At 30.2% G+C, this 91,145-nt stretch carries 90 protein-coding genes and 1 pseudogene (1 of these 91 only partly in view); 46 read left to right on the top strand and 45 right to left on the bottom strand.

Features of this window, described 5'->3' with window-relative positions; translation table 11 throughout:
• Window positions 1-175: 175 nt before the first annotated feature.
• The 4 genes from ACFQ1U_RS02990 (at window position 176) to ACFQ1U_RS02975 (ending at window position 2,856) form a co-directional block, all read left to right on the top strand.
• Window positions 176-949: a pentapeptide repeat-containing protein gene (locus tag ACFQ1U_RS02990; protein ID WP_386105158.1), complete on the top strand. Its 774-nt coding sequence runs from the start codon at window positions 176-178 to the stop codon at window positions 947-949.
• A gap of 110 nt (window positions 950-1,059) precedes the next feature.
• Entirely contained in the window at window positions 1,060-1,581 is a 522-nt protein-coding gene (locus ACFQ1U_RS02985; RefSeq protein ID WP_386105156.1) for a TetR/AcrR family transcriptional regulator, read from the top strand.
• Entirely contained in the window at window positions 1,581-2,360 is a 780-nt protein-coding gene (locus tag ACFQ1U_RS02980) for an SDR family NAD(P)-dependent oxidoreductase (protein ID WP_386105154.1), read from the top strand. Before ACFQ1U_RS02985 ends, ACFQ1U_RS02980 begins: the two co-directional genes overlap by 1 nt.
• 1 nt (window position 2,361) lies before the next feature.
• Entirely contained in the window at window positions 2,362-2,856 is a 495-nt protein-coding gene (locus ACFQ1U_RS02975) for a GyrI-like domain-containing protein (RefSeq protein ID WP_386105152.1), read from the top strand.
• Between the two features lie 15 nt (window positions 2,857-2,871).
• Here the strand turns inward: ACFQ1U_RS02975 and ACFQ1U_RS02970 are convergent, their stop codons facing one another.
• Window positions 2,872-4,041 (bottom strand): THUMP domain-containing class I SAM-dependent RNA methyltransferase, encoded by a 1,170-nt coding sequence (locus ACFQ1U_RS02970; protein WP_386105150.1) that lies wholly within the window; start codon window positions 4,039-4,041, stop codon window positions 2,872-2,874.
• 111 nt (window positions 4,042-4,152) lie between these two features.
• On the opposite strand from ACFQ1U_RS02970, the gene ACFQ1U_RS02965 reads away from it, so the two are divergent.
• Both ACFQ1U_RS02965 and ACFQ1U_RS02960 read left to right on the top strand, forming a co-directional pair.
• Window positions 4,153-4,878 carry a class I SAM-dependent methyltransferase gene (locus ACFQ1U_RS02965; protein ID WP_386105148.1) on the top strand — a complete coding sequence of 242 codons (726 nt, stop codon included), beginning with the start codon at window positions 4,153-4,155 and terminating at the stop codon, window positions 4,876-4,878.
• Window positions 4,878-5,555 carry a ZIP family metal transporter gene (locus tag ACFQ1U_RS02960; protein ID WP_386105162.1) on the top strand — a complete coding sequence of 226 codons (678 nt, stop codon included), beginning with the start codon at window positions 4,878-4,880 and terminating at the stop codon, window positions 5,553-5,555. Before ACFQ1U_RS02965 ends, ACFQ1U_RS02960 begins: the two co-directional genes overlap by 1 nt.
• On the opposite strand, the gene ACFQ1U_RS02955 is transcribed toward ACFQ1U_RS02960, so the two are convergent.
• Entirely contained in the window at window positions 5,550-5,918 is a 369-nt protein-coding gene (locus ACFQ1U_RS02955) for a cupin domain-containing protein (RefSeq protein ID WP_386105146.1), read from the bottom strand. The two genes, ACFQ1U_RS02960 and ACFQ1U_RS02955, sit on opposite strands and share 6 nt — an antisense overlap.
• 176 nt (window positions 5,919-6,094) lie before the next feature.
• On the opposite strand from ACFQ1U_RS02955, the gene yidC reads away from it, so the two are divergent.
• From yidC to ACFQ1U_RS02940, 3 genes are all read left to right on the top strand, one after another.
• On the top strand, window positions 6,095-7,975 hold the full coding sequence (yidC, locus tag ACFQ1U_RS02950; RefSeq protein WP_386105144.1) for a membrane protein insertase YidC: 1,881 nt from the start codon (window positions 6,095-6,097) through the stop codon (window positions 7,973-7,975).
• A 125-nt stretch (window positions 7,976-8,100) separates the two neighbouring features.
• On the top strand, window positions 8,101-10,566 hold the full coding sequence (locus ACFQ1U_RS02945) for a TonB-dependent receptor domain-containing protein (RefSeq protein WP_386105142.1): 2,466 nt from the start codon (window positions 8,101-8,103) through the stop codon (window positions 10,564-10,566).
• 139 nt (window positions 10,567-10,705) lie between these two features.
• Window positions 10,706-11,785: an energy transducer TonB gene (locus ACFQ1U_RS02940; protein WP_386105140.1), complete on the top strand. Its 1,080-nt coding sequence runs from the start codon at window positions 10,706-10,708 to the stop codon at window positions 11,783-11,785.
• A gap of 102 nt (window positions 11,786-11,887) precedes the next feature.
• Here ACFQ1U_RS02940 and ACFQ1U_RS02935 read toward each other — a convergent pair whose 3' ends face one another.
• Window positions 11,888-12,061, bottom strand: coding sequence for a hypothetical protein (locus ACFQ1U_RS02935; RefSeq protein WP_320417068.1), 174 nt, complete (start codon window positions 12,059-12,061; stop codon window positions 11,888-11,890).
• A gap of 149 nt (window positions 12,062-12,210) precedes the next feature.
• Between ACFQ1U_RS02935 and fumC the strand changes: the two genes are divergently transcribed.
• The 3 genes from fumC to ACFQ1U_RS02920 all read left to right on the top strand — a co-directional run bounded on the left by fumC (window position 12,211) and on the right by ACFQ1U_RS02920 (window position 15,952).
• Window positions 12,211-13,608 (top strand): class II fumarate hydratase, encoded by a 1,398-nt coding sequence (fumC, locus tag ACFQ1U_RS02930; protein ID WP_386105138.1) that lies wholly within the window; start codon window positions 12,211-12,213, stop codon window positions 13,606-13,608.
• Window positions 13,609-13,695: 87 nt separating this feature from the next.
• Window positions 13,696-14,928, top strand: a complete 1,233-nt coding sequence (hutI, locus tag ACFQ1U_RS02925; protein ID WP_386105136.1) for an imidazolonepropionase — start codon at window positions 13,696-13,698, stop codon at window positions 14,926-14,928.
• 10 nt (window positions 14,929-14,938) lie between these two features.
• Window positions 14,939-15,952, top strand: a complete 1,014-nt coding sequence (locus ACFQ1U_RS02920) for a formimidoylglutamase (RefSeq protein ID WP_386105134.1) — start codon at window positions 14,939-14,941, stop codon at window positions 15,950-15,952.
• Here the strand turns inward: ACFQ1U_RS02920 and ACFQ1U_RS02915 are convergent, their stop codons facing one another.
• The 5 genes from ACFQ1U_RS02915 to ACFQ1U_RS02895 are packed head-to-tail and all read right to left on the bottom strand — an operon-like array spanning window position 15,953 to window position 19,199.
• A complete protein-coding gene (locus ACFQ1U_RS02915; protein ID WP_386105132.1) occupies window positions 15,953-16,708 on the bottom strand; it encodes a LytR/AlgR family response regulator transcription factor in 756 nt (251 codons plus the stop codon).
• A gap of 29 nt (window positions 16,709-16,737) precedes the next feature.
• Window positions 16,738-17,055 carry a 2TM domain-containing protein gene (locus tag ACFQ1U_RS02910; RefSeq protein ID WP_386105130.1) on the bottom strand — a complete coding sequence of 106 codons (318 nt, stop codon included), beginning with the start codon at window positions 17,053-17,055 and terminating at the stop codon, window positions 16,738-16,740.
• A 19-nt stretch (window positions 17,056-17,074) separates the two neighbouring features.
• Window positions 17,075-17,419 carry a 2TM domain-containing protein gene (locus ACFQ1U_RS02905; RefSeq protein WP_386105128.1) on the bottom strand — a complete coding sequence of 115 codons (345 nt, stop codon included), beginning with the start codon at window positions 17,417-17,419 and terminating at the stop codon, window positions 17,075-17,077.
• 4 nt (window positions 17,420-17,423) lie between these two features.
• Window positions 17,424-18,767, bottom strand: a complete 1,344-nt coding sequence (locus ACFQ1U_RS02900; protein WP_386105126.1) for a histidine kinase — start codon at window positions 18,765-18,767, stop codon at window positions 17,424-17,426.
• 18 nt (window positions 18,768-18,785) lie between these two features.
• Window positions 18,786-19,199, bottom strand: coding sequence for a DUF2141 domain-containing protein (locus ACFQ1U_RS02895; protein WP_386105124.1), 414 nt, complete (start codon window positions 19,197-19,199; stop codon window positions 18,786-18,788).
• A 193-nt stretch (window positions 19,200-19,392) separates the two neighbouring features.
• On the opposite strand from ACFQ1U_RS02895, the pseudogene ACFQ1U_RS02890 reads away from it, so the two are divergent.
• Window positions 19,393-19,734 (top strand): annotated as a pseudogene (locus ACFQ1U_RS02890) (argininosuccinate lyase); the annotation flags it as partial.
• Window positions 19,735-19,774: 40 nt separating this feature from the next.
• Here ACFQ1U_RS02890 and ACFQ1U_RS02885 read toward each other — a convergent pair.
• The 5 genes from ACFQ1U_RS02885 to ACFQ1U_RS02865 form a co-directional block, all read right to left on the bottom strand.
• On the bottom strand, window positions 19,775-20,455 hold the full coding sequence (locus ACFQ1U_RS02885; RefSeq protein WP_386105122.1) for a lycopene cyclase domain-containing protein: 681 nt from the start codon (window positions 20,453-20,455) through the stop codon (window positions 19,775-19,777).
• Window positions 20,455-20,865 (bottom strand): sterol desaturase family protein, encoded by a 411-nt coding sequence (locus tag ACFQ1U_RS02880; RefSeq protein WP_386105120.1) that lies wholly within the window; start codon window positions 20,863-20,865, stop codon window positions 20,455-20,457. The genes ACFQ1U_RS02885 and ACFQ1U_RS02880 overlap by 1 nt, the downstream gene beginning before the upstream one ends.
• Window positions 20,866-20,924: 59 nt before the next feature.
• A complete protein-coding gene (locus ACFQ1U_RS02875) occupies window positions 20,925-21,767 on the bottom strand; it encodes a phytoene/squalene synthase family protein (RefSeq protein WP_386105118.1) in 843 nt (280 codons plus the stop codon).
• Window positions 21,767-23,233 (bottom strand): phytoene desaturase family protein, encoded by a 1,467-nt coding sequence (locus tag ACFQ1U_RS02870; RefSeq protein ID WP_386105116.1) that lies wholly within the window; start codon window positions 23,231-23,233, stop codon window positions 21,767-21,769. Before ACFQ1U_RS02870 ends, ACFQ1U_RS02875 begins: the two co-directional genes overlap by 1 nt.
• Before the next feature lie 84 nt (window positions 23,234-23,317).
• Window positions 23,318-24,211, bottom strand: coding sequence for a MerR family transcriptional regulator (locus tag ACFQ1U_RS02865; RefSeq protein ID WP_386105114.1), 894 nt, complete (start codon window positions 24,209-24,211; stop codon window positions 23,318-23,320).
• A gap of 118 nt (window positions 24,212-24,329) precedes the next feature.
• Between ACFQ1U_RS02865 and ACFQ1U_RS02860 the strand changes: the two genes are divergently transcribed.
• A complete protein-coding gene (locus ACFQ1U_RS02860) occupies window positions 24,330-24,824 on the top strand; it encodes an RNA polymerase sigma factor (RefSeq protein ID WP_386105112.1) in 495 nt (164 codons plus the stop codon).
• A gap of 3 nt (window positions 24,825-24,827) precedes the next feature.
• A complete protein-coding gene (locus ACFQ1U_RS02855) occupies window positions 24,828-25,442 on the top strand; it encodes a hypothetical protein (RefSeq protein WP_386105110.1) in 615 nt (204 codons plus the stop codon).
• 28 nt (window positions 25,443-25,470) lie between these two features.
• Here ACFQ1U_RS02855 and ACFQ1U_RS02850 read toward each other — a convergent pair whose 3' ends face one another.
• On the bottom strand, window positions 25,471-26,493 hold the full coding sequence (locus tag ACFQ1U_RS02850) for a threonine aldolase family protein (protein ID WP_386105108.1): 1,023 nt from the start codon (window positions 26,491-26,493) through the stop codon (window positions 25,471-25,473).
• A 35-nt stretch (window positions 26,494-26,528) separates the two neighbouring features.
• Here ACFQ1U_RS02850 and prfB point away from each other — a divergent pair, with 35 nt between their 5' ends.
• From prfB to ACFQ1U_RS02835, 3 genes are all read left to right on the top strand, one after another.
• A complete protein-coding gene (prfB, locus tag ACFQ1U_RS02845) occupies window positions 26,529-27,623 on the top strand; it encodes a peptide chain release factor 2 (protein ID WP_386105106.1) in 1,095 nt (364 codons plus the stop codon).
• Window positions 27,624-27,649: 26 nt separating this feature from the next.
• Window positions 27,650-27,991 (top strand): arsenate reductase (glutaredoxin), encoded by a 342-nt coding sequence (gene arsC / locus ACFQ1U_RS02840; RefSeq protein WP_386105104.1) that lies wholly within the window; start codon window positions 27,650-27,652, stop codon window positions 27,989-27,991.
• Window positions 27,992-28,104: 113 nt separating this feature from the next.
• A complete protein-coding gene (locus ACFQ1U_RS02835; RefSeq protein ID WP_386105102.1) occupies window positions 28,105-30,918 on the top strand; it encodes a M16 family metallopeptidase in 2,814 nt (937 codons plus the stop codon).
• 39 nt (window positions 30,919-30,957) lie between these two features.
• Here the strand turns inward: ACFQ1U_RS02835 and ACFQ1U_RS02830 are convergent, their stop codons facing one another.
• The 10 genes from ACFQ1U_RS02830 to dapA all read right to left on the bottom strand — a co-directional run bounded on the left by ACFQ1U_RS02830 (window position 30,958) and on the right by dapA (window position 40,268).
• The gene (locus ACFQ1U_RS02830; protein WP_386105100.1) at window positions 30,958-31,911 is read right to left on the bottom strand and encodes a glycosyltransferase; all 954 of its coding nucleotides are present in this window, start codon (window positions 31,909-31,911) and stop codon (window positions 30,958-30,960) included.
• Window position 31,912: 1 nt separating this feature from the next.
• Window positions 31,913-32,695: a DUF3050 domain-containing protein gene (locus tag ACFQ1U_RS02825; protein WP_386105098.1), complete on the bottom strand. Its 783-nt coding sequence runs from the start codon at window positions 32,693-32,695 to the stop codon at window positions 31,913-31,915.
• Between the two features lie 67 nt (window positions 32,696-32,762).
• Window positions 32,763-33,575: an enoyl-ACP reductase FabI gene (locus tag ACFQ1U_RS02820; RefSeq protein ID WP_386105096.1), complete on the bottom strand. Its 813-nt coding sequence runs from the start codon at window positions 33,573-33,575 to the stop codon at window positions 32,763-32,765.
• 78 nt (window positions 33,576-33,653) lie between these two features.
• Window positions 33,654-35,306: a DNA repair protein RecN gene (recN, locus tag ACFQ1U_RS02815; RefSeq protein WP_386105093.1), complete on the bottom strand. Its 1,653-nt coding sequence runs from the start codon at window positions 35,304-35,306 to the stop codon at window positions 33,654-33,656.
• A gap of 68 nt (window positions 35,307-35,374) precedes the next feature.
• Entirely contained in the window at window positions 35,375-36,280 is a 906-nt protein-coding gene (porD, locus tag ACFQ1U_RS02810) for a type IX secretion system protein PorD (RefSeq protein WP_386105091.1), read from the bottom strand.
• Window positions 36,281-36,310: 30 nt separating this feature from the next.
• The gene (gene coaBC, locus ACFQ1U_RS02805; RefSeq protein WP_386105089.1) at window positions 36,311-37,519 is read right to left on the bottom strand and encodes a bifunctional phosphopantothenoylcysteine decarboxylase/phosphopantothenate--cysteine ligase CoaBC; all 1,209 of its coding nucleotides are present in this window, start codon (window positions 37,517-37,519) and stop codon (window positions 36,311-36,313) included.
• A complete protein-coding gene (locus tag ACFQ1U_RS02800; RefSeq protein WP_386105087.1) occupies window positions 37,519-37,839 on the bottom strand; it encodes a DNA-directed RNA polymerase subunit omega in 321 nt (106 codons plus the stop codon). Before ACFQ1U_RS02800 ends, coaBC begins: the two co-directional genes overlap by 1 nt.
• A gap of 3 nt (window positions 37,840-37,842) precedes the next feature.
• Window positions 37,843-38,664 carry an outer membrane protein assembly factor BamD gene (locus ACFQ1U_RS02795; protein ID WP_386105085.1) on the bottom strand — a complete coding sequence of 274 codons (822 nt, stop codon included), beginning with the start codon at window positions 38,662-38,664 and terminating at the stop codon, window positions 37,843-37,845.
• Between the two features lie 119 nt (window positions 38,665-38,783).
• The gene (locus tag ACFQ1U_RS02790; protein WP_386105083.1) at window positions 38,784-39,296 is read right to left on the bottom strand and encodes a ferritin; all 513 of its coding nucleotides are present in this window, start codon (window positions 39,294-39,296) and stop codon (window positions 38,784-38,786) included.
• Window positions 39,297-39,392: 96 nt separating this feature from the next.
• Window positions 39,393-40,268, bottom strand: coding sequence for a 4-hydroxy-tetrahydrodipicolinate synthase (dapA, locus tag ACFQ1U_RS02785; protein ID WP_386105081.1), 876 nt, complete (start codon window positions 40,266-40,268; stop codon window positions 39,393-39,395).
• Window positions 40,269-40,428: 160 nt separating this feature from the next.
• On the opposite strand from dapA, the gene ACFQ1U_RS02780 reads away from it, so the two are divergent.
• Genes ACFQ1U_RS02780 through ACFQ1U_RS02770 form a run of 3 tightly spaced genes read left to right on the top strand, consistent with a single transcriptional unit; the run spans window position 40,429 to window position 42,523 of the window.
• Window positions 40,429-41,175 (top strand): 5'-nucleotidase C-terminal domain-containing protein, encoded by a 747-nt coding sequence (locus ACFQ1U_RS02780; protein WP_386105079.1) that lies wholly within the window; start codon window positions 40,429-40,431, stop codon window positions 41,173-41,175.
• Window position 41,176: 1 nt separating this feature from the next.
• On the top strand, window positions 41,177-42,091 hold the full coding sequence (locus ACFQ1U_RS02775) for a bifunctional metallophosphatase/5'-nucleotidase (protein WP_386105077.1): 915 nt from the start codon (window positions 41,177-41,179) through the stop codon (window positions 42,089-42,091).
• Window positions 42,092-42,136: 45 nt separating this feature from the next.
• Window positions 42,137-42,523 (top strand): DoxX family protein, encoded by a 387-nt coding sequence (locus tag ACFQ1U_RS02770; protein ID WP_386105075.1) that lies wholly within the window; start codon window positions 42,137-42,139, stop codon window positions 42,521-42,523.
• Here ACFQ1U_RS02770 and ACFQ1U_RS02765 read toward each other — a convergent pair.
• From ACFQ1U_RS02765 to ACFQ1U_RS02740, 6 genes are all read right to left on the bottom strand, one after another.
• Window positions 42,514-43,176, bottom strand: a complete 663-nt coding sequence (locus ACFQ1U_RS02765) for a lysoplasmalogenase (protein ID WP_386105073.1) — start codon at window positions 43,174-43,176, stop codon at window positions 42,514-42,516. The genes ACFQ1U_RS02770 and ACFQ1U_RS02765 overlap by 10 nt on opposite strands.
• 1 nt (window position 43,177) lies before the next feature.
• On the bottom strand, window positions 43,178-45,175 hold the full coding sequence (gene ligA, locus ACFQ1U_RS02760) for an NAD-dependent DNA ligase LigA (protein WP_386105071.1): 1,998 nt from the start codon (window positions 45,173-45,175) through the stop codon (window positions 43,178-43,180).
• On the bottom strand, window positions 45,175-45,735 hold the full coding sequence (locus ACFQ1U_RS02755; RefSeq protein ID WP_386105069.1) for a hypothetical protein: 561 nt from the start codon (window positions 45,733-45,735) through the stop codon (window positions 45,175-45,177). The genes ligA and ACFQ1U_RS02755 overlap by 1 nt, the downstream gene beginning before the upstream one ends.
• A 112-nt stretch (window positions 45,736-45,847) precedes the next feature.
• Window positions 45,848-46,219 (bottom strand): hypothetical protein, encoded by a 372-nt coding sequence (locus tag ACFQ1U_RS02750; protein WP_386105067.1) that lies wholly within the window; start codon window positions 46,217-46,219, stop codon window positions 45,848-45,850.
• Window positions 46,220-46,316: 97 nt separating this feature from the next.
• Entirely contained in the window at window positions 46,317-47,759 is a 1,443-nt protein-coding gene (locus tag ACFQ1U_RS02745; protein WP_386105065.1) for a glyceraldehyde-3-phosphate dehydrogenase, read from the bottom strand.
• A 143-nt stretch (window positions 47,760-47,902) separates the two neighbouring features.
• Window positions 47,903-49,285, bottom strand: a complete 1,383-nt coding sequence (locus ACFQ1U_RS02740) for a trypsin-like peptidase domain-containing protein (protein WP_386105063.1) — start codon at window positions 49,283-49,285, stop codon at window positions 47,903-47,905.
• Between the two features lie 137 nt (window positions 49,286-49,422).
• Here ACFQ1U_RS02740 and dapF point away from each other — a divergent pair, with 137 nt between their 5' ends.
• The 4 genes from dapF (at window position 49,423) to ACFQ1U_RS02720 (ending at window position 52,523) form a co-directional block, all read left to right on the top strand.
• Window positions 49,423-50,196: a diaminopimelate epimerase gene (gene dapF / locus ACFQ1U_RS02735; protein WP_386105160.1), complete on the top strand. Its 774-nt coding sequence runs from the start codon at window positions 49,423-49,425 to the stop codon at window positions 50,194-50,196.
• Window positions 50,197-50,724 (top strand): GNAT family N-acetyltransferase, encoded by a 528-nt coding sequence (locus ACFQ1U_RS02730; RefSeq protein WP_386105061.1) that lies wholly within the window; start codon window positions 50,197-50,199, stop codon window positions 50,722-50,724.
• On the top strand, window positions 50,714-51,739 hold the full coding sequence (gene mltG, locus ACFQ1U_RS02725; protein WP_386105059.1) for an endolytic transglycosylase MltG: 1,026 nt from the start codon (window positions 50,714-50,716) through the stop codon (window positions 51,737-51,739). Before ACFQ1U_RS02730 ends, mltG begins: the two co-directional genes overlap by 11 nt.
• Window positions 51,740-52,310: 571 nt before the next feature.
• A complete protein-coding gene (locus tag ACFQ1U_RS02720; protein WP_386105058.1) occupies window positions 52,311-52,523 on the top strand; it encodes a hypothetical protein in 213 nt (70 codons plus the stop codon).
• Between the two features lies 1 nt (window position 52,524).
• On the opposite strand, the gene ACFQ1U_RS02715 is transcribed toward ACFQ1U_RS02720, so the two are convergent.
• From ACFQ1U_RS02715 to dnaA, 3 genes are read right to left on the bottom strand one after another with little or no spacing between them, the layout of a single operon-like run.
• Complete coding sequence (locus tag ACFQ1U_RS02715) at window positions 52,525-53,229, bottom strand: SAM-dependent methyltransferase (protein ID WP_386105056.1); 705 nt, start codon at window positions 53,227-53,229, stop codon at window positions 52,525-52,527.
• On the bottom strand, window positions 53,226-53,681 hold the full coding sequence (locus ACFQ1U_RS02710; RefSeq protein ID WP_386105053.1) for a low molecular weight protein-tyrosine-phosphatase: 456 nt from the start codon (window positions 53,679-53,681) through the stop codon (window positions 53,226-53,228). Before ACFQ1U_RS02710 ends, ACFQ1U_RS02715 begins: the two co-directional genes overlap by 4 nt.
• A gap of 28 nt (window positions 53,682-53,709) precedes the next feature.
• Window positions 53,710-55,134: a chromosomal replication initiator protein DnaA gene (dnaA, locus tag ACFQ1U_RS02705; protein WP_386105051.1), complete on the bottom strand. Its 1,425-nt coding sequence runs from the start codon at window positions 55,132-55,134 to the stop codon at window positions 53,710-53,712.
• 173 nt (window positions 55,135-55,307) lie between these two features.
• Here dnaA and ACFQ1U_RS02700 point away from each other — a divergent pair, with 173 nt between their 5' ends.
• From ACFQ1U_RS02700 to ACFQ1U_RS02675, 6 genes are all read left to right on the top strand, one after another.
• Window positions 55,308-55,712 (top strand): acyl-CoA thioesterase, encoded by a 405-nt coding sequence (locus ACFQ1U_RS02700; protein WP_386105049.1) that lies wholly within the window; start codon window positions 55,308-55,310, stop codon window positions 55,710-55,712.
• Between the two features lie 137 nt (window positions 55,713-55,849).
• Window positions 55,850-56,422 carry a cob(I)yrinic acid a,c-diamide adenosyltransferase gene (locus tag ACFQ1U_RS02695; protein ID WP_386105047.1) on the top strand — a complete coding sequence of 191 codons (573 nt, stop codon included), beginning with the start codon at window positions 55,850-55,852 and terminating at the stop codon, window positions 56,420-56,422.
• A 99-nt stretch (window positions 56,423-56,521) separates the two neighbouring features.
• Window positions 56,522-56,743 carry a DUF2795 domain-containing protein gene (locus ACFQ1U_RS02690; RefSeq protein ID WP_320417012.1) on the top strand — a complete coding sequence of 74 codons (222 nt, stop codon included), beginning with the start codon at window positions 56,522-56,524 and terminating at the stop codon, window positions 56,741-56,743.
• 107 nt (window positions 56,744-56,850) lie between these two features.
• On the top strand, window positions 56,851-60,201 hold the full coding sequence (gene secA, locus ACFQ1U_RS02685) for a preprotein translocase subunit SecA (RefSeq protein ID WP_386105045.1): 3,351 nt from the start codon (window positions 56,851-56,853) through the stop codon (window positions 60,199-60,201).
• Between the two features lie 225 nt (window positions 60,202-60,426).
• Entirely contained in the window at window positions 60,427-61,308 is an 882-nt protein-coding gene (locus tag ACFQ1U_RS02680) for a UDP-2,3-diacylglucosamine diphosphatase (protein ID WP_386105043.1), read from the top strand.
• A complete protein-coding gene (locus tag ACFQ1U_RS02675; RefSeq protein WP_386105041.1) occupies window positions 61,305-62,321 on the top strand; it encodes a glycosyltransferase family protein in 1,017 nt (338 codons plus the stop codon). The genes ACFQ1U_RS02680 and ACFQ1U_RS02675 overlap by 4 nt, the downstream gene beginning before the upstream one ends.
• Here the strand turns inward: ACFQ1U_RS02675 and ACFQ1U_RS02670 are convergent.
• Complete coding sequence (locus ACFQ1U_RS02670; RefSeq protein WP_386105039.1) at window positions 62,308-62,973, bottom strand: uracil-DNA glycosylase; 666 nt, start codon at window positions 62,971-62,973, stop codon at window positions 62,308-62,310. The two genes, ACFQ1U_RS02675 and ACFQ1U_RS02670, sit on opposite strands and share 14 nt — an antisense overlap.
• An 84-nt stretch (window positions 62,974-63,057) precedes the next feature.
• Here ACFQ1U_RS02670 and ACFQ1U_RS02665 point away from each other — a divergent pair, with 84 nt between their 5' ends.
• The 4 genes from ACFQ1U_RS02665 (at window position 63,058) to ACFQ1U_RS02650 (ending at window position 67,658) form a co-directional block, all read left to right on the top strand.
• Window positions 63,058-65,265: an endonuclease MutS2 gene (locus ACFQ1U_RS02665; protein WP_386105037.1), complete on the top strand. Its 2,208-nt coding sequence runs from the start codon at window positions 63,058-63,060 to the stop codon at window positions 65,263-65,265.
• A 74-nt stretch (window positions 65,266-65,339) separates the two neighbouring features.
• Entirely contained in the window at window positions 65,340-66,275 is a 936-nt protein-coding gene (locus ACFQ1U_RS02660; protein WP_386105036.1) for an OmpA family protein, read from the top strand.
• Between the two features lie 20 nt (window positions 66,276-66,295).
• Window positions 66,296-66,778: a hypothetical protein gene (locus ACFQ1U_RS02655; RefSeq protein WP_386105033.1), complete on the top strand. Its 483-nt coding sequence runs from the start codon at window positions 66,296-66,298 to the stop codon at window positions 66,776-66,778.
• 109 nt (window positions 66,779-66,887) lie between these two features.
• Entirely contained in the window at window positions 66,888-67,658 is a 771-nt protein-coding gene (locus tag ACFQ1U_RS02650) for a peroxiredoxin-like family protein (RefSeq protein ID WP_386105031.1), read from the top strand.
• 47 nt (window positions 67,659-67,705) lie between these two features.
• Here ACFQ1U_RS02650 and ACFQ1U_RS02645 read toward each other — a convergent pair whose 3' ends face one another.
• A complete protein-coding gene (locus ACFQ1U_RS02645) occupies window positions 67,706-67,930 on the bottom strand; it encodes a hypothetical protein (protein ID WP_386105029.1) in 225 nt (74 codons plus the stop codon).
• Window positions 67,917-69,275 (bottom strand): MATE family efflux transporter, encoded by a 1,359-nt coding sequence (locus tag ACFQ1U_RS02640; RefSeq protein WP_386105027.1) that lies wholly within the window; start codon window positions 69,273-69,275, stop codon window positions 67,917-67,919. The genes ACFQ1U_RS02645 and ACFQ1U_RS02640 overlap by 14 nt, the downstream gene beginning before the upstream one ends.
• A gap of 86 nt (window positions 69,276-69,361) precedes the next feature.
• Between ACFQ1U_RS02640 and tpx the strand changes: the two genes are divergently transcribed.
• The 6 genes from tpx (at window position 69,362) to ribB (ending at window position 76,121) form a co-directional block, all read left to right on the top strand.
• Window positions 69,362-69,859 carry a thiol peroxidase gene (gene tpx / locus ACFQ1U_RS02635; protein ID WP_386105025.1) on the top strand — a complete coding sequence of 166 codons (498 nt, stop codon included), beginning with the start codon at window positions 69,362-69,364 and terminating at the stop codon, window positions 69,857-69,859.
• A gap of 1 nt (window position 69,860) precedes the next feature.
• Entirely contained in the window at window positions 69,861-70,244 is a 384-nt protein-coding gene (locus ACFQ1U_RS02630; RefSeq protein ID WP_386105023.1) for a diacylglycerol kinase family protein, read from the top strand.
• Window positions 70,245-70,272: 28 nt separating this feature from the next.
• Complete coding sequence (locus ACFQ1U_RS02625; protein WP_386105021.1) at window positions 70,273-72,744, top strand: DNA translocase FtsK; 2,472 nt, start codon at window positions 70,273-70,275, stop codon at window positions 72,742-72,744.
• Window positions 72,745-72,773: 29 nt separating this feature from the next.
• Window positions 72,774-73,430, top strand: coding sequence for a LolA family protein (locus ACFQ1U_RS02620; RefSeq protein WP_386105019.1), 657 nt, complete (start codon window positions 72,774-72,776; stop codon window positions 73,428-73,430).
• Between the two features lie 103 nt (window positions 73,431-73,533).
• Window positions 73,534-74,982 (top strand): LptF/LptG family permease, encoded by a 1,449-nt coding sequence (locus tag ACFQ1U_RS02615; RefSeq protein WP_386105017.1) that lies wholly within the window; start codon window positions 73,534-73,536, stop codon window positions 74,980-74,982.
• Window positions 74,983-74,984: 2 nt separating this feature from the next.
• On the top strand, window positions 74,985-76,121 hold the full coding sequence (ribB, locus tag ACFQ1U_RS02610) for a 3,4-dihydroxy-2-butanone-4-phosphate synthase (RefSeq protein ID WP_386105015.1): 1,137 nt from the start codon (window positions 74,985-74,987) through the stop codon (window positions 76,119-76,121).
• Between the two features lie 34 nt (window positions 76,122-76,155).
• On the opposite strand, the gene ACFQ1U_RS02605 is transcribed toward ribB, so the two are convergent.
• From ACFQ1U_RS02605 to ACFQ1U_RS02595, 3 genes are all read right to left on the bottom strand, one after another.
• Entirely contained in the window at window positions 76,156-77,097 is a 942-nt protein-coding gene (locus ACFQ1U_RS02605) for an NAD(P)H-dependent flavin oxidoreductase (RefSeq protein ID WP_386105013.1), read from the bottom strand.
• A gap of 86 nt (window positions 77,098-77,183) precedes the next feature.
• Window positions 77,184-78,371 (bottom strand): tRNA 2-thiouridine(34) synthase MnmA, encoded by a 1,188-nt coding sequence (gene mnmA, locus ACFQ1U_RS02600; protein WP_386105011.1) that lies wholly within the window; start codon window positions 78,369-78,371, stop codon window positions 77,184-77,186.
• A gap of 80 nt (window positions 78,372-78,451) precedes the next feature.
• A complete protein-coding gene (locus ACFQ1U_RS02595) occupies window positions 78,452-79,153 on the bottom strand; it encodes a toxin-antitoxin system YwqK family antitoxin (RefSeq protein WP_386105009.1) in 702 nt (233 codons plus the stop codon).
• 45 nt (window positions 79,154-79,198) lie between these two features.
• On the opposite strand from ACFQ1U_RS02595, the gene ACFQ1U_RS02590 reads away from it, so the two are divergent.
• Window positions 79,199-79,789 (top strand): adenylosuccinate lyase, encoded by a 591-nt coding sequence (locus ACFQ1U_RS02590; protein ID WP_386105007.1) that lies wholly within the window; start codon window positions 79,199-79,201, stop codon window positions 79,787-79,789.
• On the opposite strand, the gene ACFQ1U_RS02585 is transcribed toward ACFQ1U_RS02590, so the two are convergent.
• Together ACFQ1U_RS02585 and ACFQ1U_RS02580 are read right to left on the bottom strand one after the other, a co-directional pair.
• Window positions 79,767-80,606, bottom strand: coding sequence for a sterol desaturase family protein (locus tag ACFQ1U_RS02585; RefSeq protein ID WP_386105005.1), 840 nt, complete (start codon window positions 80,604-80,606; stop codon window positions 79,767-79,769). The genes ACFQ1U_RS02590 and ACFQ1U_RS02585 overlap by 23 nt on opposite strands.
• 70 nt (window positions 80,607-80,676) lie before the next feature.
• Window positions 80,677-81,174, bottom strand: a complete 498-nt coding sequence (locus ACFQ1U_RS02580; protein WP_386105003.1) for a YkgJ family cysteine cluster protein — start codon at window positions 81,172-81,174, stop codon at window positions 80,677-80,679.
• Between the two features lie 106 nt (window positions 81,175-81,280).
• On the opposite strand from ACFQ1U_RS02580, the gene argS reads away from it, so the two are divergent.
• The 3 genes from argS to lpdA all read left to right on the top strand — a co-directional run bounded on the left by argS (window position 81,281) and on the right by lpdA (window position 85,147).
• A complete protein-coding gene (gene argS / locus ACFQ1U_RS02575) occupies window positions 81,281-83,053 on the top strand; it encodes an arginine--tRNA ligase (RefSeq protein WP_386105001.1) in 1,773 nt (590 codons plus the stop codon).
• 3 nt (window positions 83,054-83,056) lie between these two features.
• Entirely contained in the window at window positions 83,057-83,680 is a 624-nt protein-coding gene (locus tag ACFQ1U_RS02570; protein WP_386104999.1) for a hypothetical protein, read from the top strand.
• Window positions 83,681-83,758: 78 nt separating this feature from the next.
• Entirely contained in the window at window positions 83,759-85,147 is a 1,389-nt protein-coding gene (lpdA, locus tag ACFQ1U_RS02565; protein WP_386104997.1) for a dihydrolipoyl dehydrogenase, read from the top strand.
• A 38-nt stretch (window positions 85,148-85,185) separates the two neighbouring features.
• Here the strand turns inward: lpdA and ACFQ1U_RS02560 are convergent, their stop codons facing one another.
• On the bottom strand, window positions 85,186-86,679 hold the full coding sequence (locus tag ACFQ1U_RS02560) for a hypothetical protein (RefSeq protein ID WP_386104995.1): 1,494 nt from the start codon (window positions 86,677-86,679) through the stop codon (window positions 85,186-85,188).
• A 65-nt stretch (window positions 86,680-86,744) separates the two neighbouring features.
• Here ACFQ1U_RS02560 and ACFQ1U_RS02555 point away from each other — a divergent pair, with 65 nt between their 5' ends.
• Window positions 86,745-87,542 (top strand): aldose 1-epimerase, encoded by a 798-nt coding sequence (locus ACFQ1U_RS02555; RefSeq protein WP_386104993.1) that lies wholly within the window; start codon window positions 86,745-86,747, stop codon window positions 87,540-87,542.
• Here ACFQ1U_RS02555 and ACFQ1U_RS02550 read toward each other — a convergent pair whose 3' ends face one another.
• The 3 genes in view from ACFQ1U_RS02550 to ACFQ1U_RS02540 are tightly spaced (at most 1 nt apart) and all read right to left on the bottom strand, a layout consistent with a single transcriptional unit that may run on beyond the window.
• On the bottom strand, window positions 87,543-88,925 hold the full coding sequence (locus tag ACFQ1U_RS02550; protein WP_386104991.1) for a TolC family protein: 1,383 nt from the start codon (window positions 88,923-88,925) through the stop codon (window positions 87,543-87,545).
• A 1-nt stretch (window position 88,926) separates the two neighbouring features.
• Window positions 88,927-90,288: an HlyD family secretion protein gene (locus ACFQ1U_RS02545; protein ID WP_386104989.1), complete on the bottom strand. Its 1,362-nt coding sequence runs from the start codon at window positions 90,286-90,288 to the stop codon at window positions 88,927-88,929.
• Window positions 90,269-91,145, bottom strand: partial view of a peptidase domain-containing ABC transporter gene (locus ACFQ1U_RS02540; protein WP_386104987.1) — the 3' portion only. Its footprint extends 800 nt past the window's final position; only the last 877 of its 1,677 coding nucleotides appear in the window; its start codon lies beyond the right edge, outside the window — the gene reads right to left on this strand; its stop codon occupies window positions 90,269-90,271. The genes ACFQ1U_RS02545 and ACFQ1U_RS02540 overlap by 20 nt, the downstream gene beginning before the upstream one ends.

The following is a 91,145-nucleotide window of genomic DNA, read 5'->3' as shown; positions in this document are numbered from 1 at the left end:
CTTTTTCTTGCGTAAACTGTTATTCATAAAATAAGTCTTATTGGTGTAAACTTATTTTAGGACGGGACAGCATAAAATAAAAAAGCGTTCGATAACTCGAACGCTTTTTTTTTGAAGTAGTGTCACAAATCAAAAAGAATAATGTCTTTATTATAAATGTAAAACTCATAAACCAATGAAACATATTATAACAACATTAGCTATTTGTTTTGTAAGCTTTCAAACTTTTGCTCAAAAAACAGTATCTGCCACTAAAATTTTAAAAGATGTTAAAGCTGGTATAGATGTACAAGTAACCAATGCTACTATTGATGGTATCTTAGACCTCACCTACATGAATGAAGCTATTGCTAAATTACCAAAAAGAAAAAAATGGTGGAATAACGGAGGATCTAATACTGTTGAAAAACAAATAACAGGAAAATTAATTTTTAAGAATTGTATTTTTAAAGATGATGTGCTAGCTTACATACCTGACGAAACAAGTGGATATACGTTTATTGCTAATTTTGAAGAAGATGTAAGCTTTACCAATTGTACGTTTGAAAGAAAATCAATGTTTAAATACTCTGTATTTGAAAAAAATGCTGATTATAGCAATGCAAAATTTAAAGATGATAGTACCTTTAAATATGCTAAATTTGAGAGAAATAGTAGTTTTGAAAATGTAATTTTTAAAGAACCATCAACTTTTAAATATAGTAAGTTTGATAGGTTTGTAAGCTTTGCTAACGCTATTTTTAGTGATTCTGCTATTTTTAAATACGCAGAGTTTAACAACGGAGTTTCTTTTAATAACACTAAATTTAAAGAAGATTTAAATATTAAGTACACCAAAGTACGAGGAGAATTTGATATTCAAAACATGGATGTTGCTTATGAAATTGATTCTAAATACACCAAAATAAACGGAGATAGTTTTAGTAAATATTTAATTAAAAATAAATAAATCACTAAATCGTATCAAAACTTAAAAACTCATTGTTAACTTCTTAACAATGAGTTTTTTTGGTTATATATAAAAACAACGTATATTTGTAAGTGATTACTCACTATTAAATGACAAAAAAAGAATTATTAGTAGATACTGCTCTAGAATTATTTGCCCAAGAAGGCTTTAACGCAACATCAACAAGTAAAATTGCCAAACAAGCACAAGTATCAGAGGGGTTAATATTTAGACATTTTGGAAGTAAAAAAGGGTTATTAAAAGCCATTATTGGAGATATAGAAATAAAAATAAACGAATTATTCGCTCCTATTTTTGAACTTAAAGATCCTAAAAGAGTATTATTAGAAACACTTAAACTTCCTTTTGCTATAGAAAAGTCTTCATATAACTATTGGAGACTTCAGTTTAAATTAAAATGGGAAGATAATTACGATTCTAAGAATAAAACTGATGCTTTACTATCTAAACTTACAATCACATTTACCCAATTAAATTACAAGCAACCTGAATTAGAAGCACAATTGGTAGTGCATATATTAGATGCTATTGCTTCAGATTTATTAAAAGGTAATCTAGAAAAAACAACTAATTATCAACAATTTTTAATACAAAAATACGGTCTTATATAATGAAAAAAACAGCCTTAATAACAGGAGCTAGTAGTGGAATTGGTAAAGAATTTGCTAAAATTCATGCTGCAAATGGGGGAAATTTAGTGATAGTTGCCAGAAGTATCGATAAATTAAACAAACTAAAAATAACATTAGAAAAAGAATACAACTGTAATGTTTATGTTATTCAAAAAGATTTAATACTACCCAATGCAACTTTAGAGATATATAAAGAAATTAATGAAAATAATATTAAAATTGATTATTTAATAAACAATGCTGGATTTGGTGGAGTTGGACAATTTAATGAACGTAATTTAGAGAGTGATTTAAATATGATTCAATTAAACATAACTGCTTTAACTGCCTTAACTCACCATTTTTTAAAAGATTTTATTAAAAATAACGATGGTAAAATTTTAAACGTTTCATCAACAGCAAGTTTAATGCCTGGACCATTACAAGCGGTATACTTTGCTACTAAAGCCTACGTAACATCTTTTAGTAATGCAATTGCTGAAGAATTAAGTAATACCAATATTACCGTTTCCAATCTTATGCCTGGTGCTACTGAAACAGATTTTGGAAAAATTTCCGGTATGGATAAGACATCAATGTTTAAACAAACTGCTAATGCGCATCAAGTTGCTAAAGCTGGTTATAATGCTATGTTAAAAGGTAAATTAGACATTATTTCTGGTTTAACCTTTTCTCAAAAAATAATGATGGCTTTCATAAAGTTTTTACCCAAAAAAATGGTATTAAAACAAATTAAAAACATGCAAAAAACAAATTAACATGTATAAATTATCTCCAAAAATATGTCATCTTAAAAGTAAGACTTTAGTTGGAATTTCAACAAAAATGAGTGTTTTAAATAATAAAACAGCGCAATTATGGGGACAATTTGGTCCAAAAATAATTAAAGTTGAAAACAAATGTAATTCTGATAAAATATCACTTCAAATTTATCCTGATAACTATTTTAAAGCTTTTAGCCCAACAACTGAATTTACAAAATGGGCTTGTGTAGAAGTATCTTCAATAAAAAATTTACCTAAAAATTGTGGGCAATTAATAGTACAGGCAGGAGATTATGCTGTTTTTAATTACAAGGGTTCTAGTCAAAATACTCAAATTTTTGAAGATATATTTACAAAATGGCTTCCTAACTCTGAATATCTTATAGACAATAGACCGCATTTTGAAATTTTGGGTGATAAATACAAAAACAATGATGCAGATTCAGAAGAAGAAATCTGGATTCCTATAAAAAAGAAAATCCGCAGTTAATTACTGCGGATTATTTTATTCAAAACTTGGTTGTTTACTGGCTTTTTTACTTCCTTCGTACAATTCGTATTTTACAAATCTACAATCTAAATCAGCATTTTTAATTGGTATTCTTCTTGAGGTTCTTAAACCTACAAATTTTAAAGCTTGTATATCAGAGGTAATTAACCATGCTGTTGAATTACTATAATTATGTTTTAACGTATCTCCAATACTCCTATAAAATTCTTTAACATCAATATTTAATCGTTCTCCATAAGGTGGATTAAACAAAATGGTTGTTCTACCAAATACTTCTTTTTTAGAGTTGAAAAAATTAACATGATGCACACCAATAAATTCTTCTAAATTAGCATTGATGATATTTTGTCTTGCTTTTTTAACAGCCGAAGGCGCTTTATCAAACCCCATTATTTTAAAATGAGAGCTTTTAATTTTCTTTAATAATGAATCTTGAATAATAAAATATAAATCCTCGTCATAATCTTTCCAATTTTCAAAAGCAAAATGCTTTCTATTAATATTGGCCGGAATATTATTAGCTATCATGGCTGCTTCAATTAAAATTGTACCAGAACCACACATTGGATCTATAAAGTTTTCATCACCTTTGTAACCAGATAATAAAATTAATCCAGCCGCTAAAACTTCATTAATTGGAGCTATATTGGTAGCGCTTCTATACCCTCTTTTATGCAATGATTGGCCTGAACTATCTAATGATATAGTTAACCACTCTTTATGAATATGCACATGTACTTTTACATCAGGATATTTTAAATCTACATTGGGTCTTTTATTAAACTTATGTGTAAAATAATCTGCAATAGCATCTTTAGATTTTAAAGCGATATAATGCGAGTTTGTGGTAAAGTTTCTAGAATTAACTACCGCATCAATAGCAAAAGTACCATCAACATCTAAAAATCGATCCCATTTTACACGTTGAATAGCTTCATATAAATCTTCTTCATCAAAAATTTTGCTACGTTTTATAGGTTTTAAAATTCTGATAGCAGTACGCAACGCTATATTAGCTTTGTATAAAAAACCTTTATCACCTCTAAACTCAACGCTTCTTACCCCCTCTTTTACCTCTCTAGCTCCTAGTTTACGTAGTTCATCAGCTAAAACACCTTCTAAGCCTGCTATGGTGGTAGCCACCATTTTAAAATCTTTATCCATTAAATACATTTAAGGTTACAAAAATACATTTAAAATCAATTATAAATCAATAAATCATTTGGTGTTTAAAAAACTGTAAGTTTTTGGTACTTTTGCCGTCAATTAGTACGTATGAAAACAACAGACTGGTTTACTTCATGGTTTAATACACCATACTACCACATTTTATATAAGCATAGAAATGATGCCGATGCGCAATTATTTATGCAAAACTTGGTTTCTTTTTTAAAGTTGCCAAAAACAGCACATATTGCCGATTTACCTTGCGGAAAAGGTAGGCATGCTATTTACTTAAACTCTCTAGGTTATCAGGTTACGGGAGGAGATTTAAGTGAAAACAGTATTGCGCACGCAAAAAAGTATGAAAACGAAACACTTTCTTTTGAAGTTTGGGATATGAGAAATCCTTTAGAAAATACCTATGACGCTGTTTTTAACCTTTTCACTAGTTTTGGTTATTTTGATGACAAACAAGACGACTTAATGGTGCTAAAAGGTATGAAAAAAGGGTTGAAAAAGAATGGGTATTTAGTTTTAGACTTTTTAAATGTTATAAAAACTAAAAATACGTTAGTTTCATCTGAAACAAAAGAAATAGACGGTATTACATTTCATATTTCAAGAGAAATTAAAGATGGGTTTATCCAAAAACACATACGTTTCAAAGCTGATAATGAAGATCATTCATACACCGAAAAAGTTAAATTCTTAGATAAAACCACCTTACATCAATATTTTGAGGAAGTAGGATTAAAAATTGTACATACTTTTGGTGATTATCATCTTAATGAATTTGACGCACAAGAATCTAATCGTTTAATTTTAATTGCACAATGATAAGTTACCTTCTTTTAATTGCTGCAGTTTTAATTGGCAGCTTATCAGTATTATGGATTAAACCAAGTACTATATTTACGCGATTATTGCTATCGTTTAGTGGGGCGTATTTATTATCTGTAACAGTATTACATTTATTACCAGATGTATATCAACACGAACCAAACACTAAAACCATTGGTGTTTTAATTTTGGTAGGAATTATAATTCAATCAATTTTAGAGTCTTTCTCTAAAGGTGCTGAACACGGTCATATACACTTGCATGGCAGTCCTAAAAAGTTTCCTTGGTTATTATTCTTTAGCTTAAGCATACATGCATTTTCAGAAGGATTACCTATTCATGGAGCAACTTCTAACCTGCTTTGGGCAGTTGTGGTTCATAAAATTCCAATTGCCATTGTTTTAACATCATTTTTTATCAATGCTAAATACAGTAAAAAAACAACCATAACTTTTATGATAGCTTTTGCATTGATGAGTCCATTAGGCTTTTATTTGGCAGATACCGTTACTTGGTTTACCAAAAACCATAATTATGTAACAGCCTTAATTATTGGAGTATTCTTACACATTTCAACAATTATTTTGTTTGAAAGTTCAGAAAACCACAAGTTTAATCTTAAAAAATTTACAGCAATTATATTAGGTATGCTATTAACTATTGCAACACTATAACTGCTCTCTATTTACCAAATCCATAGAAAAAGCAGGTAAACATACAGCTAAATACTCACAAGGTTCATCAAAAGGATTAGAATACTGTACACGTACATTTTTTTCTATTTTTATTGATTCTCCTGCTGATAAAACAACCGTATCACCATCAATAATAAATTGTTTTTTTCCTTTTATTATGTAAGTATATTCATCAAACTCTGGAGTTTGAAAAGGCTCACTCCACCCCGCAGGAGCAACCATATGTGCTATGCTTATATTAGGGTTTTTATCAGTTGCATTTCCAAAATGTTCTTCAATTAATTTACCATCTGTAGTTGGCACCACAAACGGACTGTTTTGAATGGTATATTTTTTTGACATTATATTATTTTTATTGATACACGAAAATACAAAATGGAATACTCTTTGACCTACATATAAGTATAAAATTAAAATAAGTAAAACATCTTATTTTAAGGCTAATTTTGCTACTTTTGTCGCGTTTTTCTCAATCAGTTTTTTTGAGAATGTGACAAACTGACACTTAACACAAATCAATGGAAGAAAAAAAATTTGATGTCAATTCCTTCATAGGAATGATTTTACTAGGGGGAATTTTAATTTGGTACATGAATACCAACAAACCTAAAGAAGAAAACCAACAAGCTACTACCACAACGCAAGTTACCGATAGTATTTCCAACACCAACAAGCTAGTAAACAACACTACCTTTGAAAATGACTCTTTAAAGCAAATTGCTTTTCAGAATAAATTAGGTGCTTTTGCTCAAAGTGGAATCAACGGTACTGAAGGAGAAACTGTAATTGAAAACGACTTAGTTAAATTATACATTAACAATAAAGGTGGTCAAATTACGAAAGCGGAATTAAAGAACTATAAAACGTACGATTCTCTTCCTGTTTACTTAATTAAAGACAAAAACGCATCATTTAATATTAATTTTGGTACAACTGATAATAGAATATTAAATACGAAAGATTTATTTTTTGAACCATCGTTAACTAAAAATGGAGAAAACTCAGTACTTTCTATGAAATTGAAAGTTTCTGATAATAAATTTTTAGAATACAGATATGAAATTAAACCTAATGATTATCGTGTAGGGTTTGCAATTCGTTCTCAAGGTTTAAATAATGTAATTAACAGCAGTCAGCAAATTAATTTAGATTGGAAACTTAAAGCTTACAGACATGAAAAAAGTATGCGTACAGAAAACATGTACTCGTACTACTACTACAAAGCTGATGGAGATGTTGAATATTTACAGATGAATGACGATGAAATTGCAAATGATGTTACTTGGGTAGCATTTAAACAACATTTCTTCTCTTCTATTTTATCTTCTAAAACAGCTTTAAATGATGCTAAACTAAAATCAGTTGATTTTGCTGGTGAAGATGTAGATAGTGTATATTTAAAAACATATGAGCTTTCTGCTCCTTTAGCATTAGAAAATGGTGAGTTAAATTATAACATGGAATGGTTTTATGGACCAACAGATTATAATTTATTAAAATCATATGAGGGAACTGATCTGAAAGAAATCTCTGATTTAGGATGGGGTATTTTTGGATTTTTAAACAGAACTGTTTTTTACCCAGTATTTAATGTACTTAAAGGGATTTTTGGCAACTATGGTTTAATCATTATTTTAATGACTATTGTAGTTCGAATCATATTATCTCCTGTGTTATATAAGTCGTACTTATCAAGTGCAAAGATGAAAGTGATTCGTCCAGAAATGGAAGAAATCAACAAAAAATACCCAGGATCTGAAAACACCATGAAGCGTCAGCAAGAAATTATGGCTGTTCAACGAAAAGCGGGTGTAAGTATGATGTCAGGATGTATACCAGCTCTTTTACAGATGCCTGTTTTCTTTGCCTTATTTAAGTTTTTCCCAACAAATATAGACTTTAGACAAAAAGCTTTTTTATGGACTAACGATTTATCATCTTATGATGTTATTGCTAAACTTCCATTTAAAATTCCATTTTATGGAGATCATATTAGTTTATTTCCAATTTTAGCTTCGGTTGCTATTTTCTTTTACATGAAAATGAATCAAAGTCAACAAGCAAACATGCAAGCTCCGGCACAAGAAGGAATGCCAGATATGAGTAAAATGATGAAGTACATGATTTATTTCTCTCCTATTATGATGTTATTCTTCTTCAATAACTATGCAAGTGGATTAAGTTTGTATTATTTTGTATCTAATTTATTAACAATTGCTATTATGCTTGTTATTAAAAATTACGTGATTGATGAAGATAAGATTCATGCTCAGATTGAAGAAAACAAAAAAAGACCTGAGAAAAAAAGCAAGTTCAGAGAGCGTTTAGATGCAGCAATGAAGCAAGCACAAGAACAACAAGAAGCTCAAAAAAAGGCGGCTAAAAATCGCAAAAAATAAACATACTATAATACTCTAAGGCCGCTAATTTAGCGGCCTTTTTACTTTAACACAGTTTTAACACTAACTGTTTAAACCATTACGGAACTTCGCTGTCTAATAGTTTTAACTATCAATCATCAACTATGAATAAATTATTACTCATTGTATTTGCTTTATGCATACAACTAACGTATGCACAAAGACCTCAAAGTAAAGCAAAAGGCAGTAACATTACCATATCTGGTAAAGTATTAGAGGCAAAATCAAAACAACCTTTAGAGTACGCTACTTTAGTACTTACAAATACAGAAACCCAACGAGTTTTAGGTGGGGTTACTAATATGCAGGGAGAATTTTCTGTAGATGCTCCAGCAGGAACTTACGACATGAAAGTTGAGTTTATTGGATTTAAAACAAAACCATTAGCTCAAAAAACGATTGTCGAAAATCTAAATTTAGGTACTATTTTACTATCTGAAGATTTAGAAACTTTAGATGAAGTTGAAATCATTGCCGAAAAATCTACAGTAGAGATTAGATTGGATAAAAAGATTTATAATGTTGGAAAAGACATGACTATTAAAGGTGGAAACGCTAGTGATGTTTTAGATAATGTTCCGTCTGTAAATGTAGATGCCGAAGGTGCAGTAAGCTTACGTGGTAACGAAAACGTAAGAATTTTAATAGATGGTAAACCATCCGCATTAGTTGGTTTAAGTGGAACAGACGCTTTACGCAATTTACCTGCAGATGCTATTGAAAAAGTAGAAGTGATTACATCTCCATCTGCTCGTTATGATGCTGAGGGAACAGCTGGTATCTTAAACATTATTTTAAGAAAAGGAAAAATTACAGGTTTTAACGGATCTGTAAATACAACTATTGGTCATCCAGATCAGTTAGCTTTAGGAGCTAATTTAAATTACAGAACCAAAAAAATTAACTTATTTTCTAACTTAGGATATCGCTACAGAAAAGGACCAGGAAACTCTCAAAGTTTCTTTACAAACTTTGATAATGGTGTTTTAAATGATTACAGAAATGAAGATAGAACCTTTGATAGAAAAAGTAATAATTACAACGGATCTATTGGACTGGAATATTACATCAATCAAAAAAGTTCTGTAACAGGATCATTTTTTTACAGAAAATCAAAAGATGACGATTTTGCTACTAACTTTACCGAGTTTTATGATGTAAACAGAGATAAAACAGGAGATCAAACAAGAATTGAAAATGAAAAAGAAGACGGAACAGATGTTCAGTATTCTTTAAACTATACCAATAACATTGATGATAAAGGTCAAAAATTAACGGTAGATCTTCAATATGGAGACAGTAGAGAAACTGAACCATCGTTAATTACTGTTGATGATGTTTTATCAGAACAAAACTCACAAATAACAAACTCGATATCTAAACTACTTCAAATAGATTATGTGTTACCAATTGGAGAAAATAGCCAATTAGAATTAGGTCATAAAGCAGATTTACAAGATTTATATTCAGATTTTAAAGTACGAGATGGTAATGGTGATCCTTTGGAGAATGATCCATCAAACACTTTAGACTTCAAACAAGATATTTATGCATTTTATGCACAATATGGTAGTAAATTAAACAAGTTTTCATACCTATTTGGTTTAAGAACAGAAATCACTGAAATTGATTTATATTTAGTTAATACGGATTCTTTTAGTGAAAAAAATTATACGGAATGGTTTCCTACTGTTAATTTTGGATATGAACTTAATGACAGTGATAATTTCACGTTAGGTTATGCAAGACGTTTGAGAAGACCTCGTTTTTGGTTCTTAAATCCTTTTGAAAGCAGAAGTTCAGCTACCAACGTATTTAGAGGAAATCCAGATTTAAATCCAACATATACTAGCTCTTATGATTTAGGTTACAATACTAAAATAAGTAAATTTAACTTAGGTGCTTCCTTATATTATCAATATTCAACAGATGTTATTCAAAGAGTTTCTATATTAGAAGAAAGAAATATAGATGGAGTTTTAACAGATGTTACCGTTAGGCAACCTTTAAACCTTAATGATGAACAACGTTATGGATTTGAGTTTACAGCTAATTATAATCCAAGTAAAAAAGTAAGACTAAGCGGTTCTTTTAATTATTTCAACTTTAAAACTGATCCGTTTAACTTTTCTTATACCAGTAATTCTGGAGAAACCGTAGTAACCGAATTAGATGAGGTAAATGAAAGCAGCTGGTTTGCAAGATTTAACTCTAGAATTACACTACCTGCAAAAATAGAATGGCAAACAAGAATTATGTATCGTGGGCCACAAGATGACGCTCAAAGCACACGTAAAGGAATGTTTGTAACAAACCTTGCTTTTAGTAAAGATTTATTTAAAGATAAAGCAACTATTGTATTAAATGTAAGTGATTTATTTAACACGCGTAAAAGAGAAAGTATAACATATTTATACGAAGAGGATGATACATTACGCTCTATAAATGATAGTAGCTTTCAATGGAGAGAACGTCAAATATCATTAAACTTTACCTACAGGTTTAATCAAAAGAAAAAAAGAGGAAGACCAGAGGGCGATTATGATGGAGGTGAAGAATTTGGAGGGTAATTAAATACATAATAAAAACCTATTTAAATTGAAAATCAATTAAAAAACCTGTTAAAAAATTTATTTTTTAATAGGTTTTTATTTGTTTTATTAACATATTTTTATAAATTAGAGGAAAATAACCCCAAAAACCTCTATTATGAAAGTTAAAAATTTACTTCTGTTAATAGCAATGTGTTTTTTTTCAAATACTTATGCCCAATCTAATACATGTGAAAGTCCAAACGACGAACCTTTACTAGATTTAAATAGTATTACAAAATGCTCTGTTGACAATAAAGATAAAGAGGATGTTTCAAGAAAAGTAAGTGTAGTTGTAACATCAAGAAAAAGGGTTGTTAGGAAAAGAAATGCAAAAAAAGGTATTAATAATAACTATAAACACAAACTTAGTAGTTTAAAGAAAAAAAATGAAATTACGAATAGTTTAAGTATTAGTAATGCTAATGGTTTAAAAATTGTTCCTTTTGACTTCACAGACCAAATACCTTTATTTAAGGATTGTGAAAGCGCCCCAATAATGCAACAAAAAAAGTGCTTTAAAAAAGAACTTTCCAATCACATAAACAAACATCTTAAGTATCCTGAAGATGCTTATGATAAAAGAATTCAAGGTAGAGTTTTAGTATACTTCACCATCAATAAAGATGGTAGCATAGGCAAAACTAAAATAAAGGCACCGTACAAAGGAGAATTATTAGCTACTGAAGCTGAAAGAATTATTAACAAATTACCGAAATTTAAACCTGGTAAACATAACGGAACACCTGTTACTGTAAAGTATGGATTACCTATCACTTTTAAAATACCTGGTGTAAAACCATCAAATATTAAAAAAGCTTCGGAAAGAGTTGAGTTAAAAGAAGTTTATAACTTTAATGAAGTATCAAAAATACCTCAATTTAAGCTGTGTAAAAATAATAAAGACAATTCTCAGTCATGTTTTAATAAAGGGTTAATTGAGCATATTGAAGATAATTTTGCATATCCTGTAGAAGCAATAGACAATGATATTGAAGGTACAGTAAATGTTAATTTTGTAATAGACACAAAAGGAAATATTGTAAATATTTTAGCAAAAGGACCTGAAAATGGAAAAATATTAGAAAATGCAGCTATTAAATTAATTGAAAAACTACCTAAATTTTCACCGGCAAAAAAAGACGGTAAAAAAGTAAATACAAGATATGGGTTTCCTGTAAAATTCACTCTTGATTAACACATTCCTAAATTAAACTTTGATTTTTAAAGCAAGGGAGGCTTTAAACAAAAAAAGCTCGTTCTTTATATTGAACGAGCTTTTTAAATATATTATTAAAAACTACTTACCTTCAGCAGCTTTTTTTGCTTCTCTTTTTAATTTAAGGTTTTCCCAAATTGTTCCACCAATCCAGTAAGGAACCACAAACGTTAATAAGAAAATTAACAACCAAAAACCGGCTGTAAATATGAACATAAATAAAACTAATCCTGAAAATTCTGAAAAATCTAACATTTGTTTTGTTTGAAAATTTTATACGCAACAAAAATAATATAAATTTTATTTTTTTCAATGTAAATTTAAAAATATTTCAATCGTAATAAAGCCAATCAATTCTAGTAGTTTTATTAACTTTGAGCATTCTTAAAATTAATTCCAACACAATGAAATACAGAATTGAAAAAGATACTATGGGACAGGTAGAAGTACCTGCAGACAAATATTGGGGTGCTCAAACAGAACGTTCTCGTAATAATTTTAAAATTGGTCCAGCTGGTTCAATGCCTCTAGAAGTAGTATATGGTTTTGCGTATTTAAAAAAGGCCGCAGCTTATGCTAACTGTGAATTAGGTGTTTTACCAACAGAAAAACGTGATTTAATTGCTGAAGTTTGTGATGAGATTTTAACTGGTAAACATGATGACCAATTCCCATTAGTAATTTGGCAAACAGGTTCTGGTACGCAAAGTAACATGAATGTTAATGAAGTAATTGCTAACAGAGCACATGAAATTGCTGGAAATGTAATTGGTGAAGGAGAAAAAACAATTCAACCTAATGATGATGTTAATAAATCGCAATCATCTAATGATACTTTCCCTACAGGTATGCATATTGCTGCCTATAAAAAAATAGTAGAAGTTACTATTCCAGGCGTTGAACAACTTCGAAATACATTAAAAGCTAAATCTGAGGCTTTTGCTGATGTTGTAAAAATTGGACGTACACATTTAATGGATGCTACTCCATTAACACTAGGTCAAGAATTTTCTGGATATGTTGCTCAATTAGATTTTGGTTTAAAAGCATTAAAAAATTCATTAGCACATTTAAGTCAATTAGCATTAGGTGGAACGGCAGTTGGAACAGGTTTAAATACCCCAAAAGGATATGATGTCTTAGTTGCTAAATTTATAGCAAAGTTTACAGACTTACCTTTTGTTACTGCTGAAAATAAATTTGAAGCTTTAGCAGCTCACGATGCTTTAGTAGAAACTCATGGAGCCTTAAAACAATTAGCCGTTTCTTTAAATAAGATAGCTAATGATATTCGTTTAATGGCTTCTGGTCCTCGTTCTGGAATTGGTGAATTAATCATTCCTGCAAATGAGCCTGGTTCATCTATCATGCCAGGCAAAGTAAATCCTACTCAAGCTGAAGCAATTACTATGGTTTGTGCACAAGTAATGGGTAACGATGTTGCTGTAACAGTTGGTGGAACTCAAGGGCATTACGAATTAAACGTATTTAAACCTATGATGGCAGCAAATGTGTTACAATCTGCTCAATTAATTGGTGACGCCTGTGTTTCTTTTGATGAAAACTGTGCTGTTGGTATTGAACCTAACCACGGAAGAATTAAAGAACTTGTAAACAACTCATTAATGTTAGTAACAGCGCTAAATACCAAAATTGGTTACTATAAAGCTGCAGAAATTGCTAACACTGCTCATACCAATGGTACAACTTTAAAGGAAGAAGCTATTAACCTTGGATATGTAACTGCAGAAGAATATGACGAATGGGTAAAACCAGAAGACATGACAGGTAGTTTAAAATAATAAACACCTTTTAATTCTATAAATTTAAAAAAGTAAAGAGCAGAAAAACATAACTACTCTTTACTTTTTTTATATCGTAAAAATATCATGACTACATTATTTATCAATATTAAAGAACTAATCCAAGTAAGAGATATATCTGTAAAAAAAGTAGCGGGAGATGCAATGAATACATTGCCAACCATTAAAAATGCTTTTCTTTTAATTAAAGATGATTTAATTGAAGATTTTGGTTCTATGGATAATGTACCAACCTCAGCCGACAGTATAGTTGATGTACGTAACAAAATGATTTTTCCAAGTTGGTGTGATAGCCATACACACATTGTATTCGCTGGAAATCGAGAACAAGAATTTGTAGATAGAATTAAAGGGCTTACTTACGAAGAAATTGCAAATAAAGGAGGCGGTATTTTAAATTCAGTAAAAAAACTTCAAATCACCTCTGAAGAAGATTTATACCTACAGTCAGCTAAAAGATTAGAAGAAGTTATAAAGCTAGGTACTGGTGCCATAGAAATTAAATCTGGATATGGTTTAACAGTTGAAGCTGAGCTTAAAATGCTTCGCGTAATAAAAAAATTACAGCAAAATTACCAACTACCAATTAAGGCTACCTTTTTAGGGGCTCACGCTTTTCCTTCAGAATATAAAAATAATAAAGAAGCATACATTAATATTATAATTAATGAAATGTTACCCAAAATTGCCGCTGAAAATTTAGCTGAATTTATAGATGTTTTTTGTGAAACTGGATATTTTTCAGTAGCAGATACCGATAAAATATTAACTGCTGCAAAAAAATATAATTTAACTCCTAAAGTACATGTTAATCAATTTAATAGTATTGGAGGGGTTGAAAAAAGTGTTCTTCACAATGCTTTATCGGTAGATCATCTTGAAATAATGACTAAAGAAGATATTGTTGCACTACAAAACTCTGAAACGATGCCGGTAGCGCTACCCTCATGTTCTTATTTTCTAAGTATTCCATACACTCCTGCAAAAGACATTATAGCCGCAAACTTACCATTAGCATTAGCTACAGATTTTAATCCAGGGTCAACTCCTTCTGGAAACATGAACTTTGTAGTAGCAACAGCTTGTATTAAAATGAAAATGACACCCGAACAAGCTATTAACGCTGCAACTATTAACGGTGCTTACGCCATGAATTTAAGTGATAAAGTAGGATCAATCACTAAAGGAAAAAAAGCAAACTTTTTTATTACTAAAGAAATCCCATCGTACGGATTTTTACCATATAGTTTTGGTAGTAATTTAATAGAATCTGCGTACATTAATGGTGAAGAGTTTTAAATAAATAATTATGCTACATATTTTTACACAATACGATATTGATGAGCTTACTATTAAAAGAGATGGTGAAGTAAAATTGGGTCAAAAAGTTTCAGTTTTAGATGATGAAAAAGATTTTTTTGAAGAAGTAGCCAACAATAAATCTAGCTTTGTTTTGATTGGAATTCCTGAAGATATTGGTGTAAAAATGAACAAAGGACAAGGCGGAGCACATACCGCTTTCTTTCCCGCTTTAAAAGCCTTTTTAAACACGCAAGAAAATCAATTTATAAGTGGCAAAGAAATTTTAGTACTTGGTTATTTAGATTTTTTAGATACTGTAGAAACTTTTATTGCTGATGATGCTGAAAAAGGAGACTACTTAGTAAAACAAATAGACAAAGAACTATCTGAATTAATTCACTTTATTGTTTCATTAGATAAAATTCCGATTATTATTGGTGGTGGACACAACAATGCTTACGGAAATATTAAAGGAATGTCTACTGCTCTTCAACATAAAATTAATGTTATTAACATGGACGCTCACTCTGATTTAAGAAAATTAGAGGAACGCCATAGTGGAAACGGATTCTCATATGCTTTAGAGGATGGATATTTAGACAGGTATTTTATGTTTGGACTGCATGAAAATTATACACCTCAATATATTTTTGAGTTTATACATGATCAACTCAACATAGAGTATACTATGTTTGAAGAAATGTATATTTATCAAACTACCTCTTTTGATAATGAATTAACCAGAGCTAAAAACTTTATAAAAACCAAACCTTATGGAATAGAATTGGATTTAGATTGTATACAGCAATTTCCATCTAGTGCCATGACACCTTCTGGTTTTTTACCAGAGCAAGCAAGAAGATTTGTACATTTTATGGCGAAGCATAAAAACGCTTCATACTTACATATTTGTGAAGGTGCTCCAAGTATCAGTAACCAACCTAATGCTGATGCTCAGGTTGGAAAATATATAAGTTATTTAATTACTGATTTTATTAAAGCTAAAGAGTTGTTTATTTAATTAAGCTATCCAGTTTTTAAAATCTTTTACTCTTTCTCGACTTACTATTATTTCCTGATCATTAAATGACTGTAAAACAAGTTTTAGTCTGGAGTTTGTATATGCTACAATATCTTTTATTGCATTAATATGAACAATAAAGGTACGATTTACCCTAAAAAATTGTTCAGGATCTAACTCATCTTGCCAATATTCTAATGAACTATCTATTAAGTAGTTTCTTTTTTCATTAGTATGAATATAGCTTGCCTTATTTTCAGAATACAAACATTCTATATTATCCGTATGAATAATTTTAATATGCTGACCAACCTTTATACTGAAGCGTTTCTTATACTTTCTATCTATAGGATTGATTAATAGCTTTCTAATTTCATCAATATTTACTTGAAGGTTATTATTAGTAGGTTGTTGTTCTTTATATTTTTCAATAGCTACTATAAGCTCATCTTCATCAATAGGTTTTAATAAATAATCAATAGAATTAAGTTTAAAAGCTTTTAAAGCATATTCATCATAAGCCGTTGTAAAAATTATAGCTGATTTAACAGGAATCTCTTCAAAAATTTCAAAAGAAAGACCATCTGACAATTGAATGTCAAGAAAAATTAAATCTGGATGTGTATTGTTTTGAAACCAATTTAAAGCCTCTTCAACTGAATGCAACATAGTGTTAACCTGAATATCTTGAGCGGCTAACATTCGTTGAAGTCTTCTTGCTGCTGGTTTTTCATCTTCTATAATTAATACGTTCATTTTATGTTAAGTTTGATTATTTGTATTTATTAGTGGCTTTTGTAAATGCGAGACTCCTTTTGTTGTTCCTTTTGCATAATTTCTTTTATCTTTTTTTCTTCCCAATCATTTCCAAAACCAAAAATATTTTTTCCAAATACCAACATCCAATGTAAAAAAACTGATATCCCCCACCCTAATAATGAAAACCAAAACCAATGAAAATGAGGTACAAATGTTAGGTTTACATATATAATTATGGGCATAGTTAAGCAAAATAAAAAGAAATGAATGTAAAAACCTTTAATATCTTTAACTTGCTTTTTTGCTTTTAAATATTGATGTTCCTGAGTATACTTAGCCTCCATAATAGTTTTTTTTTAGTAATTATTTTCTTAATATATCTTTTTTACGTTGCTCCTCTTTCTCCATCAATTCTTTAATTTTTCTTTCTTCCCAGTTTTTAGTCATTGTATTTGGAAAACCAAAGACACCTAACCAGTGAAAAAAGACGCCAATTCCCCAAAATAACCAAGTAGAATAGGTTCCAAAATTTGTTAAAGCCTCTATAAAAGAACGGTTGTTATCTTTCATTAAACCAAATATGATAACACCACTTAAAAACACATTAACAACTACATACCAGAAGAAATGAGCATAAAATCCTTTCTCTTTTTTAACACGCTGCTTTGCTAAAAGATATTGTTCTTCTTTTGAATAATCTGTATTCATAACCTTAAAATTTATTGTTGTTCATGTATTCTTTTATCTTTCTTTCCTCCCAGTCGTTTCCTAAAAAGCTAAAACCAAAAGCGTCTAATCCGTGGAAAATAACTCCTAATCCCCAGCCTGCCATTGGAAACCAAAACCATTGAAATTGAGGAGAAAAACGTAAATTGATAAATATTAACAAAGGAATAAACACTATGTATGAGATTAAATTCTGATAAAATTCTTTTATTTTCTGAACTTTCTCTACTGCTTTTATATAACTACTATTTTCAAAATTTTCTGGCGTTTTCATATTATAATTCGTTTTTAATAACAGTGGTAAACTCACTGTAAATGTTTTGTGATTGTTTTGAATACTAATCTGTTGATTAGATATTAATCCGTATCTATCAGCTATATTTTGCAAACCTACTTTGGTGCTTTTACCTATAGCCTCTTTAGGATTTATATTGTTTTTAATTTTTAAATAACCATCTTCCTCATAAATATCAATTTGTAAAGGTTTTGATGGTGATACCACATTGTGCTTAACTGCATTCTCTAGCAACAGTTGTAGGGATAATGGCACAATTTTAAGTTCTGGATTACTAATTGTTTTTGGTATGGTAAACTCTAAAGAGTCTTCAAACCTCATCTGTAATAATTCCATGTAAGTTTTTGCAAATTTCAACTCTTCAGAAATAGGTATTAACTCTTTATTTCGCTGCTCTAAAACATATCTGTATACCTTAGATAACTTTGTAGTAAAGCGTTCTGCTTGATAAGGATTTTCACCAATTAATGAGGTTAATACATTTAAACTATTAAATAAAAAATGAGGATCTATTTGGCTTTTTAATGTCTCAAACTTAGCACTTTCTGTTTTAGCTACAATTTGTTGTTGAGTGGTTTCTTGTTTTAACGAGTTTTTCCATTCGATCATAAAACTTTTAGCATGAAAAAAAGTAGCAACTCCTAATGATAAAATTATAGCAAATAAGTGTGTATAAATTAATCGTTGACTAAATAATACTTCAAACTTATTTTGTAAAACAACTACATATTGTATATAGTGTATAAACAATACAGCAATTACTGTAAAAGTTATAGTAGCTATAATACCAGCCCAAACTCTTTGATTGGTTTGAGTAACCCAATCCCATTTTAAAGATATATAACTGTTTATTATTCCATTTCCAACGCCTAAAATAAATGAATACAACGCTGAGAATAAAAACACTACTGCTGCTTCTTTTATGCTAAATGCTTGATTAATTAAGGTAAATAAAACCCCAAAAAGCATAGTTAATTTAGTGCAAACGATTAAATCTTTTTTAAATTCTGAAGACCAGTAAGAAAGTACACTCATTGTAGTTTAAGTTGTTAATTAAAATTTAATATCTAAAGATACATCTTTATCCGTAACTTCAAATTTAGCATCGTTGTATTGAGGTGGACCAAAATTCATTACATTGTTAGAAGCTCCATAATCCTCTAAAGGCATTCCGTTAGTAGCAAAATCCATTTTTCCATTGTTGTTTTTATCATGGTAGCAAGTAACTGCATATTCTCCAGGAATAACATTTGTAAATGAAATTGCACATTTACCATTTTTAATAATTCCTTTTTTATACTGAACAGGGTTTTGCATAAAATTATCTTTAGTAAATAATGCAAAATAAATAACTCCTTCTTCTGAATTTACATTAATAACGGTTGCATTAATTGTTTGGTTAGAAGTTTCTTTTACTGAAGAAAAGAATAGCGTGATAGACATTAATAAAAGTGACATGATTTTCATAATTGTTGTTTTTAATAATTAATTACACTACAAAAGTGCATCAGAACTAAGGCTTTACAAACTATAAATTACCCAACTGTATTTTTTTTAGGATGAATTGTAATATCCCAAGAAGATTTTTAGTTAGAATTAATAATTCAAAAAAAATAAAAAAAAAAGAGTAAACCATTGTAGATTGAAAGCAACTATAAGAAAATGCAATCAAATTCAAGCTTTACAAACAGAAATGTTATTACTAAGTAACAATTTACCTAGTGGATATCATAGAGATTATCAGCTTTTAAAAGAAAATATCATAAAAGCTATTGAAAGCCTAAAAAAAATACTATCTATTTTTAATTATGCTATCGCTCAAGTAGAAGTGAAAAAAGTCGATTTAAATGATGAAAAATTCAAGTACTTATTTACAGTTGACACTATTAATAATTTAGTTACAGAAGGTATGCCTTTTAGAGAAGCCTATAACAATATTAGTAAAGAAGTGGAAAACGGAACGTATGCACCTGATAGTTCTAAAAAACATACACATATATGAAGTATCCATAATTTATGCTTAAAAGAAATACAACAAAAGTTTACTTCTTTTTAAAGTATTCTATCAACATAACATTGCTAAATAGCATAGAAAAAGCATAACCAATATCTTCAACAGGTATAGTGAGTAAACGAATTCCTAAGTTTTCATCGTTATTGTACCATACAACCGGAGTTTCTATTCCTGTACCTGTTAAGATTCCGTTTACAATAAAAAATGGTACTAAAATGATTAAAAATGCTATATAGAAACGTTGTAAATGTTGTATCCCATATTTATAACCAACTATTAAAACCAATGATAAAAATGAATAGTTTACAAAAGTATAAGCTTTAGCTGTATTAGTAATTGCTAGATAGACTACTAATACAAAAGTTAAAAGTGTAATTATCTTTACTGCCTTTAATGGAATTAAAAGTTTAGGTTTAAAATATTCTAAAGAATAATGAATAAAAATACTTGCATAAGGTATACAAAAAAAGAACATCCACTCTTCAATAGGCATACCAAACAATAGTAAAGATAGATGATAATCTGGGTTGAAACCCCAAACGCCATTTTTAGTAAAAATAGCATCCCAAACTAAAAAAATTGCCGCTACAATAGTTAATGATGTTAATACTGCTTTCCAATGTTTAATAAAGCGCATATTCTTTTCAAAAGAATACAATAAAGGAATACTTAATGAACCTAAGTTTAAGAGTAAATATAAAAAACTCACTATTTTTTATATTGTTTAAAATATTTTAACGGCACAAACAACATTCCAAAACATTCTCCATCTTGTTTACCAAGATGTTTGTGATGTATTTTATGTGCTTTGCGTAAACCTCTAAAATACCAATTATTAGTTCTTTTAAACCAACTAAAACGCTGGTGAATTAATACGTCATGTATTAAAAAATAAGCTAATCCGTATAGTAAAATACCTAATCCAATAAAGAAAAGAACATTTAACTCTGGTCTAATTCCAAAGAAAAACAACAACATGCTTGGAATTGCAAATACAACAAAAAAAGCATCATTTTTTTCGAAAACATGAGGATAACCTGGTTGATGGTGATCTTCATGTAAAAACCAACCAAAACCATGCATTACATATTTGTGTGTGCACCATGTTATTCCTTCCATGGTTATAAATGTAACTAGTGTAACTAAAATGAATATGATCATTCTTTAAATACTAATTTTTAAATTAAGTTTAATTTATACTTAACGTAACTTCTAGCCAACAAATTTATTTTCATCGGATTAGAAATCCTAATTCTAGAGTCCATAATTTTTGTTGAAGGTGTATTTTTTAACTTATTTAACAGTTTTCTGTAATATCTGTATGCCATATAAACACCAAACTTAGCTTCTACAGGTAGTTGTAAAATGCCATTATTAAAGGCAAAATTAAAATCTGCTTCAATATCTTCAATAATTGCTTGTTTAGATTGATTATCTAAATTTTGAAGATCTATATTTGGAAAATACGAACGATTTAAATCTTCAAAATCTGCTTTTAAATCTCTTAAAAAATTTACTTTTTGAAATGCTGAACCTAATCTTTTTGCAGGTTCTTTTAATTGATTATACTTTGCTTCATCACCGTTTACAAAAACTTTTAAGCACATTAAACCAACAACATCAGCAGATCCATATATGTAGGCTTCATATTCTTCTTGAGTTGTGTAATCAGATTTGTATAAATCTGCTCGCATACTTTTTAAAAAAGCCTGAACTAAATCATCTGTAATATTAAAGGTTTTAACCGTGTAAATAAATGAATTTAAAATTGGGTTTAGACTTATACCTTGATGGAGTGATAAATAATAATCACGTTCAAATTGATCTAATAATCCCTCTTTGTCATACTCATGAAAAGTATCAACAATTTCATCTGCAAAACGAACAAAACCATAAATATTATAAATATGATCTCTAATGTTTTTAGATAGCATTTTTGTGGCTAACGAAAACGAAGTACTATATTTTTTGGTTACTATCTTACTACATTTGTAAGAAACCTCGTCAAATAATTGTTTCATTACTTGTAAGTTTTTAAGATTAAATCTGATGCTATTTTACCCGAAATTAACGACGGTGGCACACCCGGTCCTGGAACGGTTAGTTGTCCTGTAAAAAATAAATTCTTTACTTTTTTACTTTTTATATTCGGCCTTAAAAAGGCTGTTTGTGTTAAAATATTTGCTAAACCATAAGCGTTACCCTTGTAAGAATTGTATTCTTCCACAAAATCACTTACGCAAAAACTCTTCTTAAATATAATACTTTCTTTTACATTTTGACCAGTTAATTGCTCTAATCTGTTGATTATGATATCAAAATATGTATTTCTCAACTCTTCTGAGTCTTCAATACCTGGTGCTAGAGGAATTAAAAAGGTACCTGCTTCTTTACCTTCTGGAGCAAATGAATCATCTGTTATACTAGGGAAACTAGCATAAAACAAAGGTTCTTCTGGCCATTCTGGTGTATCATATATAGATTTTGCATGTACATCAAAATCTGTATCAAAAAACAGTGTATGATGCTCAACATTTATCAACTTTTTGTCGAAACCAACATAAAATAATAATGAACTTGGGGCAAACGTTCTGTTATCCCAATATTTTTCTGAGTACTGCCTTAAATTATTTGGTAATAAAGTTTCTGTATGATGATAATCTGCTCCACTTAACAGCAAATCTGTTTTTATGAATTCATCATTAACAACAATACCCTCAACAGCATTTTTATCATTAATTTTTATGGATGAAACTGTAGCATTGGTTGTAAAATTTACTCCCAAACTTTGAGCTAAAGTAACCATTGCTTCTATGACCATATACATTCCTCCTATTGGATGCCATGTACCTAAACCAAAATCAGCATAATTCATAAAATTATAAAAAGCTGGTGTATTACTTGGCTTCGCGCCTAAAAACAAAACGGGGAACTCTAAAATTTGAATTAGTTTGTTACTTTTAATATTTTTTCTAACCTGCTTTCTTATTGTTGAAAAGAACTGAGTTACTCTTACCATGGTTTCAGGTGTAACTAACTCTAGTGGTGATAAACCTGGCCTGTAAACAATATCTTTTACCGCAATATTATAATTATCCTGAGCACTTTTAATAAACTTTTCTAAATGCTTAGAACTACCTTTTTCTTCAGCTTCAAATATTTTATAAATAGCTTCTAAATTACCAGGAATTATTATTGAATCATTTTCACCAAAATAAACCTGATAAGCAGGATCTAACCTTTCTAATTTGTAGTAATCAGATGGTTTTTTGTTGAAGTCTGCGAAAAACTTTTCAAAAACATCTGGCATCCAATACCAAGTTGGACCAATATCAAAGGTAAACCCATCTTGCTTATATTGCCTTGCTCTTCCACCTAAAGTACTGTTTTTTTCATATACCTTAACTTGGTATCCTGCTTGGGCTAAATAGCATGAGGCTGCTAGTGATGAAAACCCCGATCCGATTATAGAAACTTCTTTTTTCAATTTTGTTTAACTTAATTCAATCAAAAATAAACAAAATTTTAATTTAAGATGTTTAATTTATCATAAAATTTATAAATAAGGCTACTACAACTCTTTAATCATCTCTATAACAGACGGATACAAAGTAACATTAGCATCAAACTTTTTCTCTTTAATTGTTTCCGTCTTGTTACCAATAGCGATTAACCTATGTTCTGTACCTTTTAAAATATTGTTGATTTCATCAAAATATTCATCAACTTTATCATCGTACGGTTTTACGGTTAATGAAGTAATAAAACAAACCTTAAGATCACCATCAAAGAAATAATTTAAATTGTCTAAAGGTAAACTTTGACCTAAATATACAGTTTGACAACCTCTTAAAACTAATTCATAATTTAAATACATCAATCCAATTTCATGAATTTCACCGTCTGGTAAAAACAAAACATACGTGTAATCATTATTTGACGCTGCATATTCAAGTTTTTCAATATTTAATTGAATTTTTTGAATAATTAGGTTTGAAATAAAATGTTCATGAGCTGGTAACAACGTATTGGTTTGCCACAACAAACCAATATGATTTAAAAAAGGAATAAATATCTTTTTAAAAATTTGACTAAATGTCATTTTGTGTAACAACTTATTATAGGTGTTATTAAATAACACCTTATCAAATTGAAACATGGATAGTTTAAAAGCATTTATTGCCTCATCATTTGCGGCTAATTTAAAAGCTAATTCACGAGCATTAACTGTAATTTGCTCGTCATTCATATCTGCTATTTTAGATATTTTAAAATTATGCTTGTTTAAAAGTGCAACGTTTAAAAGTTTTTGCAAACTTTTTGCAGAATAATATCTAATATTAGTGTCTGTTCTATTAGGTTGCAACAAATTGTACCTTTTCTCCCAAATACGAATGGTATGTGCCTTAATACCAGAAATATTCTCAAGGTCTTTTATTGTAAATGTGGTTTTTATGTTGTTCAACTTAATTGTATTTTTATTAAACAAAGATACAATTTATTTCTTTTATGTCAATTTTTTATAAATAAGTTGTAACATTTTTTACATTTGAGCTACTGATAATTTAACTAACTATTATAACGTGAAAGAAAGTATAAAAGATAATTTTTTGGCAGATTTTGAGGCTAATCAAAATATTGCACATAAAATTTGTAGAATTTATACTTCTAATGAAAGTGATCATAATGATTTGTTTCAAGAAATAACTATTCAACTCTGGAAAAACTACCCAAAGTTTAGAGGTGATGCAAAATTTAGTACTTGGATGTATCGAGTAGCTTTAAACACAGCTATTTCTTTATACAGAAAGTCAACCAGAACTGTTAAGACTCAAGACATTTCTGATGTTGCTTTTAAAATAAAATCAGTGGATTATGATGACACTCAAGAACAACAGTTAAAAGCTTTATACAAAGCAATTAGAGGATTAAATGATATTGACAAAGCGCTTGTTTTTTTATACTTAGAAGACAAATCATACAAAGAAATATCAGAAACTTTAGGTATTAGTGAAGTAAATGCTCGTGTGAAAATGAACAGAGCTAAAGACAAATTAAAAAGAATTTTGAACCCATAATTTATGGATGTTTTAGATAAATACAAAGATGCTTGGAATCAACAACCTGATAATTCCCCAAAAATTTCAAAGGCTGATATTTACAAGCTTATGCACAAGAAATCATCATCGATAGTAAAATGGATTTTTATTATTGGTATTTTAGAGTTTTTAATATTAAACTCTACCTATTTATTCATAGATTTTAATGAAGCAGCACAAGTTTACAGAGATATGGGACTTATTCATTTTGCTTACATATTTCAAACAATTACTTACATAATTGTAGCTTACTTTCTGTATCTTTTTTACAAAAATTACAAAACTATATCTGTAACGGATACTACCAAACAATTAATGGATAATATTATAAAAACTCGTAAAGCTGTTCGTAATTACGTATTGTTTAATATTAGTTCTGGTTTGTTACTTTTTGTAGTTATAATGATAGCTTCTGTAAAAAATTTGGAAGTTTCTTTAAAAATGCCCGAAATGATTGGTATAACCATTGGTATTATAATTGTAGCTGGTATTTTACTTTTACTATTTTGGTTGTTCTACCAAGTGCTTTATGGCTTTTTATTAAAGAAACTAAAGCGAAACTATAAAGAACTATCTAAAATAGATGAGCTAAATTAAAAAGGTTGGAGTTAAAACTCCAACCTTTTTAATTATAGTTTTTTAACTCTTGTAGTAATTTTGAATGCATTTCATCTGTATAATCTAAATGGGTAACAATTCTTAATTTACCTTCTCCCATAGAAATCATTAGTATATTTTTAGATTCCATTTTAGCAATAAAATCCATTGGATCAATGTTATCATTGACATAGAAAATAACGATATTAGTCTCTATTGGTTCAACCTTTTTTACATAAGATTGTTCTACTAAAACCTCCCCTATTTCTTTTGCTTTTTTATGGTCCTCTGCTAAACGTTCTACATGATTATCTAAAGCATAAATTGCTGCTGCGGCTAAATAGCCAACCTGACGCATAGCACCTCCTAATAATTTTCTTATTCTAAATGCTTTGGCAATGTGTTCTTTACTTCCAACTAAAATAGAACCTATAGGCGCACCTAAACCTTTCGATAAACAAACAGATATCGTATCAAATAACTCTCCGTATTGCTTGGGTGTTTCATTTTTAGCCACTAAAGCATTAAATAATCGAGCTCCATCTAAATGAAAAGCTAATTCATTTTCCTTAGCTACCTTCTGAACTTTTTTTAGTTCTTCAAAATCCCAACATGCACCTCCTCCTTTATTAGTTGTGTTTTCTATACATACTAAACGTGAATACGGAACGTGAATATCTGCTCTACCAGCTACAACTTCTTGTAATTGTTTTGCAGTAAACATCCCTCTATTACCATCAATAAGTTTACATGTTACTCCAGCGTTAAAAGCAGCTCCACCACCTTCATAATTATACACATGCGCCCATTTATCACAAAATAATTTATCGCCCGGCTGTGTATGTAACTTTATGGCAGTTTGATTAGCCATGGTTCCAGAAGGAAAAAACAAAGCAGCTTCCATTCCAAATAATTTAGCAACTTTATCTTGTAATTCATTAACCGTAGGGTCTGCATTAAAAACATCATCTCCAACCTTAGCTTCCATCATAACTTGTAGCATTTCTGGAGTTGGTTTTGTTACTGTATCACTTATTAAGTTTATTATCATTTTTAAGTACGTATTTAAAGTGTATTTTTGCAATTATGATTACACATGAACAGCTAAAAAATATCGCTGAACGCGTTGACAAGTTAAAAGGATATCTGGAAATTGACAAGAAATTGATTGAAATTTCTAACGAGGAAGAAAAAACAGCAAATCCTGATTTTTGGAACAATCCTAAAGAAGCTGAGGCCTTAATGAAATCATTAAGGTTTAAGAAAAAATGGGTAGAAGACTACAATACGATCGTAGGTTTTTATGAAGACTTAAATGTATTGTATGACTTTTTTAAAGAGGGAGATGTTGAAGAAAGCGAGGTAATTGAACAATATGAAAAAACAGCAACGTTTTTAGAAGATATCGAGTTTAAAAACATGCTTTCCGAAGAAGGTGATATCTTAAGTGCTACCATTCAAATAACTGCAGGTGCTGGAGGAACAGAAAGTTGTGATTGGACAGAAATGCTTACGAGAATGTACACCATGTGGGCAGAAAAACAAGGCTACAAATTAAAAACTCTTAACTACCAAAGTGGAGATACTGCAGGTATTAAAACAATTACCATGGAAGTTGAGGGCGATTATGCTTTTGGTTGGCTTAAAGGAGAAAATGGTGTCCATCGTTTGGTTAGAATCTCTCCTTTTGACAGTAATGCTAAACGTCATACCTCATTTGCCTCTGTATATGTTTATCCTGTTGCCGATGATTCTATTGAAATAGAAATTAATCCTGCTGATATAGAAATAACAACTGCTAGATCTAGTGGTGCAGGAGGACAAAATGTTAATAAGGTAGAAACAAAAGTTCAGTTAGTTCATAAACCATCAGGTATTCAGATACAATGTTCTAACTCTCGTTCTCAGCATGACAATAGAGCTACAGCCTTACAAATGTTAAAATCTCAATTATATGAAATTGAGTTACAAAAAAGACTAGCAGCTAGAGACGAAATTGAAGCTAATAAACTTAAAAACGAATGGGGAAGTCAAATTCGTAATTATGTAATGCATCCTTATAAGTTGGTAAAAGACGTTCGTACAGCTCACGAAACGGGTAATGTAGATGCTGTTATGGATGGAAATATCAATCCGTTTTTAAAAGCCTATTTGATGATGATGGGACAAAAAGAAGAATAATTTTTCACATTAAATATGTACAAAATATGATTAAAATATATCACAATCCACGTTGTTCGAAATCTCGCCAAGGTGTTGCTATTTTAGAGGAAAGTAACGTTGAATTTGAAACAATAAAATACCTTGATCAAACCTTAACAAAAGACGAACTTGTAGAAATAATTTCATTATTAGAAATTAAACCAATTGAACTAGTCAGAAAAAACGAAAAGATTTGGAAAGAGAGTTTTAAATCAAAAGAGCTTACTGATGATGAAATCATTAATGCCATGATAGAAAATCCAAAACTTATAGAGCGTCCTATTGTAGTTAATAATAAAAAAGCTGTTATTGGTAGGCCTCCTGAAAATATTAATAGAATTATTTAAAAAAAACTCATCATAAAATGAGTTTTTTTAATTTTATAATAATTTTAAGGTTTAAAAATTAAATTTACATAGGTTAATAAGTATATTCGCTTCATAAATATAAATAATTAACTATGAAAAAAGTATTTTACGCAATTTCTTTTGCTTTACTTTTGAGCTCTTTCTCATATGCTCAAACTTCTTTAAAAGATGAAAAAGGAAAATTAAAATCAATAAAAATCCCTTCAGATCCATCTGTAAAAATAGGGAAATTATCAAACGGACTAACTTACTTTATAAAACAAAATTCGAAACCAGAAAATAAGGTTGAATTACGTTTAGCCATTAAGGCTGGTTCTATTTTAGAAGATGATGATCAATTAGGTTTGGCTCATTTTATGGAACATATGAATTTTAATGGAACTAAAAACTTCAAGAAAAACGAATTAGTTGACTATTTACAATCAATTGGTGTAAAGTTTGGAGCACATTTAAATGCATATACTAGTTTTGATGAAACTGTATATATATTACCTATACCTAGTGACGATGATACTAAACTCGAAAAAGGTTTTCAAATTTTAGAAGATTGGTCGCATGCAGCCTTATTAAAAGGAGACGATATTGATGAAGAACGAGGAGTAGTTTTAGAAGAGTATAGATCTAGAAGAGACGCAAACTCTAGAATGATGGAAAAATACTTAGATAAAGTTGCCTACGGATCTAAATATGCTAAAAGGCTACCTATAGGAACTAAAGAAAATTTGGAAAATTTTAAACATGAAAGTATTCGTCGTTTTCATAAAGATTGGTATCGACCAGATTTAATGGCTGTTATAGTTGTAGGTGATGCTGAAATAAATGTTTTAGAAAAAAAGATTAAAGATCATTTTGAAAAAATTCCTGCCGTCAAAAACCCAAGAAAAAAAGAAAACTTCACCCTAAAAAATCATCAAGAAACATTCATCGCCATTGAGGCAGACAAGGAAGCTGCGTTTTCAAGAGTACAAATAATGTATAAAGATCGTGAAGATACCGCACCTAAAACTAACATCGAAGACTTTAGAAAAAACTTAATCAACTCATTATTTGATCAAATGATAAACAACAGGTTTGATGAATTAGCTAACGGTGAAAACCCTCCTTTTACTTATGGGTATAGCTTTTATGGAGGAACTTTTGCTAAAAACAGAAAAGCGTTTCAATCTGTAGCCAGTACCAGTTCCGATGGTCAGTTAATTGGTTTAGAAGCTCTTTTAACAGAAAATGAAAGAGTTAAAAGATATGGTTTTTTATCTAATGAATTTGAAAGAGCCAAAACTAATATAATAGCTTCATTTGAAAAAAGGTTTAAAGATAAAGATAAAAGAGAGTCTAGTAGAATTACTAGAAGTTTAGTATCTAGCTTTTTAAACGATACTCCAAGCCCAAGTATAGAATGGGAATTTAAAACAACAAAAAGTATATTACCATCTATAACAGTCGAAGAAGTAAATCAATTAATAACTAATTTTTTACATGACGATAATAGAGTAGTTGTAATTACGGGACCTGAAAAAAAAGTAACTGAAAAACAAGTTTTAACGCTTTTAAAAGAAGTAAAAACAAAAGAACTAAAACCTTATGAAGACAAAGTTGTCAGTACAAGCTTAATTGAAAAACTTCCATTGAAAGGAAAAGTTATCAAAATTGAAACTAATGAAAAGTTAGCAACCAAAACACTACATTTAAGTAATGGTGCAAAAGTTACTTTTAAGAAAACAGATTTTAAAAACGATGAAATTTTGTTTGAAGCTTTTAGCTTTGGAGGTCATTCTCTTTACTCTGATGATGAAATTAAAAAAACAGCTTTTGCCAATGGTGGCTTATATGAAGCTGGAGTAAATAATTACTCTAAAAACGATTTAAATAAAATGATGACAGGTAAAATTGTTAGAGTAAATCCTTACATAAGTACATATAGTGAAGGTTTTAGGGGTATGTCTACACCTAAAGACTTAGAAACTTTATTTCAGATGGTTCATTTATACTTTACTTCTCTTAATAAAGATGATAAGGCTTTCAATTCATTTGTTACGAAACAAAAAAACTTTTTTGGTAATTTAATGGCTAATCCTAATTTTTATTTTCAAAGTGAGATGTCAAAATTCATTAATAATGGCAACACAAGATATACAGGATTTCCAAGTCCTGAAAAATATGAAAATGTAGATTATAACCTAGCTTACAATAAATACCTAGAACGTTTTGCTAATGCTGGAGATTTTAATTTTTATTTTGTTGGTAATGTAAACGAAAAAGAAATCATAAAATTTGCTGAACAATATTTAGCTAATTTACCTGGTAAAAAATCAGATGAAACATATAAAGTACATTCTTTTAGACCAATTACTGGATCTCACACACATATTATTGAAAAAGGTAAAGACCCTAAAAGTAATGTCAGAATTTCATATCAAGGAGAGGCTGATTTTAACGAAAAAGATGCATTAACTTTTAAACTTCTTGGAGATGCACTAAGTATAAAGTTAATTGAAAAACTTAGAGAAAAAGAAGCAGGTGTTTATTCTACTGGGGCTTATGCTGCATTATCTAAAATTCCATATGGTAAATATAATTTAAGTATTTCATTTCCATGTGGACCAGAAAATGTAGAAAAATTAAAAACTATTGCAGTAAATGAAGTTGCTGAAATTGTAAAAAATGGTCCAACAGATGAGGACATTGAAAAAGCAAAAAAAGCGTTAATTTTACAACATAAAGAGGATAGCAAAAAGAATAAGTATTGGTTATCTTATATTAAAAATATTGATTATTTAGATAATCCTGATAATTTTGATAGCTATGAAGCAAATATAAATGCCATTACCAAGAAAGACATCAAACAATTAGCTAATAAGTATTTAACAAATGGCTATATTTTAGGAATACTAAATCCAGAGAAATAATATTATAAACACAATAGTAAACGCTCCTTTTAGGGGCGTTTATTTTTTTATCAAATAACTATAAAAAAAACCAGATCCATAACCTAGAAATTGTGTAACACTTGTTAAAATACTATATAGTGCTACTATACTATTCTTATTTACAATTAAAGAATGAATGAAAATAAAAACAAAATATAAGCTATATAGAGTAATAAAAATCGGCCAATTAACAAATGCTAGCATAATACTAAAAAACAAACCTATAATAAACAAACTAGGAAACCAATAAGTTATTTTAGCCGAAGAAGGATACCTTTTGTTCAATAGTGGACGAGCTGTTCCAAAAGCATATGTTTGTTTTAAAAATTGTTTGAGCGTACTTCTTCTTTTATGATATACAAAAGCATTCGTTATTAATTGGGTTTTGAATTGATTTTGCCATAGTCTAAACGTTAAATCAATATCTTCTCCTGCTCTGTAATCTGCAAAACCCTTTGTTTTTTGAAATGCTTTTTTAGAAATTCCCATATTAAAACTCCTCGGTTGAAACTTCCCTACAGCTGTTTTCTTTCCTCTTATACCACCTGTTGTTAGTACAGAGGTCATAGAATAATTAATGGCCTTTTGTAAATTTGAAAAACTATCATGTGATGCATCTGGACCTCCAAAAGCATCCGTATAATTAAATTGTAAAGCTTTATCAACTTCAGATAAATATTGAGGCGGTAAAATTACATCTGAATCTAAAATGATAAAGTAGTCTCCTTTTGCTCGCTGCATACCAAAATTTCTGCTAGCCCCAGGACCACTATTTTCTTTATAAAAATACCTTAAAAACAACGAATCTTCATATTGCTTAACTACCGATTCACATGTTAATGTTGATCCATCTTCAATAATAATTATTTCAAAAGGAGAGGCATAATCTTGACTTGTGAAGCTAGCCAATAACTCATCTATTTCATTAGGTCTGTTGTAAACAGGAATAATTATTGAAAAATAGCAGTTCATCCTATGCTAATAAAGGTTTTGAAATGGCATCATTAATTCCATCCCATAAATCTATTCTTTTTTGAAGCGATTTTTTAGCGTAAAATAAAGCTTCTTCCCATTTATTTTCGTCATTTCCACATAATTCAGCTATCATTTGTAACGATAACGGACCGTGTTCATCTCCATCTAATTCAATATGTCTGTGCAAATAATAAGTTAACTTGTTGTAAGAAGCATTGTCTTTTTCTTCTGCTTTTTTAACTATTTCTATAAACATATCAGGAATTACATCTTCTCTACCAAAAGTAAAACAAGAGGCAACTATGTGAGGTTGATTTGTTTTTATAACTTCAAAAGTAAAGTTTACAAAATCTGCAACTGCGTTAGGTACTTGTAAATTGGTTAATGCACTAGTTATTTTTTTTCCTTCCGAAATTTGTCTAATAAAATTAGAAATCACCTCTGTATTTGCACCAATTTGATTCATGGCATCTAAATACATTTCGAAGTGACTTTTAGGAACTCCTAATTCATTAACATCTGTTTCTTCTCCATGAACAATTTCGTTGATAAAACGAGCTGCTACTGAGTTTTTTACAGGAATCCAAGGTACATGAACGCAGGTTAACTGTTGCTGTAATGTTTTAAGCAAAGACATAAAATCCCATACAGCAAATACGTGTTGCTCCATGAAAATTTTAACGTCATTCAATTCATTTAGCGAATTGTATAAAGGATGGTTTTTAAGGGAATTTCTGTAGTATTGTAACTCATTTTCAAGTGCGGAAATTGTCATCATCATCTATTACAATTAAAAAAAGCAAATCTAATGATTTGCTTTTTAAAAATATCTTAACGAAGTGTTATTTTTACTCTTCTGTGAACCTGTCCATTACAGCATCACTTACCCCCATATTAGAGAATCCTCCATCATGGAAAAGATTTTGCAATGTTACTTTTTTAGTTAAGTCTGAAAATAAAGAAATGGTATAATCTGCACACTCTAATGCAGTTGCATTTCCTAATGGTGACATTTTTTCTGCATATGTTAAGAAACCATCAAAACCTTTTACGCCACTTCCTGCTGTTGTTGGAGTTGGTGATTGAGAGATTGTATTTACGCGTACTTTGTGATCTCTTCCAAAGAAGTATCCAAAACTACGAGCAATAGACTCTAAATAAGCTTTATTGTCTGCCATATCATTATAATCAGGAAAAACTCTTTGAGCAGCCATATACGTTAAAGCGACAATACTTCCCCATTCATTCATGGCTTGTTTGTTATATAAAACATTCATTGTTTTATGGAATGATATTGCTGAAACATCCCATCCTTTAGTTGTGAAATCGTATTTAGGATCGGTATAATGACGACCTTTACGAACGTTTACAGACATACCTATTGAGTGTAAAACAAAATCGATTTTACCTCCTAAAATTTCCATAGATTTTTCAACTAAATTTGTTAAATCATCCATAGAAGTTGCGTCTGCAGGAATAATTTCTGAACCTGTTTTTTCAGCCAACTCTTTAATTTGCCCCATACGCATTGCAATAGGTGCATTAGTTAACACAAAAGTTGCTCCTTCTTCGTGAGCACGTTCAGCTACTTTCCAAGCTATTGAATTTTCATCTAATGCTCCGAAAATAATACCTTTTTTTCCTTTAAGTAAGTTATACATATATAGTCTTTTTTTACTTTATAGTCATTAGTTTGTAATAGCAAATATAACTTTTTATAGTGGTTACTAAAGTAAATATTAATTTAATAACTCTTTTGCATGAATTAGAGCACTTTCACTTACATTTTTACCACTCAACATTTCTGCTATTTCAACAATTCTTTCCTCTGTAGTTAATTGTTTTAAGTTAGATGTTGTTACTCCTTTTACTTCTTCTTTAAATACTTTAAAATGTGATTTTCCTTTTGAAGCTATTTGTGGTAAATGTGTAATGGTTATTACTTGCATGTAATTACTCATTTGCTCCATAATATGGGCGATTTTATTAGAAACTTCACCAGAAACACCCGTATCAATTTCATCAAAAATAATGGTAGGTAATTGTGTGTGTTCAGACAATACTTTTTTAATTGAAAGCATTATTCTTGACAACTCACCTCCAGATGCTACTTTTTTAAGTTCTCCAAAGTTCCCGCCTTTATTAGCAGAAAATAAGAATAATAATTCATCTTTACCATTAGAAGCATACGTTTTTGAAGATTCTAGTTCTATAGAAAAACGTGCATTTGGCATTCCTAACTCAGCAAGTAAAAACTCCAACTCTTTTTTTAAACTTGGAATCACTTTTTTTCTTGCTTTTGAAATCATCTGCGCAACTTCATCTAACTTAGAAGCTACATCATCTATTTCTTTTTGCTTGTTGGTAATAATTTCGGATGCATTTTCTACCGCTCCTACTTTTGTTGATAAATCTTCGTATACTGCTAAAAGTGCGCTAACAGAATCTACTTGATGTTTTTTTTGTAAATTATAAATTAGCTGAAGCCTATCGTTAGCTGACTCTAAAGCTATTGGATCAAAATCTACACTTTCGTTGGCGTCTTCTAACTCATTAACCACGTCATCTACTTCTATTTTAACACTTTGTAAACGTGTATATAACTCTTCATACTCTTTGGAAAAAGAACTTATTTTATGTAAGTTATTTACAACACCATTTAATAACGTTTGAATGCCAACCTCTTCACTGATAGTAGCTTGTAATGCTTCTGATAAATTTAATTTGATATCTTCAACATTATTAAGCTTTTCAAGTGTTTCTTCTAATTCTTCTTGTTCTCCTTCTTTTAACTTAGCTTCTTCTAATTCATTAAAAAGATGAAGATTATACTCATATTGCTGAGTTGCTTGCTCTTGATTATCTAAAAGAATTTTTAACTCTTTTTGTAATGAATTATACTTTTTTAATCCTCGTTTATATGAAGCTATTTTAGCACTATTTTTAGCTAAGGCATCAATCACTGAAAACTGAAAACCAACATCAGACAATTGCATGGTTTGATGCTGCGAATGAATATTAAGTAACTTATCTTTTAAAGCATTTAAGGCACTTAAGGTTACTGGTGTATCATTTATAAATGCACGCGACTTACCTGAAGGTAAAATTTCTCTCCTGATAATAGTTGTAGCCTCGTAATCTAAATCTTGTTCTTTAAAAAAGTCTTCTAATTTATAGCTTTCTATAGCAAATTGTGCTTCAACAATACACTTTGAAGCTGCATCTTTTAATGATGATAAATCAGCTCTGTTACCCATAACTAAACCAAGAGCGCCTAATAATATAGATTTTCCTGCTCCAGTTTCACCTGTAATTATAGATAAACCGTTAGTAAAATCAATAGATAACTGATTGATTAATGCGTAGTTTTGTATTGATAAATTTGTTAACAAGTTATATGCTTTTAAGGAGAATAAAAGTAAGCATTTTAACTAAATAATGAATAAATTATGATTGGTTTTTATAACTTAATTCTTTTCCATTTATCTGATTGTGTAGGTGCTATTTTTTCTAAAACTTCACGTAATTTTTCCTCACTTCCAGTAGTTTTTCCTCCAGAAAAAACATTAACAATCTCATCTGCTTTGGCATCTAAGAAAATACGAATCATGTAATTACCAATTGTAATATTGTGAAGTTTATCTAGAGCAATAACATTGTTTAAAATTTGGTTTTTAGCTTTGTCTTCATCAGTATAAAAAACATCAAAACCTTTACGGTGATAATTATAATAAATACTTCTAATTGTTGCGAATTTAGAAGAAAGTAAATTATCTATTAAAGCAAACCTATTTTGTTTACCAATACTATTTTGCCACCCTTCTTCTCCACTCTGTTGTCCCTGTAACATTACATTTTCTGCTTGCTTTAAAAAAGCTTCTCCTCCTTTTAAAGCAAAAGTATCTGCATCAACACCTAATACAACATACACATAAAAAACAATAGTAGAAATTAAATTACTAGTATATAAATTAGGATTAAAATTTAAGGGTTGGAACTCGTTATAGGTGAAATTAAAATTGGTGTCGTTAATGTTTAAAATTGGGGTTTCATATGAAGATTTATATACAGGTCTTGTAGCTTGTACCTGTAAACTTGCATTAAAAGAATTACCGTTTTGCTCATTCACAATAATTGTAAATGCACAATTAACCTTTTCTTGTGGTAAAAACTTACGGTTAGTCCATTTTGTTTGATTAATAAACTCGCTAAGTGCTTTTTCTAAAGTACTGTATACTTGTTTATTGGTACTTTGAATCTTATCAGAATTTATAGTTACAATTGCATTTAACTCTTCTTGTGCCGATATAGTTAATGATGTTAATACAGCTAAAAAAAGGAAGGCAATTTTATTTTTAAATAACATAAATTCTAATTTTAAAAAAGAGTTCACAAATTATGAAATTCTCTCCAATATTTGTGCTATAATATCTTTAGAAACCTCTTGTTTAGATTTTAACTCAAATGTTTTTTCATCCAAATTTTTGTCTATGATAGTTACTTTATTAGTATCACCAGCAAATCCTGCGCCTTTATCTCTCAAAGAATTTAAAACTATCAAATCTAAATTTTTAGAAGTCAGCTTTTTAGTTGCATTTACCTTTTCATCATTAGTTTCTAGTGCAAAACCAACTAAAAATTGATGCTTTTTAGCCTCTCCTAAAGATTTTAAAATATCTTTTGTAGGTTCTAATTCAATTGATAACGAAGCTTCTTTCTTTTTTATTTTCTGAGTTGCAACATTTTTTGGACGATAATCTGCAACAGCTGCCGAGCATATAGCAATATCAACTTTATTGTAATATACATGACAAGCATTGTACATTTCTTCCGCTGAAGTTACATCAATTCTATGAATTAAAGAATGTTTAACCGTTTGATGAGAAGGTCCTATTACTAAAAAAACTTCTGCCCCTAAACTAGCAGCAGTTTTGGCAATTTCACATCCCATTTTTCCAGAAGAATGATTTCCGATAAAACGAACTGGATCAATAGCTTCATAAGTTGGTCCCGCAGTTAACAATACCTTTTTTCCTTTTAATGGAAGTTTAGATAACATATCTTTTTCAATAAAAGATACAATATCTTCTGGTTCAGCCATTCTTCCTTCTCCAACTAAACCACTGGCTAATTCTCCAGAAGTGGCTGGAATCATTATATTTCCGAAGCTTTGAAGAGAATTTAAACTAGATAGAGTAGATGCGTGTTTATACATATCTAAATCCATGGCAGGTGCAAAATAAACTGGACATTTAGCAGATAAATAGGTTGCTAAAAGTAAGTTGTCACATATACCATTTGTCATTTTAGACAATGTGTTGGCAGTAGCTGGTGCAATAACCATTAAATCTGCCCACAAACCTAATTCTACATGATTGTTCCACAGTTCATTTTCTTCTTCTTGATCATAAAAAGTAGAATGGACTGGATTTTTAGAGAGTGTAGATAATGTAAGAGGTGTTATAAAATCTTTAGACGCAGGAGTCATAATTACTTGGACTTCTGCGCCTGATTTTATAAATAAACGAACCAAACTGGCCGTTTTGTAAGCAGCGATACCTGCGGTAACTCCTAATAAAACTTTTTTACCTTGTAATACAGACATTACTTAGCGTCTGGATCTCTGAAATAAATTCTGTCTTCTAACCATTCATTTACTGCAATAGCGTGTGGTTTTGGTAAACGCTCATAGAATTTAGATACTTCTATTTGCTCTTTGTTTTCAAAAACCTCCTCTAAACTATCATTGTAAGTAGCAAATTCTTCTAACTTATCAACTAACTCCTTCTTTAAATCGGTGTTGATTTGATTCGCTCTTTTAGCCATAATAGAGATTGCCTTATAAATATTGTTTGTAGGCGCCTCAATAGCTTGCTTATCATAAGTTATAGTACTTGATGCTGCGTTGGTTTCTTTATAATCCATAAATTAACTTTTAATAACGGGTTGTAATTGCTCCTTTTCTTTCCTTAATACTGAAAGCATTTGATTAGACTCATCTAAAAACTGTGATTTAGGAAAGTTTCTAATCAATTTATCATAGGCTTTTTCAGCCTCTTTAATTCTTTCTACTCTTCTTCGTCTTGTACTTTTTAAAGCAAAATCATGTGCCGCTTTAAATCTATAATACAAAGCTTCTTCTTTGAATTGCGTTCCTAAATAATCTTCTAATAAATTATCAAAAGCAACTATAGCTGCCTTATAATTTCTAGAATCATAATCAGCAGTTCTATAATAAGTTTTTGCTATTTCAAAAGATTTCTTTTCTAGTTTATAGCGTAATTCTTTGTAATACTTGTTAGCCTCTTCCATACGAGATGAGTTTGGATAACTATCTATAAAAGTTTGAAAAGCTTCTAACGCTTTGTTTGTATCCGTTGGATCTAAACTAAAACGAGGGGCAGCTTTGTAATAACTTAATGCTGATAAAAAGTCTGCTTCTTCTTTCTTAGAAGATTTAGGATAATTTTGTGTAAATCTATTGAAATAATATCCTGCTAAACTATAATTTTTCTCATTGAAGTTTGAATTGGCTACCATATATTGGATACGTTCCATTTGTGGCTTCCCTCTGTATGAGGTAGTTATTTTTTCAAACAAACGCAATGCTTTACCGTATTTATTGGCTTCGTACATTTTTACGGCCATTTTATATTGATCTTCTACAGACCCTTTATTCAATACATTTTGGTACTCACCACATGAGGTAAGCATTAAAAACATTGCAAATAAGTAAACTAGTTTTTTCATTTTTTGCATTCGGCAAAATTAATAATTAATTATGGATTATTAAAACGCTATTTTTCAATAAAAATAACGTTGCAATAAACTATAATTTTTAAAAATTAGCTACTAAACCTTTGTTAAATTTATTGTGGGGTGTTTTGATTTAGCGTAACTAACTGTTTTACATCATTATCAAATAAATACAAACCACCTTTATCGTCACCTATTAAGTTTATTTTATCTAAAATATTTCTTGCTAAAGCTTCTTCTTCAATTTGTTCAGCTACATACCATTGTAAAAAGTTATGTGTTGCATAATCTTTTTCTTGTAATGAAATATGCACTAACTCATTAATTGCTTGCGAAACCATAACCTCATGATCAAATAGTGTTTGAAACATATCTTTAAAAGATCCAAATTTTGCTGATGGAGCCTCTAAAGCTGGTACAGTTGCATGTCCACCTCTTTCATTAATAAACTTTACTAATTTTAACATGTGCATTCTTTCTTCATCTGAATGTGCATACATAAATTGTGCGACACCTTCAAAACCTTGAACTTCTGCCCAAGATGCCATTGCTAAATATACTTGTGATGATTGTGCTTCTATTTGAACTTGGTTGTTTAATGCTTGTTCTATCTTTTCTGTTAACATAAATCCTGTTTCATTAATTAAAATCTATAGCAAAGATGCTAAAAAAGCTCGTAAAAATAAATTCACGAGCTTTTAAATTTTATAAGTTAATAACCACTATAATTGATCTATAAAATCTGAAATTTCTGTTTGTAATTCCTCTGATGCCTTCACCAACGGTAATCGAACCTCATCAGTACATACACCTAATTTTTGTAACATCGCTTTAATTCCTGCAGGATTTCCTTCTGCAAAAATCATATCAATACTATCAGCTACTTTATAATGTAATTCATAAGCTTCTTTAACCTTTCCTTCTAATCCGAGTTGAATCATTTTAGAAAACTCTTTAGGTAAACCTTCTCCAATAACACTTATTACTCCTGCTCCTCCTGCTAAAACCATTGGTAAAGCAATCATATCATCTCCAGATATTACTAAAAAGCCTTCAGGAGCAGCTTGAATAATTTTCATTGCCTGAACCAAATCTCCTTTAGCTTCTTTAACAGCCACCACATTTTCATAATCATTTGCTAACCTAACAACTACTTCTGGAGACATGTTTGAAGATGTTCTTCCTGGTACATTGTATAAAATTATCGGTTTTTCTGTAGCTTCTGCTACTGCACTAAAATGCTGATAAATCCCTTCTTGTGTTGGTTTATTATAGTAAGGAGATACTGATAAAATTCCATCAAAATCTGATAAATCAGTATTTTTAATTTCTTCTACTACAGCAACTGTATTATTACCTCCAATTCCTAAAACCAAGGGTAATCTTCCATTATTTACAGCTATAATTTTAGCTTTAACAGCTTCTTTTTCTTCTTTAGTTAAAGTAGCTGGCTCACCAGTAGTTCCCAACACTACTAAATAGTTTACACCGTTTTCTATTTGATAGTTAACTAATCGCTCTAAACCATCAAAATCTACTGTTTTATCTTCGTTAAAAGGTGTTACTAACGCAACCCCAGTACCTATAAATTGTTGCATGAATACTTGTTATTTTGTTGTGTAAAATTAATGCTTTATTTGACATGCAGCGTGTTTAATTTAAGAATACACAATTTTAACTACCCTGTTAAATTTTAATGATTTCTGCTACTTTTTGTTGTAATTTAGCCAATCTAAACAAAGTTATTACGTACTAACCATGAAAAAACTTTTATTTTTTAGTTGCTTGCTTATTTTTTTAAGTTGTAAGCAGGAGAAAAAATCGCTTGTAAAAATCACCGCGAAAACTATTGGTGTTGACTCTACTTTACAGTCAAACAAAGAAATTGAAAATGTTGTTGCTCCTTTTAGAGAAAAAATGATTGCTTCAATTAATACAGTTATTAGTTACACTGATAAAGATTTAGTTAGAACCGACGGAGAATTAGAAAGTAGTTTGGGGAACTTAATGGCTGATTTATCTTATGAAAGAGGCAATCCTGTATTTAATAAACTTAGTGGAAAAAACATTGACTTTGCGATGTTTAATTATGGTGGAATTCGTGCTGGTATTCCTGCAGGAAAAGTAACCAATAAACATGCTTTTGAATTAATGCCTTTTGAAAATAGTTTAGTAGTTGTAGAATTAACTCCTGAAAAAATTAACGAATTAATTAATTACTTAATAGTTAATAAAAAAGCACATCCATTATCTAAACATATAAAATTAATTATTAATAACGATAGTTATGAATTATTGATTAATAACAAGCCTTTAGATGATACTAGAAATTACTATGTTATTACTTCAGATTACCTACAAAGTGGTGGTGACAAAATGGATTTTTTTAAAAATCCTGTTAATTTGTTTAAACTAGATTATAAGGTAAGAACAGCTATTATTGATTATTTTAAAAGTAAAGATACTTTAACGAGTAATTTAGACGGAAGATTTAAAAAAATGTAAAATGGATAGAAGAAAATTTATACAAAAAACTACAGCTGCAACAGCATTTACAACCTTAGGAGGTTTAACTTTACCTAGTTTTACTACAAAAAAAGAAACTAAAATTACCATTTTACATACTAATGACACTCACAGTCATATAGATCCGTTTGAGACAACTCATTACAAGTATGCAAACCAAGGTGGTGTTGCCAGAAGAGCTTCTTTAGTTACAGAAATAAGAAAAGAAAATCCTAATACATTACTATTAGATGCTGGAGATATTTTTCAAGGAACCCCTTATTTCAATTATTTTGGAGGTGAACTAGAGTTCAAGTTAATGAGTATGATGAAATATGATGCTGCCACCATTGGTAATCATGACTTTGACAATAGTATTGATGGCTTATACAAACAATTACCTCATGCAAAATTTAGTTTTGTTTCTGCTAATTACGATTTTAAAAATACTGTTTTAGACACTCATGTTAAACCTTATAAAATCTTCATTAAAGATGGAATTAAAATTGGTGTATTTGGTTTGGGTATTGAATTATCTGGCTTAGTTGAACCTAAAATGTTTAAAGAAACTAAATATTTAGACCCTGTTGAAATAGCTCAAGACACCACAAGAATACTTAAAGAAGAAGAGCAATGTGATTTAGTTATTTGCCTTTCTCATTTAGGATATTATTACAAAAGAAATCCTAATAAAATATCAGACTTAAACTTAGCGAAAGCTACAAAAGATATCGATTTAATTATTGGAGGGCATACCCATACTTTTTTACCAAAACCTACCTTAGTTAAAAATACAAATGATGAGAATGTATTGGTTAACCAAGTGGGTGCTTATGGTGTGAATTTAGGTAGAGTAGATTTTTACTTTGATGCTGATAAAAATAAATCATCCAAAGGAAAAACTATTTTAGTGTAAGTTAAAAAAGGTTTATCGTCTAAAATACGGTAAACCTTTTTTAATATGAATAAATCCTTTTCTTTAATTTTAAAATTAGTAGCAGCTGTTATAATGTTACAAACCTTGTTTTTCAAATTCACAGCTGCACCCGAAAGTGTTGCCCTTTTTACAAAAATTGCCGGAACACAGGAAGCAACCGTAAGAATTTTTACAGGAATTCTTGAGTTAATTGCTTCTATTTTACTTTTTGTTCCTAATAGAGTTTGGATGGGAGCACTCTTAACAATTGGTTTAATGAGTGGAGCTATTTTATCACATATAACTATAATTGGCATCACACATAATAATGATAACGGTGTACTATTTATTTCTGCAATAATTACCCTTGTTTGTGCTGTTTTATTATTACACAAAAATAAAAAGCAAATCCCTTTCTATAATTATTCTTGATCTGTTGTTATAATTGATTTACAAATTAAATATTGAGCAACTACATAAGTTATCATTATTAAAATACCATATATATGTTTAGTCTCATAAAACTTATTGAGAGCAATTAAACTATCAGAAATAATAAAAATAGTTGCTCCCAAAAACAACCATCCATTTTCTGTAGTTTTATTTTGAATAAAGTTTACTAAAGTAGTAACTCCAAAAACAGAAATCACAATACCATAAATAATAACTGGTGCTAAAAAGTCATGTAAATTCTCATAAATAAGATACAATAGTATGATCAAAAATAAAACATATGGAATTGAACTTGCCACTACATTTTTTATAGAATAAGTTTTAATTTTCTTTACAGTTACTATGGTGTAAAAAACATGAGATAAAAAGAAAGATGCTAATCCAAAAACAAAATATGAATCATTAAACAATAATAATACATCTCCCCAAAAAGAGAATAACAATGCTGACAAAAACCAAAAGCTAAGCTTTTTACTATTAATAAGATAAAGAATTGCTAGAAAGGTTACAATTAACGGTTTACTAATCATTTCTACAAGAAAATTATCAAAATAAACCGAGTAAAAGTTAGCCATACTAACAATTAAAAATAAGACTGTTACCAGTACGTTTTTAGGTTTTAAATTTTTCATATTAATTTATCATGTCAATAAAATCTTGTTCAGAAATAATTGGAATCCCAAGGGTTTCTGCCTTTGTTAACTTACTTGGTCCCATATTGTCTCCTGCAACAATAAAGCTGGTTTTCTTAGAAATAGAACTACTAACTTTTCCTCCATTATCTTCTATTGCCTTTTTCAACTCATTTCTACTCATTTGATGAAAAACTCCTGAAACTACAAATACCTTTCCCGCTAAAGTGTCTGATTGATTCGCTTGCTCCTCGGCAGAAATTTCAAGTTGAACTCCGTAATTCACAAGCCTATCAACCAATTTTCTACTAGTTTCATCAGTAGCAAAACTGAGCACACTCTTAGCTATTCTATCACCAATTTCATCAACAGCAATTAAATCATCGTAAGAAGCGTTTAATAAAGCATGGATAGATTTAAAATGTTTCGCTAGTTTTTTTGCCACTGTTTCTCCAACAAATCGAATTCCTAAAGCAAATAAAACTTTTTCAAAAGGTATTTCTTTTGATTTTTCAATTCCTGCTATCATATTTTGGGCAGACTTCTCTGCCATTCTTTCTAATGGAATTATTTGTGAGATCTTTAAATCATACAAATCTGCATAATCATGAATCAACCCTTCCTTATATAGTAATTCAACAGTTTCTGCGCCTAAACCATCAATATCCATTGCTTTTCTAGATATATAATGCTGTATTTTTCCTGTTATTTGAGGTGCACAACCAAACTCATTAGGACAGTAGTGTTTAGCATCTCCAGCTGTTCTTATCAATTCTGTATTACATTCTGGACAATGAGTTGCGTACTTAGTTGGTTGAGAATTTACAGGTCTTTTAGAAACATCTACTCCCATAATTTTAGGAATAATCTCCCCTCCTTTTTCAACATAAACCGTATCTCCTACCCTTACATCTAATTTTTCAATTTGGTCTGCATTATGTAATGAAGCCCTTTTAACAATAGTACCTGCTAACAATACAGGTTCTAAATTTGCAACAGGTGTAATAGCTCCAGTTCTTCCTACTTGATAACTAATCTCATGCAATACCGTACTAACTTGCTCTGCTTTAAACTTATAAGCTATCGCCCAGCGAGGAGCTTTAGATGTGTAACCCAATTCATCTTGATATTGTAATTTATTTACTTTTACTACAACACCATCTGTTTCATAAGGTAAATTATGACGTTCAACATCCCAAAATTGTAAAAATTTGAAAACCTCATCTATTGAATTACACACTTTTAATGTATCTGGAACTTTAAAACCAGCCAATCTTGCATTGGCTAAACTTTGCTCATGGGTTCCATAAGTATTTCCTTCATCTACTAAATGGTATAGTAAACAGTCTAGTGGTCGTTTTGCAACCTCAGTACTATCTTGTAATTTTAAACTTCCACTAGCAGTATTTCTTGGATTTCTGTATGGCTCCTCTCCAGAAGCTACTCTTTCTTCGTTCATTTTTGTAAAACCATCTAAAGGAAGTACAATCTCTCCTCGGATTTGAAAGTTTTGTATAAATGAGTTTGGTACAACTAATGGAATTGACCTTATTGTTTTAATATTTGTGGTAACATCATCACCTTGAATTCCGTCTCCTCGTGTTACGGCGCTTTGCATCTGACCGTTTTCATAAGTTAAATTGATAGATGCCCCGTCATATTTCAATTCACAGGTATAACTTAGCTTATCTACCCCTATTATTTTTTGAATTCTCTTTTCCCAATCCTGTAAATCTTCTTTAGAATATGAGTTATCTAACGAATACATTCTGGATTTATGTACAACAGTTTCGAAATTCTTAGTAATCTCACCTCCCACTCGTTGAGTTGGTGAATTTGAATCGTAAAACTCAGGATATTGGTCTTCTAATTGTTGTAATTCTTTAAGCTTTATATCAAAATCATAATCAGATATCTCTGGTGCATCTAACACATAATATTTATAATTGTGTTGATGTAACTCTTCTCGTAAAGCTTTTATTTTATCTTCAATTGTCATTATTTTTTTACTTTACCTGTTAAAAAACGAGGACCTTTTGGAATTGGATTTCCACTTGATCTTCTAAAAGATGCTATTTGACCAGTATGCCATATAGCATCTGCTATAGGCCCATTAATTGCATTTAAAAATGAAAACTCTTTAGTACCAAATATAATTTTGAAATCAGACAGGTCGGTTTCATTCTTTAATAAATCACTTGCTTTTTTTAAGTTTTTTAAAATTCTTGCTCGTTTTTGATAAAATGTCATTTCGGGCAGTTTTTCACCATTTGGTTTATTCTCTGCAGCGTTAACTATTACTTGAGATAAATCTAAAATATGATCAATAGTAGCTTCTGTTGATCTTGCCTCTTGCGTTGGTTGATACAATAAATCTTTTGTTTCTAAACCTTCTGTTGCCCAATAAAAACGAAATCCTAAACCATCAATCATTCTACTTGCAATACTTCCAGCAGTATTTTCCGTTGTGTTATCTGGAATTTCATAGTACGGTAATTTATTTTGACTACTGATAGACAAACTAATAAACAATGTTATTAATATGATTGTATTTTTCATTTATAAAAGTAGGTTTAATGTTGCTAATTTAATGAAAAGCTAGAGGTATGAAACATTTAAAAACAAAAAAACCGAGACAAAAGCCTCGGTTAACACTACTAAAATAATTTAATTATTTTCTTAAACTAAGCGTACAAACTAAATCGCCTTCTGCTATAGAAAATAAAAACTCTTTGTTACTTAATTTTTTAATTTTTGAAATACCATCAAAAGTTTTGGCATCAAATTTAATTTCATCTTGACCTTCAGTAAAGTCCCATGTGCCTAATTCTTCTTTCTGATCTAATAGTAATTGATACACGCCATTTTTATGAAAAACCATCCAATTTTCTTCTTGAGTTAAATCGATTTTTTCTCCATCAATTTCCATGTACTCTACACGCCATCTTCCAGAAATTAATTCATCTAAATTGTTTTTTTCTTGCGAAAAACTTAGGATAGAAAATCCTAATAAAAACACTAAGGTAAGAAGTGCTCTTTTCATTATGTTGGGGATATTGGGGTTATTTAAAACAAAAATAACAAAAAATGCGAAGTGTCAAAACACTCCGCATTTATATAAATTAATTCTAGATAACTCTCTAGTAATAAGTATATCTTCTTACCTTGGCTATATGCTTAGCTAAACGCATTACTTGATGAGAATATCCGTATTCATTATCATACCAAATGTATAATACCACAGTATCTCCATCAGCAATTGTTGCTTTGCTATCAAATATAGAAGGAGCTGTTGTTCCTACAATATCTGAGGAAACTAATTCATTTTTTAATGAAAACTGAATCTGTTCTACTAAATCGCCTTCTAAAGCAAATTGTTTAAGTATAGCATTAACTGCCTCTGCAGTTGTTTCTTGGTTTAATTGTAAGTTTAAAATAGCTAAAGAACCATTTGGAACAGGAACTCTAATGGCATTAGAGGTTAATTTACCTGCCAATGCTGGTAAGGCTTTAGAAACTGCTTTCCCTGCACCTGTTTCTGTAATTACCATGTTTAAAGCTGCCGCTCTACCTCTACGATATTTACTATGCATGTTATCTACTAAGTTTTGATCATTAGTATATGCATGAATCGTTTCTAAGTGGCCTTTTTTAATACCAAAATTGTCTTCCATTACCTTTAAAACTGGAGTAATGGCATTTGTGGTACATGATGCTGCAGAAAAAATATCTATAGTATCTGGATTATTTTCTAAATGATTAACCCCATGAACAATGTTAGGAACTCCTTTACCTGGAGCTGTTAATAATACTTTAGCAGCACCTTTTGCCTTTAAATGACGACTTAATGCTTCTTTATCTCTAAAAGCTCCTGTATTATCAATAATTAAAGCATCATTGATCCCGTATGAAGTATAATCAATTTCTTCAGGTCCTTTGGCAGAAATCATATACACAGTAGTTCCGTTTATAATTAATGCTTTATTCTCAACATCAACCTGAACAGTCCCTAAAAACTCTCCATGAACACTATCAATACTTAATAAAGAAGCTCTTTTTTCTAATACAGATTCTGTTATTTCTCCTCTTGTTACTACTGCTCTTAAGCGTAACTGAGAACCTTTACCCATTTTAGAGCTTAATTCACGAGCTAATAAACGACCTATTCTTCCAAAACCATATAAGACAACATCTTTAGGTTGAATTTCAGAAGCTTGCGTAGCATCTTTTAATTTTTCTTTTACAAAATCTACCTTATCATCACTTACATGTTCATTTAAGTGAGATTCGTACGCTAATTTACCTATATCTAACTTAGATGGTGGTAAATCTATAGATTGAATTGCTTTAGCAATGGCTAATGCATCATTGATAGAAATTGGCTTAGCAACAAATTCTCCAGCGTAATTAATTAAGTTTAAAACCTCACTAGCTCTTTTATCTACTAATGGGTTTCTAAATAAAACTAACTCAATAGATTTGTCATACCATAAATCATTAACAATATTGATGAACTCTGTAGTTGCTCTTCTTGTTTGAGCTTGATTTACTACTTCTTTCTCGTAGTTTGTTATTGTTGACATAGTTGTGTGTTGTACTATTTATAAAAAATTTCTGCAAAAGTATTAATTTCAAACGATTTCGTAACTTATTTTATAAAATAAAAAACACTCGATTTTGTAAACTAAAAATCGAGTGTTTTTGTACTCATTAAGTTATGATAATATTAGTTGTTAAATCCATATCTTTCTACTTTTCCTTCAGGAGATATTACCTCTAAAGTTAAAGGCTGAGATGGACTTTTTATTGTATTTAATTTTCGTTTAGCATCTAGTATATCTTTTACTTCTTCTTTATTTATTTTAGTTATAATGTATCCTGGCTCAACACCATAATAAGTTAGCAATCGATTAAAATTTTGTATGATTTTTACTCCAGACTTTACATCATACTTTTTCATGTCTTCAGGAGATAAATCTTTAATAGTAATACCTAAACTTCTAATAGTTTCAAAATCTTTTTTACGTAAAGTAACAGGTTTTTCTAGTTTTTCACCATCTCTAATAACCGTAACATTAATTACATCTCCGGGTCTTTTTGCTGATAGTTGACCTTTTAAATCAGAAAACTTTTTTATAGATACATTATTTACTTTAATAATAATATCTCCTTCTACAATACCTGCTTTTTCTGCTCCACCATTTTCTGAAACCTTTGTCACTTTAACACCTTGTACTTCATCATCTTCATTAACATACTCAATACCTATTAATGCTTCTTGAACATCACCGTATTCCAATAGATCATCTATAATTTTTTTAGTAATATTAGATGGCACTGCAAAAGAGTAACCAATGTAAGATCCCGTTTTAGAAGTAATTGCTGTATTAATACCAATTAATTCTCCTCTTGTATTTACTAATGCACCTCCGCTATTCCCTGGGTTAACAGCTGCATCCGTTTGAATAAAAGCATCAGTCACAGTGTTTCCTTCTAAATCTCTTCCTTTTGCACTAATAATACCTGCTGTTACTGTTGATGTTAAATTATATGGATTCCCTACTGCTAAAACCCATTCTCCAATTTTAGCATTGTCAGAGTTTCCAAAAGGAATGTATGGTAAATCTCCATCATAATCTATTTTTAACAATGCAATATCATTATTCTTGTCAGTACCTATTAATTCTGCTTTAATTTTTTTGCTATTGTTAAGTGTTATTTCTATTTCAGAAGCACCCTCTATAACATGATTGTTAGTAACTATATAACCATCTTGTGAAATAATAACACCACTTCCGGTTCCTACTTGTTGTTGCTTTCTTCTACCATTACCTCCAAAAAACTCTTCAAAAGGATTATATACTTCTTTTATAGCGGTGTTTTTTACGTGCACAACTGCATGAACCGTCTTTTCTGCGGCTTCTGTAAAATCGGTAGGTCCAGTTGTTGAGTTAATTATTGTAGGTGTATAATTAGCTTTTACAGTTTGTAAACTTGGTATGCTTGTTTGTTCTACAATTATTGGTTGTTCAAATAATAATTTGTAGCCTCCAAGCGATAAAGCTCCTCCTAGAAAAGCTACTCCTAAAATTCCTAAAACTTTTTTCATTTTTTGCTTGAATTTTTATGATTATCAAATATACAATTTTAACAAACTGATAAAATCTGTTTAACTTGGCTTTAACAAGTTTTAACCCCCATTTAACAACGTTAAATTACCAAGTAAAAATGTATCTTTGTGTTCCTATGAACATCACTTTTTACAAATATCAAGGAACAGGAAATGATTTTATCATGATTGATAATAGAACAAAAACCTTTCCAAAACAAACTGACATAATTCATAAACTTTGCGATCGTCATTTCGGAATTGGTGCAGACGGTTTAATTTTATTAGAAAACGATACCGATACTGATTTTAAAATGGTATACTATAATGCAGATGGAAACGAAAGCACTATGTGTGGCAATGGTGGTAGATGTATTGTTGCTTTTGCTAAACAATTAGCGTTATTTGACACTACAACTACATTTAATGCCATTGATGGTTTGCATCATGCGTCTGTAAAAAATGACATTGTGTCACTTCAAATGATTGATGTAGAAACTGTTGACATTTACCAAACACATATTTTCACAAATACAGGATCTCCTCATCATGTAGAATTGGTTACAGATATTGATACTTTTGACGTGTATAATAATGGTAAAAGAATTAGAAATGATATTTATGGCTCGGTAGGAAGTAACGTGAACTTTGTTGAGGCTATTAATAACAATACATTTAGAGTTAGAACCTATGAACGCGGGGTAGAAAATGAAACTCTTGCATGTGGAACCGGTGCTACTGCTGCTGCTATTGCCATGCATCAACTAAAAAAAACATCTAATACATCTTTAGACATGCTAGTGCAAGGAGGGAAACTTACAGTTTCTTTTGATTTTAATAATGAAAAGTACTCAAACATACACCTAACAGGTCCTGCTACCTTTGTATTTTCAGGAAACATACATATTTAAATGATAACACTTAAAGGTGAACATATTAGTTTACGTGCTTTGGAGCCAGAAGATTTATCTTTTCTTTTTGCTACTGAAAATGATGAAAATTTTTGGGAAGTAAGCCACACACAAACTCCTTTTTCTAGATATATTCTAAAACAATATCTTGAAAATTCACACTTAGATATTTATGAAGCCAAACAATTACGTTTAGTTATACAACATAATCAAACAAATTTAAGTGTAGGAATGATAGACTTGTTTGATTTTAATCCACAACATAAAAGAGCTGGTATTGGTGTTTTAATTCAAAAAGAGCATCAACAAAATGGATTTGCTACAGAAGCCCTCCAGCTAATCATTAAATATTCATTTTTTCATTTACATTTGCATCAGTTGTACGCTAATATTACAAGTGACAACGTTAATAGTTTACAATTATTTAAAAAAAATAACTTTACTGAAGTTGGTATAAAAAAAGACTGGATAGTTACTGCTAACGGATTTAAAGATGAAGTTTTACTCCAATTAATACATGAAAAATAAAATCATAATTGTTAGCATAGCTTTAATCACAATTGGTGGTTTGGTTAGCTTATATTTTTACCAAAAGATATTTGGCACCGCTGTTATTACTGAAGGTAAAGTTTATATAAAATCTACCGATAATATAGATGATGTAACGCGCTCTTTAACTCCATACATTAATAGCGTAGATAATTTTTTATGGGTTGCTAATCAAAAAAAATACACCAATCCAAAAGGCGGAATGTATGTTTTAAAAAAGGGAATGAATACAAATGAATTGGTAAATCTACTACGTTCTGGTAACCAAACACCTATTAAAGTAACCTTTAATAATCAAGATACTCTTGAAAAATTAGCTGGTAGAATTAGCAATCAAATAGAAGCTGATAGTATTTCACTAATTCAATCTTTTAAAGATGCTACATTTTTACAACAAAACAATTTTACTGAAAAATCTGCTTTAGGAATGTACATACCCAATCAGTATGAATTATACTGGAATACTTCTGCAGAAAGCTTTAGAAATAGAATGCTAAAAGAGTATAATCGTTTTTGGAACAACTCAAGAATGGAAAAAGCCAAACAATTAGGCTTAAATAAAACTCAAGTATTAGCATTAGCATCTATAGTTCAAAAAGAAACAGCAAAAAAGGACGAAAGACCTTTAGTGGCTGGTTTATACTTAAATAGATTAAAAAGTAATTGGCCATTACAAGCGGATCCTACTGTTATTTATAGTATTAAAGAAAAATACGGACAAGACACAGTTATTAAAAGAGTCTTAAATAAAGACCTTACTATAGATTCTCCATACAATACGTATAAAAACATTGGTCTACCTCCTACTTTAATTGGAATGCCAGATGTTTCTGCTATTGACGCTGTATTATCACCTGCTAAACACAATTACTACTACATGTGTGCTAGTATTGAAAACATTGGTTATCATGAATTTGCAAAATCTTTAGCCCAACATAATAGAAATGCAGTTAAATATCAACGCTGGATTACACAACAAGGTATAAAAAGATAAAAATTAACATATTTTTATTTACAATTATTTAAAGTAGCCTTTGTAGTATTTTTACTACAAGCTAATTTTTATTAACATATATTTAATAAAAAACGTTTAAAAATAGTTAATTTTAAAAACTACGAAACCCAAATAGTAACTTAATGCTTGGTTTTTAATATTTTGTCGTAAATTTGCCCCGCTAAACAGAAAGTTAATTATTATCAGAAATTTAGGACTTATACTAGGATTATTAATCCTTACAAGTTTTACAATTGACCCGAAGGAAAAAGATTTAACTACTTCAAGAAGCTCTTCAGTAAAAAGCAATACAGATATTGCAATCCCTTTTTTACAAAAAGATTTTGTTGGTTTTAAAGAAGCATTAGCTTTTAAGGAATCACAAGGTAGATATCAAATTGTAAACAAATTAGGGTATTTAGGAAAGTATCAATTCGGAAAAGGTACTTTAAAAAGATTCAATATTTATAACACACAATATTTTTTACAAAATCCTGCCCTGCAAGAGCGAGCTTTTGTTGCACTATGCAGTGTAAATAAGTGGATACTACGCAGAGATATTAAGCGATTTGTGGGTAAAAAAATAAATGGTGTTACTGTAACAGAGTCTGGCATTTTAGCAGCAGCACATTTAGCTGGTGCAGGAAATGTAAAAAAATACTTACGAACTTACGGAAAGTATCAATTTACAGATGCTTTTGGAACCACAATAGATTCATACATTAAAAAGTTTGGAGGGTACGATGTATCATTTGTCGTTCCTAACAAATACGCTACTGTATAATTTATTGATGTATAATAAAAATCGCTGGTCGTTTATGCAATGCTGTTTTTTCAGCTTTCCATTGTTTTGCGGTCAGCGTTTTTATGTACTCTGTTGGTAAAGTAATATCACAAGCTACGCAAACTCTTGTATGTGGTTGTAATATAGTTTTTAAATCTTCTAACAATTTTTCATTTCGATAAGGTGTTTCTATAAAAATTTGAGACTGATCTTTCTCTTTTGAAAGACGCTCTAAATCTTTAATCATCTTTTTTCTACTACCTTTATCAATAGGCAAATAACCGTTAAACGCAAAGCTTTGCCCATTCATACCTGAGGCCATTACTGCCATTATAATAGATGATGGACCAACTAAAGGAACTACCTGAATCCCTTTCTCATGTGCTAATTTAACAACATTTGCTCCTGGATCCGCAACTGCAGGAACACCAGCTTCTGACAAAACTCCTACGGAAATACCATCTTCACATACATCTAAATAATGTTGAACTTCTAACTCATCAGAATACTTATCAATAAGCATTAATTTTAATGATGGTTGAGACTTATTGGGCGTAATTTTTTTAATAAAACGTCTTGCAGATTTTTCATTTTCAACGATAAAATAATCTAACCGTTCAATTACTTTTTTAACAGATATAGGCATCACCTCTAAAGGTTCAGTATCTCCAAGTGTTGTGGGAATCAAATAAACTTTTCCTCTCATGGGGTGTTGATTTTTGAGGCGATAATTTCACAAGCTTCTTCTAACATTTTATAAACATTTTCAAAACCTTGTTCACCACCGTAGTATGGATCGGGTACATTTAAATTTTTACCAGGATGTGTTTCATTAAGAATCATTTTTACTTTAGCAGCATCATTTTTTGTTCTGCATAATTGTAAAACATTATGATAATTACTATCATCCATTGTATATATTAAATCAAATTTATCAAAATCAGCTATAGTAAACTTTCTAGATCTTTGATTGGTAATATCCAAACCATAATCTTTAGCTATTTTAATAGATCTTACGTCTGGTAATTCACCTTCGTGATGTCCAGAAGTACCAGCAGAATCTACAGTTATAGTTTTACTATCAACTTTAGCTTCTAAAATACCTTGGGCTAATGGTGAACGACAAATGTTCCCCAAGCAAACCATAAGTATTTTCATAATAAATTGAATTTAATTTATGTTTGAACTAAAAAGTAAGCTTTTTAGTTAAGTCTTCAACGTATTTTCTAAACTGCTTATCTGTTTCTGTTAAATTATCAACAGTTTTACATGCATGTAATACGGTAGCGTGATCTCTTTGTCCTATTTGATTTCCAATACTTGCTAAAGATGACTTTGTCATACGTTTTGCAAAGTACATAGCCAATTGTCTTGCCTGAACAACGTGGCGTTTTCTTGTTTTTGATTGTAAAGTAGCTACATCCATATCAAAATACTTAGAAACTACTTTCTGGATGTACTCCACAGAAACCTCTTTCTTGGTATTTTTAACAAACTTGTCTACAATTTGTCTTGCTAAATCTAAAGTAAACTCTTTTTTATTAAAAGAAGCCTGTGCAATCATCGAGATAATAACACCTTCTAATTCTCTTACATTAGACTTTATATTTTTAGCAATATACTCAACTATATCTTCTGGCATTTCTACACCATCTCTATATAATTTATTTTGAAGTATAGATATTCTTGTTTCGTAATCTGGGCTTTGGAGCTCAGCAGATAATCCCCATTTAAAACGAGACAATAATCGCTGTTCGATATCTTGCATATCAACAGGCGCTTTATCTGATGTTAAGATTACTTGCTTTCCGTTTTGATGTAAATGATTAAAAATATGGAAAAACACATCTTGAGTTCCAGCTTTACCAGATAAAAACTGAACATCATCAATAATTAATACGTCAATCATTTGATAGAAATGAATAAAATCATTTCTTGTATTAGATTTTACCGAATCAATAAATTGCTGTGTAAATTTTTCTGACGAAATATATAAAACAGTCTTATCAGGATACTTGTCTTTAATTTCAACTCCAATAGCATGCGCTAAATGAGTTTTACCTAACCCAACACCTCCATAAATTAATAATGGATTAAAAGATGTTCCTCCAGGTTTATTAGCTACAGCCATACCTGCAGAACGAGCCAAACGATTAGAGTCTCCTTCTACAAAATTAACAAAATTGTAATTTGGATTTAATTGAGATTCAATTTTAACCTTTTGTAATCCTGGAATTACAAATGGATTCTTTAGTTCTCTTTTAGACTCTAACGGAACCGTTACTTTCTGAGCTTTAATTGGATTTCTGTTAGCACTTGGAATTTTTACAGTTTGAGGGCTATTACTACTATATGTGTTCTCCATACGAACATCATATATTAGCTTTGCGTTCACTCCTAATTCACGCACTAAAGCAACACGTAATAATTTAATATAGTGCTCTTCTAACCACTCGTAAAAAAACTTACTTGGCACCTGTATAGTTAATGCTTCACCCGATAGTTTTATAGGTTGAATTGGCTCAAACCATGTCTTATAAGCTTGGGGTTTTATATTGTCTTTTATAAAAGACAAGCATTGCATCCATACTGATTCAGCAGTTCTATTCATGTGGTTTTTTTGGACTATTAAATGTTACTATTACTACAAAAAATGGGGGCCGTTATTCTTCCTGTACGGATGAACAAAAGTGTGAATAAATTTCAGTATAAAAAAATGAAAATGCTATTGATTATTAAATAATTTTTACGTAAGATTCGCGCACAACTTTTAAAATTTTCAAATTGCAACAACACTCAACTTCATTTAGAATACGATACGCGGAAACAGACCAAATGGGGGTAGTTTATCACGGTAATTATGCACAATTTTTTGAAATCGGTAGAACCGAATGGCTACGCTCTATGGGCGTTACATACAAAGATATGGAAAAATCAGGAATTATGCTTCCTGTAATTTCATTAAATTGTAAATTCATAAAATCTGCTTTTTATGACGATGTTTTAACAGTAAAAACATACTTAAAAAAGACTCCCAGCGTTAAGATAGAATTTGACTATGAAATCCATAATCAAAACAACGAATTATTGTGTACTGGGCATACAATATTGGCATTTATTAACAAAAACACCAACAAACCTACACGATGTCCAGAATATATTATAGAAAAAATAAATCTTAATAAATAATGTTACCTTTAACATTTTGTTTTATAACGTTAACAACCCTATTTATTTCTTATTAAGGTAGAAGTAAAAAACAGATTTTGAAAAAACATAAAACAAGAAAATCTTAAAAAACTACAGAAAACACAACAACTAATATCATGAAGATATATACAAAAACAGGTGATAAAGGAACTACTGCTTTATTTGGGGGTACTCGAGTTTCAAAAAAACACATTAGAATAGAAAGCTACGGAACCGTTGATGAACTTAACTCATACATTGGTATGATTAAAGATCAAGGTATTGACGAGATTACTAAAAGTACTCTTTTAAAAATTCAACATGAATTATTCACTCTTGGCGCTATGTTAGCAACTCCGCCTGAAAAAGAAACATTAAAAAATGGAAAAGATCGTTTAAATATTCCCAAAATTATTGACGCTGATATCGAATTTCTCGAAAAAGAAATAGATAAAATGAACACAAACCTTCCTCCTATGACTCATTTTGTATTACCTGGAGGACACCAAACCGTGTCATTTTGTCACATAGCTAGATGCGTTTGTCGTAGAGCTGAGCGTTTATCTGTAGCTTTAAATGATGAAGAAGCAATAGATACTAACATATTGATGTATTTAAACCGACTTTCTGACTATCTTTTTGTGTTGGCACGAAAGTTGACCTACCAGTTAAAAGCGGAAGAGGTGAAATGGATACCTAAGAAGCTGTAAATTAAGTTCTTTTTTTAACATACAGATTTATTAAAAAAAACTTGACTTTTTAAGTTAAAATTTTATTTTTGCAGAAAAATCTAAAAAACCGATAAAGAAATGTATTGGACACTAGAATTAGCATCATATTTAGCAGATGCACCTTGGCCAGCAACAAAAGACGAATTAATTGATTACGCAATTCGTACCGGAGCACCTCTTGAAGTAGTTGAAAACTTACAAGAAATTGAAGATGAAGGGGATGCCTACGATTCTATTATCGAAATTTGGCCAGATTATCCTACAGAAGAGGATTATCTTTGGAACGAAGACGAATACTAAACAAAATAAAACCTAAAAAAAGTCTCATTTGAGGCTTTTTTTTTGCTTACTTTTAAGCACCTAAACTAACTATTTACCGTTTTAACGGACTAAAAATATTTATAAAAATGAGCATTTTAAACTCTATATTAAAACTATTTGTAGGAGACAAACAAGAGAAAGATTTAAAAGCTTTACAACCAATTGTAGCTAAAGTAAAATCATTTGAAGCTGCCTTAGAACAGTTATCACATGATGAATTACGAGCAAAAACAATTGCTTTTAAAGAACAAATAGCACAAGCTACCGAAAGCTTTAACTCTGAAATAGTCGCTCTAGAAACTGAAGCTAAAACAGCTGACATAGATCGTCAAGAAGATATTTATAATGAAATAGATAAATTAAAAGATGAAGCTTATCAAGCTTCTGAAGCTGTTTTATTAGAAATTATGCCTGAGGCTTTTGCCGTGGTTAAAGAAACTGCTAAACGTTTTGCTACTAATGAAACCATTGAAGTTACTGCAACACCTTATGACAGAGAACTGTCTGGCTCTAAAGATCATATCACTTTAGATGGCGACAAAGCCTTTTGGGCAAACTCATGGGATGCAGCTGGTAAAGCAGTAACTTGGGACATGATTCATTATGATGTGCAATTAATTGGTGGTTCGGTTTTACATCAAGGTAAAATTGCAGAAATGATGACCGGTGAAGGTAAAACATTAGTTTCTACATTACCCGTATATTTAAATGCTTTAACAGGAAACGGTGTTCATGTTGTTACCGTAAACGACTATTTAGCTCGTCGTGACCGCGCATGGATGTCTCCAATTTTTGAGTTTCACGGTTTAACAACTGACTGTATTGATGATCATCAACCTAACTCAGAATCTAGAAGAAGAGCTTATAACGCAGATATCACCTACGGTACTAACAATGAATTTGGTTTTGATTACCTACGTGATAATATGGCTAGTGCTAAAGAAGACTTAGTTCAAAGAGCTCCCAATTACGCAATTATTGACGAAGTTGATTCGGTATTGATTGATGATGCTCGTACACCTTTAATTATATCAGGACCTGTTCCTCAAGGTGATCGCCATGAATTTAATGAGTTAAAACCATTAGTAGCTGATTTAGTTTACTTACAAAGTAAATACTTAGTAGGTGTATTAGCTGAAGCTAAAAAATTAATTAAAGAAGGTAATACAAAAGAAGGAGGTTTCTTATTATTAAGAGTTTACAGAGGTTTACCAAAAAACAAAGCCTTAATTAAGTTTTTATCGCAAGAAGGTGTTAAGCAAATTCTTCAAAAAACAGAAAACTATTACATGCAAGATAACAACAAGCTAATGCCTGAAGTTGATGCTGAATTATGGTTTACTGTTGAAGAAAAAAACAATCAAATTGATTTAACAGATAAAGGTATTGCACATTTATCCGAAGTCACAAAAAATGAAACGTTCTTTGTATTACCAGATATTAGTGTAAAAGTTGGTGAAATTGAATCAGCTGATATTACTCCTGAAGAAAAAGCAAACCTAAAAGAAGAATTATATCGTGATTTTAGTGTGAAAAGTGAACGTATTCACACAATGAATCAGTTATTAAAAGCATACACCGTTTTTGAAAAAGATGTTGAGTATGTTGTGGTAGATAATAAAGTAATGATTGTTGACGAGCAAACAGGTCGTATTATGGACGGTCGTCGTTACTCAGACGGTTTACATCAAGCAATTGAAGCAAAAGAAAATGTAAAAATTGAAGATGCTACCCAAACATTTGCTACTGTAACATTACAAAATTACTTCCGTATGTACCGTAAATTATCTGGTATGACAGGTACGGCAATTACAGAAGCTGGTGAGTTTTGGGAAATATACAAATTAGATGTAGTTGAAATTCCTACTAACAAACCTATTGCTAGAGATGATAGAGAAGATTTAGTTTACAAAACTACTCGTGAAAAATATAATGCTGTAATTGAAGAAGTAGTTCGTTTAGTAAATGACGGAAGACCTGTTTTAGTAGGTACAACATCTGTCGAGATATCTGAATTATTAGGTAGAATGCTACAAATGCGTAAGATACCTCATAATATCTTAAATGCTAAATTACACAAAAAAGAAGCTGATATTGTTGCAGAAGCGGGAAAACCTGGTCAAGTAACTATTGCTACAAACATGGCCGGTCGTGGTACCGATATTAAACTTTCTAAAGAAGTTTTAAATGCAGGAGGTTTAGCTATTATTGGTACAGAACGTCATGACTCTAGACGTGTTGACCGTCAGTTACGTGGTCGTGCTGGGCGTCAAGGTGATGTAGGTTCTTCTCAATTTTACGTAGCTTTAGATGATAATTTAATGCGTTTATTCGGTTCTGATAGAATTGCTAAAATGATGGATAGAATGGGATTACAAGAAGGCGAAGTAATTCAACATTCCATGATATCTAAATCTATAGAACGTGCACAGAAAAAAGTTGAAGAAAATAACTTTGGAATTCGTAAGCGTTTATTAGAATATGATGATGTAATGAATTCACAACGTGAATTTGTATATAAACGTCGTCGTCATGCATTAGATGGTAAAAGATTAGAAATAGATATTGCTAATATGATTTACGACACCTGTGATTTAGTTGTAAAACAAAACAAAGCAATTAAAGACTTCCAAAACTTTGAATTTGAATTAATTCGTTTTTCATCAATGACTTCTCCTTTTACAGAAGAAGAATTTAATACTTTACCTGAAAACGAATTAACAGATAAGTTATACGAAATAGTTTCAAAACATTATCAAGAAGATAAAGAAAGAAATGCCTCACAAGCTTTCCCAGTAATAAAGAATGTTTTTGAAAATGAAGGAGACAGATACGAACGTATTGTAGTTCCGTTTACAGACGGATCTAAAACATTACGTGTAGTAACTAATTTAAAAGAAGCATACGAATCTGAAGGAGCATCTTTAGTAAGTGATTTTGAAAAAAACATCACACTAGCTATTATTGATGAAAACTGGAAAGATCATTTACGTAGAATGGACGAGTTGAAACAAACTGTTCAAAACGCTACTTATGAGCAAAAAGACCCTTTATTAGTATATAAATTTGAAGCCTTTGAATTGTTTCAACAAACAATTGACAAGGTAAATAAAGAAGTTTTATCTTTCTTATTTAAAGGAAAATTACCAGCACAAGATGAATCTCAAATTTCTGAAGCACGTGAACAACAACGTGAGAAATTAGATTTACGCAAAGATGAAGTTCAAAACTCAACACAACAAGCAATAAATAATGCTCGTGGTCAACAAACACAAGAGCAACAAGCTGTTGAAACAGTAGTTAGAGAGCAACCTAAAATTGGTCGTAATGAAAAAGTTACTATCAAAAACGTAATGTCTGGTGAAGAAAAAGAAGTTAAGTACAAACAAGCTATTCCTTTATTAGAAAAAGGCACTTGGGTACTTTACAATAAGTAAACATCACAAAATAATATTCAAAAAGCTCGGTTAAATACCGAGCTTTTTTATTTACAAAAAATTTACAAAAACTTATTAATTACAACTATTAATTAATGATCTAATAATTAATAGTTTACAATATCAATTAAGTTAAACAATAGTTTTGTATAAATTAAAGTTGTTGAACTTCAACGCTTACTTAAAAACTGTATTTATTTAAAAAAACTAACCTTTTAACTTATTATGAAGAAGCACAAACGCCGTAAAGTAGAAATTGCAGTAATTTCAGATGTACATTTAGGAACCTTTGGCTGTAGAGCGCTTGAACTTCATAATTATTTAAAAACTATTAATCCTAAAATATTAATATTAAACGGAGATATTATTGATATCTGGCAGTTTAACAAACGATATTTTCCTAAGGATCATTTAAAAGTTATTAAGCAATTAATGTCATTTATTACTTCTGGAGTTAAGGTGTATTACATTACAGGAAATCACGACGAAACTTTAAGACGTTTTGATGGTTTTAGATTAGGAAGTTTTGAAATTGTAAATAAGGTTGTTTTAGATATAGATGGTAAAAAGGGATGGTTTTTTCATGGTGATGTTTTTGATGTAACCATGCAACATTCAAAATGGTTAGCAAAACTTGGTGGTGTTGGTTACGATACACTAATAATGATCAATACAGCTTTTAACTGGATAAGTGAAACTTTAGGCTACGGACGATTATCATTCAGTAAAAAAATTAAAAACAGTGTAAAAAGTGCAGTTAAATTTATCAATGATTTTGAAACAACTGCTGCTGAAATTGCTATTGATAATCATTATGAATATGTGGTATGTGGACATATACATCAACCAGAAATGAAAGTCATACAAAGTGACAAAGGAGAAACTATTTATTTAAACTCTGGAGATTGGATAGAAAATCTCACTGCGTTGGAGTATAACAATTATCAATGGAAATTGTATGAATATGAAAAAGACGAGCTAGCACAAAAACTTCCAAATTCAATTGAAGTTAATGATGTTGAGTTGATTAAGGCTGAACAAACCAGCAGTCAACTTTTTGAAGAACTACTTGTAGAATTTAATATTCAAAAATTTACACGATCATGAAAATTTTATACGCTATTCAAGGAACAGGAAACGGACATGTAAGCAGAGCCCTAGAAGTGGTACCTCATTTGCAAAAACGTGCAGATGTTGATGTTTTGATTAGTGGTAACCAATGTGAACTTGAACTCCCTTTTCCTATTAAATATAAGTATTACGGTTTAAGCTTTATTTTTGGTAAAAAAGGCGGGATTGATATTATACAAACCCTAAAAAAAACAAAATTTAAAAATCTTATTAAGGAAATAAAAACTGTACCTGTAAAAAATTACGATTTAGTTATTAATGATTTTGAACCTGTTACTGCTTGGGCTTGCAAACTTAACAATGTTCCAATTATATCATTAAGTCATCAAAATGCTGTAGCTGATGAAAATGCTCCTAAATATGGAATTTTAAAACCTGAAAAATTTATTCTAAAATACTACGCACCTGCAAAAAACAAGTTTGGTTTCCATTTTAAAACTTATTCTTCTGCTACTTTTTTACCAATTATAAGAAAGGAAATTAGACATAGAAATATAACCAATAAAGGACATTATACAGTGTATTTACCTGCTTATGGTGATAAAAAATTAATTAAAATATTATCTCACTTTAAACATGTGAAGTGGGAAGTTTTTTCAAAACATTCTAATGAATTTAAACTTCACCATAATATAACTATTCGTCCAATAAACGGAGAAGAATTTATTAAAAGCATCGCATCATCTAGTGGTGTATTGTGTGGTGCTGGTTTTGAGACGCCAGCAGAGGCATTATTCCTGAAAAAGAAACTAATGGTTATACCTATGAAAAACCAATACGAACAACAATGTAATGCTTTGGCACTAGAAGAAATGGGAGTTCCGGTATTAAAAAAGCTATCAAAAAAACAAATTCGTAAAATAGATAAATGGTTAAAGTCTAAAGAAGTGGTTCAAGTAAATTACCCTGACGTTACTGAAGATATATTAGACGCAATTATTTTGCCTTATTACAACGAAACACTTCTGCCTCAAATTACCATCGGATAGGTATTTGATTATTGGCTTTTAAAATTTCATTTACTTTAGAGAAATGTTGGTTCCCAAACCAATATCCTCTATTCGCACTAAGAGGAGATGGATGCCCAGATGTTAACACTACATGCTTTTGGGCGTCTATTTTTTTTCCTTTCTTTTTTGCAAAACCTCCCCATAATAAAAAAATAACACCTTCTTTTTTAGCTGATGTTTCTCTTATTACAACATCTGTGAATTCTTCCCATCCTTTTTTTTGGTGACTTCCTGCTTCTCCTGCTCTAACTGTTAAGGTAGCGTTTAATAACAATACACCTTGAGATGCCCATGAACTTAAATCACCACTTACAGGATAAGGCTTTCCTGTATCGGAGTGTAATTCTTTAAAAATATTAATTAATGAAGGTGGATGTGCTATATCTTTGTGTACCGAAAAACACAATCCATTTGCTTGCCCTTCACCATGATACGGGTCTTGACCAATAATAACTACTTTTACATCTTTAAAAGCACAATAATTAAAAGCTGCAAAAATATCTTCTAATTTAGGATAACAAGTATTTGTTGCATACTCTTCATTTACATAATTCCATAACCTTTTAAAGTAATCTTTATTAAATTCAGCCTCTAAAATATGTTTCCAGTTTTCAGCAATATTTACCTGCATTATTTCTTATTTTTGTAGTTCTTTAAAAACTAGGTTAAAATTTTATAGTATTTAACCACATCGATAAAAACCAAAAGTAGGAATTTGAAAACGAATATTTCAGAAAAAACACTTCAAGATTTAGAGTTTACAACCGTTTTAGAACAAGTATCAGAATTTTGTATTTCTGATTTAGGAAGAGAAAACGTAGCTAATATTGTACCGTTCACTGGTAAAAAACAATTGTTTTTTGAATTACAATTAGTCAATGAATATTTAGCATCTTTTGAAAACGAAAATCGTATTCCAAATCATGGTTTTGATAATATTTCAGAAGCTATTAAACGGTTAGCTATTGAAAACAGTTATTTGGAAGCCGAGGCATATTTAAAAATTGCTTCTGTAAGCAACACTGTAAACGAACAAAAAAAGTTTTTAAAGAAGTTTAAAGAATACTACCCTACTTTATTTGAATTAAGTGAACAAATAGAATTTACCACTTTTATTGTAGATGTAATTCAAAAAATAATTGCTCCTCATGGAGAAGTAAACAACAACGCTTCTCCAACATTAAAGCAAATTAGAAAAGATATAAACAATGTTCGTGGTAAAATTTCTGAAAGCTTTTCAAGAGCTTTAAGTAGAAATATAGCTAACGGATATTTAGATGATATTAAAGAAACAGTTATAGATAATCAACGTGTATTAGCTGTTTTAGCTATGCATAGAAGAAAAGTAAACGGTAGTTTGTTAGGTTCATCTAAATCGGGTAACATTGTTTACATAGCACCACAAGCCACCTTGGCTTATAGTAGAGAATTACAAAATCTCATTTATGAGGAAAAACAAGAGGTAATAAAGATTTTAAGAACTTTAGCTGATGAAATTAGACCTTTTGTTACTTTACTTGAAGAATACTTAACGTTTTTAGCTCATATAGATGCAGTTGGTGCAAAAGCTAAATATGCCAGAGAAATTAATGCTGTTTTACCTAAAATAGTAGCGCATAAAAAAGTCTTTTTAAAAGATGCCTTCCACCCTATTTTATGGAGAAAAAATAAAAATCAAGGTATAAATACCATTCCACAAACCATAGAGCTTAATGAAAAGCAACAAATTATTGTTATTTCAGGCCCTAATGCTGGAGGAAAAAGTATCACCTTAAAAACAATTGGTTTATTACAATTAATGTTACAAAGCGGAATTTTAATTCCTGTTCATGAAAGAAGTGAAACTTCAATATTTGGAACTATTTTAACGGATATTGGTGACAATCAATCTATAGAAAACCAATTAAGTACATATAGTTATCGATTAAAAAACATGCGTTATTTTTTAAGAAAATGTAATGATAACACCTTGTTTTTAATTGATGAATTTGGAACAGGATCTGACCCTGAGCTAGGTGGTGCATTGGCTGAGATATTTTTAGAAGAGTTTTATGAGAAAAAAGCATTTGGTATTATTACCACTCATTATGCTAATTTAAAAGTATTGGCAAATGAGTTAGAAAATGTAACAAATGCCAATATGCAATTTGATGAACGTACTTTAGAACCATTATACAAATTATTTATTGGTCAGGCTGGTAGTTCTTTTACTTTTGAAGTAGCTCAAAAAAACGGAATTCCTTACAGTTTAATTAATAGAGCAAAAAAACGTGTAGAAAGTGAAAAAGTTAGACTTGATAAAACCATTTCTAAACTTCAGAAAGAAAGAAATCGTTTACAAAAAACTTCAGACACTTTAGAAAAACAAAAATCTAAAGAACAAGAACATATAGAAAGCTTACAAGAAAAAGAAGTTAAATTAAGAGAAAAACTTGAAGGCTTCCAAGAATTATATGATACTAATCAACGTATGTTAAGCCTTGGAAGAAAAATTAACGAACTATTAAACAAGTATTTTCAAACGAATAATAAAAAAGAGCTTTCTGCAAACTTCTTTAAATGGGTTGCAGCAGAAAAAACAAAATACACTAAAAAAAATCCGCCTAAAAAGAAATCAAAAACTGAAAAACAACAAGATAAAGTAGCTGCTAAAAAACAACAAGAAGCTATTAAAAAAGTAGAACAAGAGGTACTGCAAAAAGTTGTAAAAGTTAGAGAAGAAAAACAAAAAGAAGCTGAAAAAATAGCTAAAGAAAAAGCTGCTTACGAATTTAAAATTGGTGATAGAGTTCGATTAACAGATGGTAGATCTGTAGGTACTATTGATAAGCTAGAAAAGAAAAAAGCTTTTATAAACTACGGATTATTTACCACAGAAGCTTCAATTAGTCAATTAGAACTAGTAGAAAAAGCTAAGAAATAAACGCTTAATTCATTAGGGATGAACAACTAAATATTTTTTTCTATATTTAGATGATCTTTTAAACCCCCTAAGGCATGAGAAACTTTTTACAAGCTTTTCTCTTTTTTTGTATTTGGTTTGTATTAGCATTTTTTATTCATAAAAATGTTACACACGCTAGTACTTCTTCACAAAACAATTTAGTTAATAATAATCATGATAAGACTGATAATACTACTAAATTAGAAACAAAAAAGCCTGTTTTAGATAGTATTGCATCAAACGAAACCTATACTAAAGTCAATTTATCAAAAGTTGACACTGCACTATATATTATGCCTTTTACGGAAAAATTTGTCACCTCAAAAAATAACAAACGAGTAATTTTTCCACGAAAATTTTTCTATTTTAAAGATTCTATTTTTAATTATTTGAATAACAATCCTACTAAAGAAATTGTTATTGAGGGACAATATACTACCAACGAAAGTTTACCTGATGGAGAAAACTTTGGAAATAAACGAGCTAAGTATTTAAAAGAATTATTAGTGAGATACGGCGCTAATTCATCAAGAATCAAAACCACCAATAAACTTAGTGAATACGAGTATGACCCAAACGGTTATTATGCTGACGGAATAACTATTTATCAAAAAAACTTATCAAACATCAACAAAGAGGCTTTAGAGAAAGATATTACTAACAAAACACTTTACTCTTATTTTGGTGATAATAATTTTAAACCAGATAGATCTCTTCAAACCTACACACAAGAAGTTAAAAATTATTTAAAACTACATACAAATAAACATATAACTATAATTGGTCACACCGATAATGTTGGAGATGAAGAGGCTAATAAATGGATTGGTTTAGAAAGAGCTAAAAATGTGGCTAATTATTTTATAAGTCAAGGAATAGAAGCCTCTAAAATAACAACCATCTCTAAAGGAGAAACAACACCAATAACAAACAACAACACTAAACAAGAAAGAGCGAAGAACAGAAGAATAGAAATACAAATTAACTAACCACATAAAATCCCTACATAATGAATTTATTTATAACCAATGAAACCTATCACTTTCTAGAATTGTTTATCTGGATGTTCGGTTCTTTTCTAATTGGCTATATATTCGCTTGGTTTTATTACAGAAACAAATATCAATCAGAATTACAACAAAGTTCACAAACCATTTCTGAGTTAAAAGATGAAATGCAAGTAACTATTAGAGCTCGAAAAACCGTTGAACGTGGCGGCATAGAAATCAAAGCTCCTAAACCTTTAAACTTTAAAAGTTTTGGTGAAGCTGATGAGGAAAATAAAGACGACTTAACACAAATTAACGGAATAGGCTCTTTTTTAGAAAAAAAACTCAACAGTGTTGGTATATATACTTTTGATCAAATAAGTAAATTTACAAATGATGATATTAATGCTGTAACCGAATTAATTCAATTTTTTCCTGGTAGAATTGTACGCGACAATTGGAAAGAACAAGCAAAAAAACTTATAGAAAGCAAAGAAGAATAGTATTGTATTTATAAACACAGTACAATCAACTTTAATACTTCTATAACAAGTATACTAAAACTTGTTTAGTAACTTTGAAAATCACGTAATCACCCCCAACAATTAAATCATGAAAAAAAAACATTTACTAAAAATGAGTGTTATTGTTTTATTTGCTGTTGCATGTAAAAACAATACCGAAAAATCAGAAAAACAACAAACAGAAGTTGAAGCAAAAGCTCAAGAAACAACATCTGCTACTCCCTTAAAAGATGCTTTAGAAGCTCGCAAGAAAGATTTTGCAGCAAAAGCTGATGAACAAAAGAAACAAATTTACAAAGAAGGAATAGAAGCAGTAGCTAAAAGCGGAATTATTACGCAAGCTAAAAATGTTGGTGATATTGCTCCAGATTTCACATTAACCAATGCAACGGGCGACTCTATTAAATTACAAGAATTATTAAAAGAAGGTCCAATTGTCTTAACTTGGTATAGAGGCGGATGGTGTCCGTACTGTAATTTAACATTAAAACAGTTACAAAACGAATTACCTAATTTTAAAGCCAATGGTGCTAATTTAGTAGCATTAACTCCAGAGTTACCCGATAAATCATTATCTACTACAGAAAAAAATGAATTAGATTTTCATGTCTTAAGTGATATTGATAATAAAATTGCCAAAGAATATGGTATTGTTTTTAAGTTAACAGATGAAGTAGCTGATATTTACAATAAATCGTTTGGTGTAGATACTTACAATGGTAATGATAAAAACGAATTACCTTTAGCTGCAACATACATAATTAACAAAGAAGGAAAAATTATTTATGCCTTTTTAGACGCTGATTACAGAAACAGAGCAGAACCTTCAGAATTAACTAAGGTTCTTAAAAATATATAATCATAAAAAACTCCGCTGTTAGCGGAGTTTTTTTTATAATCATTTATTTAATCTAAGCCTTCCATTTCGGTGTCATAAAAAGCGCCAGCTTTTTCAATAAGTTGCTCTAACTCATTCGCTAAATCTTGTTCATTTTCTCCTGAAAGATCTTCAAACCACTCTACAGAATCATCTTTTAAATTAATTAAAAAACGAGGATACTCTGTATGTAAAACAAAAATATCTTCCGGATGATTACTGTTATCTGCTAATAAAAATTTAGGTAAGTTCATGTTTTTCTACAATTAATTTGCGTGTTAATTTGTTAAAGCGAAGATACAATAATATTGCCGATGCCGTTAATGAAACCAACAAACCTATCCATATACCTACCGCTTTTAATGGTGTATGCAATGCTAAATAATAACAAATTGGAAATCCTATTACCCAATAAGAAATAAAAGTAATTCCCATAGGAATTTTAACATCTTGCATACCTCTTAAAGCTCCTAATACAACCACTTGAATTCCGTCTGACAACTGAAAAAAACCAGCAATTATAATTAAAGTAGCAGCAGTTTCTACAACTTGTATGTTATCTACATAAAAAGTTGGTAATATATCTTTAAATACAACAAAACAAAGAGCAAAAAACAAATCAATAAAAATCATTAATATAAAGATTGACAATCCTACTCTTCTTAACTCTTTAAAATTTTGTAATCCTTTTTGATTTCCAACCCTAACGGTTGCTGTTACACCCAACCCTACAGCAATCATAAAAGTCATAGATGCTAAATTAAGTGCAATTTGATTTGCTGCTTGAGAATTAGTACCCAAAACTCCAGCAATAAAAATCCCTGATGCAAATAAGGTAACCTCAAACCACATTTGTAAGGCAGTAGGATATCCTAAATTATAAATTCGTTTAACTATAGGTAATTCGATGTTTTTAAATGAAAAATTAACTATGTAAGGTTTAAAAGATTTTGTTTTAACTACAATAAATATCATAAAACCTACCATAAAAAACCTTGAAAATAATGTTCCGTAAGCAGATCCAACCACTCCTAATTCTGGAAAACCTAATTCACCATAAATTAAAACATAATTAAAAAACACATTAATAATGTTTGCTATAATAGTAGCTCGCATAGCATACTTTGTTAAAGACAAACCGTCAGCAAACTGTTTAAACCCTTGAAAAATCATAACAGGTACCATAGAAAAAGCGATTACTTGATAGTAAGGCTTTGCTAATTCCACAACCTCCGTAGGTTGCTGCATGTAATACATTAAATTTTGTGACCCTAACATTAAAAAGCAAATCACAAATCCTAAAATAGTAGCTAAAAATATTCCGTGTTTAAAAATAATACTTCCTTTTTCAGTATTCTTTTCTCCATCAGCCTCTGCAATAAGTGGTGTTATTGCAAAACTAAAACCAATACCTAATGATAAAAAGATAAACATTAAACCATTTGCTAAAGAAACAGACGCTAATGGAGCTGCACCCAATTTACCAACCATTAAATTATCTGCCAATCCTACTAAAACATGTCCTAATTGCCCTAACATTACAGGGTAAGCAATGCTTAAGTTTTTCTTAAATTCTGATGTATAGTTAGATAAATTCACCGTGCTATTTTTGATTTTAAGACTGCGAAGATAGGGTAATTTAGCAGATTTTAATTACTTTTGATGATAATAAAAACTACCTAAAAATGGCAAAAATAACTTTACAAGGAAACGAAATAGAAACAAGTGGAAATTTACCAGAAGTTGGTACTAAAGCACCTGAATTTAATTTAGTTGCAGGTGATTTATCAAGAAAATCATTAAACGATTTTAAAGGTAAAAAATTAATCTTAAACATTTTTCCAAGTGTAGATACAGGTACTTGTGCTACTTCTGTAAGAAACTTCAACGAAAAGGCTTCTCAATTAGATAATACTGCGGTTTTATGTATTTCTAGAGATTTACCTTTTGCTCAAGGTCGTTTTTGTGGAGCTGAAGGTTTAGACAATGTGGTAATGCTATCTGATTTTTCTGAAGGTGCGTTTGGAAAAAATTATGGATTAGAAATTAACAACGGACCATTAGCTGGCTTACATTCACGTTGTATTATAGTTGTTGATGAAAATGGTACCATTACTCATACAGAACAAGTAGCTGAAATTGCTGACGAACCAAATTACGAAGCAGCATTTAACAAACTTTAACATGAAAAACCCTGATGTTGGTTTTGTAAAAGGTCGGTTAAAAAGTGTAAAATATGCTTTAAAAGGGCTGTGGCTTTTAATCACAACGGAAGACAGTATTAAAGTTCAGGTAATTGCTGCGGTACTAATTACTATTTTAGGCTTTATCTTTTCTATAAACCCTATGGAATGGATGATTCAGTTTTTAGCCATTGGTTTGGTTTTAGTAGCAGAAGCTTTAAATACTGCCGTAGAAAAAATTTCCGATTTTATACATCCTAATTATCACAAAAAAATAGGTTTTATTAAAGATATTGCAGCCGGAGCCCCAGCTTTTGCTGCAATTATTGCCTTAATAATAGCCGCTATAATTTATGTACCTAAAATTTCGTTATTGTTTACATAAATTTATCCCGAAAATTAATTTCATCTGAATGGCAAAAAAAACAACAATAAAAAGTAAGAAAACAACTGGTAATAAATCGGTAGTAACTCAAGTATCTACTTTCTTTAAAAATAGACAAACCCAAACCATAATTGGAGCATTTTTAATATTTTTTGCTGTTTTTTTGCTGATTGCTTTTATCTCATTTTTCTTTTCTTGGCAAGAAGATCAAAGTACCCTTACTCAATTTGCTAATAAAAAATTAGCCACCAAAAACTTATTGGGTAAAATTGGTGCTAAACTTAGTCATGTTTTAATTTACAACGGATTTGGTTTAGGTGCGTTTTTACTACCTTTTTTAGTGTTTTTAACGGGTGTTAGTTTAGTATTTACAGCAAAAGTTAAAAAAATTGTAACCTCATGGAATTGGGGTTTGTTAAGCATGTTATGGGTGGCAATTACATTAGGCTACGTACACAAAAAATATGCGGTTTTATCTGGGCTTGTTGGTTATGAAATAAACGATTATTTACAAACATTTGTTGGTAAAACTGGGTTAGCAATCATTTTAACATTCTTTTTTATAGCCTATTTGGTAATCCGATTTAGAATTACTCCAGAAAAAATTGCAGAAAACATTAAAAATAAAAAAGAAGCTTTGTCTAACAGTATTGCTGATGACTTTACAGAAGAAACTGTTAATGAAGTTAGCAGCTCAACAGTAAAAAATGAAGTTTCATCATCTGAAAAAGTGAAAACAATAAAGTCTGATTTTGAATTGTCTGTGGAAAATCTACAACCAACAATTAATCATCACTCAAACGTTGAGCAAACTAGTACAAAAGATGAAACTATTGAAGTTAAAGTAGATATTCCTCAAGCTGAACCAAGCATAACAGATACTAACAATACAAAAGATGAACATGAAGAAGAAGTAGATATTGATATTGAAAAAGTTACAGAAGAGGAACACTCTACTGAAAACTTATCTGAAAGACTAGTAAAAGATTTTGGCGAATTTGACCCTAAGTTAGATTTAAGTGATTACAAGTTCCCTACTTTTAATCTTTTAAAACAATACAACGAAAGTATTTCTATTGACCCTGAAGAACTTGAAGCAAATAAAAACCGAATTGTAGATACACTGAAAAACTACAAAATTGGTATTGCACAAATTAAAGCAACAGTTGGACCCACAATTACTTTATATGAAATTGTACCTGAAGCTGGTATTAGAATTTCAAAAATTAAAAACTTAGAAGATGATATCGCCTTATCATTATCTGCTCTTGGTATTCGTATTATTGCACCAATACCAGGTAAAGGAACCATTGGTATAGAGGTACCTAATAAAAAGGCAACCATTGTTTCTATGCATTCTGTAATTACCTCTAAAAAATTTCAAGAAAGCCAAATGCAATTACCTATTGCGTTAGGTAAAACAATTTCTAATGAGACTTTTGTGGTAGATTTAGCTAAAATGCCTCACCTTTTAATGGCTGGAGCAACCGGTCAAGGTAAATCGGTAGGTTTAAATGCTATTTTAACATCATTATTGTACAGAAAACACCCAGCTGAAGTAAAATTTGTATTGGTAGATCCTAAAAAAGTAGAACTTACTTTATTTAATAAAATAGAGCGTCATTACCTCGCTAAATTACCCGATGCAGAAGAAGCAATTATTACCGATACAACTAAAGTAGTAAACACCTTAAACTCTTTATGTATTGAAATGGATGCCCGTTATGATTTATTAAAATCTGCAATGGTACGAAACATTAAAGAGTACAACGCTAAATTTAAAGCTCGAAAATTAAATCCTGAAAACGGACATAAATTTTTACCATACATTGTTTTGGTTATTGATGAATTTGCAGATTTAATTATGACGGCTGGTAAAGAAGTAGAAACACCCATTGCTCGTTTAGCTCAATTAGCACGTGCTATTGGTATACATTTAATTGTTGCTACACAAAGACCTTCTGTTAACGTAATTACAGGTATTATTAAAGCAAACTTCCCAGCACGAATTGCTTTTAGGGTAACCTCTAAAATAGACAGTAGAACAATTTTAGATGCTCCTGGTGCTGATCAACTTATCGGACGTGGAGATTTATTATATTCGGGCGGAAATGACCTAGTTCGTATTCAGTGTGCCTTTGTGGATACTCCAGAAGTAGAAAAAATAACCGATTTTATTGGTTCACAACGCGCATATCCAGAAGCGCACTTACTTCCAGAGTATGTTGGTGAAGAAGGTGGCACAAATCTTGATATTGATATTCAAGACAGAGATAAATTGTTTAAAGATGCTGCTGAAATAATTGTGACAGCTCAACAAGGTTCGGCATCGTTATTGCAACGTAAATTAAAATTAGGATACAACCGTGCTGGTAGATTAATAGATCAATTAGAAGCTGCAGGTATTGTAGGTCCTTTTGAAGGTAGTAAAGCAAGACAAGTTTTAGTACCTGATTTAATTTCTTTAGAACAATTATTAGAAAACGAAAAACAACAATAAAACAAACAAACCGATAAGGAAACCAAGAAATGATGAAAAAATTAGCCATTTTATTTTTAGGAATTTTTATAAGTACTAACATTACTGCACAAAATTCTTCAGAAAAAGCAAAAGCTCTTTTAGATGAAGTTTCAACTAAAATGGGTGCTTATAAAAACATGACTATTGGCTTCTCCTCTACTCTTGTTAATGAGGAAGCTGGTATTACTAATGATCCTCCAATAAGAGGTAATATTACCTTAGCTGGAGAAAAATACAACTTAGACTACTTAGGAAATAACTTTATTTTTGATGGTAAACGTCTTGTAATTGTAAATAAAGAAGAAAAAGAAGTAAGCATTACAGATGGTGATTTAGAAGAAGAAGATGGTTTTATTTATCCTTCTAAATTATTAACATTTTATAAAGATGGTTACAATTATAAAATGGGAAAGCTAGAAAACAATAGCGGTAGAAAAATTCAATTAGTTGATTTAACTCCTATTGATAGTAATTCTGATATCGTAAAAGTTCAATTAGGTATCGATGCTAAAACAAAACATATCTACAAGTTAGTTCAAAAAGGATCTAACGGGGCAGTTACCACTTTTACTATTAATAAATTTGAAAGCGATAAAGCTATCTCTTCAAATTTATTTAACTTTAATAAGGCTAAATACCTTAAAGAAGGTTATTTAATTGATTAACTTTTAATATAACTTACATTCATAAAAGTTTTGTTAATGATTTTTTTAGTCTATTAACAAAACTTTTGTGTTTTTTACATCGAACCTTAGTACATTTGCAATTGTGAAATTACTAGATAAATACATACTAAAGAGTTTCTTAATACCCTTTTTAGCTACCTTCTTTATAATCTTATTTGTACTTGTGATGCAAGCAGTATGGCAAGCTTTTGACGATTTTGCGGGTAAAGGAATTAGTATGGTGTTTATTTTAAAGTTTTTGTGGTATACCATGCTGTTTGTTGCTCCGCAAGCTTTACCTATTGGTGTTTTACTATCATCTATAATGACATTAGGTTCATTATCTGAAAACTATGAGTTTGCAGCAGCAAAATCAGCTGGAGTATCGTTACAACGTATGATTAGACCTTTAGTATTTCTTGCCATCTTTTTAAGTTCGATAAACTTTTTGTTTTTAAATTATGTATATCCGTATGCTATTTTAAAACAATTAAACCTACGAATGAACATTAAAAAGAAGCAGCCTGCTCTAGCTTTAGTACCTGGTAGTTTTAACACTGAAATTCCAGATTATCAAATTAAATTTGATGAAAAATATGGTGAAGAAGATAATCTACTGAAAAATGTAATGATTTATGATCTTTCTTCTAAGAAAGGAAATAATAAAATTATTACAGCAAAAAACGGTGAATTGGTTTCTGAAGAAGGAAGTAGATACATGACATTAATTCTTAAAAATGGACATTTTTTTGAACATCATATAAATAATCAAACTTCTTATCAAAAAAGAAAAAAGATGCCAGCCTCATATGCAGATTTTGATGAGTATACGATAAATATTGATATCTCTTCTTTTTCTGACGATGGCTTAGATGATGTAAAATATAAATCTAACTATAACATGTTGAGTTTAGCTCAACTAAAAGACACACTCCCTACACTTAAAAATAATTATGATGAGTTTGTAAAAACAAGGGCAAAAAACCTATTGTTAAATGTTAATGCAGAGGATTTACATAGTGTAGCTGATTCTTTAAAAAACGATAAAATTAGCGCTCCTATATTAGATAATTTTGATGACACAGATAAGCGAAATATTTTAAATGCTGCTGTAGCAAAAGTAGATAGAACCTTAAACAATATACAATCAAATAAAGATTCATTTAAACATAAAAGAAAAGTATTAAACCTATATGATATAGAGTTTTACAATCGTGTAGCCTTTTCATTATCATGTTTACTACTCTTTTTTATTGGTGCTCCATTAGGCTCTATAATTAGAAAAGGAGGTATGGGCCTACCTATGATTTTTGCTATTGCCATTTATGTTACCTATTTCTTTTCAAACACATTTGGTCGTAATTTGGCTGAAGAAAGTTCATTAACCGCAATTACAGGAGCTTGGCTTGCTATGGCTATAATGTCTCCATTAGCTATCTTTTTAACAATAAGAGCTGCACAAGACAAAGGTATGGTTAACCTAAATGGAATACTATCAAACATTAAAAATTTCTTTAAAAACACATTCTCAAAAAAAGAGAAAACACTATAACAATGACAACACAAACTAAAATACAACTTAACACCATTCAGGAAGCTATTAATGACATTCGTAATGGAAAGGTAATAATAGTTGTTGATGATGAAGACAGAGAAAATGAAGGTGATTTTGTTGCTGCTGCTGAAAAAGCAACTCCAGAAATGATTAATTTCATGGCTACACACGGTCGTGGTTTAATTTGTACTCCATTAACTGAAAACAGATGTAAAGAATTAGAGTTAGGAATGATGGTTAATAATAATACCGATCCTATGGAAACTGCTTTTACTGTATCAGTAGATTTACGAGGTAAAGGAGTAACAACTGGAATTTCAGCTAGCGATAGAGCTTTAACAATACAGGCTTTGGTAGACGATGAAACCAAACCTTTTGATTTAGCCAGACCTGGACATATATTTCCTTTAAAAGCTAAAGAAGGTGGAGTTTTAAGAAGAACTGGTCATACAGAAGCTGCCATTGATTTTGCTCGCCTAGCTGGTTTAGAGCCTGCTGGAGTAATCGTTGAAATCATGAATGAAGATGGTACTATGGCTCGCTTACCTCAACTTATTGAAGTAGCTAAAAAGTTCGATTTAAAAATAGTTTCTATTGAAGATTTAGTTGCTTATAGAATGGAGCATGATTCTTTAATAGAAAAGAAAGAAGATTTTGATATTCAAACACGTTTTGGTGAATTTAGATTAAGAGCCTATCAACAAACTACCAATGACCAAGTTCATATCGCTTTAACTAAAGGTTCTTGGAGTAAAGATGAACCTATTTTTACCAGAGTAAATTCTACTTTAGTAAATAATGACATCTTAGGAACACTTACTAACGATGCCGATCAAAAGTTAGATCGTATGTTTAAAGTTATTAACGAAGAAGGCAAAGGTGCAATTTTATTTATTAATCAAGAAAACCAATCGTTAAACTTACTGAACAGATTGAAAGGTTTAAAAACAAACCAAGAAAACGGAGAAATGAAAGCTCCTGGTATTGTTATGGATAATAAAGACTTTGGTATTGGCGCTCAAATTTTACACGATTTAAACATTCATAAACTTAAACTGGTTTCTAACACTAAACAAGAAAAACGTGTTGGAATGATTGGTTATGGTTTAGAAATTGTTGACTATATAAATTATTAAATAAAAAAAGAGGCAGTAAATACTGCCTCTTTTTTTATAAAGTATGTAATATTGATTTAACAGAGTTAAATTCATCTATAATTTCATTTAAAACTTCTTTGGCAGGTTTAATTTCATGAATTATACCAGCAATCTGACCAATTTCTAGCTCGCCTTCTTCTAAATCCCCTTCAAACATCCCTCTTTTGGCTCTTGCCCTTCCTAAAAGCTCTTTTAATTGATCAACACTTGCTCCAGACTGATATAAAGCTTGAACATCATTAAAAAACTTATTCTTAACCAACCTAACAGGAGCTAATTCTTTTAAAGTAAGATGTGTATCTCCATCTTTAACATTCACTATAGTTTGCTTAAAGTTTTCATGTGCTGAAGATTCTACTGTAGCTGCAAACCTACTTCCAACCTGAACAGCATCAGCACCTAGTACCATAGCTGCTAACATTCCTCTTCCCGATCCTATTCCTCCAGCTGCAATAACAGGTATTTTAACTTGTTCTTTCACCATAGGAATTAACGTAAATGTTGTAGATTCTTCTCTTCCGTTATGTCCACCAGCTTCAAAACCTTCACAAACCACAGCATCTACACCAGCAGCTTCGGCTTTTAAAGCAAACTTTACAGAACTTACTACATGTACCACTGTAATACCTTTATCTTTTAAAAACTGAGTCCATGTTTTTGGATTCCCGGCTGAAGTGAATACAATCTTAACACCTTCTTCTACTATTATATCCATTATTTGTTCAATATCTGGGTACAACATAGGTACATTAACTCCAAAAGGGTTATTAGTTGCTTTTTTACACTTTTGAATATGCTCTCTTAATACATCAGGATACATAGATCCTGCTCCAATTAATCCTAATCCACCAGCATTTGATACGGCAGAAGCTAATTTCCATCCGCTTACCCAAATCATTCCACCTTGAATAATTGGATATTGTATATTAAATAGTTCTGTTATTTTATTTTGCATATAGTAAATTTACAATGATTAAATAGTACCTACAAAAAAACCTCGATAAAATCGAGGTTACTTATTATTATATTTTAGTAGGTTTTCTATGATATAACACCAGAACCTAATAACTCTTCATTTACATACCAAGCAACAAATTGTCCTTCTTGTATGGCTGATTGTGGATTAGAGAATTCAACAAATAAACCATTTTCAACTTTATGAAGTCTAGCTTTTTCTAATTTTTGGCGATACCTAATTCTAGCTTCAACATCCATAGTTTCACCAGGTACTAAAGCTAAATCTTCTCGTACCCAATGTAATTCTTCATTAGTTACAAATAATACATTCCTGTATAAACCTTTGTGTGATTTACCTTCTCCTGTAAAAATAATATTTTGATCAACATCAGTTTCAATTACAAAAAGTGGTTCTTTTGTACCTCCAACAGCCAAACCTTTACGTTGTCCTTTTGTAAAATAATGCGCACCTTGATGTTTACCTACTACTTTACCATCTTCTAAATTATAAGCATATTTTGTAGAAAAATAACGCAATTCATCTTCTTTTGATTCAAATACAGGAGCTTGTTTCGTATAGCTATTAAAACTCTCTGGAATTTGAACTATAACTCCCTCTTTAGGTTGTAACTTTTGCTGTAAAAAGTCTGGTAATCTTACTTTTCCTATAAAACACAAGCCTTGAGAATCTTTCTTTTCAGCGGTAATTAAATCGGCTTCTTTTGCTATAGCTCTAACCTCTGGCTTTGTTAATTCACCAATAGGGAATAATGCTTTTGATAATTGATTTTGTGAAAGTTGACATAAAAAGTAAGACTGGTCTTTATTATTATCTTTACCTGCTAATAATTTATACACAGTTTTTCCGTTAATAACTTCTTCAGCTTTTCTACAGTAATGGCCTGTAGCTACATAATCTGCTCCTAAACCAAGAGCTATATCCATAAAAACATCAAACTTAATTTCTCTGTTGCATAACACATCTGGATTCGGAGTTCTACCTTTTTCATATTCGTCAAACATATAGTCAACAATACGTTCTTTATATTGTTCACTTAAATCAACCGTTTGAAAAGGAATTCCTAATTTTTCAGCAACGATCATAGCATCATTACTATCTTCTAACCAAGGGCATTCATCTGAAATTGTTACTGTATCATCATGCCAATTTTTCATAAAAAGGCCAATAACTTCATACCCTTGTTCTTTTAATAAATATGCAGTTACGCTACTATCTACACCTCCAGAAAGCCCTACAACTACTCTTTTCATTTTTTATAATTTAGGGTGCAAATTTACGAATTTGTTACAGATTGTCACATCAGTTTAACCAATGATGCTATTGATAGGTTTTATTGTTTTTTTTTTATGGAATGTGTTTTTCTCTCTTTAGGTTTGTCTGAGAGCTCTCCGTCTACATAAAACTCCCATTTTCCTTCTCTTGCACCATCTTTATACATTCCTTTTTCCTTAAGATTTCCTTTTAAATCAAAATACTTAGCAGCACCGTTCAGCTTTCCATTTTCATATAAAACTTCTTCTATTAAGATACCTTTTTCGGTATATATTTTAGATAATCCGTTTTTTTGACCATTCTTATAGAACGTTTCTTCTGTTAAATTACCGTTAGCATAATAATTTTTAAGAATTCCGTTTAATTTTCCGTTTATGTAGTTTTCTTCAGAAAAAATCTTAGTTCCATCCGAAAAATAGTAAGTCCATTTTCCCTCTCTATTTTTACCAATCATTTTGCCGATGGTTTTCAACCTTGTTTTTTCATAAAACTTTACAACTGCTGTATCTGAATTTTCAGAAAACTCTTTAATTATTGATGGATATGAAGAATGTGGAGCATAAAACTCAAAAACACCTATTTCTTTACCATTTTTAAACTGGCCTTGGTAACGTAATTTACCATTTTCATAGTATTTACGCCAAACACCAGTTCTTTTACCGTTAGCATCTAACTGATTAACTTCTTGGGCTTTTATAGCTACAGATAAAAAAAGGGAAGCAATGGTTATTGCTAAAAATTGTCTTCTTATCTTTATCATAATATTCTTAAAATTTATAAACAAATATACATAAACCATACCAAGTTGAGCTCAAAAAATTTAGATGCTATTTTAACAGATGTAGTAAATGCCGCAAAAGCGCACAGAATTAAAGCTGCAAAAATTATTATAAATGAAAAAACACTTATTAAAGAGCTTGTGTATTTTGTTTTTAAAACAGAAAATAAACTATCAATAAAAGCTGCTTGGATTTTAGAATGGATATGTTCACATAATAATATTGATTATATCATACCGCACTTAACTTATTTTTGTGATAATTTACATACACTTAAATTTGATAGTTCTAAAAGGCCATGCGCAAAAGTTTGTGAACTTTTAGCTATTTCATACACAGAAAAACAACCTAATTTAATTCAACAAAAATTAAGCGCTGATAATATTGAAAAAATTATAGAAACTGGATTTGATTGGTTAATTACAGAACAAAAAATAGCGGTCAAGGCATACACCATGACCACTTTATATTTATTTGGAAAAAATAGTAATTGGATTCACTCAGAACTTTATACAATTATCCAAAAAGATGTAATTCATCAAAGTAAAGGTTGTGAAGCTAGAGGTAAAAAAATAATGAAGTTAATTAATAAAACTAATTCAATTCTTCCAAATTAGTTGGCTTTCTGTAACCTTGAAAAGGTTGTTTTAACAATTCTTTTAGACTACTATTGGTAACCTCATCAGGAAATGTATCAACTCCATACACAATTTTGTCTCTATCTAACTCTTTGTAAGTTCCTAATAACCTATCCCAAATAGAAAATATATTTCCATAATTAGAGTCTGTATACGGTAATAAATTATGATGATGTACCTTATGCATGTCTGGAGAAACTAATACATAACTAATTAATTTATCTATTTTGGAAGACATTTTAATATTAGCATGAGTAAATTGTGTTGCTATTAACGATAACGATTGATATAACATAATAATACCAATTGGTGTTCCTACTAAAAACACACCTAACAATGTAAATACAAAACGAATTACACTTTCTATAGGATGGTGTCTATTTGCTGTGGTAGTATCCACTTTATGATCGGTATGATGTACTAAATGCACCATCCAGAGTGGTTTTACTTTATGTTCCACTAAATGCGCTAAATAAGCTCCAAAAAAATCTAAAAACAATACACCTAACAATACGTATAACCATAAAGGCATTTCAGGCAACCAATTAATTAACCCAAAATCATTTGCTGTTACCCAATCAGCGGTATTTAATAACAAAAAAGCCAATGCAAAATTTATAATTACTGTGGTGCCAGTGAAAAATAAATTAGGTAATGCATGCTCCCATTTTTTATAGTTGAAATTAAATAAAGGTATTGCTCCTTCTAATAACCAAAAGAAAGTAATTCCGCATATTAAAATTAAGCTTCTATGTAAAGACGGAATATTTTCAAAGTAATTAATTAGTGTTTCCAATAGATAAATATTTTTTCTAAAATAAGAATTATCTTTAAAACACTCAAAAAGTCATAAAATCAGATGAATATTATTTTGGTAATCGTTTTTTTAATTCCTCTACAATTCTATAAGTAGCTGGGCAAACCTCCGTATTTTTGATAGTTAAATTAGCTAGTTGAATAAACTTTTTACGATTGGTATGAGGATATTCAGCACATGCCTTAGGACGAACATCATAAATAAAACATGAATTATCACTTAAATCTAAAAATGGACATGGAGCTGTTTTTAAAACATGGAAATCATCTTCATCAATTTGTAAATATTGATCTTTAAAATCTGCTACTTTCATTTTTAAATGTTTCGCAATTCGCTCTATATCTTTATACGTAAACATGGGAGATGTTGTTTTACAACAATTTGCACAAGATAAACAGTCGGTACGTTCAAACTCTTCCTCATGAATTTCTTGCACAAGTAAGTCCAAACGTTTTGGTGTTCTCTTTTTTAATTTCTGAAAATACTTTTTGTTTTCAGCTAGCTTATCTCCTGCCAGTTTCTTAAGATTCTCTAAATCTTTATCCATACTACAAAACTACAATTATTATCAACTAAAAACAGACTGAAAAACAAATAAAATTATGTAATTTTGTTGCTTAATTTTTTAATCAATTAAAAGGTTTTTCTAACCAATGAACATTCAATCGTTACTTGAAGCGAAAGTAAAAGAAGCTTTTTTAAGTCTATATGAAACCGAAATTCCATCGGTAGAATTCCAAGCAACTCGCAAAGATTTTGAAGGAGATATTACCGTTGTAATTTTCCCTTTATTACGTTACAAAAAAGGAAACCCAGTACAAATAGGTGAAGATATTGGAAACTATTTAGTTAAAAATGTTACTGATATTATTGATTTTAACGTAGTTAAAGGTTTTTTAAACTTAGTGATAAATGATAGTTTTTATATAAACTTTTTTAATACCATTGCTACGGATGAAAACTTCGGATACGTTAATCCTTCAGAAAACGATGCCGTTATGGTTGAATATTCATCACCAAACACCAATAAACCTTTACATTTAGGTCATATCCGTAACAACTTGTTAGGATATTCGGTTGCTGAAATTTTAAAAGCATCGGGGAAAAACGTATATAAAACCCAAATTATCAACGATCGTGGAATTCACATTTGTAAGTCAATGCTGGCTTGGGAAAAATTCGGCAACGGTGAAACACCTGAATCTACCGGATTAAAAGGTGATAAATTGGTTGGGAATTACTACGTAAAATTTGATCAAGAATATAAAAAGCAAATTGCAGATTTAGTAACTCAAGGTAAAACCGAAGAAGATGCTAAAAAAGAAGCTCCTCTTTTACTGGAAGCACAAGAAATGTTGCGTAAATGGGAAGCTGGTGATGAAGCTGTAACATCGCTTTGGAAAACCATGAATCAATGGGTTTACAACGGTTTTGATGTTACTTATAAAAACTTAGGGGTTGATTTTGATGCGTTATACTACGAAAGTAACACCTACCTTTTAGGTAAAGAAGTGGTTGAAGACGGACTTACTAAAGGTGTTTTTTACAAAAAAGAAGATGGTTCTGTTTGGTGTGATTTAACCGATGATGGACTTGATGAAAAACTTGTATTACGTTCAGACGGAACAGCAGTGTATATGACACAAGATATAGGTACTGCTATTCAACGTGTAAAAGATTATCCAACAGTAAACGGGATGGTATATACCGTTGGTAACGAGCAAGATTACCATTTTAAAGTACTATTCTTAATCTTAAAAAAGATAGGATATTCATGGGCAGAACAATTATATCATTTAAGTTATGGTATGGTGGATTTACCTTCTGGAAAAATGAAATCTCGTGAAGGAACAGTGGTAGATGCTGACGATTTAATGGTTGAGATGGCTAATACGGCTCGTGAAATTTCACAAGAATTAGGAAAGTTAGAAGGGTATACCAACGAAGAAAAAGAGGAATTGTACAAAATCATCGGAATGGGAGCTTTAAAGTATTTTATTTTAAAGGTTGATCCGAAGAAACGTATTTTATTTGACCCACAAGCGTCGGTAGATTTCCAAGGAAATACTGGCCCGTTTGTACAATATACTTATGCTAGAATTCAGTCTATTTTACGTAAAGCTGATTTTGATTATTCTCAACAAGTAAACATCGATTTACATAATAAAGAGAAAGAATTAATTAAACAATTAGAATTATATCCTGAAGTAATTCAGCAAGCAGCAGCTAATTATTCACCTGCGTTAATTGCTAATTTCACCTATGATTTGGTAAAAGAGTTTAATTCTTTTTACCAAAACGTATCTATTTTAGGAGAAGAAAATCAAGATAAAAAAGTTTTTAGAGTCCAGTTATCTAAAAAGGTAGCAGATACTATAAAATCGGCATTTAACTTATTAGGAATTCAGGTTCCTGAGAGAATGTAAATTATGAAAAGGAGTCTTACAATCATACTTATCCTTGTTTCTTTAAGTTTAAATTCTCAATCATTATTTAATAGTTATGAGAGAGGAAAAATTACGTTCAGTAATGGAAAGGAGATTTCTGGTTTAATTAAAAGATCAGGAAATATTGTAAAATTTAAAGAAAACGAAAAAGCGAAAAAAATAAAATACTCTTATAAAGAACTCAAAAAAATAAAATTTCGTTTTGGAGATGAGTATCTTTATAAGATAAATGCTAAAAATAAAAATATTTTATTATTAAAAAGAGAAGTTAAAGGCAAATTAGATTTGTATTCCTATGAAAGACAAAGTCCTAATCATTTTGGACCTAATGGAATGATGATGCGTGGAGGTATTTCTACTACAGTATATTTGATTGGCGAAGGTGGAACAAATTTCGTAGAGAAACTACCTATGAACCCTAAAAAAAATAAGTTTAGAAAAATAATAACCAAGTATACCTCTGACTGCCCTATGTTTATCGAATTAATAAAAGATAAAAAAAGTGTTAAAGAGAATTTTGCAGAAGATTACAGTGGTTTTTTTCTATACCAAGGCTCAGGTGTAATTAATATGATTAATTATTATAATAAGGAATGTAATAATTAATCATATTAAGAAATTAGGAATTCAGGTTCCTGAGAGAATGTAAAATATAAAACAAACAACAAGATAAAAATAAACGACATGAAATACGACGTACTAATAATCGGGAGTGGTCCTGGAGGATATGTTACAGCCATTAGAGCTTCTCAATTAGGTTTTAAAACAGCTGTAGTTGAAAAAGAAAGTTTAGGTGGAATTTGCCTTAACTGGGGATGTATTCCTACCAAAGCTTTATTAAAATCAGCTCAAGTATATGATTATTTGAAACATGTAGACGAGTATGGTTTAAAAGCTGAAGCTATCGACAAAGATTTTGAAGCGGTTATTAAACGTAGTCGTGGTGTTGCAGAAGGAATGAGCAAAGGTGTTCAGTTCTTAATGAAGAAAAATAAAATTGATATTATTGACGGTTTTGGTAAAGTTAAACCTGGTAAAAAGGTTGATGTTACTGCAGAAGACGGAACTGTTACTGAGTATTCTGCTGATCATATTATAATTGCTACTGGTGCACGTTCTCGTGAATTACCAAGTTTACCTCAAGATGGTAAAAAAGTAATTGGTTACCGTGAGGCAATGAGTTTACCATCACAACCAAAATCTATGATTGTTGTTGGTTCTGGTGCTATTGGTGTTGAGTTTGCTCATTTTTACAACTCAATGGGAACAGATGTTACTATTGTAGAATACATGCCAAATATTGTTCCTGTAGAAGATAAAGATGTTTCTAAACAAATGGAGCGTTCGTTTAAAAAAGCTGGAATTAAAATCATGACCAACTCTTCTGTTGAGTCTGTTGATACTTCTGGAGACGGAGTTAAAGCTACTGTAAAAACGAAAAAAGGTGAAGAGATTTTAGAAGCAGATATCGTTTTATCTGCCGTTGGAATTAAAACTAACATTGAAAACATCGGTCTAGAAGATGTTGGAATTGTTACTGATAGAGATAAAATTTTAGTAAACGATTGGTACCAAACTAACATTCCAGGGTATTACGCAATTGGTGATGTTACTCCTGGTCCTGCTTTGGCACACGTAGCTTCTGCAGAAGGAATTACTTGTGTAGAAAAAATAGCAGGTTTACATACAGAATCTATTGACTACGGAAATATTCCTGGATGTACATACGCAACGCCTGAAATTGCTTCAGTAGGTTTAACAGAAGAACAAGCAAAGGAAAAGGGTTACGAACTAAAAGTTGGTAAATTCCCATTCTCTGCTTCTGGTAAAGCAAAAGCTGCTGGAACACCTGACGGATTTGTAAAAGTAATTTTTGATGCTAAATACGGTGAATGGTTAGGTTGCCACATGATTGGTGCCGGAGTTACTGATATGATTGCTGAAGCTGTTTTAGGTAGAAAATTAGAAACTACAGGACATGAAGTTTTAAAGGCTATCCATCCACACCCTACCATGAGTGAAGCAGTTATGGAAGCTGTTGCAGATGCATATGATGAAGTAATTCATTTATAAAATACACTAAAAAAAACTCTCCTCAATTGGAGAGTTTTTTATATCATGGTTTCTTTTAAACCTTTCTCAATATTTTTCCATAAAAAATTCCAAAATGAACGAGATTGATCTCTTTCTAACTTTTGTATTTTAACTTCTTTCATTTCACTTTTTGATGAATTTTTAAGCACTAAATTTACCAACCATGATAACACCTTTCTTACTCCTTTGTTATTTTTCAAAACCTTCACCTTTATGTTTTCATAGTCAATAGCAAAATCTCCTTGAGAATACGTGTTATTTCCATATAAATTAAAAGACAAACTATTAATCCTACCATCTACCCTAACTTTTAATTTAGGTTCTATAAAAGAATTTATTTTTTGAGCATTAATTGTCGCTAAATTACCCTTAATAAAGAACTCATCTAACGGATTATTAACATTAAAATTCCAATTTACTTTAAAAGGTGTACTATTCATAAAATCTGATGTAACAGCAATCTCTGTTTCCTTATTACCTGTATTAGATAGGTTATAAATAGCTGCATTTATGTTATGGAAACTTAACTCTCCAGCTTTGTCTTTAGATGATAATTTTTCTTTATATAGAATTTTTGAATTTTTAATTTGGATGGTATCGAAATTAATTTGAATTGGTAATTCTCGTAAACTTTTACTGTATAAATCTTTCTTTTTATGCTTTGGATGATTTAAAACTGATGCATCTAAAAACACTTCAAAATCAGCATAATTAATTTGTGTATTGGTTGCTTTAAATGATAATTTTGGAGCTGTTTGTATTATAAAATTGGGAATGGATATTTCTTTAATGCATAAGCTCAACAAGTCTTTCTCATAAGGAACATGATAAATATATTCCTCTTTTACTTTTAAAGGTATAATTTCTAAATTATGAATAGATAGAAAATTATTACTATAAATTATCTTATCTAATGCAAACATTTGCGTAGTAGATTGCTGATATTCTAATTTATTTAAGGTAAAAGATATATCTTCATACAAAAAAGGAATAACAGATATCAACCTATCTTTATACCTAACATTAGTTAAGCTCAAAGAAAAATCATCAATTTTAAAAGGAGAACCATTATTATTCTTAACTGATAAAGCACCATTAATAATTTCAATATTTTCAATATTTATTATTGGTAATTGATTAGTAGAATTATTTTTTGAGGTATTATTAGCTTCTTTATCAAGAATTACTCCTGAAATAATTGGTTTAAAAACAGAAATTTCTGATACCTTAACAACATCGTTAAATAAAAAAGATACATACGAAACACCTTTAACTTCCAGTCGATGCGCTTTTACTAACAAACTATCTTTACGAGCTTCTATATTTTCTACAAATATATTTCCAAACAAAACATTAGTTGATACATCACCTGTAAATTTAATTTCTTGTTTAGCTAATAATTTAGAAAGTTGAGATTCTAAGTAGTTTGATAAGTATATATTTAAGCTTACAGCAATAGCAAACAAACTCAGGACAAGGTAAATTATGTTGTTTTTTCTTTTAGCTTTCATAGTAATCTATGTAAAAATAGTCATTTGATTTCATTTTTAACTTAGCTTATTATTATATTTAAAACATGAAAGAAATACTACAAATTACTAGTGAAGATAACACCTTGGTTGTTAAAATTGAAAAAGGAGAATTAATCAGTTTGGTAAAAAACAACCTTGAGTATATACATCAAAAAGGAGCACCAGGTTGGAGAAATTCCGACACTGAAATGTTCCCAATTATTGGCCCAACTGCTAGTAATAATTTTGTAGTTGAGACTCCAAAAGGAAACTGTATTCAAGATCAACACGGGTTATTGAGAGAATTAAATTATACTGTAGTTAATCAAACTACCGCTACAGTGAGTTACAAAAAAGAATACATTACTAATACTAAAATTAAAAACTCTAAATATCCTAATAAGTCTCCAGAACCTTATGTTTTCTGGCCTTACGATTTTTCTTTTATCAAAAAATATGAAATTAAAAACGATACATTAGTTATTTCATTCTCAATTGAATCGGAAATAAACATGCCGTTTATGCTGGGTTATCATCCTGCCTTTTTGTTAAGTGGCAATAAAAAAGAAACAATAGTAAGTAAAAATGAAAGTATTTCCATAGATACTATTTTAAAACAAGGATCTATTGCTTACCCAGTTAAAAACTCAGATACCATTTGTTTAGAAAAAGAAGATGGAAATATTGTTAAAATAAAAACAACTGGATTTGATAATTTTATGTTATGGACAGAGGTTAACAACATGATTTGTATAGAGCCAATTACAAAATATCCATACAATAATAACAAAAAACTACTTCCTGAAATGTTTACAACCTCAAAAGGTAAAGCATATTTTGAGGTTGTTATTAATACTAAGTAATTATAATTGCTGATTTAATAATATTAAATTTGCTCGTTCTTCCAATAATTTGTTTTCAGTTTCTATAGCTTTTAACTTGGCTTCTATAAGCTTTGCTTCTCTTGAATTTATTAAAAATAATGAGCTATCACCTAAGGTAAACTTACGCTCCTCTGCAGCCACCATAGTTTGATAGCCTTTTACCATTTTTTTAGCTGTTTTTAACTGCTTTTTGTACGATTGTATTGCCGTTTTTGTTGCTGTGAATTTATTATCTAAAATTACTTTTTGTTGCTGTAATTCAAAATCTATATCATTAAGCTTCGCTTTAGCCAGCTTTAAATCCCCACGTTCCTTTCTTAAAAACAAGGGAAACTTAACTTCAATACCTCCTTTGTAATTAGCTCTGGTTAATGAGTTGATTTCACGAGGTTTTTCTGTTAAAAAGTTATATTGCAAATTCACCTCTGGTAATAGATTATTCATTTTAAGACGCTTTTCAACTACTAAACTTTGTTGTTTAAATTGCAACGATGTAAACTTAGGGTGCTCATTAGCTTTAAACTGAATAGTATCTATTAATTCTTCAGTAACAAAATTAGTTACTACATTTACATCTGGTAAAACATCTTCTTGCAATTCAACAGGTGTATTTTCAGAACTCCATAAATAATTTGAAAGTTCCAACCTTGCTTTTAGTAATGCTAGCCTACTTTTTTCTTGTAATAGCATCCTGTTATCAACTAACACTGCAGCTTCAACAGTATCTATAGCGGCTTTATCTCCTGCCTTAAAAGATTTTACAATTCCTGAAAATCTAGTTTCTGCATTTGTTAAAAAAGAATTATAAACACTATTGTTTTTATATAATTGTAGCCATTTTGCATACGTTTTAGTTGCATCATGTAAAATTTGATTCACCTGTAATTGTTGCTCTGCTTCTGCTTGCTTATTAAATAGCTTTGCTTGTTTAAGCTGAGCCATTCTATCATTAATTAATAAGTTTTTGGCTACTGACACAGAAACGCCCGCACTAAACAAGCCATCTTCTGGTACTGTGGACTCTGGATTTAAATATTCACCAGTATTATTCTCATAAGCAGCCTTAAACTCTACTCCATACCAAGTAGGAATTTTAAATAAAACATCTTGTTTATCATAATACTCTTTATCCTTATACTCTTTTTTTGACAGCTTGTAAGCTAATTTAGGATCAAAAGCTCCTCTTGCTTTTAACAATTTTGCTTCTGCTTGAGTTAACGTTAAGTTTGCTTGTTTTACCATAGGATGGTATAATTTTACATAACCTAAAAACTCTTGTAAACTCAATATTTTATCCTCGTTACTTTGTGCTTGCAAAAAACAACTTGACCATAAAAAAATTACTACATAAAAGTATTTCATGTTACTTTTTCTTTTTTGGTGTTTTTACCTCTTTAGCTTTTCCTTCTGGTTGGTAATAATTAGGCGGAAAACCGTTTAACTGTCGCCAAATTTCAAACCAAATTGGGACATCATCTAATAATCCTATTGTTTTGGCTCCAGAACCTACACGAATAGCTGCTGGCCATTCATGGTCCTCTTCATCTGGAGCTAGTAAAACTCTAAACATGCCATTATCACTAATAAAATTCTCAATGGCAACTACTTTAGCTCCATAAGTTCCATAAGATACATTGGGCCATCCGCTAAAAACAATTGCTGGCCAACCATCAAATTGAACTCTAAACTTTTCTCCCATATGAATTAAAGGTAAATCTATTGGTCTAACATAAGTTTCTACAGCTAAATTGTAGTTAGCTGGCATAATACCAACCAACTGCTCACCTTCTTTAAAAATTTCACCAATACCGCTTTTTATAGCCTTGTTTATAAAACCATCTTGTGGTGCAGTTACGTATAATAATGAGGAACGTTTTTTATAATTAGAATAGGTATTTTCAAGTTTTGTAACCTGTACCTGAGCATCTAACATACTCGATTGTGCTGATGATAAATCACTTTTAGCTTTAGATATTTTTTCTGCGTAATTTGCACGAACACTATTTAGCTGGATTTTTGCGTTTAATAGCTCTGATTTACTGGCAATATACTTATTCTCTTGCGATATAATTTTAGCCTGTGTTTCTTGAAGTTTAACACGTTTAGCTTCCACATCTTTAACAGATTTTAATCCATCATTTTGTAAAGCAACTTCTCGATCATATTGTGATTGAGCTACTTTAAAGTTTGTTTTTTCTGCTTCAAAAGCTATACTATCACTTTTTACCTTTAGCTTGGCTTGTAATAATTTGTTTTGAGTTTGCTCAAACTTTAATTGTTGCTCTCTTTGTAATGCTTGAATTTGCAAACGTAAGGCTGCTAATTTGTCATTGTAGGCAGAAACCGAATTGTTTTTTGCTTTTATTTGATCATCAGTACGTTGTAGTAATTGATCGTCAAAATACTCGCTTTTCACTTCGGATATACGTAAAATAGTATCTCCTTTTTTTACAAAATCTCCTTCTCTTACATACCAGTGTTCAATTCGTCCTGGAATTTGAGATTGTAATGTTTGCGGACGCTGGTTAGGCTGTAATGTTGTTACATTACCTTTAGCATTAATATTTTGAGTCCATGGTAAAAATAGAAATATGGTACACGCTACAAAGAAAAATATTAAAAACCTATTAAAGTAGACACCATGCTTCCTATTAATGTATTGTGCAGATACAAAATGATGTAACGGTACTTTTTTATTAAGTTTATTATTTGTTATGTTTAACATTTTCTTCTAATTTAATTTGACCTTCTTCTAATGTGATGTGTTTATTACACTTTGCTTTCCAACTATCATTACCACTAACAATTATTAATGCCCATGGATTTTTCGGACTAGTTAAAAACTCCATAATCTCTACGGTTTCTTTTTTAGAAAATTCTGCTAAAGAATCTTCTAAAATCAACAACTTAGGTTGTTTTATAATTGCTCTTGCTAATACAATTTTTTTTGCTACCGTAGTTGGCATTTGTTGACCTTCTGGATACAAAACTGTTTGCAATCCTTTAGGTTGTTTTTTCAAAAAGTCTAATAATTTTACTTTTTCAAAAGCATCTAAAATAACTTCATCGCTTACTCTAGAATCAAAACTAACGTTTTCTCTTATAGTGCCTTCAAATGGTGATTCTGTATTTAAAAACACACCAATATTAGATCTGTAATAATTTAATTGTAAACTTTTTATAGATAAATTATTCACATAAATATCTCCTTTTGTTGGTAAAATTACGCCAGATATTAAATGAAGTAATGTTGTTTTTCCTGAACCACTTTCTCCTTGAACCAAGATTCTATCAGTTTGTTTTATAGATAAGTTGATATCTTTTAAAATAGGAGCTTCTCTTGATGGTACCTCATAACTTAAATTATCTAACTCTAAGGTTAAACAATCTTTAACTACTGGTTTCTCCCCTCCTTGTGACTCTAATTCTTTATCTACTACCTGACCTATTTTTTCTATAGATGTTAATATATCATATAATGATTCTAATCCTAAAATTAGTTTTTCAACAGAACCTATTACTAATAAAATAATGATTTCTGCAGCCACAAATTGTCCAATATTCATTTCTTGATTTAATACT

Origin of the sequence: Tenacibaculum geojense (genome assembly GCF_042676005.1) — a bacterium.
Taxonomy (GTDB): Bacteria; Bacteroidota; Bacteroidia; order Flavobacteriales; family Flavobacteriaceae; genus Polaribacter; species Polaribacter geojense.
Note: the sequence above shows the minus strand (reverse complement) of the source record. Positions and strands in the feature narration are given on the sequence as shown.

Bases quoted from the DNA above. Each gene is read 5' to 3' on its own strand.
- ACFQ1U_RS02580 (WP_386105003.1), bottom strand. From the start codon at position 81,174: ATGGATAAAGATTTAGAGAATCTTAAGAAACTGGCAGGAGATAAGCTA.
- ACFQ1U_RS02975 (WP_386105152.1), top strand. From the start codon at position 2,362: ATGTATAAATTATCTCCAAAAATATGTCATCTTAAAAGTAAGACTTTA.
- ACFQ1U_RS02880 (WP_386105120.1), bottom strand. From the start codon at position 20,865: ATGGAAGGAATAACATGGTGCACACACAAATATGTAATGCATGGTTTT.
- ACFQ1U_RS02740 (WP_386105063.1), bottom strand. From the start codon at position 49,285: ATGAAAAAAGTTTTAGGAATTTTAGGAGTAGCTTTTCTAGGAGGAGCT.
- ribB (WP_386105015.1), top strand. From the start codon at position 74,985: ATGACAACACAAACTAAAATACAACTTAACACCATTCAGGAAGCTATT.
- ACFQ1U_RS02715 (WP_386105056.1), bottom strand. From the start codon at position 53,229: ATGAGAGGAAAAGTTTATTTGATTCCCACAACACTTGGAGATACTGAA.
- ligA (WP_386105071.1), bottom strand. From the start codon at position 45,175: ATGACAATTGAAGATAAAATAAAAGCTTTACGAGAAGAGTTACATCAA.
- ACFQ1U_RS02670 (WP_386105039.1), bottom strand. From the start codon at position 62,973: ATGCAGGTAAATATTGCTGAAAACTGGAAACATATTTTAGAGGCTGAA.
- arsC (WP_386105104.1), top strand. From the start codon at position 27,650: ATGATTAAAATATATCACAATCCACGTTGTTCGAAATCTCGCCAAGGT.
- ACFQ1U_RS02555 (WP_386104993.1), top strand. From the start codon at position 86,745: ATGAAAGAAATACTACAAATTACTAGTGAAGATAACACCTTGGTTGTT.
- ACFQ1U_RS02770 (WP_386105075.1), top strand. From the start codon at position 42,137: ATGAATAAATCCTTTTCTTTAATTTTAAAATTAGTAGCAGCTGTTATA.
- ACFQ1U_RS02915 (WP_386105132.1), bottom strand. From the start codon at position 16,708: ATGAACGTATTAATTATAGAAGATGAAAAACCAGCAGCAAGAAGACTT.
- coaBC (WP_386105089.1), bottom strand. From the start codon at position 37,519: ATGTCTGTATTACAAGGTAAAAAAGTTTTATTAGGAGTTACCGCAGGT.
- ACFQ1U_RS02945 (WP_386105142.1), top strand. From the start codon at position 8,101: ATGAATAAATTATTACTCATTGTATTTGCTTTATGCATACAACTAACG.
- ACFQ1U_RS02970 (WP_386105150.1), bottom strand. From the start codon at position 4,041: ATGGATAAAGATTTTAAAATGGTGGCTACCACCATAGCAGGCTTAGAA.
- ACFQ1U_RS02660 (WP_386105036.1), top strand. From the start codon at position 65,340: ATGAGAAACTTTTTACAAGCTTTTCTCTTTTTTTGTATTTGGTTTGTA.
- ACFQ1U_RS02675 (WP_386105041.1), top strand. From the start codon at position 61,305: ATGAAAATTTTATACGCTATTCAAGGAACAGGAAACGGACATGTAAGC.
- ACFQ1U_RS02690 (WP_320417012.1), top strand. From the start codon at position 56,522: ATGTATTGGACACTAGAATTAGCATCATATTTAGCAGATGCACCTTGG.
- ACFQ1U_RS02855 (WP_386105110.1), top strand. From the start codon at position 24,828: ATGGATGTTTTAGATAAATACAAAGATGCTTGGAATCAACAACCTGAT.
- prfB (WP_386105106.1), top strand. From the start codon at position 26,529: ATGATTACACATGAACAGCTAAAAAATATCGCTGAACGCGTTGACAAG.
- lpdA (WP_386104997.1), top strand. From the start codon at position 83,759: ATGAAATACGACGTACTAATAATCGGGAGTGGTCCTGGAGGATATGTT.
- ACFQ1U_RS02955 (WP_386105146.1), bottom strand. From the start codon at position 5,918: ATGTCAAAAAAATATACCATTCAAAACAGTCCGTTTGTGGTGCCAACT.
- mltG (WP_386105059.1), top strand. From the start codon at position 50,714: ATGAAAAATAAAATCATAATTGTTAGCATAGCTTTAATCACAATTGGT.
- tpx (WP_386105025.1), top strand. From the start codon at position 69,362: ATGGCAAAAATAACTTTACAAGGAAACGAAATAGAAACAAGTGGAAAT.
- ACFQ1U_RS02630 (WP_386105023.1), top strand. From the start codon at position 69,861: ATGAAAAACCCTGATGTTGGTTTTGTAAAAGGTCGGTTAAAAAGTGTA.
- ACFQ1U_RS02605 (WP_386105013.1), bottom strand. From the start codon at position 77,097: ATGCAAAATAAAATAACAGAACTATTTAATATACAATATCCAATTATT.
- ACFQ1U_RS02825 (WP_386105098.1), bottom strand. From the start codon at position 32,695: ATGATGATGACAATTTCCGCACTTGAAAATGAGTTACAATACTACAGA.
- ACFQ1U_RS02780 (WP_386105079.1), top strand. From the start codon at position 40,429: ATGAAAAAACTTTTATTTTTTAGTTGCTTGCTTATTTTTTTAAGTTGT.
- ACFQ1U_RS02910 (WP_386105130.1), bottom strand. From the start codon at position 17,055: ATGGAGGCTAAGTATACTCAGGAACATCAATATTTAAAAGCAAAAAAG.
- ACFQ1U_RS02775 (WP_386105077.1), top strand. From the start codon at position 41,177: ATGGATAGAAGAAAATTTATACAAAAAACTACAGCTGCAACAGCATTT.
- ACFQ1U_RS02560 (WP_386104995.1), bottom strand. From the start codon at position 86,679: ATGAAAGCTAAAAGAAAAAACAACATAATTTACCTTGTCCTGAGTTTG.
- mnmA (WP_386105011.1), bottom strand. From the start codon at position 78,371: ATGAAAAGAGTAGTTGTAGGGCTTTCTGGAGGTGTAGATAGTAGCGTA.
- ACFQ1U_RS02650 (WP_386105031.1), top strand. From the start codon at position 66,888: ATGAAAAAAAAACATTTACTAAAAATGAGTGTTATTGTTTTATTTGCT.
- argS (WP_386105001.1), top strand. From the start codon at position 81,281: ATGAACATTCAATCGTTACTTGAAGCGAAAGTAAAAGAAGCTTTTTTA.
- ACFQ1U_RS02695 (WP_386105047.1), top strand. From the start codon at position 55,850: ATGAAGATATATACAAAAACAGGTGATAAAGGAACTACTGCTTTATTT.
- ACFQ1U_RS02850 (WP_386105108.1), bottom strand. From the start codon at position 26,493: ATGATAATAAACTTAATAAGTGATACAGTAACAAAACCAACTCCAGAA.
- ACFQ1U_RS02875 (WP_386105118.1), bottom strand. From the start codon at position 21,767: ATGAAACAATTATTTGACGAGGTTTCTTACAAATGTAGTAAGATAGTA.
- ACFQ1U_RS02820 (WP_386105096.1), bottom strand. From the start codon at position 33,575: ATGTATAACTTACTTAAAGGAAAAAAAGGTATTATTTTCGGAGCATTA.
- ACFQ1U_RS02965 (WP_386105148.1), top strand. From the start codon at position 4,153: ATGAAAACAACAGACTGGTTTACTTCATGGTTTAATACACCATACTAC.
- ACFQ1U_RS02905 (WP_386105128.1), bottom strand. From the start codon at position 17,419: ATGAATACAGATTATTCAAAAGAAGAACAATATCTTTTAGCAAAGCAG.
- ACFQ1U_RS02765 (WP_386105073.1), bottom strand. From the start codon at position 43,176: ATGAAAAATTTAAAACCTAAAAACGTACTGGTAACAGTCTTATTTTTA.
- ACFQ1U_RS02730 (WP_386105061.1), top strand. From the start codon at position 50,197: ATGATAACACTTAAAGGTGAACATATTAGTTTACGTGCTTTGGAGCCA.
- dnaA (WP_386105051.1), bottom strand. From the start codon at position 55,134: ATGAATAGAACTGCTGAATCAGTATGGATGCAATGCTTGTCTTTTATA.
- ACFQ1U_RS02990 (WP_386105158.1), top strand. From the start codon at position 176: ATGAAACATATTATAACAACATTAGCTATTTGTTTTGTAAGCTTTCAA.
- ACFQ1U_RS02595 (WP_386105009.1), bottom strand. From the start codon at position 79,153: ATGATAAAGATAAGAAGACAATTTTTAGCAATAACCATTGCTTCCCTT.
- dapF (WP_386105160.1), top strand. From the start codon at position 49,423: ATGAACATCACTTTTTACAAATATCAAGGAACAGGAAATGATTTTATC.
- yidC (WP_386105144.1), top strand. From the start codon at position 6,095: ATGGAAGAAAAAAAATTTGATGTCAATTCCTTCATAGGAATGATTTTA.
- ACFQ1U_RS02900 (WP_386105126.1), bottom strand. From the start codon at position 18,767: ATGAGTGTACTTTCTTACTGGTCTTCAGAATTTAAAAAAGATTTAATC.
- ACFQ1U_RS02680 (WP_386105043.1), top strand. From the start codon at position 60,427: ATGAAGAAGCACAAACGCCGTAAAGTAGAAATTGCAGTAATTTCAGAT.
- secA (WP_386105045.1), top strand. From the start codon at position 56,851: ATGAGCATTTTAAACTCTATATTAAAACTATTTGTAGGAGACAAACAA.
- ACFQ1U_RS02545 (WP_386104989.1), bottom strand. From the start codon at position 90,288: ATGTTAAACATAACAAATAATAAACTTAATAAAAAAGTACCGTTACAT.
- ACFQ1U_RS02570 (WP_386104999.1), top strand. From the start codon at position 83,057: ATGAAAAGGAGTCTTACAATCATACTTATCCTTGTTTCTTTAAGTTTA.
- ACFQ1U_RS02745 (WP_386105065.1), bottom strand. From the start codon at position 47,759: ATGTCAACAATAACAAACTACGAGAAAGAAGTAGTAAATCAAGCTCAA.
- ACFQ1U_RS02920 (WP_386105134.1), top strand. From the start codon at position 14,939: ATGCTACATATTTTTACACAATACGATATTGATGAGCTTACTATTAAA.
- ACFQ1U_RS02790 (WP_386105083.1), bottom strand. From the start codon at position 39,296: ATGTTAACAGAAAAGATAGAACAAGCATTAAACAACCAAGTTCAAATA.
- ACFQ1U_RS02800 (WP_386105087.1), bottom strand. From the start codon at position 37,839: ATGGATTATAAAGAAACCAACGCAGCATCAAGTACTATAACTTATGAT.
- ACFQ1U_RS02710 (WP_386105053.1), bottom strand. From the start codon at position 53,681: ATGAAAATACTTATGGTTTGCTTGGGGAACATTTGTCGTTCACCATTA.
- porD (WP_386105091.1), bottom strand. From the start codon at position 36,280: ATGTTATTTAAAAATAAAATTGCCTTCCTTTTTTTAGCTGTATTAACA.
- ACFQ1U_RS02550 (WP_386104991.1), bottom strand. From the start codon at position 88,925: ATGAAATACTTTTATGTAGTAATTTTTTTATGGTCAAGTTGTTTTTTG.
- ACFQ1U_RS02620 (WP_386105019.1), top strand. From the start codon at position 72,774: ATGATGAAAAAATTAGCCATTTTATTTTTAGGAATTTTTATAAGTACT.
- dapA (WP_386105081.1), bottom strand. From the start codon at position 40,268: ATGCAACAATTTATAGGTACTGGGGTTGCGTTAGTAACACCTTTTAAC.
- fumC (WP_386105138.1), top strand. From the start codon at position 12,211: ATGAAATACAGAATTGAAAAAGATACTATGGGACAGGTAGAAGTACCT.
- ACFQ1U_RS02980 (WP_386105154.1), top strand. From the start codon at position 1,581: ATGAAAAAAACAGCCTTAATAACAGGAGCTAGTAGTGGAATTGGTAAA.
- ACFQ1U_RS02985 (WP_386105156.1), top strand. From the start codon at position 1,060: ATGACAAAAAAAGAATTATTAGTAGATACTGCTCTAGAATTATTTGCC.
- ACFQ1U_RS02830 (WP_386105100.1), bottom strand. From the start codon at position 31,911: ATGAACTGCTATTTTTCAATAATTATTCCTGTTTACAACAGACCTAAT.
- ACFQ1U_RS02795 (WP_386105085.1), bottom strand. From the start codon at position 38,664: ATGAAAAAACTAGTTTACTTATTTGCAATGTTTTTAATGCTTACCTCA.
- ACFQ1U_RS02655 (WP_386105033.1), top strand. From the start codon at position 66,296: ATGAATTTATTTATAACCAATGAAACCTATCACTTTCTAGAATTGTTT.
- ACFQ1U_RS02835 (WP_386105102.1), top strand. From the start codon at position 28,105: ATGAAAAAAGTATTTTACGCAATTTCTTTTGCTTTACTTTTGAGCTCT.
- ACFQ1U_RS02625 (WP_386105021.1), top strand. From the start codon at position 70,273: ATGGCAAAAAAAACAACAATAAAAAGTAAGAAAACAACTGGTAATAAA.
- hutI (WP_386105136.1), top strand. From the start codon at position 13,696: ATGACTACATTATTTATCAATATTAAAGAACTAATCCAAGTAAGAGAT.
- ACFQ1U_RS02755 (WP_386105069.1), bottom strand. From the start codon at position 45,735: ATGAAAAATACAATCATATTAATAACATTGTTTATTAGTTTGTCTATC.
- ACFQ1U_RS02895 (WP_386105124.1), bottom strand. From the start codon at position 19,199: ATGAAAATCATGTCACTTTTATTAATGTCTATCACGCTATTCTTTTCT.
- ACFQ1U_RS02940 (WP_386105140.1), top strand. From the start codon at position 10,706: ATGAAAGTTAAAAATTTACTTCTGTTAATAGCAATGTGTTTTTTTTCA.
- ACFQ1U_RS02645 (WP_386105029.1), bottom strand. From the start codon at position 67,930: ATGAACTTACCTAAATTTTTATTAGCAGATAACAGTAATCATCCGGAA.
- ACFQ1U_RS02750 (WP_386105067.1), bottom strand. From the start codon at position 46,219: ATGAAAAGAGCACTTCTTACCTTAGTGTTTTTATTAGGATTTTCTATC.
- ACFQ1U_RS02935 (WP_320417068.1), bottom strand. From the start codon at position 12,061: ATGTTAGATTTTTCAGAATTTTCAGGATTAGTTTTATTTATGTTCATA.